Below are 115,343 nucleotides of genomic sequence, written 5' to 3' on the forward strand. Positions count from 1 at the left end.
AAAAAGACCGCCTAAGCTGTCGCCTTCTTCATTTTGCAATAAAACCAAAAAGATAATAATCGCACAAATTATGACAAAAAGTACTAACAAAGCAATACCTAAACCACCCATAGTCTAACTCCAAATTATAAAAATACGCCCTATAGAATACAATAAAAACGGAAAAGTTTCAATAGCTCTTGTTAAGTTTTTAGCGTCCTTTTCTAAAAATAACGCGTTTTAGTACGATTGTGTTTGTTTTTCCTACTGAAGCAGCTTTTAAATCTTCAACTTCAAACTTGGAAAAAACATTAGTTCTTTTGTATTCGGCGATAAATTCCATAATAATTTTTTCGCAGTCGGCTTCATTATAGGTATCGTTACTTTCCTCATAAGTGAGATAAAACTCAACCTGATTTTCCAATCCCGGGACATCCATCTTTGTCCAATAAATTACGGCAGTCGGCCTTCCTTTAATCTCAAATTTTTCGGTCTTGGGCTTTACAAGTGCCGGATTTTCGGCAAAAACAGCCAAAACCAATAAAGCCATAATACTAATTGCAAAAAATTTCTTTTTCATGTTAATAACCCTCCAATTTAAGTTATTTTATTATACTGTAAGTATACTGTAAGGTTAAACAACCCTCACAGTCGTTAAGATACTAGCATTTTATGCTCATTTTTTCAAGTAGACGGTAGAAAGCTAAAGCATCAAAAGTAAAAAAGGTTGTTTACTCAATCGTCTTATCTTTTACTCGGAAAATAAGGCTATGGGCAAAAATGTTTTCGCTTTAAGGCCGGCTCCGCCTATTAAGCCCCCGTCAATATTGGGCTTTTTTAAAAGGCCTTCGGCGTTTTCAGGCTTCATGGAGCCGCCGTATTGGATTATCATATCTTTAGCAGCCTTCTCACCGTAAAGAGCGGCTAATGTCTTTCTTATTGAAGAGTGAATGGCATCAGCATCTTCAGGGCTTGCATTTTTTCCGGTTCCTATTGCCCAAACGGGCTCATAAGCTATCGTTACCTTATGCAAATCTTGTGCAGAAACCTCAGCGAGCCCTTTTTTAATCTGCCTTTCGCATACGGCTTCGGCATGACCGGCTTCACGCTCTTCGAGAAGCTCTCCCACACATAGGATAACCTCAAGGCCGTGTTTTAAGGCAAGTTTTACCTTTTTATTGATAAAATCATCGGTTTCTTTATATATGTGCCTTCTTTCGGAATGTCCCAAGATGACGGTTTGAACACCTACATCTAAAAGCTGAAGAACAGAAACCTCTCCCGTATGAGCACCTTTTTCTTCCAAGCCCATATTTTGGGCACCCAGCAAGATATTGGAGCCCTTAAGTACGGCTGCAACATCCTGTAAGAGGGTAAATGAAGGGGCTATCATGTACTTGTTTTTTCCGCTTTTTAGGCCGGCCTTTATTTCTTCTGCAAGGGTTTTGGCCTCAGCCCTATTCATATTCATCTTCCAATTTGCCGCAATATAAAACTTTTTCACTTTTCCTCCTAATTAATCGAGGTTAAAAGACCTCATTCTTCTTAGAACAGGTTATCCCTTTACGGAGGAGTTGTCAAGAAGGTAAAAAATGATCACACTTGCACCTTTGCCTATTTTTGAGTATAGTACATTTATGAAGCAAAGAATCGCATTTCTATACCTTAAAACGGGAGCGGGCCATTTGTCAGGAGCAAAAGCGCTGTCGAACAAATTAATGGATTTATATCCTGATAAGGTTGAATGTCTTCTAAAAGACGGCTTTGACAAGGGTGTTCCGCTTTTTAAGTTCTTTTTTGAAAAGGGTTATCTTGGCACTACAAATTATTTTGAACCGGGATATGTGGCCTTTTATCAATTTAACGGTTTGGATTTCGTTATGAAAGGGTCTAAAAAAATTATAGCTCCATATATTGTTGGAAAATTAGTAGACTTTTTAAAGTCAAATAAAATAACAAAGGTAGTCTGCTTACATCAAATTCTTATAACTCTTTGCCGTGATGCCATAAATAGGGTTAATCCCAATATTTCCTTAATAAGTATCGTTATGGATCCTTTTACCATACATCCTGTATGGTTTTTTGAAAAAAATACCGAGCTTGTAGTTTTTTCTCAAAAAGCAAGGAGAGAAGCTATAGAAAAATACGGTCTGGATGCTAAAAGAATACATCAATTTCCTTTAATGCTTTCTGAACAGTTTGATACCGCTTATAGCAAAGAGCAAATATCTGACACAAAAAAAAGGTTGGGAATTCCTCAAGATAAAAAGATTGTACTTATTGCAGGGGGCGGAGAGGGACTAAAGCAGGCAACCCCTATTGTGCTTTCATTTATGAAAAAATCTACAGATGTATTTTTAATTGTAGTATGCGGAAAAAATCGTCCTCTTAGGCATAGCCTTGAATATTTGATTCAGTTTTCATCTTTTAAAAATATTAAAATATTCGGCTTTGTTTCTTTTATGCCTGACCTAATGAATATAGCAGATTGTGTTATAACAAAGGGAGGTCCTGCAACTCTTATGGAAGCTATTTCCATAGGAAAACCTGTTATTATTTCTACATATATACGGGGGCAAGAACTTGGAAATATGCTGTATATTACGCAAAATAAACTCGGATGGTATATTTCAAAACCTAATGACATTGTTGAAAAAGTATCTGAAATATTTTCAGATGATAAAAACCTTGAAGAAATACAAAGCCGAATAAAAAAAATGAATATAAAAAACGGTCTAAAGGATATAGCAAATTTTATATATAATTTTGGTATCTATTGAAAAAAAGGAGCTTTAAATATATACTTAAAAAATGAAACGATTTAAAATCCTTTTCTATTTTTTAATATGTTTGAATTTGTTTAATCTTCAAGCACAGGATATAACTTCTTATGCTAAAATACTTTACGATCATGATTCGCCTTATTATGATGATTTATATCTTATGTCGCTTGAAAACGGTTCAGTACTGCTTTCTTATAAAAAGCCTCTGTCTCTTGCCGAGATTGCAATATTCTATAAAGAAATAGATCCGGCATATTTATCTAAAAACGGCGAAACATTATACGGAAATCTCGGCACCCTCCTTTTAAAAAATAATATGCTTTTTTCCCATGATAATTTTAATTTTAATACAAATCTTATTTTAGCGCTTCAGGGGCAATACTTTTATAATTCTGATAAAGTACCTGCGGTAGATAAATTTATAAAATACAACCGAATGCCTGCCCCTATTACCGTTCCGATAGAACTTGGGTTTTCCAAATATGTTTATTCTTACACAGATCTAATAATTGGAAAAAATTTTAGCGGATTCCGCTTATCCTATCCTTATACAAATCTACCTCTAAGCCAAACGGCCTTAGACTACCATTTCCCAAAAAAAGCCGGTATATCCGTGGGAAACAGTTTTTTTAATGTACATATGGGAAGAGGACGGCTGAATGTAGGAAAGACCTTAAGCGGCAGTATGCTTATTTCTGACCTACCGGACAGGCATGATTATATAACAGCATCTTTGTTTTCAAAGCATATAAAAATTGATACAACCATTGCAGAATTAAAACCTATGCGTTTTTTTATAACACATGCTCTAAGTTTTAAACCTGTAAAGCAATTTTCAATAACCATACATGAAGGAATAATTCTCGACTCTCTCTTTGATCCGAAGTTTTTGAATCCTCTGGTGGTTTTCCATAATTACGCAGCATGGAAAGAACCATACGTAAATCATACTAATGATGAAAATTCTATGGGCTGTCAATTCGGTTTTGATATTAATATCGTACCGATTAAGGGTTTAAGACTTTACGGACAATTCGGCATGAATCAATTCCAGACCCCCTCGGAACTAAAGGGCGGATACTCTTATATTCCTAACAGTATGGGCGGAATAGCCGGAGCGGAATACGCATTTTCCCTGCCTATAGGTTATCTTATACTCACGGGAGAGTTTATGTATGCTGACCCATGGTTATATATAGGCATGGCAAAAAACATCAGCTTTTACACCTACCGAAAAGAAAATGTCCATGCAGCGGAGGATTATGATAAATCTCTGATAGAGTATTGGCTTGCAAATCCTTACGGGCCTGACAGTATTACAGCATTTTTAAAAGCATCATTAATTATTCCGCACAAATATAAGGCAGACATTACTTATAGATTTGTATCTAAGGGAGAAAATGAAGAAAAGTTTTTTAAGGCAACGGGAGACTACTATCCTTCTGAAAGTAATCCCGAGCCAGCTAAGTACAAAACGCCGTCAGGAAATCCTACATATTTTCACACCTTACAATTGACAGGGGAATATAGTATTTTACAGAATCTTCATATCAATGGAGGTCTATCATGGACAATAGCACACGGAAAAATTAAAGGGTATTCGGTTGACTTTTTATGCGGCATTATTTACTCTATACGATGATTAGATAAACTATTTTAGCAATTAAGGAAATAAATTATGAAAAATAAAATTTTTATCGCTATTTTTATCATTATGGGTCTTTGTGTTTTTTCTCAAGCTGCAGTGGACATCTTTGATCCCTTATATGAAGATATAAGGATATGGGAAAATATAGGTTTACTTAATGATGTATCTTCATTACGGCCTTACCCCTTACAAGAAATAGAAAGAATTTTAAACATTGTTATTGAATCAGGAGCTGAAAAACAAATAAAAAAAGCTCAAGAATATAAAAAACGCTTATTCGGATGTGTATTTCACTATGGAGGTGAGGCTGAATTAGGCATCAAGATTCCTAAAAAACAAAGAGATATTTTGATTGCTCCATTATTGGAGATGAATATTTCCATAAATAGATTACTTACGGCTTCAGCTCATGCCGATTTTAGTTTATTAAATAAATTGCCCAAAGAAGAAGGACAGCCTGCTTTTCAATTTTCTAAAAAAGATATTATGAAAGACAGTACTTCAGTCGGTTCATTTTATCTATTACCTATGTTTAACTCAGGTATTGCGGTAGGTACGCCTGAATATTATTTTACGGCAGGGATGGCTAGAACATCCTTCGGCCCATTTGATGAAAATAATATTCTGATAGGAGAACAGGCCTTTCATTCGGGACAATTTATATTTGTTGTCAACAAAGAAAAATTTACATATAATCAAGCTTTACTGGCTATATCTGCATCAAATGACCGAGGAGGTTCTTATTTTCCTCAGAAATTTACGGCAGCACATTCAATAACATACAGGCCTCTTCCATGGATATCGGTTGGACTTGTTGATATAATCACATACGGAGGCAGATTCGAGCCTATTTACCTTCTTCCTCTTTCAGTATTTTTTGTAGGTCAGAGCATATACAACTTTGCTGACGCCAGTATGCTGGGCTTAACATTCACAGTCAAACCTATAAAAGGCTTAAAAATAGATGTTGTACTCTTGGCTGATGATATAGGATTTAATGAGATAGTAAAATTCAAAAAAGATGCAAAATGGAGAATGGCAGGCCAATTCGGGGTTTCCTATGCAATGCCTAAAGATCATTGGTTCAGCTTTGCAGATATAAACTATACTCTGGTAACGCCCTACTGCTACACAAGTGTTCATAATTATGATAGAACAAAGCCTAACTATGAAAATTATACACACAATGGAGAGCCTCTAGGCAGCAATCTTCCTCCAAACTCCGACAGAATAAAAGTTAAAGCTCAGTTTAGACCTTTAGAAGGTCTTGCAATAAATGTATCAAATACCTTTATCCGCCATGCCAACGTTACGGAAAGTGTCTATGATCCTGTAATACTAAGAGAGTATCTCAAAGAAGGAAATTATTCGACTGACGGCTCGGTCTTTAACCATTCGGCAATAATAGAGCTAAAAGATAATAAAATTAATACCGAACATTCATTCTTAAAGTCCACTCCATTTCTAACCCAACAGACAATTCAATATGTCAATCAGCTTGGATTAGAGGGAGTTGTTAATCTCCCAATCTTAAAATCCGGCGGTTTAATACAATTTAAAATGGGCTATACCTTTGAAGCAAATATAAATCCTGGTGTAAATAACCATATTTATAATGAAAAAATTGATTTTTCGGGTTTAAACGAAGAACAAATAAAAAATAAAACTATAAATGAAGCCAATAGGCAGTTAAAAAAATGGAGAGAGCAAGCGGTCGGAAAAGAGTTTAATCATTACTTTAACATAGGCGTAAAAATCTCTTATTAAGAATCATTTAGCGGTCTTTTGCCAGACTTTATTTTTAATTTTCCATGTGCATAGACCGCTTTTTTCTTCTTTAAATTCGACATCGGCGTAGTACCGGCTGCGGCAGCTCAAAATTGAAAAAACAGGCAGGTTTGTTTTTTGTTTTAAGTTTTCAAGTTGTAAAAATATTGTTTTTGCCTTTGCACCTGCATCACCCAAGATAAAGCCTCCGTTAGCCTCAAAAGAATCGGGAGAATTACAAGGTCTTACAATTAGAGAGCCTGACAAAATCGGCGGATAAATTATAAGGGAGTCAAATTTTTCCCTTGTTTTAAAAATAGGAATAATTTTACGAAAAGGAAAAGGCAAAAGACTTTGAATAAGCTTTTGCTCTTCATAGAGAATGGTCATTAGATTGTCAGGTAAAAAAATACAAGTTTCCGTCATATTTAAAAAGTTCTATTTTCAAAATTTTGAAAAAGCGAAGCATTGAATTTGAGCTCTGTACCTATTGAAGATGGAGGACCGTAAAAGGGCATAATAATAAGACTGTTATCCAAACCCATGAGCTTTGTTTTTAAAATATTTCGAAGGGTTCGCTCCGCATACACATTTGAAGTTTGACCGATCATGCCGGCGGATAAGGAGTTACCTGTAAATACAATATTCTCAATTTGAAATATGTAAGAGTATGATGAGTGTGCAGGAATTGCAAAATATCTTACAGGATAAGCGGCTAAATCTATGCAGCCGTCTCCTCTCAGTGTATTTATTGTTACATTTTCCGAAAAGCAGCTTCCGGCATAAACCTTTGGACTGTAAATTTTTAAAATCGTATTGAGACCCGTTTCATACGGATGCTCAAGGTTATGAGTCAATAAAACGGCTTTAAGATTAAATTCGTTTTTTTCAATTTGATATATCATCTTTTCCGTTATCTTTGCAGGATCAATTATAACAGCTTCTTTTGTAATTTCATTTCCGATAAGATAGGTGTTTGTAAAAAGTTGGGGTGAAAAATGAAGATAAACTTTCATACGAATTCATCTCCTTCCGTAAAAACCGCCTCACGGGTATTGGATGACTTATAAGAAACGCCGTCTTCTTCCGAATATAAAAACAGGGTCTTTTTAAGGTTGCAGTTTTGAAAATAAACGTTTTTTAAAAACGAAAACATAAAACGTGAACTGTATAAATCCGAATCATTAAAGGAAACCTCTTCAGCCCTTATTCCGTTAAAATTATTTTGCAAAAGCTCGGAATTCTTAAAATCTGTGCGGATAATTTTTGCTCCGCCGAATGAGGAAAACTGAATATCGGAATTTTGAAAATTACAGGATTCTATTTCACAAAAATCAAAAAAACACATTCTAAGATGTAAACCACTACAATTACAGTTTTTAAATTTGCTGTTTGAAAAACTGCATCCTGTAAAAGATTTTTTTGAAAAGTCTAAACCTTCAAATTCCAAACCGGATAAATTTAAACTATTCAAAGAATCGGATTTTTTTAAAAGCTCGAGAAAATCTTTGTATTCCGTTTTTTTGTCAAAACTAAACATCTGCTCCTTTTACAGGTTTGGACATATCGTAACCCAGTTCATAATAATGATTATTATTATAATCGAATTTTTTTATTACCTCAAAACCGACTTTTTTTGTGTGTGCAGCAAAGGAGCGTGGATTTGCTTCATTTATAAACGTAATTAAAACAGGGAAACGTTTACTCATCTCCCGTCGGGAGGTTTCAAATAAATTACGTACTACATTTTTTCCACGATAAGCTTTGTCAATGCAAACAGGCCCGTATTGAAACGAGTTTTCGGTTGTCAGCTGTTTGCCAAGATAGTTTACATTCGGAAGGTCTTTAATCATAAATTGGAACATTGGCCATGCCGACCAAAAGTCCCAAGAAGCAGCCATAGCATAGGCCGCAACCTTTCCGTTATCACAAGCTATAGTCAATCCGTTTTCTTTTTCGATAATAGCCTTAAATTGTTCATGGGTAAATTCTGTAGTTACAAAACCGTCCTTTTTATCTTCTTCACTTACAGTAGATACATGATATCTTTTTTGGAGCTCGGCCACCATTTTAATATCTGCGATAGTTGCATTTCTATATTCCATAACTTCTCCTTTGATTTTAATATTTTAAACTTAAAAAAAATATGTTTCAAGTAGTTTTTTAAAACATATTAAAATTTTATGTTTTAAAAAATATAGTTTTGACAAAATAGTCTCTTATAAATTCTTACACGTGTGTATGAGGTAATGCGCCCCCTTGTTCCTTTTTTGTTTTAGTACTATAATGCTTGTAATTATCAATAAAATAGGAGTTTTTTATGCGAAGGGAACATGACTTACTCGGAGAATTGGATATTCCGGAAGATGCTTATTATGGAATTCAAACATTCCGCAGTGTTGAAAATTTTCAAATTACAGGATTAAGGCTCTGTGATTTTCCCGATTTTATTAAAGGGCTTGCTTACACAAAGCAGGCAGCAGCCGAAGCCAACCATGAACTCGGCTATTTAAGTGATGAAGTTTATAAGGCTATGATTCAGGCTTGTAAAGAGGTTGCCGAAGGTAAATTCAACAAAGAATTTGTTGTCGATATGATTCAAGGCGGAGCCGGAACTTCTACCAATATGAATGCAAACGAGGTTATCGCCAACCGTGCAAACGAAATTTTAGGAAAGGCTAAGGGAACTTATTCGCCCTGCCATCCCAATAATCATGTAAACTTTGCCCAATCTACAAACGATGCCTATCCTACAGCTGCAAAACTCGGCATCTCGTTAAATACACCGGCTCTTATAGATGAGCTTAAAGCTCTTGTATCTTCTTTTAGAAAAAAGGCGCAGGAACTTGGAGACAATATAAAGATGGGAAGAACTCAGCTTCAAGATGCCGTGCCCATGACACTCGGCCAAGAGTTTGAATCCTATGCAGCTTCTTTGGAAAGTGAAATCCCTCAGATTCAATTTGCAAGGGAAAATCTTCATACCATAAATATGGGAGCTACCGCAATCGGAACCGGTATCAACTCGGATCCTAACTATACACCGAAAGTTACCTCTCATCTGGCAAAGATTTCGGGTCTTAATCTAAAAGCTGCACACAACATGATAGCCGCCACAAACGATACGTCCGACTTTGTAACATATTCTTCCGAGCTAAAACGCCTTTCTGCAAAGCTTTCAAAGATATGCAGCGATTTACGCCTTCTTTCTTCGGGTCCCAGAACAGGACTTTACGATATAAGCCTTCCTCCGATGCAGCCCGGTTCTTCTATCATGCCCGGAAAGGTAAACCCGGTTATTCCTGAGGTTGTCAATCAGGTTTGCTACAGGGTTATCGGAAACGATACGGCTGTTATCTTGGCTGCAGAATCAGGCCAGCTTGAGCTCAATGTTTTTGAACCTGTTATGATTTATTCTATCTTTGAGTCGATTAAGCTTCTTATAAATGCAATGAAGACTTTGAGGGAAAGATGTGTTACGGGCATTGTAGGAAACTATGAGCATTGTAAGGATAGCGTTCACAGAAGTATCGGCTTGGTTACGGCCTTAAATCCCGTCATCGGTTATGAGGCTTCTTCGGATATTGCAAAGACTGCCTTGCGTGATAACCGCAGTGTTTACGAGCTTGTTTTGGAAAGAGGGCTTCTTTCAAAAGAAAAATTGGATGAGGTTTTAAAACCCGAAAACATGACAAAGCCCAGAAAGCTTTAATCCACGATAGTAATTTCGACGCGTCTATTTTGGGCGCGTCCTTCTTCGGTGCCGTTTGGGGCAATGGGCTTTGTTCCGCCGGCACCCTGATAAATAAACTTTTCAGCCGGTATGCCCCTTTTTACAAGTTTTTCGATGACGGTCTTAGCCCTTTCTTGGGACAGAATTTTTTCTTCTTCCGGCTTACCGACATCGGCTGTATGACCTTCCACAAAAAAGAATTCGCTTTCCGATTTTTTTAAAATCTTTGCTATCTCATCAAGCTTTGCTTCTTCTCCTTTTAAAAGAACAGCCCTATCAGGTTCAAATTGAAGATTTTTAAGCCTCAGCATTGTGCCCCGTTTTGTTTTAGTTACCTCAAAATCTTTATTGGGTTTGATTTCCAGCCTTTCTTTTTGCAAAGGAATTTCTTGTGAGGGCGTTTTTTTTGAGGCGGCTTCTTGTGAGCGGGTGCCTTGTGCAAGGCCGCCTTGTGCAATGGTACTTCCCGTGTAAGAATAAAAATGAAGCAAAAAGCCTCGGTGTTTTAGCCTTTTTCCGTCCGCATAAAAAAACTCTTCATCTATTTTTTCCCGTATTAAAATAGGCCTATTTGTACCGTCAAGGTAGATGTCTGTTTTTCTTCCGCCTTCAGATCTTATAAGTTCATCATCGCCTAGGTTGTCGCTGTGCTTGTAGCGGAGGCCGAATACGGCTTCGATATGATGAACGTTTTGGCCGTTTAAAATAGTTATTCCCATATATTTAAAACCTGCGTTTACGGGTATCCTTGTAGCAGCTTTTTCAGGCTTGGGCCTTACGGCGACGGTACATTTTCCTTCCCAAGTTTTTCCTATGTCCGTAGCCGTAAAAGCTCTTTCGGGCAAAACAGGAAAATTTCTCAAAAGAGGGTAACCCGAATCTTCATTGAAAATTTGAGGCTGGTAAGGATTTTCAATATCTTCTTCCTCTTGTTCGGGAATAAATTTAAATGAAATAGGTAAGATCGAATCGATCGGCAAAGCAGCTTTCAGCCCGTCTTTGCGTGTTTTTTGAAGCACAAAGGCTTCTCCTTCGTAAAGATAGGCATCTTCATTGCCGAGCCTTGTTTCGCTCATGTAGAGCCGTGTTTCTCTGGAAGTAAGCCCTGCATATTTTCCGTCAATGTAGACGGAGTAATCGGCTCTTTCCGTAATGAGTATTTTGCCTTCGGATAAATTTTCTTGCCCTAAAAGAAGATTTAAACAAAAACTAAAGAGAAAGCAGATTAAAAAAAGTTTTTTTACGAAAGTGCGGTTTGCCTTTACGCGCCAAATTATCATTTGTCTTTTCTATAGTTTTTCTATTTCTTCTTTACTTAGACCTGTCATCTGTATTATAAAGTCAATTTTACAGTTTGCTTTTTTCATAAGATTTGCAGTTTCAAGAGCTTTTTGGTGAACCCCTTTATCAATCCCCTGCTCAAGACCTTGACGATAACCTTCACTTATACATGATGCTCTGTCATGCTCGTATTTCATACGGGAATCATATAGCCATTTATCTCTAGGGCTCATTTCCATTACTTCTATCGTCGCATTTGCTTTTCTCATCATCGGCGATTCTTGTGCTAACATGTTTCTCACCTCCGGATTATCAATTAGGAGAGGAAAGACAACCCGACAGAACAGGTTTGCCTTGAAGCTGCGCTGGCTGTACCTTTCCTCCCCTATAACCCCTCCTATCTTTTCCGTCTGCCAAAGGGAGAACCCTTTGGAAACCCCTTCTTAACTTTTGATATATTAAAGTATATTACCATTATTATAATAACATTCGGTTAAAAATTTTACAATAGTCTTGACCTTGTTTTATGTTTTCGTTGTACATTTTAGACCAATAATACAGGGTTCTTTCAGGAAAATCAAAATGCCAACTGTTTTGAATTTCAATGTCGACAAAGGTTCCATCTTTTAGTCTTAACTTGATGTCCAAGATACCGAGTTTTTCACTTAAAATCTCCTTATGAAACTCCTTATCCAAGAGCTCCAAACCTGCGATATCCTCAGGCGGAATTTCTAAGATACACTCCAATAAATCCTGTAGTACATCCTTGTTTTCCTCAACTCCGAATACACGCTTAAATGCGTAGTCGTTACGGAGAGTTAGTTTAAACAATTTTTTCATTTTTTGCTCCAATAAAATTACTTAAAAGAAGAAAAATTTTTCTCCTCTCATAATTATTATAGAAATTGTTTGCAATAAATAGTAAAATTCCGCACTTGAAATCGGCAGGGAAATATGATAAAATCGCCGTCTTGAGCAATAGGTCTTAAAGCATGGAATACTTTGATGATGATTATTTTGACGACGAAAAAATATACCCCCTGGACCCTAAAATGGTTTCTTCTCTTTTGGAGGAGGACGGACCCCTTGCTTCATTTTTTGAAAAATACGAGGCCCGTGAGCCGCAGCTTGCTTTAACAAAATCGATTTGCCGCTGTTTTAATGAAGAGGCTATAGGAGTCTTTGAGGCCGGTACCGGAGTAGGGAAGAGCCTTGCTTATCTTTTGCCTGCAATGATGTGGGCAAAACAAAATAAAAAACGCGTTGTAATTTCGACGGGGACTATAAATTTACAGCAGCAGCTCATCGAAAAAGATGTTCTTACTGCAAAGAAAATTTTGGGCAAGAGCTTTCAGGATATGAAGGCTTGCCTTGTAAAGGGTCGGCATAATTTTTTATGCTTACGCAGAATGACTCAGGCATTAAGGGAGAACGATTTTTTTACTGAGGGGCAGGAAGAGCTTGACAAGATAAAAGAATGGGCAACCGAAACAAAAGACGGCAGCCGCTCGGATCTTGATTTTATGCCGACGGAAAAAGTTTGGTCTACTGTTTGTTCCGAACCCGACAACTGCCCGATGAATAAGTGCCCTTATTTTTCGGGCTGCTTTGTGATGAAGCTGAAAAGAGAAGCGGAAAACTCCTCCATACTGGTTGCTAATCATCACATCTTATTTGCAGACCTTTCAGTTAGGGCAGAAGGCTTCGGCTATCAGGGAACGGCAGTTCTTCCTTCTTATGACAATATAATAATCGATGAAGCTCACGGAACAGAAGATGCGGCACAAAGTTTTTTTTCGAGCGATATTTCCCGATTTGCCTTACACAAGCAAATCAACTTACTTTATAGATTTAGGCGGGGAAAGCAGGCAGGCATTTTAAGCGGCATAGTTTCAATATCCAAAAAGGCGGAACTCTTTACCGAAATCATAAACCTTCTTGAAGTTTCTGTGGCTTCTTTTAATATTCTTGAAGAACAAGCCTTGCAAGTTCTGCAAAGCTATCAGTCAAAAAGCCTTGCACAAACTTCAAGCGATGAAAAAGAAAAACTCTTATCTTCTGTAGACAATTTTTTTAAAAACATAAACAATCTAAACATAAAACTTGAAAGCCTTATCAATGCAGCTGATGGAGAAGATGATGAAGAAGGCTATATAAGAGACGGTTTTGTAATTCTTCGCCGCTTAAAAAAAATGGCTTCCGTAATGGAAAACTTTTTAAACAGTCGAGAGTTCCCGGACGATGTTTTTTGGTTTGAAAAAATAAAAACCTCTCAAGGGGAGGCTGTCCGCTTTATTCAGACACCGTTAAATTTGGCCCCGATAATGCGGCGTTCGGTTTTTATGCCAATGGCAACCGTCATCTGTGTTTCAGCTACCTTAAAAATCGGAGACGATTTTAACTTTTGGCTTAACAGAAACGGCCTTTATAATTTTACCGAAAAGAAAATTATAAAAGATTTTTTCCCTTCTCCTTTTCCGTACGAAAAAAATGTTGTCTTTAATATTCCGACAGATATGCCCATGCCTGATGAAAACAATTTTCAAGATGCCGTAAACGAAACCGTCCTCGCCTTATTGGAAATAACTCAAGGCAAGACCCTTATTTTGTTTACGTCTTATGATTCTCTTCAAAAAACTTGCGAATATGTAAGAGAGCATATTGATGAAAAAATAAAGATTTTAAAACAGGGCGAGGCTGATAGAATGCAGCTTTTATACGAATTTAAAGATGATGTTACAAGCTGCCTTTTTGCTACTTCGTCTTTTTGGGCAGGGGTGGATGTGCCGGGAGAATCCCTTTCCCATGTAATTTTGATAAAACTTCCCTTTGCGGTTCCGACCGAGCCCATATTTAAAGCAAGGGCTGATTTGATAGAAAGATCGGGCGGAAATTCCTTTATGCAGCTGAGTGTTCCGGAAGCCGTTGTACAATTTAGGCAAGGCTTTGGACGGCTCATGCGTTCCAATACCGACAGGGGTATAGTTACCGTCTTGGATAAAAGAATTTTGGTAAAGCGTTACGGTTCAATATTTATTCAAAGCATTCCGCAGACGATTCAATGTTTTTCCGAAACAAAAGCCGTATTGAACAAAATAGAAGATTTTTTGTATAATGAGTAGATTGTTTATATGCGTTATTATAGGGGTAGGAAATGAGTGCTATTATTGCGATTTTATGTTGTTTGGTAATCTTATCATGGAGGGCAATGCTGATTGGCCTATGTCATTCCGTTTACAGACGGGGCTGTGATTGGGTTAATAGCGAAGTAATTGTAAGACCTGCTCCGAGATTACTGTTTGCGGTTTTTAAACAATATATCGGTTTTAAGTTTGAAGGAGATTATACCCTTACGGATCAGCTGCCTGAGCAGTATTTGGTTATATCCAACCATCAAAGTCTTTTAGACATAGTGGTTCACATGAACTATTATAATGGAACGCGTCTCCGCTTCGTTTCAAAAGAAGAACTCGGGCGTAATGTTCCCCTGGTTTCTCCTATGCTTAAAAGCGGAAAACATTGTTTGGTAAAAAGAACAGGAAGTCCGATGCAGGCTATGAAGGCTGTCGATAAATTTGCAGACTATGTTGCAAAAAACAATCTTATTCCCGTTATCTTCCCCGAAGGTTCCCGCTCAAAGGACGGTAATTTAAAAACTTTTCATGCGGCCGGGTTCCGCCGGTTTTTAAATGCGGCTCCAATGCCTGTAGCAGTCTGTGCCGTTGACGGAGGCTGGAAAATATCTTCGCTGACCCGTATGGCAAAAAACCTAAAAGGCGGCGCATACAGGATTAAACTTTTAAAAATTTATGATGCTCCTCAAACAAAGGAAGAACAGATTAAGATTCTTGAAGAAGGGAAAGCCCTCATACAGGCCCAGCTTGATGAGTGGCGTAAAGCCGATAAAAAATAGGACTTAACTGCTTTAAGTTTTAACCTAGAATTTTATTTGTATAATAGCTTTAAATTTTCCTATCTTTACTTTTTCAAGAGGATGAGCGTATTCCATACCGATATTTGCGGCTGTGCTTATGGTCATATAAAGTTTGCCGTAAACCGACTGATAAATATCGGCCGTGTTTTTTCCTGCGTCTAAAAAGTTAAAGATTGCTCTGTATCCTGTTGTAATATTTAGCCTGTTAAAAAATATTGGAAGCCATGAACTTCCTGTTTGAATATCGTAACTTAAAAGATTTACCTCTCCTTCAAAGCCGAAGCCGTAATTTAATTTTCCCGGACGGATAAGTTTTTTTACGTTTTCATATTCGCTCATATCCGGAAGATAAGATGCCATGCCCATCAAAGCCGTGCTGTTAAAAAATCCGTAACTGTCGGTATGAGGACTTGCAAAAGAATTATATCCTAAATATGAACTTAAATTTAATTTAACCGGAACTACCGGCGGTCTAAAGCCGGCAAAGACCTGAAAAACTGTGGCATTTGTTTTTGAAGGAAAATGAAAGCCGTGTTTTAATCCGGCCGCTGCCTGAAACATTATAAAGTCTTTTGTAAAAAAATTCGTATTTAATTTTTGAGAAGATTTTTGATAAGTATAAACAGCCGACAATTCTTCGGATAGGACGGGGTTTCCTAATTTTTGTTCATAGAGAGTTTTTGCTCTTTTATAGGAAGAATCAAAAAAGCTGAACCCCTCAATCGATAAACCGGCTTTTCCCGAAACATTATGATAAAAAGAATTCAAAGGAAAAAACAATTCGCTTTCTATGCCGCTTCCGATTTTTCTATATTTAAAAGATTTATTTTCATCATAAAATTTAATCCTGATATCGGCAGGCCTTGTTTTCGCTTTGAGCAAAACGGATGTTTCATAAAAGAAAGGTTTAAAATAAAAAAGAGAAAGATTTTCAAAATATAAAAAGTTAGTAGGATCATTCCAATATAATTTTATACCGATAGGTACGGCTTTGCTTTCTTCTAAGAGCCCCGAAAAATCAATGATGGGCAGGGGAAAGGGTTTATGCATCCACGAAAAATAACTGTATTTATTTTTAGTTAAAATCTCGGTATTAGGAATTTTTGTTTTAGTTTCCTGAGCTGAAATATCAAAGTCCTTTAACGAAACTTTTCTGCCGGTATAAAGGGAAGCATCTGTTTTGTATAAGGAATTATACTTCGTAAAAATACCTACATAAATAACTTCGTATTCTTTAGTATCTTTTTTTCGGCTTACAATCGGAAAAAAAGTACCTCCGGAAATATCTTTTTCTAAAACGTTTAATTCATTTGTTTTTAAATTAAAAAAAGCCGACCTATAAAGATTATTTTTACCCGCCCATGAAAAACTTAAAATAGGTTCTTCTTCCGAATTGTTGCTTTGCAAATACCTTATTGCAGGAAGCGGATTTTCGAATTCAAGTTTTTGTATTTTTTTTGAAACCGTATCGATTATCAGAATATCGCGGTTTATTCCGTTGGCGGCAATGAGGGCAATTTTGTTTTTGCCTGCAAATACCGGATTATAAAGTGCCGAATAAGGAAGTCCCGGCCCGGCCTTTAAAAGGCCGGTCTTTTCAAAAGATTTTTGATCGATTAAAACAAGCTCCGAAAACTGACTCTGTATTTCGATTCCGCAAATAGTTTGTCCGCAAAAAGATGCGTATCTTAATGACTGATATTCTTTACCTAAAAACTTTTTTTTCTGCATATCGAAGATGATAGCCCTATTGTGTTCGCCGAAAGGGGTATCTACTAAGTCGCTCACTAAAAGAAATTTTCCGTCTTGTGAAAAATTTAAAAAAGAAAGAGTCGGGTTTGCCGTAAAAAGTTTTTCTTCTTTTCCCGAATTATCAAAAAATATTACGTTTTTTGTTGTAAAATCAAAACAGGCAAAGCCCTTACTTGTTCTTGCCGTAATATTAAATCCAGATACTTCTTTAATCGGCTCTTGCGGCATGATAGCCTTTTCGGGAAATTGAATGGATTCCAAAAAATTGTTCCAAAGTTTATCAAGTTCCCTGTCAAAAATTTTCTTTGTCTTACTCTTTGGGAAAGACGAAAGAGGATTAGCCCAGTATTTTGCATAGGTTTCCATTCCGTAAATTTTTTGAAGATATTCGGCAAATGCTCCGCCGTAAATATAAGGCCAAAGTCCGCCGGGGTAGACATCTCGCGCTCCGGCTGCTTGTTTCCATGAAGGGTTTGCATTTTCAATCCTGCCCTGCATTAAGCTGTGCATTATTAACGGATCATTCAGCCTGCCTTGGTCATCATTCATACTTTCGTAAGAAACTGCAACACCCTCAGTAAAGGACATGGGGAGGAGAGGCAAAAAATATGTGAGAGAAATTGCATGGGTTAATTCATGGTAAAAGACCTTTAAGATTATATCGCTTAAATTGCTTAGCTGACCTTCTTCAGGCGTAGTATCAAAAAGAACTATCCTGCGGTACGGGAAAAAAGTATAATAACCGTTTAAGGCCTCTTTTCCGGCTTGAATGTAGACGGGCATCCTTTTTGGAATTTTACGGTTTAGTTTTTTAGAAATTTCCTCGGCAAAGCCGTCGCCGTATTCTGCAATTAGGGCTGCCGTTTTTTCCGATACGGGAGAATAAATTATATCGAAGTACTTCGTTTTTTGAACAAGAAGATTTTGAGCATTTAGGTGTATAAATATACCGATTAAAAAGAAAATAAAAACGGTTTTTGTTTTGAATTGCATATTTTGCAATTATGCGTAAAAAAACTTAGGCTGTCAAGTCGAGCACGGCAGCAGGAAGAGGATTTCCGCCATAGCCGATATTTTCGGTTTGTATCATAGTGTTTTTGATCTGATTGTGGTAGTAATCCAAAAGACCGTCTATTTGATTTTCGGTTATCTCCGATTCTACTTGGGCTGCTGCAGATTCCGTAAGTTTTGCTTTTTGAGCTTCATTGGTTTTCATGGATACGAGTTGGTCGATTATTGAGTTTAAAATGCGCAGCTTGTCGATACTCATGCCCGATTGGCCCTGAGCCTGAGCAAAACCCGAAACATATTTAAAGTGGGCATAGAGGACTTGGCTTGGTTTGACGGGCACATAGGCCCTTCCGCCTGCCGAAATCTTGGGCATTGCAATTTGAGAAAGAGCTTGAAGCGGTGAACTATTCGAAACCATCTATCCCTCCAATAAGCTATGTTTTGCATCTTGTGTGCAAAACTCGGCAGATAAACATGAAGGCTTGTATTTCAAGCCGAAATGTTTATCGATTCCTCCAATACTTAGATTATCGGAATTTTTAAAATCGGCTTTAGTATCGATGATTTTTTTATTTTTTTACCATAAATTTATTGAAGATTTTGATTTTATGTGATAAAATATATAACAACTATTATGCTGATTTTTTTGGAGAAATTATGTTAAAAAATGAGGGCTCAAACGAGAAGGTTAAATTCTCAATCGGTGCTAAGCTGATAATTATTATTTCGATTTTGGTTGTGTTTTCTCTGGGGACTATGACAGGCCTCGTTACATGGTTTGTAGGAGAAGATATTCAAACTATGTCTGAGGAAAGCAACAGAACGGTAAATTTTCAAGCAGGGGCTGCGGCAGAAAAAGAGCTTTTGTCTATAAGGGCCAATGCCTTTTTGTTCTTGGATGTTCTTAACTCGACGGAAAGCGGATCAGGCATAGCAAAGCAGACTGCCGACTTTTATTTTGAGAGAAATCCTCAAGTTGCAGCCGTTTTGGTTACAGATGCAAGAATGGATAAACGCCTTTATAGGAAACTCTTGAGTACCAATTTCTTCCTTTCGCATGAGCTTGATTCTTCCATTATTGATGAATTTATCGAAAACGAAATGGATACGGCCATTCAGGCGGAAAAGGGAATAGCGCAGGTTATAAATGCCTCTCCGTTTTTTGGGGATTCTATTCTTGTTCTTTTTTACCCGTATAAGGAGAATGGCTTGGATCAGGGCTTGGTAATCTTCTTTTCTTCCGAAACATTATCAGAGCACTTAGGTTCCGGAAAACTTCAAACAACCTATCTTGTAAATAATTTGGGAGACATCTTAATTCATCCCGACTTTGAACTTACCAAAAACGGAGTTAATGTAAGGGACTCAAAACTCTTTATGGAAATGCGCGAAAAAGGAGACATGAACAGGCAAATTCTTTTTACCGACAAAGAAGGTAAAAAACAATTCGGAGCCTACAGAAAACTTTCGATAGCTGATCTTGCAGTTCTTACCACAGCCGAAGCCGATAAGGTTTTGGAACCGGTAGTCAGGTCAACCTTTAAAAATGTTACCTTGGGTGTTGCGGTCTTGGCTCTTGCAATCCTTTTTATCTGGTTTTTCTCCAAATCGATAAGCTCTCCGGTTAAGGCTCTTGCCTCGGCAGCAGGCGAAATAGAGCAGGGCAATTATGAGCTTGATCTTAAAGCTAAGACTAAGGATGAAATAGGCCTTTTAACGAACAGCTTTGTAAGAATGGGTAAGGGCTTGGCTGAAAGAGAAAGACTTAAAGATTCGTTCGGACGCTTTATAAATAAGGAGATTGCAGAGCTTGCTATGAAGGGTGAGCTTGCACTCGGAGGCGAAACAAAGAATACAACTATCTTCTTTTCGGATATCCGTTCCTTTACGGCTATTTCTGAAAAACTTGAACCGAATGAGGTTGTAGAATTCCTAAACGAGTACATGACCCAGATGGTAGAGTGCGTAAACGATACCCATGGCGTAGTAGATAAATTTATAGGCGATGCAGTTATGGCCGTTTGGGGTGCGCCTACAAGTGCGGGCAGTCCTAGAGAGGATGCGCTTAACTGTATAAGGGCTGCTTTGAGGATGAGGGCCGCCTTAATTATATTTAATCAGGGCAGAGGAGGCGATAAAAAGCCTATAATCCGCATAGGCTGCGGTATTAACTCAGGTCCCGTAGTTGCAGGCCAGATAGGTTCAAAGAAGAGGATGGAATATACGGTAATAGGCGATGCCGTAAACTTAGCATCCCGTACCGAATCCTTAAATAAGCCTCTCGGAACGGATATTCTTATTACCGAAAACACTTATAAACTTGTAAAAGATAAGGTATTGGTTGAAGAAATGCCGTCCGTTACGGTTAAAGGAAAATCGGATCCTTTAAGAATGTTTGCGGTTATAAATATGCCTGAAGAAACGGGCATTCCCGGAGCCGGAGAAAAAGGGCCTAAGAGTTTGGCTCAAATTAGAGCAAAATTAGGAATTCCTACTCCCGATTTAAATAAGGTAGATGTAAATGAAGACGAAAAGAAATACAACATTCAATCCCAAAACAAACAGTAATTTTTTAGACCTTGTTGTGGTCATTGTTTCTCTGACGGTTATATTTTTTGACTTGTTTTTGTTTGTAAAGGAGCTAAACAGAACATTTGAACGCACGGATACTCCCATAGCGACCATTGAATATAAATACAAAACCGTTCAGCGTAAATTCAACGATAGAGCCGTATGGGATCGTCCCGTTCAAAATTCCTATTTATATAACGGAGATACTATAAGAACTGCAAATGAAGCCTTGGCGACCATTCATTTTTTGGGAAATGAGGATGCAAGCAATGTAGTCGAGGTTGACTCAAACACGATGGTTCAGATTTTTACAAAAAATGAAGAATCGGAACTTAATTTGAATTCGGGCTCGGTTTCGGCAAAAACGGCAAACAATAATTTACGCTTAAAATCGGATAATGCTGACATAAACATCGAAAAAGGCTCGGTATTGCATGTTCAAAAAGGCGATGCTGAAAGTCTTCAGCTTGCGGTAGAAGAAGGTTCCGTTTCAGTTACAGGCGGAAAAAACGGAGAAACGGAAGTTTTAGAAGCCGGTTCCGTCTTACAGCAGGGCGAACAGGCAAAACTGGTTATGATAAGCCCCGGAAAGAGCCTGAGACTTTTAAATCAATCGAGGGATGATTTAGGTGTTGATATTAAATTTAAGTGGCAATCTTCCTTTCCCAATAACGAAGAAATTTTCCTTGAAACTTCTCCTTTGAGCAATTTTAGCGTAGATACTAAAAAATATGATGTCCGCGGTTTAAAAGAATTTACCGTCAAGCATGACAGCGGTGCCCTGCACTGGAGATTGTATGCAGGTAAGGCAGGAGCTGAAAGCGAAGATGCCGTATCCGGAAAAGTAACGGTTATCAAAGCTCCGACTCCGGTAACTCTTCTTCCTGAACCGGATACTGCCTTTGCCTATAATACGAATCCGCCCTCTATCAGATTTTTATGGGAAGGTAATGAGCTTTCTTCATACTACACGGTTGAGATTGCAGACAATAAGAATATGGAAAATCCTAAAGTAGTCAAAAATTCGAGCACGGAATCTTTTTCAATTTCGGAATTGACGGAAGGAACTTGGTATTGGCGTGTTCTTCCAAAATACGGATTCGATTCTTCATTTAAAGCCCAAGCCTCCGAAGTTTCGGCTTTCCGTGTAAAAAAGACGGAAGATGCCGAAAAGCCCGAACTTCTTCATATGAAAAAAGTTATGGATACCTCGAAAGGAAAGGGCATTACTTTTTCTTGGAAACCTAATTTGGATGCGGCAAAATACAGGGTGAAAATAGCGAGAGATAAGGATATGACCGATGTTCTTATAAACAATATAGTCATAACGAGCTATTTGGACTTAAAAGAAGCTTCAAAACTTTTGCCTAACGGCGAGTATTATATGACTGTTGCCTCTCTTGACGCAAAGGATAACGAAATAGGTATAAGCGATCCGGCTTCTTTTAGAACTATGGACTCAGAGATTATTTTGCGTGCCGTTTTTCCGCCTAATGATTATAATTTGCTTCAGCCTTTGACGGGAGACACCTTCTTCACATGGAAGAGTAATTTCGATTCGGAACAGATTGTTCAGGTTTCGGATACCGAAGACTTTAAAACTCTTACCGTTAATAAATCTACCAAAGGTTTAGGCATTGACGGCATTACCTTACCTGAAGGCAAATGGTATTGGCGCGTATGTACCGAATTGGACGGAAAGCAGTATGTATCGGACGTAAAAAAATTAAACGTTATTCCTCTTCTCGATAAGCCTGAGCTGGAAAATGCAAAAAAAAGCATTGTCATAGTGCCCGGACGTAAAAGCAAATTTAACTGGAAACCGGTAGAAGGTGCGGATTACTATCAGGTAAAACTGACAGACAGAATTCCCGGCTCTAAACCTTTTTATGAAGACCTTTATGCTTCAAAAACCGAAATAGAAATTGCTATGGGTAAATTTGAAGACGGGGACTACATATTGAATATACAGGCCTTTGCAAATGCAACATTGACTTCAAGCCGAAAGTTTGGGCTTTCACAGGCGCACGGCTTTACGGCAAAACATTTGAAGCCTGTAGAGCTGTTAAAACCTGCCGAAGGTGCAAAGATTGACGGTATTGAAGCCGCTTTGAATCCTTCTCAGGCAGAGTGGTCGTCCGTTCATCCGCCTGTAGGTGTAGAATTTATTCTGGAAAAGGTAGGCGTACGCGCTCCCGTTTTTGCTTTAAAAGATGCGGGGTATAAGGTGCAGCTTCCGCCTTTAGCATCAGGAAAATACCGCTGGAAGGTTATAGCCGAAACCGAGGACGGATTCGATATTTCGTCGGAAAAATATTCCGCATTTACGGTTTTGCCCATACCGCCTCTTCCAAAGGCAAGGTTTGTATTCCCGGGCGAAAAAGAAGTCTTAGGTATTCCATTCTTTTCTTCACATCGAAGTATAGTCTTTAAGTGGAAGCCTGTTGATAAGGCAACTCATTATGTTATGAAAATATATAATGAGAAAAACAAAGTAATTGCAAGCACCGAAATTAAAGCAAAATCGGGAGCAGAGGATCTTGTTTATGAATTTAAGGATTTAAGCCGATTATCTCGCGGGGCATTCTTTACAGAGGTTATTGCGGAACGGCGTTTGGACAGCGGATTGGTGTTTCAAACCGGAACTCCTTCAAGAAAACGTTTTGACATCGATTTACCTAAAAAAGATAATGTAGAAACTGATGAAACGGGAGTCCTTTATGGAAGATAAAAGAATATTTATCAGGAATTTAGTGATTTTATTTTTGCTGCTTTTGTTCCCTTTGGGCGCTTTTGCTCAAAAGGTTGAAGAGACTAATGAAGTAAAGAAAAATTATATTATTGAAACGGAAGGAAAAAAAACGGTTTTTTATCAAACGCTTTCTTGGGAAAATGTAGAAGGTATCCTGCATTTTGAATTCGAGCTTGAAAAGAAAGAAAAAAACGGCAAGTGGGTTATTGTAGATAAAAAGAAATTAAAGCAAAATTCTCTTGAAGTGTCCCTACCTGCCGGGAATTACCGGTACAGGATAAAGGTTATAAACCTTTTAGGTCAGGTAGATGCTGTAAGTGCAGACCGTTATTTTGATATTCTTTTGGCTTATCAGCCTGAAACTTTTTCAGTTTCGCCGGAGGCAATATATTTTGACGAAGAATACAGCGATGTTGTAAGCCTTTCAGGTAAAAATTTTAGAGAAGAAACGGCCTTTGCTCTTCAAAAAGAAGGCAGCTCTCCCATTTTCGGCAAAATTGTAGAGATAAGCCCTGACGGAACTAAGGCAAAGATAAGTTTTAATATGTTGAGAGTCAATCCGGGGCAGTATGAATTTGTTGTTACCGACCCAAGCGGTTTAAAAGATTCAAAACAAAAAATGACATTTAAGTTTCAAAAACCTGTTGATATTTATCTGTCGGGCGGCTATGCCTTTAACGGCTTTGCAGGGAACAAGGTTTTTAAAGAATACTTTGGAAAAGATTTTGCCGCCTTAAGCGGCGTTTTAAGGTTTTCTTTTGTGCCTATAAAGCGTTCCTACGGAAATTTCGGCTTTAATCTTACCGGTTCGGGGATGTACTTAAAAAATAAAAACACCGATTATACCCTGTCTGCGGGTCTTCTTTTAGCCGGCATACAGGCTGTTTATATGAAATCTATAATAAGGCACCGCCTTAATTTTGATGCACACTTAGGTTTCGGTTCTGCATTTATGGTAAATACACAATTTATTTTCGACGATTCCGATTTTAGAAGCGATCAAGCTTGGTACTGGGGGTTGACAATGAATTTCGGAACAGCCTTGCAGGTTTATGTTTATAAAAAATTATATATAGAATTAAATGTCGATCATATAATTCCGTTTAGAAAAAGTTTTCCCAAATACATAGTGCAGCCCTCGCTTTCAGTAGGCTGGGAATTTTAGTATTGGAAAGCTCGCCCCCAAAATTAAGGGAGTAATCAGTGATGAAAAAACTTTTAAAGATTTTAACAATTGGAACGGCAGTATTGACAGCTGCCATTGTATTTACAAGCTGCAAACAGTTTTTAGAAGACCCTGAAGAATTCCTAGGCTACTGGTCTAGTGAAGTTGTTCCTAGGGGCTTCGACATTGATAAGTCCCATCCAACGAATGCGGCTGGAGTGCCGTGCGTACCGTCGGCAGACGATGTAACGCTTACGATTAAACTGCATAATCCTAGAAAATTCAGCCTCGTTATGCCAACCGCAGCCGATCCGGGAAAGGTTATCAGCTTTCCCGGGCTTTCAACGCCGCCTGTATACAACGCGGACTACACTCTGGAGCAAACGCCTGATAAACTGACACTAAAGCTCACGTACAAGTCGGACTTTTTGAAAAAGCACGAATGGAGCTCCCGCGACATAGGCCCCGAAATTGCCCTTATTTCAACAGACGGCAGAAAATTCAATAAAAAGTTTAGTCTAAACCTAAAGGCAGATACAGCTCCTTCTTTAGAATACAAGGGAGTTGGAAAAACGCAGGTAGGAACGAAATGGTACTATGTGCTCATATTCCAAGCAAAGAATATGGGAGACGAGGCAACCTCGGGGCATTATGTACATGAAGACATAAAAAAGCTGCATATCACAACAGAAGGCGGAGGTTCCTCTGATTACACCGTAACAGGTATCGATTTTACGGCTAAAAAAATTAACTGGGAATCAGGTTCTCCGTTTTTAGCTAATGCAACTCAGTTGGTCACAGGCGAATATGAGGGGACTCCGCCTTCATTCCCTGCGCCTACAGATAAATGGCTCATATATTTTAAAACGGATGTCGAAGTTTCTCCTTCATCAGCGTTAAAAACATACGAGGCATGGCTCAGCGATGAAGCGGGACTCGTTTCAAACAAAGTTCAAGGCAGCACTTGTATAAGAAAGATCGGAGAAATACAGGTACAGTCGACTCCTCCTGTGCCAAGCGGAAGCGGAGACGGTTCAGACATAAATCCATATGAGATAAGCTGTAACGGAGACGATGTAGATCTGGAGGTATGGTGCCTAACCCCGTCCGATAGCGTAAAGATTAGGTATTGGGTAACAAACTTGGAAACTAGCACAACGGGTAGTGGTGAAGGATTGGCAACCCCGACTACCCCTCTGCAAGGCATAAAGCTACTTGCACCCTCTGCCATAGGAAGTACGATAAACTATGAAGTACGGTTTAAAGCAGACAAGCCGGGCTTTGCCTCTAACCAAAAAACCGTTTACTACAGGCTTAAGCGGATAGTAGGCAATGTAATTGACGGCAGCAAGCCTGACGCATGGGCTAAGCTAAAATATGCCGTCGAACGTGAAACTGAACCTGTCATTACCATAAAAAACGAAATAAAAGCGCAAGACAGCGGCGGCATAACCATAGGCGGACAGACCATAAAGAATAACGAACAAATAAATGTGGGCCGAAATGTTAAAATAAAGGTTTTTAATACAGATGCAGTGATTAATGCCGATTCTAAATGCCGCATCTTCAATGTGGCAAGCGGTAAAAGTCTTGAGCTGAACGGGTTGACGCTTAAACAAGGAAATGCAAACATGGGCCAATATGGGACGGACAGGTACGGCGGTGCAATCTACGCAGAAGGCGCAACCGTCAAAATAACAAATAGCACCCTTACGGGAAACACCGCAATACAAGGCGGAGCCATCTACGCAAAAAAGGACGGCAGCACCGGCTCCAGCGTAACCATTTCAGGCGGCTCTATCGGCGGCACGGATACGAACAAAAATATAGCGCAAAAAGACGGCGGCGGCATCTGGGTCGGCGAAAGCTGCACCTTAACGATGAAGAACGACGCAGAGGTTATCGGTAACAAAGCGAAGAATGGGTCCGGCGGCGGCATATACGCAGAAGGAGCCATCGTCAACATAACAAACTGCACCTTTAAAGGCAACGAGACGGATGTGAACACCTACAACAGAATCGGCGGAGCCATCTACGCAAAAAAGACCGACAGTTCGTTGAACAAACCGTCCATCGTAACCATCTCAGGCGGCACCATCGGCGGCACGGGTGCAAATGACGCAAACAAAGCGACCTCCGGCGGCGGCATCTGGGTCGGCATAGGCTGCGAATTGACGCTTAAAGACAACGTACAGGTTATCGGCAACGACTCAAATTTTTCCGGCGGCGGCGTATACGCAGAAGGAGCCACCGTCAACATAAAAAACTGCACCCTTAAAGGCAACACGGCAAGAGCCGCAGGCGGCAGCGGTGGCGGTGGCGCAATCTACGTGGTAAAGAAAGATACCACCGTCTCGACCGTAACCATCAAAGGCGGGACAATCGGCGGTATGGGTACGGATGAGGCAAACGAAGCGAAGAACTTAGGAATAGGCGGCGCAATATGTATCGGAGAAGGCTGCATCTTGAATCTAGGCGGCATCTCGGCAGAGGGCGTACAACTTATTGGCAACAAAGCGGAAGAGTCTGGCGGTGGCATATATGCATATGGCGCAACCGTCAAAATAACAAACTGCACCCTTAAAGGCAACACGGCAAAGAGCGGCGGCGCAATCTTCGCGAACAGCAGTTCCGATCAAGCTAAAGTAACCGTCTCAGGCAATACCACCATCGGCGGCACGGGTACAAATGACGCAAACAAAGCGACAGGAGACGGCTACTATGAAAGCGGCGGCGGCATCTGGGTCGGCCCAGAATGCGAATTGACGCTTGAAGACAACGTACAGGTTATCAATAACTGGGCGAAGAAAAATGGCAGCGGCGTGTATGTCCAGAACGCCAACACAGTATTTAAAATGAAGGGCAGTGCAAAAATTGATGTAAACAGCAACGATGTGTATTTGGAAAAATACGGCGGCGGTGCAAAGATAACCGTTGACGGCTCCTTGAGTCCCTCAGGCGGTAAGGCAGCACGCATTACGGTACCGAACGACAGCTACAATGTGGGTACGCAGGTGCTTGGCGGCACCCCTGTAGCGATTACCCAAACCTACAAAAAGTTTGAGGTAACGCCGCAGGCAGGCTCTCCCCCGATCCAGTGGTATGTCGGCTCAAATGGCTGTTTGACGACTGTGCAGCCTTTGCCTTAATAGCAACGGTGGGGTATAATTGTTCGAAAACCGTGCAGGATGCACGGTTTTCAACAGATTTGCCGCTTTTGCGGCATAATGCAACAGCTGGCGATAATGGCTCAATGCGGGTTCTTAGGGGTGCAGCCCCTAAGCGGAATTTTGGCTGCCAAAGCGGACAGGATGTCTGCCTGTATAAGCTATAGTTTTTCAATCTCTTCTTCGGGAAGGCCTGTTATTTCTTTAATTAAGGCTATGTCAAAGTTTTTTAGCTTCATAAGTTTGGCTGTTTTTCGATTCGTTAACTACTCATGATTCATTAAATTATACTATCTCTTGGCGTTCTTTGCGCTCGCTGCGGTTAAATAAAGGAATATAAACCGCCAAGGCCGCAAGGAACGCCAAGGGTAAATTAAATAATATAAATATTAAAACACCATTAAAAAATTTCTTTGCGTTCTTTATATCTTTGCGGTTAAATAATGCCCTTACAAAATTACCGAAGTTGTGGTATAATAAAGTATGAAACGGCGGATATATCTTGATACATCAGTGATAAGTTTTCTCAAAGCTGAAGACTCACCGGAAAAAATGTATGACACAGTGCTATTAATGTTTTGACGATTGCCGACATATAGCAACGGCGATAATGGCTCAGTGTGATATAATCATATCATGGAATTTTAAACACATTGTCAATGATAAAACAATTGACGGTATAAAGCGGATAACGAACATAAGAAATCTGCCTGAAATCAAAATATACTGTCCGTCAATGCTTATAGGAGGCACAGATGAATAAACCGACCGTAAGCGGTAATTTTACCGTAGAAGACATTCATAATATCAGGGAATGGAATTATGCGATGATGAAGTCCGGTAAAGAATTCACCGATACGAATACCGTATCGGGTATAATACAGTCATTTCCAAAAGCTAAATATGTTCCACTGCGTGATTTTATGATGGAGCCGTCACATTGCTTTTTCGGAAAAAGATAATGCAAGCGACAGGCCTCAGCCAAAAAGAAGTGGAAGCAATTAATTAATTGCCGGCGGATAGCCTCGATTTTTCATAAGTTTGGCTGTTTCTTTTTTAGTTTTATAAAAAAATACTTTGCGAAGTTGAGCGTGAGCTCAACGCTTTGCGCTCGCTGCGGTTAAATAAAGGAATATAAACCGCCAAGGCCGCAAGGAACGCCAAGGGTAAATTTAATAATATAATAGGGCATCTCTAAAAACCTTGTTGGATTTTTAGAGATGCCTGACGAGTTTTTCATAAGCCTTTATATGTCAATGACTTATGAAAAACATCGCAAATTAAAATCAAGGAAAACCTCAAAAAACTGAAGTTTTTAGAGGTTACCAATATTAAAACACCATTAAAAAATCCTTTGCGGTCTTTGCATCTTGGCGGTTAAATAAAAAAACTACAGAAAGGGCGGCTTACTTTTCAGGCAGGCTGTCTAGCGGCTTTTCTTCTTCCGGAGCCTTTGAAATAAAACATCCTTTTTCGTTATTTCTGTGCTGAACAATTATCCGAGCATCAGGATTGCCTCTTTCTTTAATCCCGCTCATTAAAAGTGGATATATTTTAGCCTCTTTTTTGGGGCTTCTGTTAAAGATTAGGATTAAGGCCTTGTCTTTAAAAGCATCCATCATATAAAAATCGCCGTCCCCGTCGCCTGCTATTAAAACGGGAGCTTTGTTTTGGTGTTTCGGGGCAAGGACTTTTTTTATTGCTTCGGCCTTTCCTTCTTTTCTTGTTGCAGGAATCGAGCTGTCATCTATAACGGTAAGCTTTTTATTTTCATCCAGGAGCCTTCTTCTTCCGAAAACGTTTTTGCTCTCCAGCTTATATCCATATTTTGGGTTGGAGGCAAAAACTCGTACATTGTCTTCTTGGGAGGCCGAGCAAATATAAACTTCGATTCCGTTTTTCCTTAAAGCCGAAAACAGGTCTTGCATTTCTTCTTGAACGCGCAAGCCCTTTCTATAGCCGCCTTCTACTTCTCCGGCTCTTCCTTTTAAGACCGATGAAGATCTTACCTTATAAGTTTTTATTTCGTCTTTTAGTCCTTGGTCTATTGCCGTTTCGGTAAGGGCTGAAAGTTCTTCTATCGTCATACCGGTGCTTACGGATTGGCCGATGTCCACACCGCAAAGGGAGGCTGCTCCCCGCATTAAAACGAGCATCTTAGCCTTAAAATCTATAAATTCTTCGGTCGATGTAATTTCTGCAAGGCTCATTTTTCCGCTAAGGCTCAAATAATTTTTATATAGAAACTTGTAGCGTTCATTTAGATCGTCCGAAAGTTCTTCGGCAGTTAAGGCTCTGCCTTCAAGGTTTATTGTATGGGGCAAAATCTCGTCTTGAGGAATTCCCGCCCTTATGGTTTGATTAAATTCTTCAGGGTTTAAATTAAAACAAAGATTTTCAATCTGGTACACAAAAAGATTATCCTGTGTGTCATAAAAAATTGAAGTAAAATCCCAGTCAAAAACGGCATAATTTCCGTTAAAGGCTTTTTCCCTTATCAGTTTTTCAAGCCTCTTTTTATTTTGAGGCTCCCAGTTTCCCGTCTTTAAAATTAAAGCATCATCGTTAAGCATAAGCCTTATTATGAATAAATTATAAAATAAAGTCAATCGGAAAGGGAAAAAAATGAAAGTTTATGGTTTGATAATATAGCCATAATACTTCATGCAAACCGATACGGTTATCTTCTAAAATTAATTATAGTCTATCAATTTCTTCTTTGCTTAAACCGCTAATTTTTGAAATTATGTTTAAATCAAAAGCTTCATGTTTCATAATTCTGGCTGTTTCAATTGACTTCTGATAAACTCCATTAGCAAAGCCTCGTTCAATACCTTCTTGATACCCCACATGTTTCCACGAGGCTTTGTCATGTTCATATTTCATACGGTTTTCATATAGCCATTTTTCTTTTGGGCTCATTTCCATTATGTTTATTGTTGCATTGGCTTTTGCCATTATAGGTGATTCTTGTGCCAGCATATTACGTACCTCCTCATTATCAATTAGGGGAGGAAAGACAACCCGACAGAACAGGTTTTCTTTCCTCCCCTATAACCCCTCCTATCTTTTCCGTCTGCCAAAGGGAGTTCCCTTTGGAAACCCCTTCTTAACTTTCGATATATTAAAGTGTATTACCATTATTATAATAATATTCGGCTAAAAATTTTACAATAGTCTTGACCTTGTTTTATTCCTTCATTGTACATTTTAGACCAATAATACAGGGTTCTTTCAGGAAAATCAAAATGCCAGTTGTTTTGAATCTCAATATCGACAAAGGTTCCGTCTTTTAGTCTTAACTTAATATCCAAGATACCGAGTTTTTCACTTAAAAGCTCCTTATGAAACTCTTTATCCAAGAGCTCTAAACCTGCGATATTCTCAGGCGGAATGTCTAAGATACATTCTAATAAATCCTGTAGAACATCTTTGTTTTCTTCAGTTCCAAAGACTCGTTTAAAAGCGTAGTCGTTGCGGAGGGTGATTGTAAATGGTTGATTCATACCAAACTTCATAGAAATTATTTAAAAGAGAAAAATTTTTTCCCTTTCATAATTATTATATAAATTGTTTGCAATAGATGGTAAAATTTGAAAAAAATAAGGTAGTTGAATGACCAAATAATTACATATATTCAATTAAAATTCTTTTTGTTTTTTGCAGGTAAATTAAAAACTGAAAATAAACCAAAGGAATGTGCAGCTCTTTTCAAAATTGTGTCATTGTGATACACTGAATTCCATGAAATGTGTTGTTTTTACCGGAGGCGGAACGGGGGGGCATATTTTTCCCGGACTGGCAGTTGCCGAGGCCTTGAGCTCTTCTTTAGAATGTAGAATAGTTTGGATCGGCTCTGCTAAGGGCATTGACCGCAAGATAGTTGAATCTTCCGAGCTTTACTCGGCTTCTCCTTCAGTTCTTGAATTCATAGGTATTCCTGCCGGAAAATTAAGGCGGTATTTTAGTTTTCAAAATTTTATAGATATTTTTAAGGTTGCGGCAGGCTTTATAAAATCATTTTTTATTCTTTTAAAGTTAAAACCTGTTTTTGTTTTTTCTAAGGGCGGGTTTGTTTCGGTGCCGCCATGCGCTGCAACAAGGCTTTTAAAAATTCCCGTTATCACTCATGAGTGTGATTTTTCGCCCGGCCTTGCAACAAGGATTAATGCAAAATTTGCAAACCGTATTTTGGTTTCATATCAAGAAACGGCGGAACTTTTACCGGCTCCGCTTCGCTCAAAGGTTATTTGTACGGGGAATCCCGTGCGCTTAAGTTTTTATTCGGGTAGGCCTGAAAATGGGCAATCCTTTTTAAACATAAAATCGGACTTACCTGTTTTGTTTGTATTGGGCGGGAGCCTCGGTGCAAGACAGTTAAACGCTTTGATTTCGGATTCAATCGAGTATCTTGTAAAGCATTTTGTTGTGGTTCATCAGATTGGAGAAGCCAATATGGATCAGGGACAAAAAATTAAAGAAGACCTTTTAAATTCTTCCCCCGAATTTGCAGAAAACTATAAGCCCTATCCCTTTATAAAAAAAGAGATGGCCGATGTTTTAAGCCTTTCTTCGGTTGTGGTGTCGCGGGCAGGAGCGAATACGGTTTGGGAATCGGCTGCCGCCGGTAAGCCTATGATTTTGGTTCCTCTTGAAAAGGGAAGCTCCCGCGGCGATCAAATAGAAAATGCCGAATTCTTTAAGAAAAAAGGTGCCGCAGAAATTCTTTTGGGTGAAGATGTAAGGTCTGATGTCTTTATAAGGCTTTTGCGGGAGCTTGGGTTTGAAGAAAGCGTAACCGGAAACGAGAGGCTAAAAAAGATGGCTCAGGCCTCAGCTGCCTTGGCCGGTGAAAAACCTGCCCTTGTAATTGCCGATTTTTTAAAAACTTTTTTTACCGTTAAGGATTAGGAGTTTTAAATAGATGGAGATAATTAAATGGTGGAGAATAATTAAATGCGGATAGGAAGTGCCGATATAGTTTTTTTGATTATCATGGCTTTTTTTGTTATTAAGGTTACTATTACAGGATTTATAGACGAGTTTTTTTCAAAAGCGGCGGTTATTGTCGGCGGGCTTGTAGCTTTTTTGTTTTATAAATTACTTACTCCCGTAATTACCGAGCTTTTAGGCGAAAAGTCATTATCCGCTATAATATCATTTTTGATTTTATTTTTATCCGTTTATTTGGTTATAAAATTGGTGCAAGTTTTTTTAGGCTCTCTTTTTTCAAGCGAGTCCTTAAAAAATTTGGATAGGTCATTGGGATTTTTTTTAGGTCTTGTAGAGGGATTGATTGTAATAGGAGTTATCCTAATGCTCATCAATATACAAACCTTTGTTTCATTTGATAAAATATTGAGTGAAAGCATTTTTGCTAAAATTCTTTCTCCATTTATTTTAGATATAACCAAGCAGTTGTAGTTTTTATAGGGGGTATAAATGTTTGAAAATCTCATAGATCAAGAAGCTGGTCTTAGGCTCATTCAAGATATACAACAAAAAAAACTTCCGCCTTCGATTTTGTTTTCGGGGCCTGAGTGTTCAGGAAAACTGACCGCAGCCCTTGAGCTTGCCCGTTCCGTTTCTTGTACGGGAACAGGAAACTGGACTTGTACTTGTTCTTCATGCTTAAGACAAAAAGAAATGATTTCTCCCGATGTTCTTATTTTAGGAGCACGGGACCACAGCCCCGAAATAAAGGCTGCCTGCGAGACCTTATTAAAAACAAAAACCATTTCTTCGCGATATTTATTTTTGCGGGCTATTAGAAAACTTACCTCCCGATTCGATTCCCGTCTTTGGGATACGGATGAAACAAAATTCGTCAAAGCCGCTCCCGTCATTGCAGAGATTGAAGAGCTTCTAGCCGATCTATGCTCCTGCCCTATCGAAACTATAGATGACAAGGTGCTTAACAAAACTGCGGAAGCTCTTGTCTTAAAAGCCGCAAAACTTCAAGATGAATGTATGTACGATACTATTCCCATAAATCAGGTTAGAAAGGCTTCATCATGGGTACGCCTAATGCCTTCGGGAATAAAAAAAGTATTGATTGTTGAAAATGCCGATAAAATGCAGGAAGGCGCAAGAAATGCCTTTTTAAAAATTTTGGAAGAGCCGCCTTCTTATGCGGTTTTTGTTTTAACTACGGCTCATCGTGGCGCGATTATGCCGACAATACTATCAAGAGTCCGCACTTATACTTTTAAAGAAAGAGAAAAAAAATCCCAAGAAGAAGTTATAAGACGGGTTTTTAAAGGAGAACCTTGTCATGAGCCCTTCGGTAAGTTTAATCTTTTAAGCTCTTACCTTTACGGTTTTTTACCGGTGAGTTTCCTGACAATTCAAAATGCTGCATCCTTATTTTATGAATATATTTTTTTGCTCATAGACAGGCAAAATAAAATTCTTCCTTCAGCTCTTTATAATTCAATCTCAAATTACAAAAATAAAAATAAGTATGACAATTCAAATTGCACGATCGCAAACATCGTAAATCTTTTAAATAAATGTAAGCCGCATACGATTTATATTTTATTCTTAAACAGCCTTTTATTTTTTTTACAAGACGGATTAAAAAATGAAGTATGTTCGGCATTGGAAGTTGAGTCTTATTTTAAAATAACGGTATTGATAAAAAGAGCCGAAGCCGGTGTAGATATTTTTAATATTTCACCTCAAGCTGCTTTAGAAAACTTGGCAGAACAAATTAAGGAAAAACTTATATGAGAGAATTTATGAGAAGGGGAATACAAAAGTCCTCAAGTATGAATGAAGCTCAACTTAGAACTTTTGTCAAATTAATGGCAAGCGAATATTCTCTTTTGGACTCTATGATGGACTCACTAAATGACGGAGTTGTAGTTGCCGACTCGGAGAATAAAATAGTAAAATCCAACAGAGCTGCTGAACGTATTTTGGAAAGTCATTTAAGCGATAATCAAGAAAAAAACGTTTGGGAGTATATAAACTCGTCTGATATTTCAGAATTTGTAGCTTCGGTTATTCAAAATGAAAGCGGGCAAACTTCAAAAGAGTTTAATCTAAAAGCCGATAAGCCCGAAAGTAAAAATAAATATATTGAAGTTTCGGTTCTTCCCTTGGTAAACGAAAAAAAAATTCAAGGTACGATAATTATGATTGCGGATATTACCGAAAAAAGAATTGAAGAAATTAAAACCCGCCGCCTTGAAAGTCTTGCAAGTCTAACAAATGTGGCAGCCGCCGTTGCTCATGAAATAAAAAATCCTCTTGCCGCAATCAGTATTCATTTACAGCTTTTAAAGAAAAATTTTACAGCCTGTAATTTATCGATAAACCAAAAAGCTCAAAAACATATAGATGTTATTGAAGAAGAAATTGAAAGACTCAATAAAATCGTGGTGGATTTTTTATTTGCCGTGCGCCCATTAAAATTCGAATTTGTTCCCGTAGATATAAATGTTTTATTAAAAAATTTATACGATACATTTTTTGACGAGTTTAATGACAGCGGTATAACTATTTCTCTTAGTTTTTCAAAGGATATGCCTAAGATTCAAGGTGATGAAAGATTCTTGCGGCAGGCATTTATGAATGTATTAACTAATGCAAAAGCCGCAATGCCAGGCGGCGGCTTTTTGGATATATCGACAAAAGCAGTAAACGATTTTATTGTTGTAATCATTTCGGATTCCGGGCAGGGTATCTTACCCGAAGATATGCATAAAATTTTCGAACCTTATTTTACAACGAAGCATGACGGAACAGGTTTGGGGCTGACCATGACTTATAAGGTCATAAAAGAACATGGAGGAGACATAAACGTTTATTCCGATTACGGTATGGGAACAAGTTTTAAATTTTCACTGCCCATAGAGCGAAAGGGTTCACAGCTTTTACTCTCCGATAAAACTTCAGATTTTGATGCGGTAAAGGATATAAAATGAAATTTAATATTTTGATTATTGATGATGAAAAAAATATTCGTGAAGGCCTTGCGATGGCCTTGGAAGATGAGGGGTATGGAGTAATTACTGCCGATAACGGAAGAACAGGTTTGGATATTGCCTTAAAAGAAGAAGTCGATCTTGTAATTACCGATTTAAAAATGCCTGAAATCAGCGGTGAAGAAGTCTTACGTGAAGTTATTTCAAAAACCCCCGGAGTTCCCGTAATTGTTTTAACCGGCCACGGCACGGTAGAAACTGCTGTTGAAGCCATGAGAATGGGAGCCTACGATTTTTTAACCAAGCCCTTGAATTTGGAACGTCTTTTTCTTTTAGTAAAAAGAGCCTTACAAAACAGGGCACTTGTTCTTCAAAATAGAGCACTTTTACACGACATTGAAACCAAACAAAGTTTTGAAAATATTATAGGCAAGAGCCCTCTTATGGAAAAGGTTTTTGAAAATATAAAAAAAGTTGCTCCTACAAAGGCAAGCGTCTTAATTACCGGAGAAACGGGAGTTGGAAAAGAACTGATAGCTCGGGCTATTCATAATCTTTCAAACCGCAAGGATAAGCCCTTTGTACAAGTCCACTGTGCTTCCTTTGCCGAGAGCCTTTTGGAATCCGAACTTTTCGGCCATGAAAAAGGGGCATTTACAGGAGCCGTACAACGTAGCCGAGGCCGTTTTGAGATTGCAAACGGGGGGTCTCTTTTTTTGGATGAAATAGGCGAAATCAACCAAATGATACAGGTAAAACTCTTGCGTGTTCTTCAAGAAAAAAAGTTTGAGAGGGTAGGAGGTACTGAAACTATTAGCATAGATACAAGGATAATTGCCGCAACAAACAGGGATCTGGTAGAGGAAATAAAAAAAGGAAATTTTAGAGAAGACCTTTACTTTAGATTGAATGTTGTTCATATTCACGTGCCTCCCTTACGCGAACGCAAAGAAGATATTCCTCTTTTGGCCGCTGCCTTTATAAAAGAATTTGCCGAGGAGAACGATAAAAAAATAGATTCTATTGAACCGCGTGCAAGGACTGCAATTTATAATTATGAATGGCCTGGAAATATAAGGCAGCTTCAAAACTGTATTCAAAGTGCCGTTGTAATGAGCTCCGATAATGTAATTCATTTTGACGACTTGCCGGCAAGTTTACGCGAAAAAGCCGAGCCTTCTTCAATCCGTATACCTATGGGAGTAAATATGGCCGAAGCCGAAAAGCAAATTATTTTGCAGACTCTTGCAAACCAAAATAACAATAAATCCAAGACAGCCGATATTTTGGGAATAGGACGCAGAACCCTCCATCGGAAACTTGATGAATATGCTGAGGAAATTGAAGAGGATACATCCCGAATGTTGGAAGAAAAAAAAATTCAATCCAAAAAGGAAAAATCAAATGGCAAAAAATAAATACAGCGAACCGGATTATTGGTCAAAAAAAGCTTTTGCCGAAAATTATCCTGCACGTTCCGTATACAAACTTGAAGAAATGAACAAAAAATTTAATCTTTTTTCGCCTAATGATAAGGTATTGGATTTGGGAGCTGCCCCCGGAAGCTGGACTGTTTATGTTTTGCGCTTTTTAAATAGAGAGGGCAGGGTAACTGCCGTCGATTTAAAGCCTCTGGATTCTTCAGTTTATGATGAAAGGCTTAATTTTTTTCAAGGCGATATGTTCGATAAGGGGATAATAAAATCGGTAAAAGAATTGGGGCCTTATGATGCGGTTATCTGCGATGCAGCTCCTTCAACAACAGGAAACAAAACGGTTGATACGGCGCGTTCTTCAGGTTTGGTAGAGCTTGCGCTTTATTATGCTCAAGAGCAGCTAAAACAAGGCGGAGCCTTTGTAGTAAAGATATTTCAAGGAGGAGATCAACAGATTCACTTAAATAACTTAAGGAAATGTTTTAAGACGGCAAGAGCCTTTAAGCCGGAAGCATGCCGCAGTTCAAGTTTTGAAACCTATTTAATAGGTTTGGATTTTAAGGGTTAGAATCTTCCTTGCTGATTATTTTATCGATTATAATATTTATCTGAATAATCAATATACCCGTGTACCGCTCTATCTGTTCGATTATATATTTTTGGAGCTGATTGATTTTTCCGGTCAGCTGAGTTCCGAAAGGAATATCAACAGTTATGTCAAGTCTGTATCCGCTTTCTTCTTTTTTGATGTTGAGTTTTTTGATAACCACTTCTTTATCGTACTCTTTAAGACAATTAAATACCATTTGAGTTAAAGCGGATTCGGATATTTCAACTGTGCCGACTTTTGAGAATTCCGGACGGACTACGGATTTTTCAAAAAGTTTTGATTGTTCCGTTCCTACAAAGGGCATTTTTTTGCTTTTAAAAAAGAGCCGTATCTTATCATAAAATATTTTCGGATAGTTTTTTTGTACTTCCAATGAAGGAACAGGTATTACATGCTTACCTTCAACACGCCTTGACCTCATGGCCGTTTCGATTTCTTCTCTGCTTGCAATGTCTTCAATTTTAATTATTTTTTGAGGCTGCGGAATTTGAAGGCGGGCGGCAATCTTGTTTACCATTTTTTCGGAAGTTCCCAATATTAAAATCTTTTTAAAACTATGGGATTGCAAAGCCTTTGCCGCCCCGTCTCTATGTTTTTTATCGTCAAATAAGGCAACCTTTACGGCAGCTAAAAAAGTTTTTTCTCTTTTTGCAGATTGACCTGCAATTATCTTATCGTTATAGATTAAAAGCCCGTCATCGATGATAAGCTTGATGCCGTATTTTTCGGCAAGAAGTTGAGCTCTAAAACTCTTTCCCGTTCCGCTTTCACCGACAAGGGCATAAACTGAAGTACCTTTAATCTTCCGTAAAATTTTTTTTAAAAGTCTTTTTAAATCAAACATCGGCTCTTAGTTTCGTTCCGATAAAGTTAAGTTTAAATCAACAAGATTTTTTCCTCTGATAATTTTAACCTTTACCGTTTCACCGGGTTTTTTATCCTCCAGTACCGAATAATAATCGGTTATATTATTTATCTTTTGTCCGTCTATTTCGACAATGACATCTCCGCCTATGTAAAAGACGGAACTGTATCTGCCCATTCCCGAACGTACCGCTTCATTCCCTCCGCGAAGGCCAGCCTTTGCCGCATTGCCTCCTTTTTTTACTTCGGAAACAAGGAGGCCGTAAGAAACGGGAAGTTTTGCATAAGAGGCAAGTCTTCCGGAAACTTGAACCAAATCGGCATCGATAGAACCGCGGATAACCTTTCCGTATTTTAAGATATCTGCAACGACTCTTTTAGCCGTATTTACTGGAACTGCAAAGCCTACACCGGCCGAGCTTCCCGATGTGGAATAAATCATGGTGTTTATTCCTATCATTCTTCCTTGTGTATCTAAAAGAGGTCCGCCTGAGTTGCCGGGGTTAATTGCCGTATCGGTTTGAATCATATTTTTGATGATGATATTTTTATCGTTTTGAATCGGGCGCTTCAGTGCCGAAACGATTCCGTCTGTAAGAGTTCTTTCAAGCCCGAATGGGTTTCCTATAGCTAAAACTCTTTGGCCGACTTTTAAATTGGCTGAGTCTCCGAATTTTATTACAGTAAGTTTTATATTTTTAGGCGGGTCAAATTTTAAAACCGCCAAATCGTTTTCGGCATCTGTTCCTACTACTTTTGCCTCATATTGACTTCCGTCATAAAGTGAAATAAAAATTTTCGAGGCTTCTGCAATTACATGTGTATTGGTAAGTACTAGGCCGCTTTCGTCGATTATTGAGCCCGAACCTGAACCGCCTTCGACGGGAACGGGTTCAAAAAACCAGTTTACTCCCATAGTTTCTGTGGTTATGTTTACGACAGCTTCATTGGTCGATTCGTATACCTGAATATTCTGCGATTCGGCAGGACTATAGCTCATATAACCTGTTTCATTTGAAATACTTAAGGCCGCCGTGTTTCCATGCTGCATATTTAAATTTTGCGAATTTTCCGTCTGAGCAAATCCGCCTTCTGCATTTTCTTCAAAACCGGCAAGGCTCGCTGAGGTTTCGTTTTGAATTTCATTCAAGCTGCCGTTTCCCTTATTAAGTTTTATACCGGCAAAAAAACCGGCACTTGCAAAAATAACCGCTGCAATAAGCGAAAATGCTAATGTTTGTCTTCTACTGTAAAGTTTCATAATGCTTAAAATTCTCCTATAATTATAGTCTATTAAAAATACCCCCTATTTGTCAAGCGTGGATGTAAAAATCTCATCGCGTGTCTATTTTATATTGGATTTAAGATGAGGCAAATCTGGCACTATACGAATAAATGATACTGTGATATAATGGACTAAAAATGGGAGCTGTTTATGTCTGCTGGTGAAATACCTATTGGCGAAATTGCTTTGCAAATAGTCCTTTCCGTTGGAATTATCGTTATTGTTGCAAAGTACCTCGGCCTTCTTGCAAAAAAACTGAATATTCCGCAAGTTGCGGGTGAAATTGTTGCAGGGCTTTTATTACGCTGCCTGCCTTTTTTCCGTAATTTCGGCGGAGTTGAACCGAACATTATCTATGCCGAAACCAATCAGTTTATCGGATATATGTCTGAAATCGGCGTTATCCTGATTATGTTCTCTGCCGGATTGGGTACTAATTTAAAATCACTTGTTGCATCCGGTATCAAATCCACAGTGATCGCTGCCTGCGGCGTTATCGTCCCATTGGTTTTAGGTACGGCTATGGCCTTAGTTTTTTGGGGCTTCGACGGTTTTGGAACACCCGTATTTTATCAAGCCCTATTCATCGGGACTATTTTGACGGCAACTTCGGTGAGCATTACCGTTGCTGCATTGAAAGAGCTGGGAAAGATAAATTCGGAAGTCGGACAAACAATTATCAGTGCCGCAATCATCGATGATGTCTTAGGCATTATTGCATTAACGGTTGTACTCGGTGCAAGTTCCGGTAAGGGCGACTATCTCGGACTTATTATAAAAACGGCAGCGTTCTTTGCCGCTTCGCTGGCAGCGGGGTATGTGATTTACCGAATCTTCAAATGGTATGATAAAAGGCATCCTCATACCCACCGTATTTCGATTTACGGGCTAGGGCTTGCCTTGATTTTTGCCTATTGTACCGAACGATTTTTCGGTATTGCCGATATTACCGGTGCCTATGTTGCAGGGGTTGTATTATGCAACTTGCATGATGCTTCCTATATGGAAAAGAAAATAGACATAAATTCGTATATGTTTTTTAGCCCTATCTTTTTTACCTCTATCGGACTTAAAACGGACTTTAGCGGATTGAATATGAGCTTACTATGGTTTTCATTAGCCTTTGTGCTCGTAGGTTGTATCAGCAAAATAATCGGCTGCGGCGGTTCGGCATTGGCTCTGGGCTTTAAGCGTCAGGAATCGCTCCGGATAGGGCTTGGAATGATGGTGCGCGGTGAAGTAGCCCTCATCGTAGCTCAAAAGGGACTTGCGGCCGGGATGGTTAAAGCTGAATACTTTGCACCGGTCATTTTACTGATTATTGTTTCCTCTATGATTGCGCCTATTTTGTTGGGCAAAGCATTTTCTGATAGGTCCGTTGCACCTCCAATGAAGGAGCAGGTATAGAATCTTGCCTTCAATCCGCCTTGATCTAATTGTAGCTTTGATTTCTTATTTTAAAATACGTCCTATTTGTCAAGCGTGGATTGAAAATTCTTCCGTTTTTTGATATACTGGGTTCATGTCTGTAGTTTCTCTTGTATTCCAGATGCTTGGAAGTTTAGGTTTAATCTTATACGGAATGAAAATGATGAGTGACGGTATTCAAAAAAGTGCCGGCGAAAGTCTACACCGTACACTCAATTTTATGACGGGAAACAGATTTTTAGCTGTTTTGACGGGTATAGTTGTTACCGGCATTGTTCAATCTTCCGGTGCTACAACCGTTATGACCGTTTCATTTGTCAATGCAGGAATGTTGAGTCTTCAGCAAGCTATAGGTGTAATTTTCGGTGCAAACATAGGTACGACCGTTACGGCATGGATAGTTTCACTCCTGGGTTTTAAATTTTCTATAGCAAGCATAGCCATTCCTGCCTTCGGAATAGGCTATTTTTTAACCTTTTTTAAAAAACTTAAAAAAGACAATCTGGGTGAGGCCATCATGGGCTTCGGCCTCCTTTTTACCGGCTTGGATTTTTTGGCTTCAGCCGTGCCGAATATTTCGGGTGAACATATTGCCCTTTTTTCTCTTTTTAGACAGACAGGTATTCATAGTATTATAATCGGTGTTATCCTCGGTTTTGTGCTTACGGTTTTTCTTCATTCGTCGAGTGCGACAACTGCCGTTCTTTTGACAATGGCTCATACAGGGATAGTGGGCTGGGAATTTTCTGCAGCCGTAGTTTTAGGAAGCAATGTCGGTTCTACCGTAGATGCGGTATTGGCCTCAATAGGAACAAAGCTTAATGCGAGGAGGGCGGCGGCCGTACACGTTTTGTTTAATGTTGCAGGAAGTATTTTTACCCTAATTCTTTTTACGCCGTTTTTATCCTTAGTGGATTTGATTTGCCCTTCAAGCAGTCTTATGACTAAAATTGCAGTGTTCCATACCTTGTTCAATCTAATCAACACTCTTGTTGCCATTCCGTTTGTAAATCAAATTGCAAAATTTGTGTGCCGGCTTATTAAACCCGGAGAAGATGAAGAGCCTGCCCGCTATGTTCTTGCTTTTCAAGCACCCGGCATGAAAGAAAATACGGAGGCCTACGTGCTTCGTGCCGAGGTTGAAATTCTAAAGATGTCCGGTATTGTACGGGAAATGTTCAGCCTCTTGCGTTCTCTTTTAAGCAAAGAAGAAAACGTTTCAAGAGAATTTGTGATAAGGCAGTTGACCGAAAAAGAAGATTATACCGATCAAATGCAGGAAGAGCTTTCCGTATACCTTATTAAAACTTCTCAGCTTTCTTTATCCGAAAAAAACAGAAAGAATGTACGCCTTATGCTCGGTATTGTAGATGATATAGAAAATATGACCGATCAGATTTTTGAGTTAGGTCTTTTTATCAACCGAAGTATAGAATTAAAGATGCCCATCAGCCAAGACGATATGGATAAACTTTTGCCCTATATGGGGATTGTAAATCAGTTTATTCATTTTGTTCACGAACACTTAAATAAACCTCTTGCAGCGGAGCAGCTTGCAATGGCCCACGAAATGGAAGAATCTATCGATGCGATGAGGCAACACCTAAAGCATCTTGCCCGTACACGCTTGGAAAAAGGTGCAAATGTAAAAGCGGAGCTTTTGTACATAGACATGGTCCGCAACTTGGAAAAAATAGGAGATTTTGCTTTTAGTATTTCGCGTGCCCTTGCCGAAACCGAATAAGAATTTTTATGTATTTTAATAATTCTGCTAATGGATAATATATTAAAGAATATCTGTAGTTTTTTTATATAATTTAGGCAAACAGTTTTGGCGTAATCTAAATTTGGTACCATGGTTATGCCCTGTCCGTGCATCAAAATCAACTAAAATATTTCCAGCCTCCAGTTCATACAAGAATTTATCAAACGAAAATGTTTGAAGCATTATCACTTTATTGAAATGAAAAAACTCATCTCCATTTTCTCTTTTTACATCAGCTTGAACATAAAAACAATTAAGCAGTTTTGTGCCGGCCTTATGCTCTAAATCGTCAAAGCCCCAATAAGGTTGGGGAAATAATTCATTAAGACCTACCTTTCTTTTAACTTCATGAAGCCAATCTTTGTGCTCATTAGCTACAGATTCCGCATCAAATGAAATCAGAACTTTTTTTTCATTTCGATTTATTTTTACACAGAACCCTCTATCACTCCTAACTTTACTGCTAATAGTTTGTCTAAAACTCATTTCAGTTTCAGGATATTTAATTCCGGCTTCCTTGTGTTTCCATCCGTAATTCAGCAATAAAATTTGAGGTACAAATTTGACTGCACGAGGGGACGGTTCACAATGAAAAAGAGTTGGTAATGCGCTTGTATTCTTCCTTTGTGCCTTTAGTTCCCATTCAGCAGCATTGGGTATGGGTAAATTATTTTCGTCAATTCCTAATAAGTCCTCCAATGTATTACCAACACTGCCTTGATTACCTTTACGGGTATTTTTAATCCAACCCCGTCTTTCTATTTCTATAAAATTTTTAATAAGAGTTTCTTTTGTAAAAAGTTTCATTGTGCTGCCTCAAATAAAGATAGTTCATTTGTGTTGTATACTTTTGAATGACATTCCAGATTTCCTAACCTTTCTTCTGCCATCATACAATAATCAGGAGATAACTCAATACCAATATAATCCCTAGATAGTTGTTTTGCAGCTATGGCTGTTGTACCGCTTCCCATAAACGGATCAAGAACCAGTTTTGCATTTGTAGATGATATAATTCTATCTATTAAGGCAACAGGAAAAGGAGCCGGATGGCTATTTTTCATTTCTTGGGTAAATTCCCATACGTCTCCATGAGCATTTGCTTTTGGAACTAATTTAAATTTAGGTTTTGGAATAAGATATATTACTTCATATGTTGGAAGAAAATAGCCGGGATTAAAATTAATTCCGCCTTTTCTTTTCCAGATAATAATTTGCCGAACAGGCATATCTCTAATTATATCGCTTCTATTTTGCATTAAGCCATTTTGAACTCTCCATTTATGATTGTAAAAAATTGCTCCGTCATTTTTTATTAGCCGATACATTTCTTTTAAACAAGTATATTGCCATTCAGCATATTCTTCATGCGGCATATTGTCATCATAATGACTATATCCATTTTGCAAAGCTGCTCCTGCCCACTTTCCACTGGTAGTACAGGCCTTCATTCCATTGCCGGTCGAGTTTTTTAGGTTATATGGCGGAGATGTAATAATCAAATCAATGGATTCACTCGGAATTTGCCCCATAACATCAAGGCAGTCTCCGCAAATTATCTTATTTACAAAATCTTCAGGAAATATCATAAGCATTGATATGATAGCATTTTTTATGTATTTTTTCAATGAGTAGTAGTTTAGCTCTTTACCACCTACTCCTTACAATACAATTCTGTCATTATCTTGCCTTTTTAACTTGCCTTCTTTTTCGAGAAGGTTAAGAATCGGGAGAATGTATTTGCGGGAAAGGCCGGTTACTTCCCGTGCGTCGGCTATCGAAATTTTATCCCCTGTTTTGTATTTTGCAAATAAGGAATTTACGGTTTTTTTGTAAAAATCCGTATGGTAGTGTAAAAAATTTTCAAGGCAGATTAGCTTACCTAATTTTATCAGGTCTCTGGCTTCTTTTCGAGCTTGAGGAATTTTTATCTTGTCTATTTCGATACCCTCAAACCCTGCCTTAAATGCAGCATCCAAAAGAGCTTTTGCATTTTTAGAAATATCTTCACCCGTTCTTCCGCTCAGTTTATAAATATGAGCATCTTTTTCGATTTTCTTTTCATCACAAAGTTTTTTTAAAATTATGTTTTTTACCTTTTGCGGAACAGGTAAATCCGTTTCTTCAAGGGTAAAACCGGCCTGACTTTCTTGGGCTGTTTTTAAAATTTTATTTTCCCAAAACTCAAGCCGCTTTTTTAAAAAACGCCAAGAGCCGTACTCAATGACTTCACTCTTATCCGATGTGAGCTCTTCGGTTTTGATTTTAGTATCCTCGACAAAGCCTTCAATATTAAACTTGTAGCTGTGAATGGAAGGAAGTTCCTTATCCCTGTAAACCTCAAAGGCTTCCTTAAACTGTATTCTTTTATAGCTTGGAAAACTTGCGAGCACTCTGGCCGAGGCTAGAATTTCGCTTCCGCCGTGCCTTATTAAAACGGATCTTTGATTCCAAGCTGAAGCAATAGGTTCTTCTAAAGAAAGACGGCCCAAGCTCCTGTCGAATTGGTTTAAGTGAATGCTGCCTATTGCATGAGCACTTCCGAGGGCTATTTCAATTTCGGCATGATTTTTAAAGCCCCCTTCCTTGTTTGTAAATACCTCATCGATTCGTACTAAAAGTTCTTTTCCGCTTAAGACAAAATTTGAATCCTTTTCAGCTAAGAGCATTCCTCTTTCAAGATTTGTTTTTTCTCCCAGCTTTAAGTTGAGGGCTGTCCGCGTGCCTGGGTCTATTTTTTCCACATCCTTATGATGGTTTTGTATCGATTTAATTCTACATTCTTCATTTGAAGGATATATCTGCAAGCTGTCGCCCGTATGCAGGCCTTTTCCTCTTAATGTTCCGGTAACGGTGGTTCCTATGCCTTTTAGGACAAAGACCCTGTCTACATATAAAAAGGGAGTAGGCGGGCTTTGCTTTTTTGATGAAGAAAGAAGTTTTGTAATCTCGGCTTTGAGTTCTTCGATTCCGCTTCCGGTAAGGGAAGATACTGCGACGGCGGGCAGTTTCCTTCCGATTATTTTTTCGCATTGGGCATTGGCATCTTCTATAAGAAGTTCAAGCATGTCCTTTTCTGCAAGGTCCGATTTTGTGATTACAAGAAGAATGGAGTCTATCTTCATGGCCTTCAGTACACGCAAATGATCGGAGGACATCTGCATCCAGCCGTCATCGGCTGCCACTATTAAAAGAGCCGCATCCAAGCCCCATGTGCCTGCAACCATGTTGCGGATAAAGCGTTCATGGCCGGGAACATCTACTATGCCGACAGTACCGTGAACAGGATCTTCAAGCGAAGCAAAGCCGAGCTCTATGGTCATCCCCCGCTTTTTTTCTTCAGGCAGATGACTGGTTTCAATTCCTGTAAGCCTTTTTACCAAGGCAGTCTTTCCATGGTCTACATGTCCCGCTGTTCCCAAAATATACGGCATTCTTTCCCCCAATCAATATTTATCGTATTCAGAGCATTTTAGCATAACTAAGGGATTAGGGGAAGAGGGAGAAGAGTTATGCGTGTACTTGACAAGCCGTTTTTTTTGTATTACACGTGTAATACGGAGGCTGCCATGACAACAGTAAGACTGCCGGTTGAGTATGAACAAAAGCTTAACTTTCTATCTACCGTAAAGAAAAAGAATAAAAGCGATTTAATAAAAGAAGCTCTTGATATGTTATTCCGAAATGAAGAAATGGAAATTGATTCATATGAGCTGGGAAAAGAATATTTCGGCAAATACGGGAGCGGAAACTCAAGTCTATCGGTTTCTTATAAGCAAAAAATCAAGGAGAAAATAAATGCTAAATACCGTGCTCATTGATACAGGTACTCTTATTGCCTTGTTTGATAAAGACGATAAATATCATTTAAGCGTTATAGACTTTATCAAAGACGGTAATTATAAATTTGTATCAACCATTGCAGTATTGACCGAAGTCATGTATATGCTTGATTTTAATAGACCTGTTCGATAACCTTTTCAAAACAATAGCAATCGGTTATAATATATTGGGTGATAAAAATGAACAATGAGGAGGATGAGGATGATAAAACAAGTGCTTTTAAAAGAAAATGACGGATTTTATGGGATTTGGTATCCGAATTCAAAGAGAGAAAGTCATTGCGGTATGATACTCATGATTGGTGATTCTTCGGACGGCAGGATGGTTTGCGCCGGGGTAAAATGGGTGCATGGGCAAGGACTTCATGCGCTTTCCCTTTCGCCAGAGAAAAAGGATCTCGGTCGACACAATTATCCGCTCGAATCCGTGGGAAAGGCGATTGAATTCCTTCGAACTCAAGGCTGTGAGAAAATCGGAATTTGCGGGGTATCTGCAACGGGGATAACTGTTCTTCTTGCAGCATCTTATTATTCGGACATCCGTCTTACCATAGCAATGACTCCTGCGGATTTTGTCATGGAGGGGTATTATAGGGACGGTGCGGACGGCGTTCACGAGCGACCGGGAGATCATGAATCTTCCGTGTCATGGGAGTGAAAACCTTTGCCGTATTTGCCTTATGCTTACAGACATCCGGAGTATTGGAAAAAAATTAAAGAAGAGTCCAAAGCGGGCGGTGATTTGATTGCGGCTCGAAAGATGTTTGAGGAATCGGAACGTCGTCATCCCGTCACCGAAGAAGAAACGATTAAAATTGAACGTATTCACGGAAAGGTGGTCTGTATCGGAGCGGAAGATGACGTTTTGTGGGATACCTGCAAATATATTCAAAGAATGCAGCGGAGACTGGAACGGCTCCCACACAACTGTGATTTTGAGGCATTGACTTATGAACACGGTACACATTTTGTGTTTCCGGAGTCCATGTTGAAGCGGATATTTCCGATCGGTTCGGGCCTTCTCCTTCGACTCATGTTCAAGGCGGCACGAGAATATCCGAAGGAATGTAAAGAGACAAGGTTGGATATTGACAGGAGACTTATGCGGATAATCAGTAAATGGTCAAACGAAAAATAAAAGAAAAGCCATTACTTCCCGACTTAATGACATCGGTCTTTAACCGAGGCTGTCGATTTTTTAATTGAATGGATGGTTGACAACGAATATCTTTTATGGCATAATATCGTCGGCACTCATTAAGAAGGAGTGCTAACAATAAAGAGGGGTGAATAAAGATGGAAAAAAAACACTATCAAGAGAATCTCCGAATTAATAAATAAATATTCCGACAGGCCAATGGATTTTGCAGATGCAACATTGGTAGCCGCAGCAGAAGAGCGAGAAATCAATCGGATAATCAGTATAGATTCGGATTTTGATATTTACCGTCTGCATGGTAAAGCAAAGATAGAAAATATATTTAAAAAGAGATTGAAATAAGCTCCCACAATTACATATCATATTCTTTGAACTTATAACTAAATGTTCAGCTTCTTTAAAATCTTTTTTGTTGTATGTTATTATAAAAACTTACTGTTAGAATGAATCGCAAGTTCTAATATGTGATCATCATGAGAATCTTTTAAATATGGTTTCCGCAAATAAAAAAGTTTTATCTTCTTTCCGATACAACAAAGGCTTGAATTTGAGAATTTTTAGGGAGAAAAATTTAAAAATTTATAAATTTATAGTCAAATATTTTTTGCAATTTAGCTATTGTCTTTAGGGTCGGATTTGTCTTTTTAGGATTCTCTAAATTCTGATATTGCTGATATGATATATTGAGTTTATCTGCTACTTCAATTTGTGTTTTATTTCCTCGGTTTTTACGCAGCATAATAGCAAATGCAATATTAGGTTCAACTTCAACAGCATATTTAGAGATAAAATTGGGAAGCGGTATTTTGATTCCACGCGATGTTTCACTTTCTAAAACTCCGTTTAATGCTTCTCCGGCCATTTCTAAGGCTTCTTTTTTTGTATTGCCGAAAGTAAAGACATGCGGCAGATCAGGAAAAGCAACATAATAAACTCCGTCTTCTTTTTTTAATGTACAGCAGTATTTCATAATCACTCCTTAATTCCGGCAAGGCGGAAAATATTTTTTACAGTGCCTATCGGTAAGTCTTTGTTTCCGTGAACAGGTACAGGAATAGTTTTGTCATCTTTAATAAAGATATGATGTGAACCTTTTATTCTATCAATAGTCCATCCATTTTTCTTTAATATTTTGGTTATTTCTTTACCTGTCATATTTAAATAATACAATATATAAGTTGTGTTGTCAAGGTATGAGAATAAATTTAGAAGAATTATAAAATGCCCTTAAAGCAAAATTACAGATTGGGGTGTAGACAAATTAAATTGCGGAGGCACTGTGAATGAAAAATGCCGTTATATATACACGGGAGTATCTTTCCTATGTTAGAAAAAATCCTATAACTTGGGACATTCCTACCGCTATTCTTTACGGTAAAAAATATGATATAATCTCTTTAAAAGCTATGACTGATTTTGCAAATAAAATACATGCAGATTTAACGGTTTTTGATGATGGCGAACATTGGTTTCATACGGAAGAACAAATGAATTTTTTAGATAATTGGTTTAAAAAATTTATTTGCTGATTTACGGTTTCTTAATTCAAGGAGAAAAAATATGATTAACATAAGAATAGCAGACCATAAGGATGCCGAACAGGTTGCTCTTATTGCAGAAAAAACATTCAGAGAAACTTTTGGCGCATTTAATACAAAAGAAGATATGGACGAACACTGCAAAAAAAGTTACGGTGCGGAAATTCAGCAAGGCGAAATTGCCGACACAAACAAATGCACTCTTGTCTGCGGAGAGGATAACAAAATCATCGGTTATGCACAAATCAATTGGAACAAGAGTTTTGAAGGCATTCATGGTAGTCCTCAGGCGGAAATACAGCGGATTTATATCGCAAAAGACAGGCACGGAACGGGTGCTGCACAGGAACTTATGCGGGTTATTATCGGTATGGTAAGGCAGCGGAAGATTCGGCATGTCTGGCTCGGCGTGTGGGAAAAAAATCCGCGTGCGATCGCATTTTACAAAAAGTTCGGCTTTGTAGAAACCGGCGAACACGTTTTTTTACTCGGTAGCGACCCGCAGCGGGACATTATTTTGCACAAGGCTTTGGAAGAGTGAATCAGCAGCGGATATCTAACGGAAAGAGCCTTTTACTTGTACCACACGCTAATCAAAAACGTTTACATCTCCACAACGATTTTTCCGTTTACCTTACCGCCGTCACATGCTGCGCAGGCTAGGCTAATATCGCGGAACGCAAAGCGCTCTCCTATAAGCGGCTGCAAGTTATGTTTTGTTAAAAAGCTGAAAATCGAATCGATGTCGGCTTGTACGGGAAAATTGCTATGAAATCCGGTCAGATACACACCGGCGGGAATTTCTTTTATAGGATTAAAACCTTCCATCTCAAACACGCCGCCGAGTACGCCCGTATTGCACACAATTCCTCCTGCGGTCATGCACCACATGGTATCCCGCAAGGTTTTACAGCCTACCAGTTCCAGCGCTTTGGTAAAGCGGCTTTTATATGTTTCGCTTAAATTGCCGGTATCCAAGATACACTCATCGGCACCGGCATCTTGCAGCAGTTGCAGTTTGCTTTCACGGTGTGTTGTCGCTGAAACACGGCAGCCGAGTGCTTTTGCAATTTGGATTGCCGCATAGCCGAGTGCACAGGTGCCGCCGCGGATTAAGAGCGTGTCGTCTTTTTGTAAACGCAGGCAGTGGAACAGCGAACCCCATGCGGTAAAATATGTTTCGGGAACGGCGGCAATATCCGTCCATGCCATATCGGACTGTATTGCAAAAACATGGTGGGTAGGAAGCAGGGCGTATTCTGCATAGCTGCCGTTGAAGCTGCGTCCCATGCCGCCCATCAGAGCAACCACTTTTTGTCCGGCGGAAAAAGACGAATCGGAAGCGTCGGCTATTTCTCCGGCGCACTCGATTCCGGGTATAATAGGTTTTTGTATGTAGTCATGTTCAATTTCAAACTGCCGTAGAATTTGTTCGGAATGATTGAGTCCGAACGCATGGATTTTTACCAGCACCCATCCGCTTTTTACGGCGGGTACGGGAACATCGGTTAGCATAATCTCGTCTGCAGCGGCCGGTTTAGTCAACACAACGGCTTTCATAGTATGGGGTATGGTATTCATCATAAACTCCTTGAAGTATGGGTATTATTAAAAACTAAAATTTTTAGAAATTCTCTATGAAAATTAAAATGCTAAAAAATTTTTTCCTCATGTAACTTTTTTCCAGCATTGGGGATCGGTGGCGTAGAAATCTCCGCCGCAGCTTCCGCTCGCAACGGCAGGGCATCCGCGGCAGTACGGGAGCAGTTCGCATTTTGAGCACTTGCTGAATTTTCCGTAGTCGCGATAAGCTTCCATTCGTGTTCCTGTCCATACATCACTCAGCCGGTCGGTATAGGCATTTCCTACACAGCTGTTTGCAACTCGGCGGCAGGCGTAAATATCGCCGGTAGGTAAAATGGTGATATGACAGTTTCCGCAGTTGCAGCCGCCGTAAATAATCAATTCATCCTGATTGGACGAAGTACCGTTATGTGCAGGAGTGTTAGGGGGCAATGTTAATCGGCCGTGTTCATAGTCGAAAAGCGTCCATAGGTGATCTTTTCTATTAAAATAGGTTTTGCAGTCCCGGTTTTCATAAGCGGTGTAGATATCATCAATCTTTTCAAGAAAATCCCGGTACCGTTCAGGAGCGATATACCAATCGCTTTCTTCGTTGCCCTTGCTGTCACTTGTAGGAACATACCTTGCAAACGCATACACCTGTGCTTCGGCAGCGACAACGGCATCGATTATCGCCGGAATTTCATCGATGTTTGTACCGCTGACTGTTGTCATAATCACACTTGTTATGCCGGCATCATTGATAACTTTGATTTTTTCCAGAGTTGTTTTAAAACTGCCAGGTTTTCTGAACCAATCATGCGTGTGCTCCATACCGTCGATACTCATCTGATATTTATCGCATCCGTACTCACGCATTTTCTTACATACGGCATCCGTCAGATGGAAGGGATTTCCCATAAGGGTAAAAGGAATGTCATGGGCCTTCATAAGCGAAAGCAAATCCCAAAAGTGAGGATGCAGAATCGGATCACCGCCTGTGATATAAAAATAGGGAAGACGATTGAATGTTTTGCAAAATTCCAACGCATTATAAAAAACATGCTCCATCCGTTCACGGTTCATCGTTACTAAAGCGGGATGTCCTTCCGCAAAGATATAGCAATGTTTACAGCGTTGGTCGCATTCGTCGGTGATATGCCACTGAAAGGCAAAATACTGTTGAGCCATGGTAGTAAAAAAAACGGACAGCAGCGAAAAATCTACCGTCCGCTCTAGTCTACAAATGGATTATTTTCCGCCTGCCCCGCAAGCAGAACCGCACGCTGCGGGTTTCTTTTTGGGGTCTGCCGGTTTTTCAGCTCCACAAGCAGAACCGCATGCCGCAGGCTTTTTTTCCGGTTTTGCAGGTTTTTCTGCCCCGCATGCAGAGCCGCACGAAGATCCCTTTTCGGGACTTGCGGTTGTTTGATTCCAATCAGCCAAGTTTGAAAGTGCCATATTAGCCTCCATTACAAAGTATTATATGAATAATATAGGGTAATTCGAAAAATAATGCAAGAACGCACTTTTTTGTAACCGCCTATTTGGCTATATACTCTTTATAATAATTCCCCCATTTCTGCATTTCGGTGAGGAGAGGGCGTAGGGTTTCTCCTAAAGGAGAAAGCGAGTACTCAACTACTTTCGGCGGCTCACTTTGAATTTCACACCGGATGATAATGCCGTCATCTTCCATTGAGCGTAGACTTTCCGTCAGAACTTTTTGGCTTATGCCGTTAAGGTCTCTCTTTAGTTCATTAAACCGCCAAGGTCTGACAAGCAAGTCCCTGATGATAAACAGTTTCCACTTACTGCCGAGTATTTGTAACGTTGTTGCTACGGGGCAGTCAGGTAAATCTTCTTTCTTTTTCATATCCCTGCCTTTTTCAAATTTGTGATTATCTTTCTTCGGATTTTTATCATGCTGTAAAAGTTAAACGAAATGCTCTGTTTTAGCGCCTCTTTTACGCATTTAGTTTAACTATTGCTTGCACAGGGCAATTTTCGTAGCAGCTGCCGCAGTGGAGGCAATGCTCTTGTTGGATAACAAAGGGTTGGCCCTCCGTAATGCAGTTTTGAGGACAGTTTTGTGTACATGTTCCGCATTCGATACAGGAATCCGTTATGGTGTATCCCTTTGCCGTGATTTTACCGCTGCCGATCACATAGCTTTCTCTGAAAATCGGATTTACGCCAAGATTAAAATATTCAATACTCGTATTGCGGATTTCAAATATAATTCCGATATCCCGTGTGTTTCCGGGGTAGACATTGGAAAGATAGGGCTGCTCTGAAAAAATTGTGTCAATCCAATATTTTTGTTTATCTTGCTCCGCCGGCACGGCCTTTGCCGACAGACGGATCATCTCTTTATATCTTGTATAGCCGAGAATTTGTACCCTGCCATCAGAAAGCAATTCTTTGCAAAAATCCTTTCCTCTGGCAGTAAAAAAATACAACGCATCCGGCTCATAATGAATGGCACTGATATTGCGTACCTGCGGATTTCCGTTGTCATCTACGGTTGCAAAGGCAAGCACACCTACATATTCTAACTTTTCCAAACAAGTTTTTGCATCCATAATTTCTCCTTGTAATTATTTTAAAATAATTTCATACATAAAACAAGAACGCACTTTTTTGTAACCGCCTATTTGCCTGTCATTCTTTATAGATGACATCTAAAAACCTCAGTTTTTACAGATGCCCTATAATACATATCTCATTTACTCATTTTTGTGCAAAAACTAAGCCGCAGTTTACATAAAAGTACATCTGATTTTTATAAGGTTCAATTTCATTTCTCCTTAGGTTTTGTTTATACCATAAACCGGCAGGAGGAACAAGCCTGCTTATATCTCAACAACATGCTGGTGCTGACGGATAAAGACTGCGACTATTGGATTAAAAACAAAGGCGAATAAATCTAAGACAAACATCGAAAAATTGAGGCTTTTAGATGTTTGTTTCCTTTAAAAATTTTCCCATTGGAATAAAATTATCGGCAATATAAAATCCTGATTTTTTATAGAAATGTATATGTGCTTTATCATTCACACTTGATAGTTCTATAAGTGTGACACCATTTATTTTAACAATATCTTCCATGGCTTTTATTAGTGATGTGCCGTATCCTTTATTTTGATGGTTTGTGTCTATTACTATTTCATCTAAAAAATATGCTAATAAATCATCGAATTGTTTATAATATCCTAAAATAAAACCTATCAATAATTCTTCTTTATACATACCCAGACACATTGAATCGCTAATCGTAATAAGTTGAGAGATTCTTTTACAGGCCTTTTCTTTTGTCCAGCAGCCGTTTTCAATGTTATTATAGTAGTTAATATAAATTTGCGTTATACTGTTAATATCTTCAATCGTTAATTTTTTATATTCCAAATAAGACCTCATTAAGTTCAAAATAATTATTTGGTATTCTACATAAGTCCGGCACTTTTTTCAATGCCTTGCTTTTTTGTAAAAAATAGCTTATAATCGGTTTCCAATGAATCTTGAAGCTTTTATTTTAGGCTGCGGCGGAATGATGCCGCTTCCATATCGACATTTAACATCGGTTTTGCTTCGCCGTGAGGGCGATTTGTTTTTGTTTGATTGCGGGGAGGGGACTCAGGTTGCCCTGCGCCGCCTTAATTTGCGCTGGAAAAGGATTAATGCTATTTTTATAAGCCATACCCATGCCGACCATATAACCGGTCTTCCGGGTCTTCTAATGCTCTCATCTCAAGTTGATAGGGATGAACCTCTTTATATAATAGGGCCTCCCAAGGTTGCCGAATATGTAGAGACCAGCCGGAAAGTTTTAGATATGTATATCAATTATGAGATTATCGTAAAAGAAATAAAGGAGCCGGGCGTAGTTTATTCTACCGGCGAATTTCAGGTACGCTCTTTTTGGCTGGATCATACAAAACCCTGTCTGGGCTACACATTTGAAGAGTTTGAAAGGCCGGGGGAATTTAATCCAGAGGCTGCAAGGGCTTTAAATGTTCCCTGCGGCCCTCTTTGGTCAAAGCTCCAAGGCGGAAATGAAGTAACCTCAGCCGACGGAAAAACAGTCCGGCCAGAAGATGTTATGGGCCCTAAAAGAAAGGGCAGAAAATTCAGCTTTGTAACCGATACAAAATATTTACCCTCCATTGCTCAAGAGGTCAAACATTCCGACTTTTTTGTTTGCGAAGGGATGTTTGAAAAGGGAATGGAAAAGGATGCAGCCGAAAAAAAACACATGACATGCACTCAGGCGGCTCAAATAGCTAAAGATGCTGAGGTAAAAAAGATGGCCCTAATTCATTACAGTCCGAGGTACACCGATAATGAGCTTAAAGTTCTTTTAGATCATGCCAGAGAAGTTTTCCCCGAAACAATCCTTTCAAAAGACAGAATGAATATTCAACTGGAATATGAAGATTAGAAGTTTGTTAAAGTATGCGAAGTTTATCAGTTTTCATCAATAATTATTTCATCAATTGATTTATCCGGGAATACAGTTAAACCTTCTTCGCTTTTAAATAAATCTTTCCTTTTGGCGAATACTGTTATCTCTTTATTCGTGCGGAGGGTTTAATACCCTGTTGCTGCGCAACGTAAGTTCTGCGTCGTAATAAAGGGTATTAAAGCCGACTGCAACCACCTTATAAGAACAACATACCCGGATGCTCTGCGTCGGGGTATGTTGATTTTTTAAAGCTAAACATTCAAGGGCAACACTAATTTCAAAGTTGCAATATGATTCATAAATCAATACAGCTGTTTTTTTCATATCAAGTCTCCATTGAATTCAATTCCATGCTTATTCTTAACTTCCTATCCGCCTTACTTCTTCTATTTTGTCTCTTATGACTGCGGCCTCTTCAAACATGAGCATGTCGGCGTATTCGGCCATTTGAGCTTCTAGTTTTTTGATAAGTTTTTTTCTGTCGGCAGGGTTTAAAATGTTTAGGCTGTTGATGAGGGGGCAGGCTTCTGCAAGGGCCGCTTCTTTTTTAATTTCATTTTCCCGCGTTAAAATATCTTCAATCGCTTTTTTGATTGTCTTGGGTGTTATACCGTGTTCCTTGTTATAGGCTTCCTGAATAGCACGGCGGCGGTTTGTTTCTTCGATGGTTTCTTTCATGGCATCGCTTATCCTGTCGGCATACATAACTACCTTACCGTTTTCGTTTCTGGCTGCCCGCCCTACAATCTGAATAAGACTTGTAGTAGAACGCAAAAAACCTATCTTATCTGCATCGAGAATTCCGATAAAAGAAACTTCGGGTAAGTCGATGCCCTCTCTTAAAAGGTTGATTCCTATAAGTACATCAAATTCTCCTGCACGCAAGCCCTTTAGAATTTCGACACGCTCAATCGTTTCAACTTCGCTGTGGATATATTTTACTTTGAGACCGAGCCCTGTAAGATAATCGGTTAAGTCTTCCGCCATTTTTTTTGTAAGAGTTAGAATTAGACAGCGTTCGTTTAAGGCAATGCGTTTTTTTACCTCCCCATAAATATGTTCCATCTGGCCTTCGCTTTTATGAATCTCGATTATCGGATCCAAAAGGCCTGTAGGGCGTATTACTTGTTCGACAATGCGGGTAGAGTATTTTATTTCTTTAGGGCCGGGGGTTGCGGAAACAAAAACAGCCTGATTCAGCATCTTTTCAAACTCTGCAATTTTTAAGGGACGGTTGTCTAAGGCACACGGAAGACGGAAACCGAAGTCTACAAGATTTTGTTTGCGGCTGCGGTCGCCTTCGTACATTGCTCCCACTTGAGGAAATGTTACATGGCTTTCATCCATGAACAATAAAAAGTCATCGGGAAAATAATGAAAGAGGGTAGCGGGAGGCTCTCCGGGTTTCCGGTTTGCGATTGGGGCCGAGTAGTTTTCGATGCCGGGGCAATAGCCCATTTCGGAAAGCATTTCGATATCGTATTCGGTGCGGGTTTTTAGCCTTTCCGCTTCAAGAAGTTTTCCTTCCTTATTTAAAACATTCAGCCTTTCTTCCAATTCTTTTTTTATCCTTTCAAGAGCATTGGGAATTGCATCTTCGGGCATTACAAAGTGTTTTGCAGGATAAATTGAAAGCTCTTCGTATTCCTGTATTACCTCACCCGAAATCGGATTGAATTTTCTGATGCGTACAATTTCTTCCCAATCGAATTCAAGGCGGTAGGCATCTTCCATGTAGGCCGGAAAAATTTCCATAACATCACCTTTGACGCGGAAGCGGCCTCTTTCAAGGACAGCATCGTTTCTTTCATATTGTAAACTTATCAACTGTTTTTTTAATTTTTCGATTTCGATGCTTTCGCCCTTTTCTATGGTTATGCGTAAGTCCCGCCACGATTCGGGAAGCCCTAAACCGTAAATACAGGAAACGGTGGAAACGACGATTACATCTCGGCGTTCCATAAGGCTGAATGTTGCCGATAGGCGGAGGCGGTCGATCTCGTCATTTATTGAAGCGTCTTTTTCTATATAAAGGTCGCGTGCGGGAACATAGGCTTCAGGCTGATAGTAGTCGTAATATGAAACAAAGTATTCGACGGCATTTTCCGGAAAAAAGGTTTTAAATTCCCTGTAAAGCTGGGCGGCAAGGGTTTTGTTGTGGCTTATGATTAGGGTCGGCTTTTGTACGGCTTGAATAATATTTGCCATTGTAAAAGTTTTTCCCGATCCCGTAACACCTTTTAGCGTTTGGAATTTGTCGCCTGCAATTATTCCGTCCGAAAGAGCTTTGATAGCTTCTCCCTGATCTCCTGAAGGTTTATAATCCGAAATAAGTTTAAACTGCTTCATATTATTTTACCTGTCGTGCCTTTGATTCTTTAAATTGCTCCCCTTCCAGTTTTTCCAAATTTTTAATGAGCTTGCTTGCCGTTAAGCTATAGCTTGCTCCTGCATTATGAGAAGCAAGGCTGTGGGCGAGGCTCCCCGTAATTGCAGCATCAAGAGGCTTATAGCCTTGGGCCAAGAGGGAGCATATAAGGCCTGTAAGCACATCGCCTGAGCCCGCCTTTGAAAGAGAGGGAGAGCCCAGAGTGTTGATAAATATTTTTCCGTTATGGGCTATTAAGGTATTCGCTCCCTTTAGCACAAGTACAAGCTTAGGGAATTTTTTTGAAAAACTTAAGGCCGATGGAAAGCGTTTTTTTTGTATTTCTTCAATGCTTAAATTTCCCAAGTCGGTGATATTTAAAAGCGAAGAAAATTCTTTTGGGTGAGGAGTTAAAACGGTGGCACTTAATTTGGGTAAGATTTTTTTTAGTTCGGCATAATAAAAGATATCCGCATCTAAGACCATTGGCATTGATTGTGTTTCTTTCATTTTTATGATAGAAAAAAGTTCATTATTTTTTCTTCCAAGTCCTTGACCTATTGCGAGGCTTGTAAATTTTTTAACATTGAATTCGCCGGCCTCAAATTTGCCGTCATACATAAAATCGGCTTTTAAGTTTTTAGGCCTTTCCCGATTTTTTCCTACCAATGTTACAAGGCCTGCGCCGAATTCCAAGGCGGCAGAAGCTGCCAAAAGTGCTGCCCCGTTTTTTTCTCCTATAATTATTCCTGCATGACCGAAACTTCCCTTATGGGTGTTTTGTTTTTTTCTTGAAGGGAGAAGCATATCTTCTTTTTCGAGTAAAAAAACATTGGACTTTTCGTTTTGTTCGTATGAGGAGCGGGGGAGACCTAGGTCTATGACCTCGATTTTTCCCGTAATATCCTTTGCCTCATCCGAATAAAAGGCCTGCTTTAAGGCTCCCATCGAAAAGTTCATGTTACATAGAACTGCATTAGGGCTTGCTTCTCCGTCAAGGTTTAAGCCGCTAGGTATATCGCAGGCTATCTTAAAGGCCTTGACCTTATTTATCTTCTCTATTGTTTTTTTATCCTCGGCTTTTAAAAGCCCTTTTAAGCCGGTACCTAAAAATGCATCAAAAAGAATATCCGATTCGGGTAAGATGTTTTTGGCTGTTTTTATATTCAAGGCTTTTAATCTTTCGTATTGTAGTTTACATAGTTCCGATTTTGGCTCTTTTAAAATTATGACATGAATATTAAAATCATCGGCTAAGATTCTCGCAAGAGCGAGCCCGTCTCCGCCGTTGTCGCCTGAGCCGCAGACAATCTGTAGAGTTTTTTTTGCATCTTCTTTTTTTAACGGAAAAAGATTTTTAATTTTTTCTGCGGAACCGCGGGCTGCGTTTTCCATTAAGATTCCGTTTTTTAAATTAAAATCTTCTTCGGCTCTTTTATCCAATTCCTTTAAAGAATAAAAAACATTTTGCATAAGTTCTTTCCCTTTACACCTGCACAAATCTTACAGTCAGATTTGGAATATCTATATCCTCGGCTTTTACATTTATGCGCTCGTTAATCGATAATTCTTTTTTTAATCTCATCTCAGTTTCATATCCGATAGACGGAATGGAAATGCGGGCCGTGTTTTTTATGGTTTCTAAGATTACGGCTTCTCCTTGCCAGTTAGGGTTTTGTAAAAGATAGATCAGAGTCCAGTGTTGCCGCGAGGCTCTTTCGGCATAGGAACAATTTTTGCCTGCAATGTCTCCTGCCGCTATTCTCATAAGAAGGTCATCGGTTTTCATCACCTCTTTTCCGTCGATAAATTTTAAAAGCTGTTGATGGGCGACCAAGTCTCCGTAGCGGCGGAGGGGGCTTGTAACTTGACTGTACGTTGCAATTCCGAGGGCTGAGTGCATTGCAGGAATTGTGCCCACATTCCTCGGCCTCATAGCTTTTCTTTTTCGGTATTCGCCTGCAAGCCCCTCGGGAAGTTTTTTCGGTAATTCTGGAGCTTCCTGACTTACATACTGAAACGGAATATTATTTTTAAAAGCAAAGCGGGCAGCCGCCTCTCCTGCAAGGAGCATCATTTCTTTTACCATCAAAAAAGATTTCGTAAAGTTATACGGGCTTATAAAAACTTTTTGATTTTCATTTTCGGTTTCTACTTTGATTTGAACTTCCGGCATGTCTATCGAAACTGCCCCGGCCGCTTCCCGTTTTTTTCTGTTTTTTTCGGCTATTTCAAAGAGGGGGCTCAGACTTGCACTCATCTTTTCTTCATCGGCCTTTTCAAAACTTATGCAGTTGACTTTTATCTTGGTACGCAAAATATCTACATCGAGAATTTCTGCCGATTCATTTAGCTTAAGTTTAAACGACAGTGCATAAGAGTCATCATGCAGGCCGAGGGCAAAGGCATCGACTGCCGATTCTCCCAACATTCTGGAAACACCTTCAGGGATGTACAAAGTCGCCCCCCGCTTTCTTGCATCCATGTCGCTTTTGGAATCGGGTGTAATGATGTCGGCCGGATTTGCAATATGAATCCATAAGTGTTCTCCGTCAAAGCATACGGCATCGTCGGGATCAGTGCTGCCTTCATTGTCGATGGCATAGGCTGTAAGATGGGTAAGGTCTTCATATTTTTTATTATGCTCAATGGGCGGCAATTCAAGCTTAGGAGAATTTAGCGGATGCTTAAAACGGGTGGGGTAGGGATTTTTTTCTATTTTCCAATATCCAGTCTTAATTAAAATCTTATGGGCCGATTCCGGAGTTTCTTTTAAGTGAGCCTCGCTTAAGAGTTTTGACTTGTCTGTTTTTTCTAAGGCTAGGGCTTCTATTTCCTGCAAAAAATGAGAGTATTTTATTAAGTCGAAAATTTCTTCTTTTTTTTCTTTTATAAATTTTGATAAGCCGGTTATAAATTCTTTACGCTCTTTTTCTTCTGCCTGCTTTTCGGTTTCTTTTTTTAGTGCAGCAGCGGCTATGGCCTCAGCTTCTTCTTTTGTTCTTATTTTAATCGGAAGGTCAGGGCTTTCTGTAATAAAAAGAGGGGAGGCTGAAACTAAAAGCCAAGCCGCCCACATTTGTTCCGGGTTTAAATTTTCCCAAACCAATTCGCTTATTTCAGAGAAGAGGGCGGTTCCTTCTTCAAAAAAATCCGTGGCTTCATTAAAGTCAGGTTCGGGACAGGAAGCGGTTAAAATATTTTTTAATGATGAGGAATTATTTGGAGCCAAAACGGAAAAATCTTTTTCACGCACCTTTTTGATGCCCGTTTCAGTTTCTATTTCAAATTTTCCATCAGCCTGCCCTTTTATAAGAGCCGGACGGTTTTTATATAAGACGATTGCATTTATATTCATTTTTATTCCTCAAAATAAGCCGCTTAAAATAAGCCGCTTAGAATAATTATGCTTAAAATAAGCGGCTTATAATAAGCGGCTTACAATAATTTTAAAATTCAAGTTTTGTTATAGATATTTGCCGTATAAATCCGTTTAAATACAAGACTTGAATCTTGTTAGACTTATAAAAATAGTTTTCACAATCTCCTGCCTTATAAACAGGTTTACCGAAAAAAGTTTCAAAAGATTTTTTTGTTTCTCCTACCCGTAAATCATTTGGCAATGATAAATTAGAATCTGCAAAAATAGAAATTTTTTCTATGTTATTGTTTGTTGCAGTTGAAATAGAAACCTCGGCATTTAAAAAATCGTAATACCACTTTTCAGAAAAATAATTATACTTTATTCCTGAAGGTTTACCCCAATATTCGATTAAATCATCTGTGGTATCTTCGAGCTTAATATTTTTTAAAATTATGGGGCTGTATTTTTCCATAGAGAAAATTAAATTACGTAATTGTTCTCTCACCTTTAATGCCTTACTTGTTTCTCCCAATCCAAAAAGAATTTTCGCATAGTTAAAAATTAGCAGCCTTGTATCGATTATAGTTCCTGCAAATAGAAAGAGCGGGTCGTTTTTTATGATTGAATTTTCTTTTATTAAAGATTCGAAAATCAGTTTTGACTTTGTAAAATCTTTTTGCAAAAGGTAGAGGAGGGAAGCATAGTTGGATGCGGCAATCAGGCTTCCTGTTCCGTTTTCACTTAGGTATGCTTTTTCGGCAAGGGAGAGAGCCAGATTTTTATCATTTATGTTAGGAGAATAAAAAAGAAGCATTGAGTATGAGGATTCCAATCCGGATTCTTCAATCGAATTTAGGTAACTTTTATACGCTCTGACAGCTTCATCATAATCGTTTATGTTTCCCGGAATTGCTTCGGTTTCTTCATTTGTTTGATTTATTAAAAGGCTTTTGGGATCGAAATTTAAAATCTCATAGTTTTGATTTACTGTTTTTGAATCTTGTGCAGCTGCAGGATAGGCGGTTAAAAGTCCTTCGTTTGAAATACCTGATGCCCATTTTTTATGTGTTATTATGGCGGCCAGTCTTTTAAAATACATACTGTTAGGAAAGGCAGTCCGCAGGGCAGAGACTCTTTGCTTTGCATCTTCGATAGCATTTTCATCATCACTTCTGACTGCATCAAGCGCATAGAAAATTTCATCGGCAATAGCTTCTGCCTCATCCTTGTGTTTAAGTAAGTTACTTATGCGCTGTTGAGGTGAAAAATTTTCGATAAAAAAGCTTTCGAATTTTTTTGTATAGTTAGGGTCATTTTGGATTCTTTTTAGGTCTTCAAGATGATTGTAAAAAAGGTTTAAATCATAGCCTGCAAGTTTTAAAAGAATTAAGGTAAAGCTGTCAGCAGTCAAATTATAGCTTTTTAAAAGTTCGCTGTTTTTCTCTCCGCTTCTCCTTGGATCCGAAAAATAGACCAATTTATTGTCAAGGGCAAAAGATGCAGCCGCATTAGCCAAAAAGACTGAAAGCGTTTTTTCTCTTTCCATATTTAGATTTTTTATCCGGCGTGGCGAAGCTGTTAAATTTTCGGCAATCCTGGCTTCTATGTAATCAAAGAGACCGGTGCTGATTAAGATGGTTCCGTCAGGATAAATTCCGCATTTTATTATTTGATTTTCTTCTATAAGAAGACGCATTCTTCCGCGATAAAGCTCATTATTTCTTATGAGCATAAAAAGGGAGGCATTAAGCACTTCCTGCCAAACCCCTAAGTTTTCGGCAGATATTTCGTTGATTGAGGCTGCTGCGATTTCATTTCGGTAAAAATCCATGGCTTCGGCTCTTATTTCTTTAATTGACTTGTCATTTTCTTGGGCAAAACTTTGAGCATAGCCTTGAAAAAGCGTTAAAATGAGAATAAAACAACAAAGTTTCCGCATAATTTTTCCTTTTATCATTTTCACATAATAGCACAATATAGGATTTTTAGCAAGATTTCGTATTGATTTTATCGATGTTATTAATTTTTGATTATGCGTAGTTACTGATACCATTGTCTTTGATTATGCGCAAGGTTATAGCCTTTTACTTCGGTTTTCGGCAGTTATTCTGCTTTCTTCTACTTTAAAAATCAGTCTAAATATGGTAATATAAAAAGACTGGAGGCTTGCATGATCACAAATGTTCAGGAATGTATAAAACCGATTTCATACATAAAGACAAATGCCGCTGATATGATGCATTTTGTGAATGACAGAAAAGAACCGCTTATCATTACGCAAAATGGGGAACCACGGGCAGTTTTGATTGATGTTGAATCGTACCAAGAAATGAAAAATGCGTTCAATTTGTTGAAAATAATTCAACTTTCTGAAAAGGATGTAAAATCCGGAAAAACTAAATCGGCTTCGGAAGTTTTTGCAAATTTGAGAAGGCAGTATAATCTTGGAAATTAAAGAAGTTATTGTTTCTCGGTTTGCAGAAGACGATTTGAATGAAATTGTAGGGTATTATTTTTCTTTAAGTCCGAATTATGTAGAGAAAATAGTTTCTGAATTTGAAAAAAATATTATGTCTTTGCAGAACAACCCTAAGAGCGGAAGGATTGTTCCTGAGCTTGAAAGACAAGGGATTTCACAATACAGGGAATTGATTCAAGGGCACTATAGAATTGTGTATGAAATTTCGGAAGATAAACTAATATTTCATACAATTATTGATGGCAGGAGAAATTTTGAAGATATAATAATTTCAAAATTGTCTCGTTATTATGGAAATAAAACCTAAGGCTCGCTTTAACCGGCAGGGTAAATGATACCTTGAAAAATTCAACAATCAACATCAATAAATACACCTTGATTTTTTCTTATAAGTACGATATATTGTACTTATGAGGAGTTTTGTATGGATGCAATTACATATTCGGATTTACGCCGCAATCTAAAAGCATATATGGACAAAGTTTACAATGACTATGAGCCCTTGATAATATCAAGGAAAAATTCGGAAAATGTTGTTCTTCTATCGGTACGTGAGTATAATAGTCTTATTGAAACCGATTATTTGCTTAAGAACGAGGCGAACGCAGCTCATTTAATAAAATCAATTGAGCAGCATAGAGCTGGGAAAATACAAAAACACGAGTTGCTGGAAGATGAATAAACTCTTTACAGATGAGGCTTGGGCTGATTATATCTATTGGTTTAATACGGATAAAAAAGTTCTTAAAAGAATAAATGATTTGATAAAAGAAATCGAAAGAACGCCGTTTACGGGCAAGGGAAAACCGGAACCGTTAAAATATTCTTTGTCAGGATATTGGTCAAGGCGGATAAATCATGAACATAGAATCGTATATCAAGTAGAAAAGCAGCAGTTAGTGTTTATTTCTTTTAGGTACCACTATGAAAAATAATTTAATCTATTTCTATCTTTTTTCCGGTCTGCTTGATTAAAGACCCAATAATATGTTAAAGTAGACCAATAGAGTTGAAATTATATTCAAAATAAATGGAGGTTTGTAAATGCCTGAATTAAAACGTTTTGATGGCATTGTAATATATCTAATGTTCAATGATATAAAACACCATAATAAACCTCATGTTCATGTTTTCTATGGAGAATTTAGAGCTTCTGTTGCCATTGATGGAACAATTTTGGCCGGAGAAATGCCTGCAAAGCAGTTAAAATCAGTTCAGAATTGGCTTAAAAGAAATGAAGAAAAAGCATACGCAGCATGGAATCTTGCTGTTCAAAATAAGCATTTTGATAAAATAGATTCATAAATAAGGAGGTTTTGCAATGCACGAAAAAAATGGAATTGTATATTCAGATAATCCGGAGCCGATGCTTACTGTACTTGAGATAAAGCATATGTACAGCGGAGTTTATATGGTAAAATTCTCTAATGATCAAATACGTCTTTTTGATTCAACTATTTTGAAAGGAGAAGTTTTTGAACCTTTAAGTAGACCTGAAATTTATGAAAATCCTATGTTAAAGTATGGAATTGTTACTTGGAATAATGGACAAATTGATTGTTCTCCGGAATATATGTATAAAAATAGTTATGAGTATAATAAATCAGAGATTGTTGTAGCCTGATTTCTATCTTTTTTCCCGTCTGCTTGATTAAAGGTGCTATAATATGTTAGAGTAGGCCAATGGTAAAAGCTGTTTTTGCAGGGTCTTTTGATCCGCCCACCTTCGGGCATTTAAATGTAATTGAAAGAGCTCAAAAGATATTCACCGAGGTACATGTAGTAATCGCAGTAAATAACAACAAAAACTATTTATTTTCGGGCGAAGAGCGTAAACATATGATGGAAGAACTGACCCAAAAATGGGATAATGTTTTTGTAAATACTTGGAATTCGCTGATAGTAAACTATGCCGAAAAAATCGGTGCCAATGTTTTAATTCGCGGAGTACGGAATGTTTCCGATTTTTCCTATGAATTCGATCTAGCCGTTATGAATAAAGGCTTAAATCAGAAGATAGAAACCGTTTTTATGGTTCCCGACACAAAGTACTTTGTATTGCGTTCAAGCTCCATAAAAGAATTGGCAGCCTTCGGCGGAAACCTTTCAGGTATGATTCCTCCCATAGTCGAAAAGGCCTTAAAGGAAAAAATAGAGGAAATATAAAACCGTTTGCGTAGGGGGTATAGATGTTTATTATAGAAATTTTAGTTCCCTGTTTCCTTTTGGTGTGGTCTATTTCATCTTTTTTAGGGTATTTATACACCCGTTATTTAATAGATAAATACGATAGGGCCGTATTACCCGGATGCCGTATTAATGCCCAAAAATATCAGTGGAGCTCAAAACAGGTTTGGGAAGACTCTTTTACCCTGCTTTCCGGCTTGTGGTTAAAATTTTTTTGTATCTTTGCACCTATAAGCCTGATTATTGATAGTCTTTGGCTCTTCCTTAAATCCTTCCGCTTATATATCTCGATAGCCGGAGGCCTGTTTTTTCTAATTTTTATGCTTATATTTATAATAAAGGGAATAAAAATACACAAATCTTTTTGCTTAAAAGGATGGTTTTGGACTTCTTATAATACGGGAAAATCAAACGGAATTAAGGTGATTTAAGAGATTAAAAAAATACTCATATTTATTTGCTAAAACATGGAAAAATACTAAGATTTTTGTTATAATAAAATATAGAGTTCCAATAAGGAGGCTAGTATGATCTATGAAACAATATTTGAACAGATAAAATCTGTTCCTAATGAATGTCTTGCAGATATTGAGGAGTATATTGGTTATGTGATGTACCGCCACAAAAAAAATATGTATGAGACTAAACATAATGATTTATCTAAATATTTTGGAAGTATAAAAATAAATAAAGATGTGCTTGAAATACAGAAGGAAATGCGTAATGAATGGAATTGATTACATAGCAGATACAAATGCTATTATTTATCTGCTTTCAGGTAATCTATGCATGAAACCGTATATTTCAAAAAGGCTGGGTATATCAATTATTTCGGAAATGGAAATACTTTCTTTTTCCGGTATGACGGATGCTGATGAAAAATGTATAATGTCTTTTGTAAATGATTGTATTGTTTTGGAATTATCGGAAAAAATAAAAAATCATGCGATTATGTTACGCCGTATTTGTAAAATAAAACTTCCTGACGCTATTGCTGCGGCTACAGCAATAGAGTATAGTCTCCCCTTAATTACTGCGGATAAAAATTTTAGACAGATTCCCGGAATTGATCTTATACTCATTGAACCGATTTTGTCATAGTTTTTTCTCCCTCATTATAAAATAGTAAAGGCCTGCAATAAGATAAAGACAGGCAGAACTTATAAAAAATGAGCCGATTTTGATAAGGCCTGCTGTAATTCCTCCGGCTAAGAAAAAAAGAATGTTGAGGCTGTAAAACAAAAAAAATCGGAATTTGTCTTTTTTGCCCCTAAGGCACATAGCTAGGGCAAAGGCAGCATCTGTAAGGTAGCCTGTTATGTGGGTGGTTCTTACAAGGATATCTCCATAGAAGATAAACATGGCGTTTTGAACTCCGGCTGCAAAACTTAGGGCAGATACTTTGAGGATTTGGGGTGTTTTAAGCAATGCCAAACTTAAAAATATCATAGCCAGGCCCATCAGCAAAATGCCGTATCTTTTCTTTAATCCGAATTTTCTTTGGTGGAATAAAAGTCCTGATACGAAGGCTCCCGCAAAAAACGCAAGAATCGTCGAAGCGATTATAAAAACTTCCGCTATGTTTCTGTGTGCAATCGAAAGGGCAAGATGACTTACATTCCCCGTATGGTGGCTTACAGGCAAAGAAAAGCTGCGGATTGCTCCTACATTTATAAACCCCGATAAGAAGGTTAAAAAGGCTATCCAGACTTTAAATCGCCGGTCTTTTAATGTGTCGGTCATAATTAACCTATCGGCCTAAAATCCGGCAGCTTGTTTTAAGAACCGGTTTTATAATCAGCTTATAAATAAGCGGCTTATTTTTCTGCATCAAGAATACTATTGTATATCGAAGAATATTCTTCTCTGCCTTTTTCCGTTTCGAATCTGGATGCCCTTTCTCTTAAAAGGAGCTTTACAGCATAGGCAAAAATTCCGTCTGAAGAGAAGTTTTCGGCCCCTCTTACCGTATCGGCTGCCTGAAACCTTGCATTATCCAAAAAAGTTTCGGCTTCAAGAGGATTTTGAATTGAAGCTGCTGTTCTTGCAATTTGTACAGGTGTAAAAGCCGAAGAAAGCAAAACTCTTTCGTTATAGGAAATAGGAGCTTCCCATTTTAGCTTTGCCGAGCGCACCTGCTCGAGGGCTATTCTAAGAGAACGCTCAAAATCATACCACTTATCCAAATAGGCGGAGCCTGTGCTTTTTTCTTCTCTTGGAGGCTCAAGGGATAGGTTTTCCAAAATTTGAGCATCTTTTTTTGAAAGAGAACGCAAAGCCAGTTCTTTAAAGGCTTTAAAGCTCATAGGAGGCTGTAGATTAGGAAAAATTGAAGGCAGTTGAGCCGTCAAATAATAGTAGGAGGCCACCTTTTAAAGCTCCTTTGCCGCATTCTTTAAAATTTCGGCTGTTTTGGGGCTTAGATATGACGAGAATAAATCTGCAACGGCTTCTGCCGAGAAGTCGTAATAGGCAGCTCCGTCCTTAGTTCCGATTCTAAATCCGCCTGATATCTTGCTGTCGGCTTTAAGTTCCATGCCCTTAGCAATATGATCTTTTAAGGCTGCGCTTAAAGAGGATTCAAGCTCTTTAAGATCCTTGTCTGCAAGAATTACGGATAAATTCTCGGTATTGCCGGTTTTTACCCAGCCCTTGACTGCTTCTGGAATCAGATTTTTTAGAACTGCGGAATCGTAATTTTTGGCTGTTTCAGCCTTTATAATGGCATTAAGTTCATTTAAAAGACCCTGTCTGAATGAAATTAGTGTATTTCTGCCGGCTTGGTCTATTGAAGATTCGGCAGCTTTTTGGAATCTAAGAGCTTCCGCTTCTGCCTTTTTTATGCTTTCCTGAGCCTCAGCTTCAGCCTTTTCGATAATATTTTTTGCTTTTTCCTCTGCTGCTCTGATAATTTCGGCAGCTTTTTCATCGGCAGCGGCAACTCCGTCTTTTTTGATTTTATCAACAAGCTCTTGTAATTGAACTTCCATATATGTCTCCTTAACAAAGTTATGCTTTCATTATTGTAACAAAAAAAGAAATTATTAGCAAGATGGGCCTTGACAAATTTTTTAAATTTATTATAATGATAGATGAACATATGAGCATTTGTTCATATGAATAGGTGATAAAATATGATGGAAGATGATGAAATAGGTATTTCGGATGAAGAAACCGTGGCTCATGCAAGGGCTAAGATGCCTGATGAGCAGACAATGAGCGATTTAGGAGACTTTTTTAAAAACTTCGGCGATTCTACCCGTATTAAAATTGTTTCCGCTCTTATTTCAGGGGAGCTCTGTGTTGCTGATCTTGCTGAAGTTTTAGAAATGTCGGCTTCGGCCGTTTCTCACCAGCTTAGAATTTTAAGGCAGGCTAAGATAGTAAAAAGCCGCCGTAACGGAAAACAGGTTTATTATACAATCGATGACAACCATGTCGGAATTCTATATTCCGTAGGTTTGGAACACATCAGGGAGGGCAGGTAAATGGATTTTAAAAAAGAAAATGAACACAAGCATGAAGAACATCATGAACATTGCGGACTAGGCCATGAAGAACATCACGAGCACAACGGCTGTGACGAACATGACCATAGCGGACACGGCCACCACGAGCATGACCACGATGAACATTGTTCCTGCGGGCATAAAGAAGAAAAAGATTGCCGTATGCGTGGACATGACCACCACGATCATCACGAACATGACCACAGCGGACACGGCCATTACGAGCATAAGCACGATGAGCACTGTTCTTGCGGGCATGACCACCACGATCATCATGGACACGATCATTCAGGCTGCGGCTGTGAACATCATCACGGCTCCTCAAAAGAGATGGTAGTGCAGTTCGGTATTTCGGCCTTGTTTTTTGCTGCAGGTATTCTTGGCCGAATTTTTTTTGACGAAGCCGGAATACAAATTAAAAATTTCTATGTTGCCGTTTCGACTGTTTTATTTGTTATAGCTTGGTTGGTTGCAGGTTATAAAGTCTTGTTGACTTCGGTAAAAAATATTTTAAAAGGTCGAGTTTTTGATGAAAATTTTTTGATGTCGGTTGCAACAATCGGTGCCTTTATTTTAGGAGATTGGACTGAGGGTGCCGCCGTTATGCTTTTTTATAATTTAGGTGAAGTTGTTCAACATTCTGCCGTCGAAAAATCGAGACGTTCAATCATAGATCTTATGGACCTCCGCCCGGACTTTGCCCGCCTTTATGATTCCGATTCTAAAGAAAAACTTGTAGATCCTGCAAGCGTAAAAATCGGTTCCTTGGTTCTTGTAAAAGCAGGTGAAAAAATCCCCTTGGACGGCATTATTTATGAAGGAAGTGCCGAACTTGATACTTCATCTATGACGGGAGAAAGCCTTCCGCGTACTGCAGAAAAGGACAGCCCCGTACTTGCAGGCTTTGTAAACTTAACTGGAGTCATAACGGTAAAGACAACAGCTTCCTTAGAAAATACCGCTGCCTCAAAGATGCTTGAGCTGATTGAGTCCGCACAAAATAGGAAGGCTAGGGTAGAACGTTTTATTACCTCTTTTGCAAAGGTTTACACTCCTATCGTTACGATAGGCGCTGTTCTTCTTTCGGTTTTACCGCCTCTTTTAAGTGCACTTATTTTTTCATCGCCTATTAACGGCTGGGAAAGTTTTGCTCCTTGGGTTTCACGAGGCCTTGTATTTTTGGTAATTTCTTGCCCTTGTGCCTTTGTTATTTCTGTTCCGCTGGGCTATTTCGGAGGAATAGGAGGGGCAGCAAAACGGGGCATACTGATTAAAGGGGCCGATTACATAGATTCTCTTTCGAAGGCCGATGCCGTTGTCTTCGATAAAACCGGAACTCTTACTAAGGGTGTTCTAAAGGTTATGACCTTAATGCCTGCGGAAAATGTAGAAAAGTATGAGTTTTTAAGATTGGCCGCCCTTACCGAATTTAATTCTCATCATCCGATAGCTAAAGCCGTTCAAGATTGTGCCCTAATTAATTTGTCTGAAGAGGTAACAAAAACTTTTGTAACTACCGAACTTACAGATTATTATGAAAAGGCCGGAAAAGGCATCTCGGTAAATTACAAGGGAAAGATTCTTTTAGCCGGCAAAAATTCCTTTATAAGCGAAAACATAGGAAAAGAAATTCCTTTATACGGGGATGAGATAGGCGGAACTCAAGTTTATGCCGCTTATGACGGTGAGTACATAGGCTGCTTGATTTTAACCGATACGCTTAAAAATGAAGCAAGGGAAGCTATATCCGATCTAAATAAATTGGGGCTTTCGAGGGTCGAAATACTTACCGGCGATAATGAAAAATCGGCCAAAAAGATTGCAGAAGATTTGGGTATAAAAAATTACACCTCAATGCTTTTGCCGCATGAAAAGGTTTCAAGATTTGAGGAAATTTCCGATGAAGTAAAAGCTAAGGATAAGAAGGCTTCGGTTATCTTTGTAGGGGACGGTATAAACGATGCCCCCGTATTAGCCCGTTCGGATGTAGGCATAGCTATGGGAGGCATAGGAAGCGATGCAGCCATTGAAGCGGCTGATGTTGTTCTTATGAACGATAATCCCCGCCTTGTTGCCTCCGCCATAAAGCAGGCAAGGTTTACCCGAAGAATAGTTTGGCAAAATATAGCCTTGGCTTTCGGTATAAAAATCGGCTTTTTAACCTTGGGAGCTCTAGGTCTTGCAAATCTTTGGGCAGCCGTATTTGCGGATGTCGGAGTTGCCTTATTGGCCGTATTTAATTCTTTAAGGGCAAAAAGATAGACTCAAGCCAGGCTTATGCCATGCTTACGCCACGCTCACTATAAAATAGATTAGGAAAAAACCGGTTTGAGATCTGTTTGGATTTTGAACCGGTTTTTTATTGTTCTATAAAATGAGTCTGTTTTATAAACTCGAGAATTTTTATGATACCCTTTGCAGTGTTTAAAATAAGCATTATTAGACTCTTGCAGAACTTTAAAAAATGGTTTAAAATCGGATTATATTTAAATATTGTGTTTTTAATTAAGGAGAATTTTATGGAAAAAGTTAGTGTAAAGGTTCCGCCTCCGCCAAAACAAATTCTGATTTTGGATTTATTTACCAATATTGGCTGGATTGCAGGCAATTTTGCTACCTCTATATTTGTTGGAAATTCCGTTAATTTGAGTTCCATTGTTACTTCAAAGACTTTTATAATAGGAATTCTTATTGCAATTTTAAGCCCCTTTGTGAAACAAAAGATTTTTTTTCCTTCAATTATAGATTGGGAAAAAAATCCTGAAAGAGCAAAAAAAAATATATTGATGTATGAAACCTTTTTATTGGTGATTCCCTTACTTTTTGCCTGTATCGTACCTATTATTTCTTTGGAAATTGGAATTATAGACGAAATGGGGCTTTTTTTATCGTCTCTTTTCAGTACCGTAGGAAATATACTTTTGCTTGGAACTATATTTTCTTCAAGCACTATTCGAGCTTTTGAGAAATGGGTTTCCTTTATTCCCGTAGAAGAAAAGTATTTATCCTTTTCTATGATAAAAAAAATTACTATTGCGACTATTACTTGTATTATAGCCGTCATTCTTCTTGTTCTAGCTCCTATAGTCAGATTCCAAAATCAAAATATTCATATCCGGCTTATAAATTCCGTTTTGCCCTTGTTTATTTACGGACTGATTTTGTCTGTTTTGAGTCTGGGCATTATAGTAAAATCTATTGAAGTTCGAATTTTTTTGATTCAAAGAATAGTAAAAGATTTGGCTGATGGAAATTATAAACGTGAGCCTGTTGCAAGCTGGAATAGGGATGAAATAGCTGTTTTGCTTGTTGATATAGGGAAACTTTTAAGCTTCAATAAGAAGTTTTTTACAGAGCTTAATGAAAGTGTTAACCTTTCAGGCGAAACAGCTGAATTTCTTTCAACTAACATGGATAAGACTTCCGTTGCAGTTAGCAAGATTACCGATAATATCTTGTCAGCCAGAAATCATATTCAAACTCAATCTTCCGGTGTTTTAAAAATGCAGGAGACTTTAAAACAAATGGATGCTGGTATAGAAAGTTTAGGAAAGAATATTGAAAGTCAATCAGCTGCAGTTACGCAGTCGGTTGCAACCATAGAAGAAATGGTTTCAAATATCCAGTCTGTAACAAAAACTGTAAAAGATAATGTAGAGTCCATCGAAAAATTAAATGCTTCTGCAGATTCGGGTAACCAAGCAGTCGTGACGGCACATACGATAGCTAAAAATATTACCGATGATTCAGACGGCCTTTTAGAAGCGTCCAGCGTTATTCAGCATATTGCAAGTCAAACAAATTTGCTTGCGATGAATGCAGCTATTGAGGCAGCCCATGCAGGAGAATCGGGAAAGGGCTTTGCCGTAGTTGCAGATGAAATTCGCAAACTTGCAGAGGAGTCCAGCGTTCAAGGTAAAACAATTACCGCCGTATTAAATAACTTAAAAGCTAAAATTGAAGGGCTGAATTCTGCTGCTGAAACAACAGAAATTCAATTTGCAGAAATAATGAAAATTCTTTCAACGGTAAATAACGGCAGTACTTCCATAATGCATGCTATGACAGAGCAAAGTTCGGGAAGTAGCCAGGTTTTAGATGCCATAAAAGAAATAAGCGATATAACTTACGATGTAAAAAACGGATCCTTGGAAATACTTAAAGGCAATACCGAGGTCAGCAAAGAAATTTCAAAACTGGTGGAAATTTCGCATATGATAGACCACAGTATGAGCAGCATTGGAAGTGATACAAGTCAAATAAATGAAATAGTAAGTCAGGTAAGTGCAATAAGCGGAAAGAACAAAGATGCTGTTGCTAAGGTTATGAAGTACTTGTCAGAGCTAAGTTTTTAGGTTTGTTAAATCCAGCTTGAATAAACCTTTGGCCGCCCTCCTAAAGTTTTCAGGAAGGGGGGCGGTAATCTCCTTTGGTAATTTATCCGAAAATGATTCTTTAAAGGTTAGCTTATAGGCGTGTAGAAAATATGTAATTTTTTTCGGCAAATTTTCCGAAAATACTTTTTGCTGCTTTGATCCGTATTTTTTGTCGTTTAAAAGAGGGGTGCCGAATTGGGAGCATTGTATTCTTATTTGATGCTTTCTTCCGGTTATAAGATTAAAAAGCACAAGGCTTAAATTTTCTTTTTTTGAAAATTCAAGAACTCTTATAAGGCAAAGGCATTCTTTTCCGTCAATTCGGCTTTTAAATTCGTTTAAAGCCGGCTTTCCCTCGGTTATTCCTATGTATAATTTATCTATCTTTCCTTCTTGCATGGCCTTTGAAAAATCTTGGGCGCCTTTTAAACTTTGGGAAAAGGCTAGAATCCCGCTTGTATCCTTATCCAGTCTATGAAGTGCTCCTGTTTTAAAGGAAAGACTTTTTTCTTTTGGAGGAAAATATTTCGAAACAGCTTCACAAAGGCTTTTTTCCCCATGCACAAGCTCTCCTGCTTTTTTATTTATAAAGAGTAAGTCATCGGTTTTTAATAAGACATCAGGTTTTGAAACTAAAAAATTCGTATGAGACTCGCCGCCTGAGCCGGTTAAAGCAAATAGGCTCAAATCCATTTCAATTTTATCGCCTTTTTGGGTTAAATAGGCTCCTTTTTCTTTTTTACCGTTTACCCTTATTTTGCCTTTGCGTATTGCCGAGTATATGAGTGAAAGGGATGCCTTTTCTAAAAATTTCCGTATTACGCGGTCCAATCGCCTGCCTGAATCATCTTCATCTATATAAAAAATTTTATTTTCTTTACTCATTTTTACATTATATACCATTTATAGACTTGACAAAAGAGCTATTTTGTAGAGAATTAGTGATATGTTGGAAACAATGTATAAAATGCAATGGACACTATTTTTTTCCAGTCCGATTTTTTTGTCTGCTATAACAAGCTGGATGGTATGCCAGGTTATAAAGACTATTTTTGCATTATTTAATGCCTCAATAAAAACCCCAATTGATTTTATAGAGCTGGTGCTTTGGAAAACAGGCGGAATGCCTTCAAGCCATTCTGCTCTTGTAGCTTCGTTAACGGTAAGTATAGGTATAAGGCAGGGCTTTGACTCGGATTTATTTATTTTTGCCTGTTTTATGGCTCTGATAGTTATAAGGGATGCTGTGGGCGTAAGGAGATCCAGCGGTTTACAAGCCAAGGCATTAAACGACCTCGGTGCAAAGTTTGCCGAAAAAAACAAAGAATATGATTTTAAGGCTGTAAGAGAAATTCAAGGTCATAAGCCGGTTGAAGCTGTTGCAGGAATAATTCTGGGTATTATTACTTCAATTTTATTTGCTTATTTTGGATAAAAGTTATGAATAAGCCTAAAAAATACATATTCGGCATTGATATTGTAGCAGGTTTTTTATTGATTTTCTCTTTTTTCTTGATAATTTTCATTCCGATGAATTCAAAATCTACATTGTGGAAGGACTACCGTATTCTGTTTTTACCTATGGAGGCCGATGAACCTGCAATTTTACAGGCTGCCGAAGAAAGCGGAATCACAGGCATTATTTCCTCTCAAACAATAGAAAGCCGTTTTACCGATTTTGAAGAAAAAGGCTATACCGGTTTTCCCTTTACCGATAAGGAAAGATATGCTCAGTGGTTTATCAATGACCAAGAAAATATCAGATATATGTATATTCCTTCAGAAAAATATATAACTAAGACTTTCTTTAGATTTTTAAAACAAAATACCGAATTTTTTTATATAGAAAACAACTCTCCATTTTCAATATTTCAGTTTGGAACTGCTTTAATATTTTTTATTTTATCTTTTTTTTACACAAGCCGAAAAAAAACTTACCTTACTGCAGCCCTCCCTTTTGTTATTTATGCGGGCTTTCAAAAAGGAATCTTGGCCCTTTCATCTTCTATTTTAATTATGTATACAATCGCATTTTGGATAGAAGCTATAGGTTCTTCTTTAAAATTTACAAGGGAGCAGCTTTTATCCAGAATAAAAAAGAATCCTCTTTTAGTCTTTTTTCCTTTTGTTGCTCTAATAATTGCAAAATTCAACAGTAATATTTCTTTGGTTCTTTTTGCCTTTGCTTTGTCGGTTTCAGCTTCTATGACCTATATTATTGAAAGGTTAAGCTTTTTTATTGAAGAGCGGATAGATACACAAAAAATTCATAAAACAATACGGGCCTATGTAATGAATCCCGAATCTGTTGCAAAATTTTGGCATACAAGGCATCTGTTGATTGTCTCTTCTTGTGCAGTGCTTTTTATCGGTTTTTCGGCCTTATTTTTATACTTTAGTTTTAATAAAACCTTAAAGGCCTATAAAAATATACTATATTTACCAGTGCCTGAATCCTCTGTTGGAATTTCGGGCTTCTCAAAAAAAGCCTTTGATGAATTAAAAAATATCCGCACAGGAGATGAATTGCCTGATCTGGGAAACCTTATTTCGGATGTGTGGAATGCTAAGGTTATTCCATTTACACGGGTTGATCTTTCTCCCCAAGAAAAAGATAGGGTGAGTTTTAACGATTTTTCTGTAGATGAAAAAGGGGTAGTTACCGAGCAAACCGGTCTTGTATTTAGTCTTGATGATGAGTTTATAAAGAGTGTTATATCTTTTAGGGCAAGTCCATCCATCGAGGATTTGCTTTACAGTCAGGGAAGGTTTATTACCGCTTCTTATGCGCCTAAAAAATTCCCTCTTAACCGCTATAATAGTGCGGCGTTGCTTGTTGCCCTTGTTTCTGCTATAATGCCTTTAATGATTATATTACTGCGAGTGTTTGAAAAATGACTGAATTTTTAAGATTTAAGCGAGGTAAAGAGATTTTAGAATATCCTAAAATTTCAGCCTCATTTGAAGGAAATGCGTTTTTACCCCAAAGGGCTTTTATCCCCATAGCTTTTGACTCTAAAAAGCCGCCCGAGACTATTGTAATGAGGGGTGAAACTGTAAAGGAAGGTCAGATCATAGCACGCACTGAAAAGCCTTTTTCGATCGGCATATATTCTTCCATTCCCGGAATCGTGTATGACTTTGTTGATTTTACCCTCCCTGACGGAAAACATATTCATACAGCGGCCGTAAAACTGGAAGGATCTTTTGATATTTTAGGCCGTCCGTCGGCCGATTACCCATGGAGAACTTCTTCTTATTCTGAAATCATCAGAGCAATAGATTATTCGGGAATTTTAAATACGGCTGAGATTTCACCGGTACCTCTTGCTTACCGGATAAGAAATGCTTTGAAAAAGGGCGGGGCTGATATCTACATCAGCCTCTTTGATAAGGACCCTTCTTCGGGAGTTGATTCAATTCTGTTTGACAATTTTTTTGAAGAAGTTGCTGAGGGATTGGGCATAGCGGCAAAAGTGCTTAACGCAGCTTCGCTGACCTGTATTCATAAGTTAGTTAAAAGCGATCTTTATAAGCTGGAAAAAATTTCTGAAGTCTGTGAACCTTTTTGTAAGGTGAAATTTATAAATGCTTCAAATTATTATCCACTTGTTCAAAATAATTATTTTGAAAATAAGGAAAATACTTTTTTAATCGATATACCTACAGCTATATATACATATGAGGTTGTAAGGACAAATAATCCTATCACCTCAGTTTATATTCTTGTAACGGGCAAGGCTATCAATGAGCCCAAAGTTCTAAAAGTTAAAATCGGTACTCCTATAGGAAATCTTATAGAAGAATGCGGAGGCTTTAAGACAATGCCCGCACAGATTATATTGAATGGCCTTATTGGCGGTATTCCTGTAGACAGTTTGGATATTCCTGTAACAAGCACTTTGAAATCCATTCATATACCCGGAAAGGACAATATAAAAAAATATTCTACCGATGATTGCATAAATTGCGGTCTATGTTTTAGTTCTTGCCCTCTTTATTTGGAACCTAAAAAAATTGTGACGGCTATTGAAAGGTCTGCCTTAAATGAAGATATCCTAAAACAAATAGAGATTTGCAGCGGCTGTGCTTGTTGCTCTGCTTGCTGTCCGTCACGCATTCCCCTATGCTCTATTATTTTAGAGATGTCAAAAAAAATTAAAAAAGGAAGTTCTATATGAAACCTTATTCAAATATGTCTTTGACGGCGGCTCCCTTTGTTTATACACGGCTGCCGGTTTTTAAAATAAATATTGCAGTTCTTTCCCTTTTGGGTATCCAAATTTTAATTCTTGCAATAAGTGCGGATTTTTATGCTCTTTTAAATCTTATAAGTGCCGTTTTGGGTGTCATATTTGTAGAAAATTTGCTTAGGTACTTAGCTCTCTCTAAATTAAGTTTCTCCCTCGAAATGATACTTTCAGGTCTCTTGATAGGCTTTTTTATGCCTACAAGTATAGGGTTTATTTTTGTTTTTATTTTAAGCGCTTTTTCGGTATTTATTGTCAAAACAGTTTTCGGCGGTACGGGGCATAATTGGATAAATCCCGTTGCCTTTGCCGTATGTATGGCATATATTTCCCGTCCCGAAGCCTTCCCGGCTATAATTTCAAATTTTTCATTTTTAAGTGAAAAGGGCTCTTTTTTTGCCGTTATGGAAGCAAACGGGCTTTTAAAACTTAAAACCGATTTTGCCGTTACATCGGCTCTTAACTCTCTTTTATTACATAGTGTAGGTGTAACCCTGCCTGAAGGCTATATAAGCCTTTTTGTAAATTCTACATCTTCCATACCGGCTTTCCGGTACAATATAATTACACTGATTTCATCAATAATATTATTTTCTATAAAAGCTGCCGATTATATTCTTCCGGCAGTTTTTTTGGTAACCTATGCTTTTTTAGTTTGGGCATTAGGTATGGTTCCTGTTTCAAATATTTATTTTACAGGGGATATACTTTCGGCTGTTTTAACGGGAGGTATTTTATTTGCAGCCTTTTTTGTTATGACGGAGCCGGCGTCTTCTCCCAAAACCAAATATGGAAAGGCTATGAGCGGCTTTTTTACAGGGCTTTTTGCATTTTTTATATGCGCTCAGGGCTCTTCTCCGGCAGGCATTTTCTTTGCTATAATTCTCAGTAATATTATTTCTCCACTTATCGAAAAACTTGAGATAAAAATACAGGCTAAAAACAGGAGGCGTTATGAATAATCCCAATAAGGAAAAAATAAAAAAATATGCCCTGCTTTTTTCTTTTTTTATTGCAGCCGGTTTCGTATTATGGGGAAGCGGCTATATCATCTCAGGCCTTAAACAAGATGCTTATTTACAGGAAGCCGATTATATTCTAAAAAATTCTCCGCTTTGCTTGGAATATAGTAATACCGAATTTATAAAAGCTTTAAAACCTTCATCTTTGAACATGAATTTTTGTAATGCTGTTTTTGAAGTAAAGGTAAAAGAAAAAAAAGGTTATGCTGCCTTTTTAAATATGAGCGGAAAATACGGAATGTATCAAGGCATGTTTTTGTATCTTGTGGAAGAAAATGTAAGTCGATGCTTTTTTTGCGGTTTGGGAGGAGGAATCGCCGATAAAGCGGCGATCTATTACGGAATAACGCCACTGATTATCGGTATTTCCGAAAAAAAATTAGAAGCTGCTTTTGAGCAAGTTGTAATAAAAAATAAGGAGGAAAAATAAATGGCCGCAGATAAAAAATTAACGGTTTTTCTTTTTGGCCTATGCCCCATAATTCCTGCTGCCTCAAATTTTGCATACGGAATTATTTTAGCTGTTTCATTGTGGATTATCTTTTTTTTAGGGCTTTTAGGAAATTATGCGGGCAAGCTGATGGATATAAACCGTTTCAGTTCTGTGTTTGTAAGTATCTTTATGATTACGGGCACGGTTCTATTTAATACTTTGCTGGAAGGTATTTTACCGATAATATACGGCCCTATTCAGATATATACTTATATATTAACATTTTCGTACATTATCTTTTTGGGCTTAAAACAGTATTATGAAGAGTCCGAATCCTTGGATGTACCTATATGGTATTCAGTATTGATTTTACTTGTATCGGCGTTAAGGGAATTTTTTGCTTTCGGTTCAATTTCTTTTCCCGTGTCATCGGGTTTTTTCTCGCTTCGCCTGCCTTATTTTGCATCCCATCCTCCTTTCCGCTTTTTAGGGACGACGGCCGGAGCCTTTATTATTCTTGGGCTTATAATTTGGATTTATTTTTCCGTTACAAAAGAATTACCTATTATTAGGATGGGAGAGTAAGAATGAGTTTTATTATATTTTATACCTTTGTATCTTCGATAGTTTTTGTATATGGCATAGGATTGGACTGCCTCTATGTTTATCTTGAAAGCCCTAAAAAAATATACTTATTTTTTATTAAAAATATTATTAGCTTATACATATCTGTCAGTTTAATTTGGGCATTATGCCATTATGTTTTAAATACCTTAGGACTTCATTTTTTACTTCCTATCTTGGCTGTAAGTTTTTTAGAATTTTTGAATTTGCTTGTTAAACTTGTCTATCCTAAATTTAGTGTTTCAAAACCTGAAGAAAAAATTTTTAGCTGGGGGCTCGTATTTTTTTGTCTTTACCAAGCCTCTACATATCAAGAGGGTCTTGCTCTGATTGTTGCAGGTTTTTTAAGTCTTTTTGTGTTCTTGTTTATCTTAAATGCAATAAAACAAAAGGTTGAAAGTAATGAATTTTTTAGCGAATGGAAAAAAGCTTCTCTTTTTTTGATAAGCATGGGACTTATGATATCGGCCTTTTATCTTACCGATTTATCGCCGTTTTTTAATTTTTAACTGATAACGAAAAATAGGCAGGATTGACAAGGCTAAAGTTATAATTTATAATCGTAACATTCTAAAAGTGTAAAGAGGTTTTTGTGGAAAAAAACAGTAAAAAAAAGTTGGAGATATGTTTTGCCGTTCATGCAGACTATAACATAATTGATGAGCTTTCAAGAGAAGACTATACTCAAGAATACAAGGATTTTTTTTCAAATTTATATGCTTCTTCTTCAATTCCCTTTACCTTAGTCTTCAGCGGAAGATTCTTGGAGTGGATACAACGCAAAAATTCTCCTTTTTTTGATGTTATTTATGAGATGCACAATAGAAAACAAATCGAAATTTTAGGTAATGCCTTTTATGAGCCTTTTATTTCGATGATTCCCTCATCGGACCTGATAGGTCAAATAGAGTATATGACGGATACTTTGCGCAAACATTCTTACAAGAGGCCCCGTGGAATGTATCTTCCTTATTTTGCATGGCATCCTAATATTATTTCCAATTTACAAAAATGCGGAATGGAGTATTGCTTACTGGATTTCCGTTTTTTTATTAAAGCCGGTTTAAATGCCTTTGCTCCTGTTTGTATGGAAGACGGAGGAAAAATATTATTCGGTATTCCTTCCACTTATGAATTTGAGAACACTAACTTAGAACCTGCTGCCTTTTATGATTTTTTATGCAATTATGCAAGCGTAGTTACCGAGACGAGCGTTGTAGTATTTTTGTCGAGGGAAACTGCCGTCCGCTTTTTAGATAAATCAAAAGGAAAGAAATCATGGATGGAAGAGTTTTTTGAGCGTGTTTCTTATCCCGATTCGGTTATTTCGTTAAATCATGCCGGCCAAATCCTTAAAAATAAAAGGATATATCAAAAAGGTTTTATATCTTCAAATGTAATATTTTCAAATCAGCTTGCAAATACATCGGTTAAACAGCTTTTGTACAATAAACCTAATGTTTACTCTATGTATTCAAAAATGATATATGTTCATAGTCTGGTAAACCAAGTTAGAGGCGATAAGGCCCGTAAAAATAATTCTTTATTGGACTTGTGGAAGGCCGAAAGCGGTATACTTTTTAATTTGGATTATAAACATATAAAATATAACAGAGATTTGAGGCATTATTGTTATCGTAATTTACTTTTAGCGGAAAAACAAACAAGAATTCCCGGTATTTTTGCGGATTCTTTGACCAGTTTGGATTTTGATCTGGACGGTGTTAAAGAGTTTATATCGCAAAGAGAATACCTTAATATGTATGTTCATGCCTTGGGAGGGAAAATTTTTGAGCTGGATGTATTTTCAGCATATAAAAACTATGCAGATATTTGCTCTGAAGAGACAGGCTTGTTTATAGATCATCTTATATCCTCGGATGAACTTGAGATAATTAAAAACGGCGATTTTAAATCGGCGGTTGCCAAGCCTGTTTTTTCCGAAAATCTTTATCAAGATGTAAGATTCGACAGGCTTAAATTTGAGCTTTTAATGAAAACCGAAGGCAGTTTCCGCAGTTTTAATCAGCTGGCCTCTTTGCGTAAACAATACAGCTTTAATGATCAGGGCGTACAGGTTCAATATATTCTAAAAAATGAAAGTCCTTTTAATCTTTCCGCTTATTTTATGGTTGAGATAGACTTAGCCGTAAGCCGCATCGAAAGAAAGGCTCCTTCAGTTTCGGTTTATGCCGATGATCAAAAATATGAAGCCTCTCAGATAAAAAATATTTTTTCAAAGGTGTCTTGGATTCAAATTGAAGAACCTGAAGGAAAAACCGTATTTACTATAGAATCCAATGAGGCCGCTGAGCTTATTATCTTACCTATATACGAAAAAATTTCTGAGGCAAAAAATCCTATAATGGGTTTACGGAATTTGTTTTATTGGAAAGTAGATTTAAACTCAGGCTTTGAAACGGAAAAACTTCTTTTCTTCAAAGTAGATGCAAAAAAAACCGCAAAAGAAAAATAAAGCCTTCCCCTCTTGACCGCAAGGCTTTACTTACGTAAACTGTAAATATGAGACGAGTTTTGCCTTATATGTTTTACATATCAGGGTTGGTAATCGAAATAATCAAAGTTCTCTTGTTTACATATATTGAAAAGGAACAGCCGTGGCCATTAAGCATTGTTGACTGGGCCTGTTTTGCATTCTTATGTATACCTGCCGTGTTTTTCCTTTTATTACTTCATGATGAAAAAGAATTTCATCTGCTTTTAAGAATGATAGCTTTTATTAAATTTTTATCGATAATTGCATCATGGTTCTTTTTGATAAAAACTGCAAGCTTTGTAAGCCTAACGGATTGGACGGCTGATATGTTTGTTTTACAGACACGGGTAACAAGGTGGTTTTTGTATATTGATACTGTAATATTGATTTTATGCTTAAAAAGGGAGAGGTCTTTATGCAAATAATTCCTATTGCCAGCGGAAAGGGCGGTGTAGGTAAAAGTCTTATAGCGGCAAACCTTGCAATTGCCTTAGGGCAGGCCGGAAAAAAAGTCGTTTTGGCCGACCTTGATTTGGGAGCTTCAAACCTTCACCTAGTTTTAGGTATTCAAGGCCGTAAAAACGGTATAGGTACTTTTTTAACAAAGGCAGCCGAATTTAAAGATATAATAATTGAAACCGAATATGAAAATGTGAGGTTTATTCCGGGGGATTCCGAAATTCCGGGTTTTGCAGCTTTAAAAATATATCAGCGTAATTCTTTGGTAAAAGAACTCTTAAAGATGGAAGCCGATTTTTTGATCTTAGATTTAGGAGCCGGAACTCATTTGGGTATTTTAGACTTTTTTTTACTGTCGCCTAAGGGAATAATTATAACATCGCCTTCAGTTACCTCAACTCTTGATGCCTATGTTTTTTTAAAAAATATAGTGTTTAGGATGATGTGTTCTTCATTTCCTGCAAAATCTAAGGGCGGAGCTTTTTTTGAAAAACTTAAAAATGATGTTCCCGGTATGCAGCGTCTTTATATCCCGACAATAACACAAGAGTTAATGAGCCTTGATCCCGAAAATACTAAAAAATTTTTAAGTAAGTTTTCTCATTTTAAGCCTCGTATTATAATGAATATGATGGATGACCCGAATGATGCGGAAAAAGCCGTGAAGATACGCCGTTCTGCAAAGCAGTATCTAAATATAGATCTTGAGCATCTGGGGATAATATATACTGATGCAGTTCAGGATAAGGCCCTTGCTTCAAGGCTTCCCGTTATAAAGTACAAACCTCAGTCCATGATTTCACAGGCTATGTATAGAATAGCGGATAAACTTATTCAGTCTGAAGCCGAAAATTATAGTGGACAAGACTTTCAAGAGTTTTCGGATTATTCCTTTATGTCGGCGGAAGCTGAGGCTGAAACCGATTTTAAGTCAAAAATGGAATATTTGGATGACCTGATAGGAGGCGAGGTGCTGTCTTCGGGTGAAATGAGTGAAATTATAAAATCTCAACAGTTTGAAATAAATGCGCTTAGGAACGAAAATTTACTGTTAAAAACAAAAATAGCAAAGGCTCTTAAGCAGGGCTTTAAAGTATAGGAAAAAAGTATATGGAAAAGGCATGGACATTAAAGAAAAATAACAGCGGAAAGTGGATTTTAACCTTTACGGAGCTCCTTGAACCTGAAAATTGTCCTTCAGCTGACGATATTTATCTTGAGGCAAAAAGGAACGGAATAAAAAGCTCATCCCTTGTCAGCAAAAAGACTATAGAAGATTATTTAAAAAAACATTCCGGTTCGGGGATAGAGCCTGTTCCTTTGCCTCTTGAACTTGACCCCAACTTTGACGCAAGGATTACGACAAATACAGATAAAACCGAGGCTTACCTTTATGTAAGGAAAGGTGCCGATTCTTCTAATGAAGTAGATATGGCAACCATAAGCAGACTTATCCGGAGAAGTAATATTGCAAATATTGATACTGAAAAAATAAAAGAAAGCTTAAATGAATTTATAAATTCTCAAGAGATGGAATTATCGATACGGATTGCCGAAGGTACTCCTCCCAAAAGAGGCCCCGATAAAAAACTTATAACTCATTTTGAGCAGATACCGGATCATGAAGTACAGCGCCTTGCTGACAGATTAAAAAGACCGGATTTACGTACTGCCGATGTCGAAAACCCTACAGTAGACCAAGATTATCCTCTTTCCGAGGCCGAAACCCTTACAGTTGTCGAAAAAGGAGATCTTATTTACGAGGTTGAAGATGCCGGATTAGGAGAAGCCGGAGTCGATGTTTACGGACAAGCCATTCCGGGACTTCCCGGTAATGATCCCTTTTTCTTGGATTTAAGAAACATAGTACAAAATCATTCCGAGCTTCGTGCCGGAGTAACAGGCCTTCTTTTAATTGCAAACACTGAGCGGGGGTTAAAGATACGCATAGTTCCGTACAGGGATGCAAAGGTAAGAGCAGTTATAAGCCGTGATAAAATGGAAGCTTCTCTTATTTTGCAGCCGGGTCTTGGTGCAGGAGAAAGACTTTCAGTAATAGGCGTAAAAACCGCATTAAATGAAGTCAACCTTCTTGACTCAATTTCAGATGATAGGATAAATGAGATTATAGAATCTGCAAGAAAGGTAAACGATGAATGTGAGTTTGTAATATTAAGCGGAACACCTCCGATTGCCCCCGGCTCCTATAAACTTGAATGGGCTGTAAATTTTACTGAGGAGCTTAGCACTACAACAATAGAAAAAGACGCTCTAATATTGACAGCCCGTCTTTCGCCTAAGGGCGAAAAAGGTAAAAATGTCTTCGGTGAACCTATTGATCCTAAAAATGCCGAACCTTCGGATATACCTGCTAATGATGAAACCATAAAAGTTACCGAAGAAAAACATGTAATTAAGTTTTTTGCAGCCGAAGCGGGAGAGCTTTCTTTCTTTAATAATACTCTGTCTGTTTCATCTCTTAAAACAATTCAAAACGATATAGATGAAAAATTCGGAGATATCAACTTTCCGGGAAATCTTATTATTACAGGTGATATCAAAGATGATGTAAAGGTAAAATCAAAGGGAGACTTGACCATAACCGGCACAGTTGAAAAGGCTCTTATCTATTCTGAAGCTTCTCTTACACTAAACGGAGGAATAAACGGAAAGGGCAGAGGAACCGTTTGGGCTAAAGACAAAACAAACCTTCAATATGCAGAAAATGCAAGAGTTTTTTCCGGAGGAGATATAAGTATAGCTTCTTATTGTTTTAAGTGCCTGGTAAAAACAAACGGCGCCGTTCATTTGACAGGCAGTCCCGGCGTCTTGCTTGGAGGAAGTATTCACGCTGCAAAGGGAGTATCGGTTCATGACTTGGGTGCCGAAAAAACAATAAGAACAATTATTTCGTTCGGGCAGGATTATTTAATAAAAGATGAAATTGAAGTCCGTGAAAAAGAAATAGAAGCCAATAATGCCGAGCTGGCAAAAATCGAAAAAGACTTGCAGGATAATCCTCCTGATATTGACGTTCTAAGGCAAAAAAAAGTTAAACTTTTAAAAAGAAACAGTGCTCTTACGGTGCGTATATTTAATTTAAAAGAAAATTTTGAATTTCATATTCCTTCAAAAATTAAGGTTACCGGTTCCGTTTATCCCGGAGTCGTCCTTGAAAGCCATGGACGCTATTTTGAAGTTATGGAAACTCATCATAATGTATTCTTTGACTTCGATGAAAAAACCGGACAAATTATATGTTCGCCTATCAAAGAAGTTGAATTATAATAGAGGTTGGCGATGCTTTTAGCTATACAATACCCTTCATGGCTTCATCCTGAAATTATTCCGGGGCTGCCTTTTTTACGCTGGTACGGTCTTATGTATCTTGTCGCCTTTGGAATAGCCTATTTTTTGTTTTCTTATCAGGTAAAGCACGGTGAATTTGAAAGATATTCCGGCAGCCAGAAGGCTATGACACAGGATGATATTGCAAATCTTTTTATCTGGGGAATTTTGGGCCTTATTTTAGGCGCACGAATTTTCGGCACCCTTGTCTATAATCCCGAAACCTACTTAAAAGCCCCTTGGCTTATTTTTTGGCCATTTGCAAGGGATGGGGCCGGAAAACTAAACTTTACCGGTTTTCAGGGAATGTCCTATCATGGAGGTTTTATAGGCGGTTTTTTGGGTGTAGTTCTTTGGGCAAAAAGATATAAATTTAAATTTACGGCAGTTGCAGACCTTATGGCTGTTTCGATTCCCTTAGGTTATACCTTCGGCCGTCTAGGTAACTTTGCAAACGGAGAGCTTTACGGCCGCATAACAACTAGTAAAATAGGGATGATTTTTCCTCAAACTCCTATTTCGGACCGGTTTTATTTGGCCGAAAGCTGGGTAAGGGATTTTGCAGAAAAAGCAGGTCTTGCCGTGCAAGAAGGGGCTGCTATGATAAATTTGCCCCGCCATCCCAGCCAGCTCTATGAGGCTTTTTTTGAAGGAATTGTTCTTTGGCTGATTTTATGGCTCATTCGCAAAAAAAAGCCGTTTGACGGTTTTTTGGCTTGTGTTTATACGCTGGGCTACGGTTTTTTTAGATTTTTTATCGAATACTTCCGCCAGCCCGATGCAAATAAGGGTTATCCTATATCGTTGGGATCCGGAGCGGCTAATATTTATGTTTATGAATCGTGGACAAATATATCTACGGGACAAATCCTATGCGCTTTAATGATTCTAGGTTCTATCGCCGCGATGTTCATTCTTTATTTACAAGAAAAAAAATTAAAAGAAAAAAAAGGAAAATAGATGGATAAAAAAGGCTTTAACTTTTGTATTGAAGAGCTGGGCTTTTACCGTGTTGCAGTTTCTTCTCCTGGAATTTCCCTTGCAGACATAGAAGAAAATGTAAATCTTCATCTTCAAGAAATTAAAAGAGCGGAAAAAGACGGAGTGAACCTGCTCCTTTTCCCCCAACTTTCGATTACCGGAGCTTCTTTAGGTTCTGTTTTTAAGCAGTCGCTTTTGATCGAAAAAGCTCTTGATGCGGTAAAACTATTAGCCGAAAAAACTAAACAATTTTCTATTTTATCCGTTGTAGGTCTTCCATTTTTGTATAAACAGAATCTTTACACTTGTTCGGCGGTAATCGAAAGCGGAAAACTTATAGCCCTTTTACCCCATCTTCCTTCTAAATTTTTAAGTTCTATTTTTTCAGATTTTGAAGAAAAACCTTGCCTGATTCGGCTTTTCGGGGAAAATATCCCCTTTGGAAAAGAGTTTAAATTTATTGTAAGCCATAAGAATTCTTCCGGTTGTAATACGGATTTTTCATTTTCTTTTGATTTTTCTTCTTTTGCAGACCTTATTTTAAATCCTCTTGCAGAGCCTTCAAAACCTCTTGGATCTTCTGCTATGAGGCTGGAGTATAAGGCTCTTTCAGCCGCAAAAAAATCGGCCATTGCGTTTGCAAACTGCGGCATAGGGGAGTCCGTTTCGGATTATATTTTTGCAGGAGAATGCGGTATCTTTGAAAACGGAAAAGAACTCAAGTTTACTAACATTTTAGAAAAGCCTCTTTTTAAAAAACAGTCTGTTACTCCAAAAGAAGAGCTTTACATCTCTTCCGACATTGATACGGAATTTTTGAAGGGTCAAAAATTAGATTCAAGGTTTTTACAAAATTCTGATTCCGATTGGGAAATTGCAATAGAAAAAGAACGCTCCGACACCAAAAAGACTTTAAATTATCATGTACAAAAAAATCCTTTTTTACCCGATTGCGATAAAATTCATAAAAAGTTTATCTATAAGAATTTCTTTTCGGAGCTTATTTTTTTTCAAAGCTCAGCCCTTGCAAGGCGCCTTCAGTTTATAGGATGCTCAAAATGCGTTGTCGGTATTTCAGGCGGCTTAGATTCTTCTTTGGCTCTTCTTGTATCTGCCTATGCTCTTAAACTTTTAAATGCTGGCCTTAAAAACATCTATGCCCTTACTATGCCTGGCTTCGGCACTACCGAAAAAACAAAGAATAATGCCTTATCTCTGGCCAATCTTTTAGGCTGTACCGTTTTGGAAATCCCTATAGAAAAAGTGATGGTGCAGCACTTTTCAGACATAGGACAGGATATCGATAATCATGATATTGCTTATGAAAATGCTCAAGCCCGTGAGAGGACTCAAATTTTGATGGATAAGGCAAATCAAATCGGCGGTATTATGGTAGGTTCGGGAGACCTGTCTGAGGCAGCCCTAGGCTGGATGACATACGGGGGGGATCAGATGTCAATGTACGAGGTCAACTCTTCAATTCCAAAGACCCTCCTAAAGGACTGTATACTTGCCTTTGCCGATAATAAGGTCTTCTTTGAAGATGAAAAGAAAAATGCCGATTTTTATGATATTCTATTAAGCATTATAGATACTCCTGTAAGTCCTGAACTTCTTCCGCCTAAAAACGGAAAAATATCTCAAAAAACCGAAGATATAATCGGCCCTTATGAGCTTCACGATTTTTTTCTTTATCATGCAATCGGGAACGGTTTTTCACCTAAAAAGGTATATTTTCTTGCAAGTGAGGCCTTTAAGGATTCACGATATTCCAAGGCCGAAATTTTAAAATGGCTGAATATTTTTTATAAGCGTTTTTTCTCTCAACAGTTTAAAAGGTCATGCAGTCCAGAGGGTGCCTCGGTTACGGGCTTTTCTCTTTCTCCCCGAGGACAGTGGCTTATGCCGTCAGAAATATCGGTAAAAATATGGCAAAGAGAGCTTGAATTTTTACTTAAAATTATGTAATATTATTCACATGCTTACAGCGTTTTTGAATTGGATAGGTAACTATATAACCTATTTTCCTCTTGTGGCTTTTATAGGTCTGCTTCTAGGCGGGTTAAATATACCTATTTCAGAAGATGTTCTTGTTGCAATGTCAGCTCTTCTTTCTCAAGGAGAAAAGGCTTCCATTCCCCATTTTTTGTCAGCTCTTTATGCAGGAGCAATTATAAGTGACTGTATGGTCTACTTTTGGGGGCGGCTTATTGCCAAAGGAACCATATCTATCCGGCTTTTTTCAAAGATTATCACAAAGGAGAACACCTACCGGCTTTTAAAGGCTCTTCAAAAACACGGGATTTTTACCTACATTGTTTGCCGCTTTATCCCTTTCGGTGTAAGGAATGCCGTTTCAATGACTAGCGGCTTTGTAAAATATCCTTTTTATAAATTTTTAATTTATGACTCAATCGCTGCAATATGTAACATTACCGTCTTGTACAGCCTTGTTTATTTTTTCGGCAGTAAGGGAGGAGATTTTATGAAGATATTCGGAATAGTCATGTTTGTCCTTTTTTTGGCCGCCGGTGCTTATCTTGTAACTTCGGGGAAGCTTTTTAAATTTGCCGACAAAAAACTTGAAAAAGAAAAAAAATAACACCTTTTTTACTTTGATTTAGCTTATTCTTTCTATAAGTGAAATCAATATGATTAATATTTTAAAATATATCGGATTGGCATTGCAAAATATATGGGGTTAATATTCAAAAATATATAGGACTGGCATTGCAAAATATATAGGATTGGTATATAATTTATTTACTAGGAATTTTATATGATAAAGGTTCAAAATTATATTCCACGTGCTGTAGATGATAAAATAGATTTATATTTGACTCTTTTTGGAGCTGTCTGCATAGAAGGGCCTAAATGGTGCGGTAAAACATGGTCATCAGCCTATCACAGTAAAAGCTCTTTTTACTTAGGTTCACCTCAAGGCTCTTTTCAAAATCGAAAAATGGCCGAGATGACACCTGATATTGTCCTTTTGGGTGAAACACCCCGTCTTATAGATGAATGGCAGGATGTTCCTCTTTTATGGGATGCTGTACGCTTTGAAGTGGATAAGAGGGGCAAAAAAGGTCAATTTATCCTTACCGGTTCGGCCACACCTAATCATAAAGGAATTTTGCACAGCGGTGCAGGGCGGATAGGCAGATTGAGGATGAGACCTATGTCCTTGTATGAGTCAAAGGATTCTACAGGGGAGGTTTCGCTAAAGGCTATTTGTGAGGGAGCGTCTTGTTATTCTCCGATAAAAGAAGTCAGCCTGCTTGATATTATAAATTTAATAATCAGAGGCGGTTGGCCTGCAAATGTAGGTCATAGTGCTAAAAATTCATCAAAAACGGCAGCAGAATATCTCCATGCTATTTTGTCAGATGATGTATTTAGGATTGACGGTATAAAAAGAGATGCATCAAAAATGAAGCTCCTTCTTAAATCCCTTGCCCGCAATGAAAGCAGTACGGCATCGAACCGCACCCTTAAAAACGATATCAGCTCAATAGATTACGAAGATATTGATATAGAAACTACCGCAACTTATCTTAATATCTTTGATCGTCTTTTTTTAACCGATAATCAATTACCTTTCTCTCATAATATGAGGTCTTCCGTGCGTATCAAACAAATGAAAAAAAGACATCTTGCAGACCCGTCTTTGGCTTGTGCCTTACTTGGGGCCGGAGAAAAAACTCTTTTATCCGATTTATCAACATTGGGTTTCTTGTTTGAGGCTCTATGCGAAAGAGACCTAAAGGTGTATGCCGATACCTTTGATGCATCGGTTTATCATTATCAAGATTATAAAAATCGGGAAATAGATGCCGTTATAGAAATGAAGGACGGTTCTTGGACCGCATTTGAAATTAAACTTGGAGCAAATCAAATAGATGAGGCTGCCGCAAATCTTATTAAGATAAGGGACAGTTTAAAAGCTGAGGGGGCCGGCTATCCTAAGTTTATGGGTGTTATATGCGGCTTAGCAAATGCTGCTTACTGCCGTAAAGACGGGGTGTTTGTAATTCCGATAACTTCGTTAAAGTGGTAAAAGGTCTTTCCAATTTAGACACTTGCTTCCAATTTGGAAGCCGCCTCTGCCCAGCTTTCCGAAAGTTCTTCAGCCCTTGTTCTTAGTTCTTCTATTTTTTTCTGAACAGCCTTGCTTTTTTCTCCGTTGGAATAAACTTCAGGTTGAGCTAAGATAGCTTCCTTTTCGGCTATTTCTTTTTCGCATTTTTCTATTTCGTTTAAAAGCCTTTCTTCTTCTTTTTCTAATTTTCTTCTTTCCGAGCGGAGCCGTTTTTGGTCTTCATATGAAAGCTGTGCCGATCCTTGCGGCTTTGAGCTTATTGCAGAGATATCCGAAATATTTCCTGATTTTGAGGCGGCAGGTTTATTCGGTTTTAGACTAACCTTATCTTCAGCCTCTTCTTGTTCGAGTCTGTAAAGATAATAATCATAGGTTCCCGGAAAATTCCTTATCCTTGAAGGTCCTAAGCCCTCTTCATCAGCCTTGAGCTCCAATACTCTTGTTGCAAGGCCCTGTATAAAGCCCTTATCGTGCGATACAAATACTACGGTTCCGTCAAAGCGTTTTAGGGCATCCAAAAGCACATCCTTTGAGTGCAGGTCTAAGTGGTTTGTAGGCTCATCCAAGATTAAAAGGTTTAACGGCTTTAAAAGAAGAAGGAGTAGGGCAAGTCTCGATTTTTCACCTCCCGATAAGACCGAAAGGCTTTTATAAATGTCATCTCCTCGGAATAAAAAGGCTGCAAGCATATCATAAAGTTTTGGAACAAGATCGGTAGGAGCCGAGCGCTCAAGGAGGCTGATGATGCTTTCGCTTCCCGTAATGGTTTCGGATTCGTCTTGAGAAAAATAGCCCATCCTCACACCGGCTCCTTCCTTTAAGTTACCCGTAAAGTTTTTATCCTCCCCTGCAAGAATACGCAAAAGGGTTGATTTTCCTGCACCGTTTTTTCCTGCCAACACAAGGCGTTCTCCTTTTTCGACGGTTAAATCCAAATTTTCGATTACCCTGTGAAGACCGCCGGTTTGGCCAAGGGATGGGCTTACAGCCGGGCTGTAAGCCCTGCTTCCAGCAATGTTATAGGCCTTGCTTATTCCTTCTGCCTGCAAGACTATTTTCCCCGAATGGGGGGCAGGAGGAAAACTGAAGCGTATTTTTTTTAGGTGCTCGGGAAGCTCTATCTTTTCCATTTTTTCGAGCCGCCTTATTCTGTCCTGCACCAAGGCTGCCCTGCTTTCGGTATACCTGAATTTACGGATAAAGTCTTCGGTTTTTGCTATTTCTTCCTGCTGCTGCTCATAGGCCTTTATAAGGCCTTCAACTTCAATAGTTCTTATTCTTTCATAATCGCTGTAGGTTCCCTTATATTTTTTTAAGTTTCCCTTAAAAAGCTCGTAAGTTTCGGTTACCGTTTGATCTAAAAAGTAGCGGTCATGGCTTACAAGTAAAAAGCCTCCCTTAAATTTTTTAAGCCAAAGCTCTAACCAAGATCGGGCTTCGATATCAAGGTAGTTTGTGGGTTCATCAAGAACCAGTATGTCGGCATTTTGTAAAAGAACCTTTGCAAGGGCGATACGCATTTGCCAGCCCCCTGAAAATTTGTCCGTATTCTTATTAAAATCGGAAGAAGAAAAGCCTAAGCCGCGTAAGGTTTCGTCGATAAGTCCTTTTTTTGAATTCCAGCCTGAATTTTCAAGTCTTGTCTGCAAGGTGTGATAATCGTTTGCCAAGGCGAGGAGTTTTTGTTCATCCTTTTCTGTTTTCATTTTTTCGCCTATAGCGTCCATGGCCTTGATAATATCATAGCCGTAAGCAAAGGCCATTTCGGCTTCTTCCGCCAAGGTTTTTCCCTTATGGACAATGCCGGATTGAGGAAGATAAGCTATTGATGTATCTTTTTCTGATGCTATACCCCCTGAATCGGCTTTTATCTGACCTGCAACAATCTTCATTAAGGTAGATTTACCGCAGCCGTTTGCTCCCGTAAGGGCAGCCTTTGTTCCTGCCGTTAAAATGAGGGTTATGTCTTTTAAAATATCCCTGTCCCCAAAGGCAAGGGAAATTTTCGAAAGTTGAACAAAAGGCATAGCATTATTTTGCTGCAAAAAATAAAATCACAGGGTTCAAACTTCGGCGCATCACGATATTATCATTTATCCCTGAAGATTCCACCGCTTCAAGACGGAGTCCCTTTGAGGAAATACTGTACATAAATACAACAGGTTCTGCCGTTTTTTCAAATTTAAAACTTAAAACACCATCATAGTCGGATGAAAGTTTTTTATCCAAAAAATATTTTAAGCTTACTTTTCCCGAAGAACCTGCTCCCGAAGGTATAATTGAAGGGGTTATAAGGGTATACCCGCTCCAGATAAATTGCCCGTCAGACAGTATTTTTAAAGAACCGAAATTCTCCGATGTAAATTCGGATGAAGTTTTGGCTATTTTCTCTATTGCAGCCTCTCTTCTTTTTAGCTCATTATTGATTATATCTTCAGGTGAAGCATTTAGGGTGATAAAGTTTTCCAGCCTATGTTTTCCGCTGTCATCGGAGAACTCAAGGCTAATGATATCCTTACCCCTTATCTGCATCGAAAGGTTAGAGCCTTCAAAAAGATATTTGTTTCCTACTTTGATAACCTGAGTATATGGAAAAGAAAGCCTTGTGTTTTGAAGCTCTATTCTTGCAATACCTGAGCGTAAGCCGGGGAAAAAGCCCCAAGTAAGGCTCATTTTATCAAGATCAACTTGTCTGCTATTTATCATTTTTCTGTAATTTTCAGGGTACCAGAATTCATTTAAAACAGCCTCGAGCTCTTCATCTTTTTCTTGGGCTAAATTTATGCTTTCGGAGGAGCCTCTTTCCCGCTCATCATAGATATCAAGATTATATGAAAAACACCAGCCTCTTACACCGTCCTCGGTTATAACTTCATACCATTGGCCGTCCATAGGTTTCCCGCCTTTTAGAACAGGAATTCCTTCCCCGAACCATAGAATCTTTACAACTTGTCCTAATCTTAAGCGGTAAACCTGATTTGAGGTGTTGTCAGGGTTTGACCGCATCGGAAGGCCGTCTAATTTAACCCTTGCATAAGCATGTTTATGCTCGGCTAATCTTGCCTGAAACCTAGCTGCATCTTTTTTTGATTCAAAAAAGGTAAGCTGTGAAAGAGGAATTTCTACCCTCACTGTAGTTTTTTCGTTTAGGCCTACAATGTAAACTCTTTCAATATTTGATTTTACATAAACCGGTATTATATCTCCTGCAGCAAGGTTATATTCGGGGATTGACCAGTTTAATACACCGTAACCTAGATTTTTTGAACAGGAGATAAAAAAAATAGTTGATAGTGCAATAAAAACAAGCATTTTCCATTTTCGAAAAAAATTATTCATGCAAATACCTCAAAATATTTCTTAAAATATTTTTTTATAGAACGTAATCGACCCCGGCCTTCCACATATCAAGACAAAGCCTTGTGCGTTCTTTTTCTTCTTCCGAATCCCTTTCTCTTATGACTACATTGTTTTCGGGATGGGGCATAAGGCCAAGCACATTTCCCTTAGCATTGCATATACCGGCTATGTCAGCAAGAGATCCGTTAGGATTAAAAGGATATTCTCCTTTTGCCGGAATACCCTTATCGGCTTCCTTCCCTCCGTAAACTAAAGCAACCTGTCCTTTTTCAAACAACTCATCGAGAGTTTTTTGAGAATCCGTTAAAAACCGACCTTCGCCGTGGGCTATGGGGCAGCATATATTCCCTTTTAAATCTTTTGTCCAAATACAGTTTGATTTTTGAGGAATCATAGTTGTAAAACGGCATTCAAATCTTCCATGTTTATTGTAGGTTAGGGTGGCCAGCCTGTTTTTATAGCCGTCCTTATCTAAAACTATCTTTCCGTCTTTTTCTTTTCCTGGCAAAATACCTGATTTTACCAATACTTGAAAACCGTTACAAATGCCTATAACGGGTTTTCCTGCCGATACGAATTCGCTTACCTCATCAAAAAAGTAATTGCTTAAATCGAGGGCAAAGAGTTTACCTGCCCCTAAAGCATCTGCATAAGAAAAGCCGCCGGGAATTACAAGAATTGCATAGTCTTTCCAATTTTTTTGCTTTGATTTAAGCTTATTTATATGTACAATCTCAGGTTCGGCACCTGCAAGTTCCAATGCCCTTGCCGCATCCCCGTCTCTGTTGGTACCTGTTGCATGTAATACTAAGGCTTTAGGTCTTATCATTATTCTTCCTCACTGTATTTGCATAAAAATAAATTTTTAATTTTATAAAAGTTTGAAGAGTCCAAAGGAGACTTTGCTCTATCGTCTGCCTTTAATTCGATATCAAATGAAAAATTAGTAGGGTCAAAGCCTTCTTTTTCAGCCTTTAGGACAAAAATAAATTTTTGGACATCTCCTGCATTTTTTGCGGGAATTGCTCTTGGACAAAATGTATAAGCACCTGGGGTTTTGTCCGATATTGTATAGGGATTATCCCAAAGAATACTCATCTGGGGTACTAATTCTCCATTCATTTTAAGGCTTATTGTAACATTTTCCATAGGTTTAAAATTGCTTCCGTTTAAAATATTTCCGGTTATTGCCGGAAAGTTAAAAACAGGTGTGTTTTCGGTTTCAAATACGGGTTCACTGTCATGAGGCCTTTTTGTAGAAAGAACTCGATGCATGCCTTCAACTACCAAACTCGTAATATCTGCCATAATCTGTATTTTTTCCGTTTTTTCAAATTGTAAAAAGTGAGCCAGTCCTCTTCCCGATTTTATGTAGCGGGGTTTTAGCCTATTGAGTACATAGCACATGGTGTCAACTCTGCATTGCATACAACTGCATGTAAGCCAGCTTTCTTTTTTTTCTTCGGCTTCGTCAAATAGTTTGTTGACCTCATCATATACCAAGTCTTCCATAACATTATGAATGATCATAAAACTCTCCTTTAAGATTAGCTCATCGCTTTGTCAAAACAGCTAACCTATTTTACCCTATATTTAAAAAATCGGCAAGATTGTTTGCTTAAGATTTATGACTTTTTTATAAATTTTATCCGAAACGGCTATTCTTATTTTTCTTAAAGAAGGAACAAGGGTTTTGATAAATTCTTTTGAAAAAACCGTAGAACTTTCACTGAATATCTTTTTTTCATCCGTTATAAAAAGATCCGATTCAAAAGAAATACGCTCAGGTATATCTATAATGATGTCTTCACTTCCTGTTCGGGTTCCCGTTTTATTTGAAAAATATTCGGCTAAGGTTTCTTCTGCTGCCCGCCGTTTATATAAATCTTCCAATTCTTTATGCTTCGGATTCTCAGCTTGAAAGGCTTCCTCGTATATGATGCGGTATATTTTACCAAGTCTTAAATCTTCAGCCGTTTTTTTTTCGGGATAGTTATTTTTTTCCAAAAGTCTGAAAATACCCTCATCATCTTGATGATAAAGATCTTCAGGGCAAAATTTTCCCCTTTCCATTCCGGTAAATATAGCTTTTTTCATCATTGCGGTTGCTATACGCACATCTTTATGCCAGTAAACCGACTTATACATAAGATATTTAGAAAATAAGATACTTTCAACACTTATAATGGCTTTTGATTCTAGTTTTATTCCGTTTTTTTTATCGGGAATCAGCTGTGAAAGAATAAAATCCGTATCCTGAATTCCGTAAGGAACTCCGCAATAAAAAGCATCCCTGTTAAGATAATCCAGTTTATCCGGGTCTAGGACACCCGATAAAATTTTTTGAAAAAATAAGGTCTCGGCATCTTTTTTCCCTTTTCCTGTAATAATGGATGCTGTTTGTTCAGGGTCGGCTCCTGTTTTTGCCGCTGCAGAACGCAGAGGTTCTTTTAAAATCAGCTCTCCCGTCAGCTCCTCATGTTCTTTTAGGTTTAATTCTTTGAGGGAATGAGTAAAAGGAAAGTGTCCAAGGTCATGGAGAAGGGCTGCCGCCAAAAATGACATTGCTCCCTGCTGTGAAACCCAAGTATCAGCTCCTTTTTTTAAAAGAATATTAAGCATTTTTAAGGCTGTATTATAGACTCCGATACTGTGGGATGCCCTTGTGTGGCTGGCACCTGGATAAACAAGCTCGGTAGGCCCCAGCTGTTTTATATTATATAGCCGTAAAAATGGCTCTGCTTTAGTTATATCGTATAATTCATCGCTCATCCATATATGCTTCCATATCGGATCTCGAACGGCTTTTGAAAAATTACTTAATTCGGTCATAAAGTAATTGATATTCTAACATAAATCTGTTATAATGTCGATAACTGGGATTTTATATTTAAAAACCCCTGTAGAAACGGATTGAATTTGCCGATACTGATGGTGTACTTATTTTGCAAAAAATATTGTTTTAGGTTTGACAAATAATGTTTTTTACAATATAATACAACACAGAGTTTGAAACGAAACAAAAGGAGTTATACATGAAACATGGCGGTTTAGTTTTTGCGGGCATTGCTTTGATGTTGTTGTTCGCATTTGCACCTTTAACGGCGCAGCAAGGTTCGATTAATTATCAAACTTATATGGTCGATACATTTGATGATCCTGACGGTCAAGATTGGGCATATCAAGCAGTCGGCAGTAAATTTGTTACTGAAGGATATCCTGTTTTAAAGTATATTGACGGAATGCCGCATTCGGTTAGAGTAATGCAGGAAGATCCCGAAAAGGCTAAATTTCTTGGAATGCAAGTTAAATTTAACCGTAAAGGTGATAATTGGGTAGATATTATTCCGACAAAAAAAGGCGATAAAGGTGTAGAAGCCTATGAAATTCCCTTTAAAGGACATATTCATCGATTGGATATGTGGGTTTGGGGGGCAGGATATTATTATTATATAGAAATCCTCGTCCGTGACTGTGAGGGAAGAATACACGCATTACCTTTAGGTTATGTTAACTTTAAAGGTTGGCAGAATATGCATGTTACGGTACCGACTAATATTCCTCAAGCTTCAAGATATCTCGGAAATAAAAATAAGTTGGCTTTTGTCGCTTTTAGAATCAGAACATCGCCCACTGAAAGAGTAGATGACTTTAAAATTTATTTTGATCAATTTAAGGCTTTAACTGATGTATTTGTTGATTCATTTGACGGCTATGAATTGAGTGAAATCGATTTTGAACAAAAGACTGAATAGAACGGAGGTTAAAGTATGAAAAAGAGTATAGCTATAATTTTGTTTTTAGTAGGGTTTGTTGCTTTTTCTTTTGCTCAGCAAAATACAAATGAAAATGATTTTTCTACGATAGATGCTGCCGATCCTAATAAAGTAGGAATTGATACGGCAGAGCAGAGAATTAAAGAAGTTTCTATCGATAAGTTTGAAACCGAGGGTACATGGTATGCAAAGATGTCGGCTGATGAAGGCGTTATACGCTCCAGACTCTTTAACGGTAATCCGATGAATAAGAAACCTATTCCTGCCGAAGAAGGTCTTGAACTGACGGATGAAAAGGTTTTGGGTGTAAAAGTTTCTTTTTATAGACGCGGTTATAACTCCTTTGAGGTTCATGCAACCAAAGCCCTTCCGGTAGAAGGAATAGCAAAAACTGCAAGTGTTTGGGTTGTAGGCCGAAGCTATCCGCACACAATGAAACTCATAGTAGAAGATTTTTGGGGAAAGAGATTTGAGCTTTATGTAGGAAAGTTAAATCATTCAGGTTGGAAACTTATGACCGTTGCAATTCCTCCGCAGAATTCGGCGGGAAAAACAGGTATTATCCAAAAAGATTACCACTATGGAACCAGCATGGGCTTGAAGATTGTAGGTTTCCGTGTTGAATGTGACCCGGAAGAGGCATACGGGCATTACTATATCTACTTTGATGATCTGCGCGTTGTAAGCGATTTGTACGAAGTTGATATGAGAGATAAGGACGATATGTCGGACAACTGGTAAAAATTACCGGTAAAATCCAATTTTACTATAAAGAAGGGTTAAAAATTTTTTAAGAAATTTTTTAGCCCTTTTTTTATAGATTTTTAATTTTTTTGTACAGTGTAAACCGCTCTTTTTTTCCATCAGCTTTTATAATTCCTGCTTTTTTTAAAAACCAGCTTGTATAGGAAGTATATTTTTTTGCTCCAAGATTTTTTATGTCTTGGTTTGTAAATTCTTCAGGTAAAAAGTCTAATACCTTTTTACATATAGATTTAATGCTTGTATACTCTTCACTGCTGTGGATTTTAATAAGCTTTTTATTTATAACTCCTGGCCTTTGAGCTCTTCTTCTTTTTATCCCTCTATCGGTTTTTATAACCTCACAGCTTATATATACCAGTTTAAAACTCAAATTTTTATTATCTATGAGATGATAAAGGCCCGAAAGCTCTTTAAATATTTGAAAAAAGAATCCGTGTTTAGGGCTTTTTCTTCTATATCGAGTTGATCCGTCCTGGTTTAAGACACGTATATAAGAATCGACTGCTATAGGATAGACTATTAAAACCTTATGTTCAGGTAAAAATTTTTCTAACTTTAGTCTTAGAGCGCTTAAGTTTGAGGTTTGTATCTCTATTACTTGTCCCCCATCGCAGAGAATATCGCAGACACTTCTTAAAAGGGGCTGTTCTGTTTTTCCGTTTTTTGGACAAAAGTGTTCTTTTAGGCTTTTATGTAAGTCGCTTTCGTTATAGGTATTTATCATCTGCTATAAGCGGTTTTAAATTTTTACACATAATCTAAAAGTTCTTCCGCACTAAGCTGTTCAAGGATATATACGGTTTGAACTATTCCTCTTTCTTCTCTTGTTTGCTTTCCTTGGATTTGATAAACTATCATTTTATTTGTAGGAAGCCGACGCGGCAGCTCGTTTCCGTTTATATCTAAAAAGGCTCCTATGGATACGGGGCCGCTTATTTCTTGTTTTTCTCCATCAGGATAAATAATATAATATTCGTACAAAGTCATGGAATGATTTTACACTCTTTTTAAGTCATTGTCAATTTAGTAAAAATTTATGTCAAAATTTAGAAAAAATTGATTGTCAAAATTTGAAAAGTTAATATTTTATTATGTTATCTTATGTTATCTTATTTACATTTTTTTTTGAATGAGATATTATTTACTATTATGAATAAATTGGCTGAATTCCTTCCCGCTTTTATGCACTTTTCACGGCTTGAAAATACAAATCTTATTTTGCTGCTAGGCATAATTTTGCTTTTAGGCGCTATCGGCGGAACCGTATTTAAAAAATTAAAGATTCCTCAGGTCGTAGGTTACATTGTTATCGGAATCATAATAGGTCAGTCCGGTTTTCAGATTTTATCGTCTCAAATAATTACGGCTTTAGACCCCCTATCAAGTATAGCTCTTTCTCTTATAGGATTTTTGATTGGAGGAGAGTTAAAGACCAAGGTGATAAAAAAATACGGGACTCAGTTTGTGGGTATATTGATTTTTGAGTCAATAGTTCCATTTATAACGGTATCTATTTTTATTTCGCTTGTTGCATATTTGGTTACAAAGGATTTTGCTACCTCTGTTTCTTTAGGTTTAATCTTAGGCTCCGTATCTTCTGCAACGGCTCCCGCTGCAACTACCGATGTTCTACGTGAAAACAGAACCAGGGGTCCCTTAACAACAACGGTTTTAGGCATTGTTGCTATGGATGATGCTGTAGCTCTTGTATTATATGCTCTTGCTTCTTCAATAGCGGCTTCCCTTTTGGGAGCTCACACGGCAAGTTTCGGAAAACAGATTCTTATGCTTATTTACAATATCGTAGGCTCTATATGCTTGGGGAGCATAATAGGCTTTTTGTTAAGTTTGATTATCCGAAACATGATGACGGATTCAGGCCGTATTTTAGGCTTTTCGTTAGGAAGCCTCCTACTGTCAACTGGACTTTCTTATCTTCTTAATCTGGATACCATATTGGCTGCAATGGCTTTGGGTTTTTTTATGGTAAATTTTGCTCCTGCAAAAACTCGTTCCACTTTTACATTGGTAGAAAATTTTACGCCTCCCATTTATGTGCTTTTCTTTGTCTTGGTCGGGGCTAAATTGAATATTTGGAATGTAACACCCTTTGTTGCCCTTTTAGCTCTTTTATATATCTTTTTACGTACATTTGGAAAAACTATAGGGTCTATTTTCGGTTCATGGCTTACAAAGGCTCCCGAAACCGTTAGGAAGTATTTGCCTTTTTGTCTTTTAAGTCAGGCAGGAGTTGCCATAGGTCTTTCGATTTCGGCAGGCCATGATTTTTCGGACACCATCGGGCCGACCATCCTTCTTATAGTTACTGCAACCACTTTTGTAGTACAGCTGGTGGGGCCTATTTGTGTAAAATACGGAATCAAAAAATCCGGAGAATGCGGTTTGGATGTTACCGAAGAAGATTTGATGGAAACATTGTCGGTAAGAGATGTTATCTTAAACGGAAAAACGATTTGTTCTCCCGATTCTCCTGCCGTTATTTCTGAAAATGTTCCCTTAAGTGCTATAATAGATTCCTTTAGCCACAGTCCTAATTTGAATTATGCAGTTAGAAGCAGTGACGGCAGCCTTGCCGGTATGATAAGTTTGGATCATTTAAAGGAAACCTTGACAATGACAGGCATCTATGACTGTGTTTTTGCTATGGATATAATGCAGCCTGCAGATATTGTCTGTTCCGAAAAAACAGGTCTAAAAGATCTATATGAGCTTTATACCGAAAAAGATACCTATGCCGTTCCTATAGTGGGTGATAATGGAGAGCCTCTGGGCATGGCTGAAAAAGACACAATAGATCATTTTTTACATGGAAAAATAATAGAGCTTCATAAAACTGTTTCTGATGGGGACTAATCTATGTCTTGTTTTTCTCATGTAACCTATTGAAAATGTTTCTTTTTTATTGTATTATCACAACGTATTAAGCTTTTACGGCATTGGAATCTGTTTCGGCGATCCTTTGCAAGTCGGCTGGTCATTTGTTTTAAGATGAGCTTTTTTATAAAAATTATAAAAAAGCAGAGGTTTTCTATGCTCTTTTGAAAAAAAAGAAGGCTTATTTTAGGCAATGCAGATGGTATTGTCTAAAAACGCCGCGAGCGTGTAAAAAACCTCGTTTTATTGTATGTGTAAAGTCTTTTTAAGCTGACTTGTAGAAGTTTATTTTGCAATTGTACGCCTGTTATTTTGGAATGTGTGTTTTGTAGTTTTGAGTGGTGATATATGAATAATACCGAAGATATCCGCTGGAAGCAGCGATTTCAAAATTTTGAAAAAGCCCTTACCGTCTTTAAAGATAGGTGTTCGGACGTTAAGGAGAATCCAAAAGGTTCAAAATATTATGATGCTTTTCAGATGGCATTGGTGCAGGCTTTTGAAATTCTTATAGAGCTTTCTTGGAAGGTTTTAAAAGACTACCTTGAACATGAAGGGTATACGGAAGTCCAGACGGGAAAGAGAGCATTCCGCCAAGCCTTTCAAGATGGGATAATTAAAAATGGAGAGGTTTGGCTAAAAGCTCTTGAAATTAGAAATCATACAAGCCATATATATGATGTTTCTCTTCTTGAAGAGCTTAATATATTTATAGTTGAAAGTTTTTTACCTGAGGTTAAAAAACTCCATGATACACTGCAAGCGGAGCTTTAGTTTATGAGGTACGGCTTGCCTGAAGAACATATCAAAATAATTTTAGACTATATTTCAAGGTATAGCGAAATTGAAGAAGCCGTTTTATTCGGTTCCCGCGCATTAGGGACGTATAAGCCGGGTTCGGATGTAGATATTGCCTTAAAAGGAAATGAAGTAGATTCTTTTTTGGCTGCACATTTAAAATCGGAAATTGAAGAGGAAACATGCTTACCCTATTTTTTTGACTTTGTTGCCTATTCTAAATTGAACCATAAGGATTTAATCAGGCATATCGATAAGTACGGTGTGGTGTTGAAGTAAAGAAAATTTAAATTAGGTTAAGGGATTTTAATTATGAAAAAAAAGGTTTATCTTGGACTTACTGGAGATATTATTCATCCGGGGATTATCAACATTATCAATGAAGGTGAAAAATATGGACATCTTATAATAGGTCTATTAACCGATACGGCAATTGTTTCGCATAAGAGACTTCCGTATCTCTCTTATGAACAGCGTAAACAGGTTGTTGAAAACATTAAGGGTGTAAGCGAAGTCATTCCTCAGGAGGATTGGTCTTATATTCCGAACTTAAAAAAACTTAAGCCTGATTTTATTATTCACGGTGATGATTGGAAAAGCGGCTCTTTAAGTAAGATTCGGGATGAGGTTATCGAAGTGATGAAAGAGTGGGGTGGCGAGGTTATTGAAGTTCCTTATACTAAGGGAATTAATTCAAGCGCTCTTGCTTCAAATATGCACACCATCGGTACCACCCCTGAAGTCAGAATGAAAACCTTGCGGCGTCTTATTGAAGCTAAGCCGATAGTTCGCATAATGGAAGCTCATTCAGGCCTTTCCGGACTTATTATAGAAAATCTTGAAGTACAAAAAGATGACGGTGTTCATCGTTATGACGGAATGTGGTCTTCCAGCTTGACAGACTCCACCAGTAAAGGAAAACCGGACATAGAAGCTGTTGATCTTACAACCCGTTTGCAAAGTTTAACTGATATTCTTGAATGTACTACCAAGCCTATTATTTATGATGGAGACACAGGGGGGAAAACAGAGCACTTTGTGTTTACTGTACGGACCCTTGAGCGCAATGGTGTTTCCGCCATCATAATTGAAGATAAGGTTGGCTTGAAGAAAAACAGTCTTTTCGGCACAGAAGCAAAACAGGAATTAGCATCTGTTGAAGATTTTTGTCATAAAATTTCCGAGGGAAAAAAGGCGCAAGTTACAAAGGACTTTATGATAATAGCTCGTCTTGAATCTCTTATAGCCGGACATTCGGTTGATGAAGCCTTGGAACGGGCTTTTGCTTATGTAAAAGCCGGTGCTGACGGAGTTATGATTCACAGTAAAGAAAAACACGGAAATGACATAAAAGAATTTTGCGAACGCTTTAGAAAAGAATATGAAAAGGTGCCGATAGTTTTGGTACCCACAACATATAATCAATTTACCGAAAAGGAGTTGGCTGCATGGGGTGCAAATATAATCATCTATGCCAACCACATGTTACGAGCTTCATATCCTGCAATGCTTAAAGCGGCTCAGACAATTTTAGAGGCCGAGCGTTCACTGGAAGTCAATGACATGTGCCTTTCGATTAAACAAATTTTGGAACTTATTCCGGGGACTAAATAAATGATAAGACCTCAGTTTTTTTATGAGTTGTTAAAAGAAAACGGTACCGGCTTTTTTACCGGTGTGCCCGATTCTCTTTTAAAAAACTTTTGTGCGTATTTAACCGATACAGCGGCAAGCAAAAATCATATTATCGCAGCAAATGAAGGCTGTGCCGTAGGACTTGCTGCGGGACATTATTTTGCAACAGGAAGAGTTCCGCTTGTTTATATGCAGAATTCCGGCTTGGGAAACACGGTCAACCCTCTACTTTCGCTTGCGGATAAGGAAGTGTATTCGGTTCCTCTGCTGCTGGTAATCGGATGGCGCGGTGAGCCGGGAGTTCACGATGAACCGCAGCATATAAAACAAGGCCGTGTTACCTGCTCTCTTCTTGATGCAATGGAAATTCCGTATTCCATCCTCTCGGATAAGGAAGAAGAGGCAAAACTTCAGCTTGAAAAAGCTTACTCGCATATAAAAGCTTCAAGTTCTCCTTATGCAGTTGTAGTGCGTAAAGGAATTTTTGATTCTTATACGTTAAAAACAAATGAGGCTGTCCCTGCCGAAATAAGCCGGGAGCAAGCTATAGAACAAATAATTCTCAATGCTCCTTTAAATGCCGTTTTTGTTTCAACTACGGGAATGGCATCGCGGGAACTTTATGAGCTGCGTGATAAACACGGCCAAGGTCATGCCAAAGATTTTTTAACGGTCGGTTCAATGGGGCACGCTTCGCAAATTGCTCTGGGTATTGCTCTAAGTAAGTCTGATCGGAAAATTTTTTGTATCGACGGCGACGGAGCCGCTATTATGCACATGGGTGCTTTAAGCACAATCGGAACTCAAAAACCGAAAAATATGGTGCACTTTGTTTTGAACAACGGTGCGCATGATTCGGTAGGCGGTCAACCCACTGTAGCTCGAAAGATAAACTTATGTGCTGTTGCCGAAGCCTGCGGTTATGATAAGGTTGTGTCCGTTAAAACTCTTGAAGAATTACAATCAAGGTTAAAAGAACTGTGCACAAATTCCGGGTCTGTTTTTATCGAAGTTTTGGTATCAAAGGGTGCACGAGCCGATTTAGGAAGACCTAAGTCATCGCCTATTGAAAACAAAAAAGCTTTTATGGAATTTTTGGAGGGGAAAAAATGATTAAACAAGCTGTAATTTTGGCGGGCGGTTTGGGATCGCGCTTAAAAGATAAAACTAAGACTATGCCGAAGGGTTTTTTGGAAATAGGCGGTACTGCAATTGTTGAGCAATCCGTACAAAAGCTTCTTGCTCACGGAATTGAAAAAATCATAATCGGAACAGGACATTGCAGCGAATACTATGACCGTCTTGCAAAAAAATACCCTGCCATTATCACGGTAAAAAATGAAAATTATGTTGCTACCGGCAGCATGGGGACTCTTGAAGTTTGCGCCCCTCTTGCGGACGAAGATTTTTTGCTTTTAGAATCCGACCTTATTTATGATTCAGCCGGTTTATTTACGCTTATAAATGATGAACGGAAGAATCTTATTTTGGCAAGCGGAGCTACCAAATCAGGTGACGAGGTTTATCTTGAGGCTGATGAAAAGAATTGTCTTACAGGTCTTTCCAAAAATAAGGATGCTTTAAAGAATATTTTTGGAGAGCTTGTCGGTATTACAAAATTAACCAAGAGTACGTTGGATAAGATGTGTGCCTTTGCAAAAGCTCACCATACCGATTTACCTAAGATGGAATATGAACATGCGCTTTTGGAAGTTGCTAAAACGATGCCTGTTGCAATTAAAAAAATTGAGTACTTTGTTTGGCGCGAAATAGATAATGAAGACCATTTAGAGATGGCTGTAAAAAATATTTATCCGCATATTGTTGAAAACGAGCAGCTGCGTGCGGTACGCCGTGAGGTCTTACTTAATCCCGGGCCTGCAACAACTACCGACAGCGTAAAATATGCGCAAGTTTCTGCCGATATCTGCCCGCGTGAAAAAGTATTCGGCGATTTAATGCAGTGGCTTTGCGATGAATTAAAACTTTTTGCTCTAGGCTCTGGTACAAATCCTGCCGAATATGAAACTGTTATGTTCGGATGTTCGGGCACCGGTGCAGATGAGGTTATGGTTTCATCCTGCGTGCCTGATACGGGAAGACTTTTGGTAATAGATAACGGTTCCTACGGTGCCCGCATGGCAAAAATCGCACAAGTATATAAAATTCCGATGGACGTTTTTAAAAGTTCTACGTATGAACCGATTGATTTACAAAAATTGGAAGCGGAATTTGCAACAAAAAAATATACTCACCTTGCTTGTGTTTATCACGAAACTACTACAGGGCTTTTGAATCCCTTGCATATCATCTGCCCTATGGCGAAAAAATACGGCATGGTTACGATTGTGGATGCAGTAAGCGCGTATTGCGGAATGCCTATGGATCTAAAAGGCCTCGGTATCGATTTTATGGCTTCTACCAGTAACAAAAACATTCAAGGAATGGCGGGCGTCGGTTTTGTTATCTGTAATAAGGCAGAACTTGAAAAGATAAAAGATTATCCCATGCGCAACTACTATCTTAATCTTTATGACCAATATGCTTATTTTTCAAAAACACACCAAACCCGTTTTACGCCGCCCGTACAAACCATGTATGCTTTGCGACAGGCTGTCTTAGAGACAAAACAGGAAACGGTTCAAAAACGGTATGAGCGTTATACGGCATGCTGGAATATACTGGTTACCGCAGTTAAAAAACTCGGTTTGCAAATGTTGGTAAACGAAGAACATCAAAGCCATTTTATAACCGCAATATTGGAACCTAAAACCGAAAAATACAGTTTTGATGCTTTGCATGATTTTGCATCCGAACACAGTTTCACTATTTATCCCGGTAAACTCGGTAATATAAATACATTCCGCATTGCCAATATCGGCGATATTCAGCCTGAAGAAATGCTCAACTTTACGGTAAAACTTGAAGAATATATGAAAGGAATTGGGGTAGGGGTGTAATAATATGCCATTTATAATGGCATAAATATGTCAATAGTGTTAGCGTATTTATGTCGGTGGTGTTGATATATTCTAATTTTTATGTATACTTTTAATATATGCAAAAGGCAAAATTAAATGAGATATATTTAAGTCAGATTGAAAACATAAAAGATGCCGACGACGGTGTTTTTCGGGTTGCTTTGAATTTTCTTCCTAATATAAAAAATCATGCTCTTGTTATAAGCGGTGTAAGAAGATGCGGTAAAAGCACTCTTTTGCGCAAATTTATAAAAAAGACGGGAAAACCGTTCTTCTATTTGAATTTTGATGATTTACGGCTGCTTGAATTTTCCGTTTCGGACTACGGTATTTTGGATGAAATAATAGATGAAACGGGTGTAAAGTTTATCTTTTTTGATGAGATTCAAACTGCGGCAAATTGGGAACTTTATGTACGCCAAAAACTTGATCAGGGTTTTAAAGTAGTGCTCACAGGTTCCAATGCTTCGCTTTTGAGCCGTGAACTTGGAACGAAACTAACAGGAAGGCATATTGTTAAAGAGCTTTTTCCTTTTTCATATTCCGAATACTTAACTTTTTCAAAGGCAAAAAGAGGTTATAATTCTTTTAAAAAATATTTTCAGACGGGCGGTTTTCCGGAGTACTTAAAATTAAAAAATCCTGAAATTTTAACCCAGCTCCAAAAAGATATTTTATACAGGGATATAGCTGTCAGGTACAACGTATCGGATGAACGCTCCTTGCACCTAAAAAAGTTTATTTTACGGATATAGGTTTTATACGTACTGCAGGTTTTGCATTCAGTGAAAATACAGGGCATATTTTAGAAAATTTTGTGTTTAACGAATTACGCAGAAAGTACGGCAGCTTTGACGATAAGCAGATTTATTATTACGCAGAAGGTAATTGCGAATGTGATTTTGTGGTCAATCCTTTTACTGCACCTATGTGTATTCAAGTATGCTTAAAATTGGATTTCGATAATACGGAACGCGAGCTAAAAGGTTTATTAGCCGCAATGGATTTTTTTAAACTTAAAAAAGGTATCATCCTTACCGAGAATTCGCATGATGTTTTTGTGCAGGAAGACAAACGAATAGAAATCATGCCTGCATGGGAATATTTTGAATAAATTTTAAGCGAACTTTATTTTAAGAGGTGCTATGTATTATCTTGCTTCTTTTATTTTTTTGGCATTAATTTCTAGTTTTTTTTATCATGTTTTATATTGTAAAAATATAAAATTGTTAAAAGTTTTGTTTAATGGATTTGTAATTACAATAATTGCCCAAATAATAATATTTACACTCATAAGAATAGTTATGGGTTATGACCTTTTTAAAGTATATAATACATTAAATCCTTCAAGGTTAAAATTTATTATAAAATTTAATGCTGTGTCACTTGCAGCTGAGATAACTCTAATTTTTTTGCTTCGAGTTTTTAAAGTAAAAAAAGAAATTATAGATGGAGAATGTAAAGGTTTTATATCATCAATTATTGTATTTTTATACACATTTTTATTGATGATTTTTGTATATCTTGATCTGTTTTTTCCTTCACTTAATATTGATCAATTATTATTTACTTTAGGTATGCCGATAACCGGAACAAATTCATTGATTTTTTTTGGTTTCATATTAATCATAGTAGTAGTACCTTGTATTTCTTTTTTTGTAAATTATTTTTTTATAAAGAATAAAATAAAGTTTACTTTTAAATTTAAAAATAAGTCTCTGACATTCTTCCCCATAAATTGTAGATATCATAAATCTTTTATATTGATTTGGATTTTATTTTTTATTTTATCTATAAATTTTAAACTTGGGTTTATTGATTATATAAAACTAAGTTTAAAACCAAATTCTTCATTTTATGAAGAAAATTATATAGATCCTAAAACTGTAAAATTTGATTTTCCGAAACAAAAGAAAAATCTTATTTTAATTTATATTGAATCAATGGAAGCGGAAGCCGCTAGTACTGCAAATCCGGGTATAAATTTAATACCGGAGTTATCGTTGCTCGCCGAAGAACATATTTCTTTTAGTCATAATAATGCTTTAGGCGGTCAATTACAGCTTGCCGGAACGGGGTGGTCGATGGCGTCTCTTTGCTGCACACATTTAGGCCTTCCTCTCACCCTTCCGATAAGTGCAAATAGCTATGAAAATACAAAGTATTTTTTTAATGGCGCTTATGGATTGGGAGATTTATTAAAAGATAATGGCTATATGTTATCTTTTGTAATGGGCGCAGATGCTGAATTTGGAGGTTTGCGGGCTTTATTAAAAACACATGGAAATTTTGATATAAAAGATTCTAATTATTATCGAGAAAATGGCTTTGTTCCGAAAGATTATAATGTCTGGTGGGGGATTGAAGATAAAAAGATGATTGAATTTTCAAAAGAAGAGCTTATAAGACTTGGTAATACAGCTAATCCTTTTATGTTTTCCGTGTTTTTTGAGGATACTCACTCTCCAGGCGGATACATGGATGAAGATTGTGAAAAAAAATATCCTAATCAAATCCATAATGTATTTTCATGTACCTCGAAACGGATAGCAGATTTTGTGAACTGGATACAAGAACAGCCGTTTTATAATAATACTGTGATAGTTCTTTTGGGAGATCATCTTTATATGGGTGGTGATTTATATACACAGAAAAAATCCCATTATGGGCGGCATGCGTATAATGCGTTTATCAATACCGGAAAAGAGGCTGTTTTTAGTAAAAACAGAGCCTTTGCAACTTTTGATTTTTTCCCTACTATTATAGAATCTTTAGGGGTAAAGTTTGAAGGGGGGGGCGCTGGCATTGGACGCTCTCTGTTTTCGGATAAACCAACCCTTCTTGAGCAATATGGTGAAGAAAAATTGAATGAATTTATTAATTCTAAATCGTATTTTTATAGGAATGAGTTATTAAATAAAAGAGATACTCCACTGAAGTAAGAAATGCTCAACTTTACGGTAAAACTTGAAGAATATATGAAAGAAAATTGGTGTAGGGAAGTACGATAAGAAATAAACTGTATAAACAATATTAGTATTTACTATGAAGAAAAAAGCAGATAAATCAAGAAATAAAATTAAAGTACCGGATTGGAGAAAATATCGGCCGGAGAATAGCTTTTCACCGACGGATTCATATTTATATAAGGCTTGCTTCTGCGGTCTATAAGGAAATTCGTCTCCTAATAGACGATGGTTCTCCTGTATGGTCTAAAGAATGTCTCAAAGATATAGCAATTGTTTCAGCTTCGTATTTGGAAGATGTTGTTTCCGGTTTAGGAATTTTCAAATCATTTCGGAAAAAACACAAAGAATTATATAATACGCATATACCCTTTTGTACGCGTGATTCCTTTTTCCCCGAAGATTTTGAAGGTGAATACGGAGAGGTAAGTACTCAGGATTGTGATTATGAAGAAGATAATATCAATTTTCAAGACGTGCGTTTTTTAATTTGGTATATTACCTGTGTAAACTATGCTGTTTCCGGTGTCGTGTTTCCTCAAAATCTAAAAATTCTATTCATGGCATACAAGGTTTTTGACCTATTGTCCAAGGAATACGACAATGCACCATCGAATACTGAATATGCAAAGCTCTTTGCCGGTATTCCCGAACATGCGGATCCTATATGGATGCGGTCTTTTTGCTTTAATATTGCAAGCCGGAATTATCTTTACGGCCCGGATATTTTAAAACGTTTTGAAAAGTATACCGAAAATGATAAAAAAAATGCCGAATCCTTTAATATGTCGCAGCATATGTATCATTATTTAGGAGAAAAAGTGTTTTCGCTAAAAGTCCGTTCACGGTTGCTGGTGTTAAATATTTTTGAGATTACAGATAGTATTGCATGCCATCACTCTTCCTATAATTCTGAGTTGTTTAAAATAGATCCTGATTATTTTGTTTTTTGACAGTTTAAAATTATTGCAGTAGGCGAAACGGAAGTTGAAATTGAGCATATTGCGACGGGTTTTGTTATTGCCGTTGAGTCTTCCTCTTTTTCTGATATAAGCGCCATAAAACCGCAACAGTATATTTCTTTGGGTGTGCTGAAAAAAGATAAGCAGTGGTATTTTTGCGGTATGATGATTGCTCATACCTGTGTACCTGAATTTTCCTCTTCGGGCGGAATGAAAGCGTCAAGAGAAAAATGCCGACTGGATAAAGCCGCTGAAGAATCAACGTCTGATATGTTACAAAATATGTACAAGACTTTTATAGAATTGTACGGGCAAGAGCTGGTATTTTTGACACCACAGGAATCTGAAAAATTTACGGGAAAGTTTTTTAGTGGGTATAATGATAAAATCGTTGCTGAAAAAGGTACGGATAAATTAAAAGCTCTGCCGACTCCTATTTTTGATGAACTTAATTTCTCAGACACTGAAAATTTGGTAGTCTATTTTAACCAGAAAAGCGGGATCGAATTATATCCAAATATTGCATTGGATATTAAAGTAGAGGGCAATCCGTTTTTTGAAAAATTGTCTGAAGATGTCTTATTCGCTCTTGTATATAATTCGGATTATTCAACGGAATTTTATCATGAAATTATCAAATTATTATTACTAAAAAACAGTTTAAAAGATATTGAGCTTTATAATCAATTTAATTTTGATGAATTTGATTTTCTCAAGCGTTTTTATAGTTCAAACGGTTATAAGTCTGAACCGCACATGTATTTTGTATAATTAGAATTTTAAAAACATTTTTACAGGAAAGAATATGTTGACAGCAAAATCTGAAGAACAATGGGACATGATCCTTGAGCCGAAAAATCGGCTTTTGGATTTGAAAATCCGTGAATTGATACGTTACCGCGATTTGGTATTTATGTTTATCAAGCGCGATTTTGTAACTGCATATAAACAAACGATTTTGGGTCCGCTGTGGTATGTCGTGCAGCCTTTAGTAACAACGGTAATGTACACCTTTGTGTTTGGAAACCTTGCACAAATAGGAACCGACGGTGTTCCCTACCTGCTTTTTTATTTTGCGGGCACTATGCTGTGGACATATTTTACCGCCTGCCTTAACAGTGCGGCAAGCTGTTTTTTGTCTAATTCGGGAATTTTCGGAAAGGTATATTTTCCGCGCTTGACAGTGCCCATTTCCACAACCATCGGCCATATGATAAAGCTGGGCATTCAATTTGCAACACTGATGATTTTTTACGTGTACTATCTTGTTATAAAAGCTCCTATACAGCCCTCGTGGTGGATTTTAGCATTGCCGCTGCTCGTTATTTGGGTAGGCGCTATGGGGACCGGTTTCGGCATGATTATATCGGCGCTGACAACAAAGTACCGCGACTTAAATCAGCTTTTGGGGTTCGGACTGTCGCTTGCAATGTACGCAACGCCGATTGTTTACCCGCTGTCCGAAGCGCCGCAAAAGTTTTGGTGGGTGTTTTACATAAACCCGATGAGCGCACCGATAGAACTTTTCCGCATGTGGTTTTACGGTGCGGGAAATGTTCAAGCCTCTATGATTGTTATCAGCATTGCCGAAACGATTGCGTTTATGTTTTTTGGTCTTGTGCTCTTTAACCGCAACGAGCGCACTTTTGTGGATGTTATTTAATGCAATTAACTTCAACAAAAAAACGTGATATACTCACAAGCATAACGTGGGATTATAACCTCTCCGAAGCCGAATTAAAAAATATCACGTGCAGCAATGATATGAAAAAGAAACAATGGCTGTTCAACCGCATAGTATATAATTCCTAAGGTAAATTGAACAATTTATCGCTTTTTTCTCAAACCGATTTGCAAACTTTGTTTAATACTTTTAAGTTCTCAGAGCGCTTCGGTTTGACATGAGATTCATACACGGCATTGCGCAATACAATGTTGAACGAGCGGCAGTACATAGAGAAGTTTCAATGAAAAAAGATATAATTCGTGATTACACACAACTATATACGCTGCAAGATGAAGTTTTGTTGAACGTTTAAAAAGTTTTCCGCTTGAATGGATTGAAAATTTAAAACTAATAGAAAAAATAATGATAACGAGTAAAATGATTGATATGATTTGTATGGATATAAAATTAAAAAAGAAGAATTCGTTAACGAGAGAATAGCATGAGCAATACAGTAATAAAAGCCGAACATCTTTCAAAATATTATCGGCTCGGCGTTATCAATAACGGTACCTTGTTTCGCGACATTCAAACATGGATTGCGCTCAAGCGTTGCAAGCCGGATCCTCACTCGAAAATCGGTGAGCACAAATATGACGGAACCGATGAAGGCTTTTGGGCACTGAAAGATTTGAACTTCGAAATTAAACAGGGAGACAGGGTCGGGATAATCGGTAAAAACGGCGCAGGGAAATCCACACTCTTAAAAATTTTAAGCAGAATAACCGCACCGACCGAAGGCTGCGTAAAAGTAAGCGGAAGAGTCGCCAGCCTTTTGGAAGTGGGAACGGGGTTCCACGGAGAGCTTACCGGCCGTGAAAATATTTATCTTAACGGTGCGATCCTCGGTATGAAAAAAAAAGAAGTAGACCGCAAAATCGACGAGATTATAGACTTCAGCGGAATCGAAAAACATATCGACACTCCCGTAAAACGCTATTCGAGCGGAATGTACGTTAGGCTTGCCTTTGCAGTTGCAGCTCATTTGGATAGTGATATACTGATAGCCGACGAGGTGCTGGCCGTAGGTGATGCAGACTTTCAAAAAAAAGCATTGGGAAAGATGAATGAGTTAAGCGCTGGGCAAGGCAGAACGGTACTGTTTGTAAGCCATAATATGCCTGCGATAAAAGCACTATGTAATAAGGGTATTATTCTTGATAAGGGGAGATTAAGATTTGAGAGTAACAGTATTGATAAAGTTTTGGATGTGTATAGTGGGAAAAATAAAAATCAGGATATTAGATTAAGGTGGAATAACGATGGATCTATAAAAAATATGTATTTTACTCCTAAAAGTGTTAACATTGTTGATAGTATGGGTACAGCAATTAATTATTATCTTGATTATGAATCGGCGTATAAGATTGTGTTGGAAGCAAATATAGAGGAAGTATTACCAAACATAGACTTTTGGATTCTAGTTTATAGAGATAATGTTTCCCTTTTTGCATTAAAAGGTGAGAATCATGATTTGCATATTGGTATGAATGTTTTTGAATTTTATATCTATCCTAGAATGTTACCTCCAGGTTCTTATGATATAAGTTTAAGTTTATCTATTAAGAACACTGCGTGGATTGTTAATCCTGATGAACATAGCGTTTCTATTTATTTTTCCGTTTCTTCAAAAAATTCTGACATATGGAAGAGTAAACAAATAAAATGAAAACAGTTATCTTAGCAGGTGGCCTCGGTACTCGCCTTTCGGAAGAAACGGATCTGCGTCCTAAGCCAATGGTTGAAATCGGTGGGAAGCCGATTCTTTGGCACATAATGAAAATTTATTCTCATTACGGCTATAACGATTTTATTATTTGTTGCGGATATAAATCATATTTTATAAAAGATTATTTTTATCACTATTATATGCACTCAAGCGATATTACAGTCGATTTGGTTTCTAATAATGTTACCTACCATGATTCGGACTCGGAACCGTGGAAAATAACATTGGTCGATACAGGTCTTGATACTATGACCGGCGGGCGTATTAAACGTGTCCAAAAATATATAGGTGATGAGCCGTTTATGTTGACATACGGCGACGGCGT

At 38.0% G+C, this 115,343-nt stretch carries 110 protein-coding genes and 6 pseudogenes (2 of these 116 cut by a window edge); 73 read left to right on the forward strand and 43 right to left on the reverse strand.

Features of this window, described 5'->3' with window-relative positions:
• From secG to tpiA, 3 genes are all read right to left on the reverse strand, one after another.
• Nucleotides 1-111, reverse strand: partial view of a preprotein translocase subunit SecG gene (gene secG, locus E4N74_RS02965; RefSeq protein ID WP_255818776.1) — the 5' end (the start) only. The gene continues 243 nt to the left of window position 1, outside the view; 111 of the gene's 354 nt are visible here — the first part of the coding sequence; its start codon is at nucleotides 109-111; its stop codon lies beyond the left edge, outside the window.
• Between the two features lie 79 nt (nucleotides 112-190).
• Nucleotides 191-559, reverse strand: a complete 369-nt coding sequence (locus E4N74_RS02970) for a hypothetical protein (RefSeq protein WP_044978989.1) — start codon at nucleotides 557-559, stop codon at nucleotides 191-193.
• A 171-nt stretch (nucleotides 560-730) separates the two neighbouring features.
• The gene (gene tpiA, locus E4N74_RS02975; RefSeq protein WP_255818778.1) at nucleotides 731-1,483 is read right to left on the reverse strand and encodes a triose-phosphate isomerase; all 753 of its coding nucleotides are present in this window, start codon (nucleotides 1,481-1,483) and stop codon (nucleotides 731-733) included.
• Nucleotides 1,484-1,616: 133 nt separating this feature from the next.
• On the opposite strand from tpiA, the gene E4N74_RS02980 reads away from it, so the two are divergent.
• From E4N74_RS02980 to E4N74_RS02990, 3 genes are read left to right on the forward strand one after another with little or no spacing between them, the layout of a single operon-like run.
• On the forward strand, nucleotides 1,617-2,759 hold the full coding sequence (locus E4N74_RS02980) for a glycosyltransferase (RefSeq protein ID WP_338113406.1): 1,143 nt from the start codon (nucleotides 1,617-1,619) through the stop codon (nucleotides 2,757-2,759).
• A gap of 31 nt (nucleotides 2,760-2,790) precedes the next feature.
• On the forward strand, nucleotides 2,791-4,404 hold the full coding sequence (locus tag E4N74_RS02985; protein ID WP_255818782.1) for a hypothetical protein: 1,614 nt from the start codon (nucleotides 2,791-2,793) through the stop codon (nucleotides 4,402-4,404).
• A gap of 36 nt (nucleotides 4,405-4,440) precedes the next feature.
• A complete protein-coding gene (locus E4N74_RS02990) occupies nucleotides 4,441-6,177 on the forward strand; it encodes a hypothetical protein (protein WP_255818783.1) in 1,737 nt (578 codons plus the stop codon).
• Between the two features lie 3 nt (nucleotides 6,178-6,180).
• On the opposite strand, the gene E4N74_RS02995 is transcribed toward E4N74_RS02990, so the two are convergent.
• Genes E4N74_RS02995 through E4N74_RS03010 form a run of 4 tightly spaced genes read right to left on the reverse strand, consistent with a single transcriptional unit; the run spans nucleotide 6,181 to nucleotide 8,282 of the window.
• Complete coding sequence (locus E4N74_RS02995) at nucleotides 6,181-6,603, reverse strand: hypothetical protein (protein ID WP_044978993.1); 423 nt, start codon at nucleotides 6,601-6,603, stop codon at nucleotides 6,181-6,183.
• 2 nt (nucleotides 6,604-6,605) lie between these two features.
• The gene (locus tag E4N74_RS03000; RefSeq protein WP_255818785.1) at nucleotides 6,606-7,193 is read right to left on the reverse strand and encodes an MBL fold metallo-hydrolase; all 588 of its coding nucleotides are present in this window, start codon (nucleotides 7,191-7,193) and stop codon (nucleotides 6,606-6,608) included.
• Nucleotides 7,190-7,717, reverse strand: a complete 528-nt coding sequence (locus E4N74_RS03005; protein ID WP_044978995.1) for a pentapeptide repeat-containing protein — start codon at nucleotides 7,715-7,717, stop codon at nucleotides 7,190-7,192. The genes E4N74_RS03000 and E4N74_RS03005 overlap by 4 nt, the downstream gene beginning before the upstream one ends.
• Nucleotides 7,710-8,282 (reverse strand): GNAT family N-acetyltransferase, encoded by a 573-nt coding sequence (locus tag E4N74_RS03010; protein WP_044978996.1) that lies wholly within the window; start codon nucleotides 8,280-8,282, stop codon nucleotides 7,710-7,712. The genes E4N74_RS03005 and E4N74_RS03010 overlap by 8 nt, the downstream gene beginning before the upstream one ends.
• Nucleotides 8,283-8,497: 215 nt before the next feature.
• Between E4N74_RS03010 and E4N74_RS03015 the strand changes: the two genes are divergently transcribed.
• On the forward strand, nucleotides 8,498-9,889 hold the full coding sequence (locus E4N74_RS03015; RefSeq protein ID WP_255818787.1) for an aspartate ammonia-lyase: 1,392 nt from the start codon (nucleotides 8,498-8,500) through the stop codon (nucleotides 9,887-9,889).
• Here the strand turns inward: E4N74_RS03015 and E4N74_RS03020 are convergent.
• The 3 genes and pseudogenes from E4N74_RS03020 to E4N74_RS03030 form a co-directional block, all read right to left on the reverse strand.
• Nucleotides 9,886-11,190 carry an OmpA family protein gene (locus E4N74_RS03020; RefSeq protein ID WP_255818788.1) on the reverse strand — a complete coding sequence of 435 codons (1,305 nt, stop codon included), beginning with the start codon at nucleotides 11,188-11,190 and terminating at the stop codon, nucleotides 9,886-9,888. The genes E4N74_RS03015 and E4N74_RS03020 overlap by 4 nt on opposite strands.
• A gap of 9 nt (nucleotides 11,191-11,199) precedes the next feature.
• Nucleotides 11,200-11,505, reverse strand: a pseudogene (locus E4N74_RS03025) (PD-(D/E)XK nuclease family transposase); the annotation flags it as partial.
• Between the two features lie 184 nt (nucleotides 11,506-11,689).
• Nucleotides 11,690-12,031, reverse strand: a pseudogene (locus E4N74_RS03030) (Rpn family recombination-promoting nuclease/putative transposase); the annotation flags it as partial.
• Between the two features lie 152 nt (nucleotides 12,032-12,183).
• Between E4N74_RS03030 and E4N74_RS03035 the strand changes: the two are divergent.
• Both E4N74_RS03035 and E4N74_RS03040 read left to right on the forward strand, forming a co-directional pair.
• Complete coding sequence (locus E4N74_RS03035; RefSeq protein ID WP_255818790.1) at nucleotides 12,184-14,313, forward strand: ATP-dependent DNA helicase; 2,130 nt, start codon at nucleotides 12,184-12,186, stop codon at nucleotides 14,311-14,313.
• A gap of 32 nt (nucleotides 14,314-14,345) precedes the next feature.
• Nucleotides 14,346-15,104 (forward strand): lysophospholipid acyltransferase family protein, encoded by a 759-nt coding sequence (locus E4N74_RS03040; RefSeq protein WP_255806111.1) that lies wholly within the window; start codon nucleotides 14,346-14,348, stop codon nucleotides 15,102-15,104.
• A gap of 24 nt (nucleotides 15,105-15,128) precedes the next feature.
• On the opposite strand, the gene E4N74_RS03045 is transcribed toward E4N74_RS03040, so the two are convergent.
• Nucleotides 15,129-17,870 (reverse strand): hypothetical protein, encoded by a 2,742-nt coding sequence (locus E4N74_RS03045; RefSeq protein ID WP_255818793.1) that lies wholly within the window; start codon nucleotides 17,868-17,870, stop codon nucleotides 15,129-15,131.
• A gap of 25 nt (nucleotides 17,871-17,895) precedes the next feature.
• On the reverse strand, nucleotides 17,896-18,306 hold the full coding sequence (locus tag E4N74_RS03050) for a hypothetical protein (protein ID WP_255818794.1): 411 nt from the start codon (nucleotides 18,304-18,306) through the stop codon (nucleotides 17,896-17,898).
• 239 nt (nucleotides 18,307-18,545) lie between these two features.
• Between E4N74_RS03050 and E4N74_RS03055 the strand changes: the two genes are divergently transcribed.
• From E4N74_RS03055 to E4N74_RS03085, 7 genes are all read left to right on the forward strand, one after another.
• Nucleotides 18,546-20,456, forward strand: a complete 1,911-nt coding sequence (locus E4N74_RS03055) for an adenylate/guanylate cyclase domain-containing protein (RefSeq protein ID WP_044979006.1) — start codon at nucleotides 18,546-18,548, stop codon at nucleotides 20,454-20,456.
• Nucleotides 20,410-23,190, forward strand: coding sequence for a FecR domain-containing protein (locus E4N74_RS03060; protein ID WP_255818796.1), 2,781 nt, complete (start codon nucleotides 20,410-20,412; stop codon nucleotides 23,188-23,190). Before E4N74_RS03055 ends, E4N74_RS03060 begins: the two co-directional genes overlap by 47 nt.
• Nucleotides 23,180-24,376: a fibronectin type III domain-containing protein gene (locus tag E4N74_RS03065; RefSeq protein WP_255818801.1), complete on the forward strand. Its 1,197-nt coding sequence runs from the start codon at nucleotides 23,180-23,182 to the stop codon at nucleotides 24,374-24,376. Before E4N74_RS03060 ends, E4N74_RS03065 begins: the two co-directional genes overlap by 11 nt.
• Nucleotides 24,377-24,417: 41 nt before the next feature.
• On the forward strand, nucleotides 24,418-27,525 hold the full coding sequence (locus E4N74_RS03070) for an autotransporter outer membrane beta-barrel domain-containing protein (RefSeq protein ID WP_255818803.1): 3,108 nt from the start codon (nucleotides 24,418-24,420) through the stop codon (nucleotides 27,523-27,525).
• Nucleotides 27,526-27,603: 78 nt separating this feature from the next.
• Nucleotides 27,604-27,819, forward strand: a complete 216-nt coding sequence (locus E4N74_RS03075; protein WP_255818804.1) for a hypothetical protein — start codon at nucleotides 27,604-27,606, stop codon at nucleotides 27,817-27,819.
• A gap of 334 nt (nucleotides 27,820-28,153) precedes the next feature.
• Nucleotides 28,154-28,306 carry a hypothetical protein gene (locus E4N74_RS03080; RefSeq protein ID WP_255818806.1) on the forward strand — a complete coding sequence of 51 codons (153 nt, stop codon included), beginning with the start codon at nucleotides 28,154-28,156 and terminating at the stop codon, nucleotides 28,304-28,306.
• Complete coding sequence (locus tag E4N74_RS03085) at nucleotides 28,299-28,505, forward strand: hypothetical protein (RefSeq protein ID WP_255818808.1); 207 nt, start codon at nucleotides 28,299-28,301, stop codon at nucleotides 28,503-28,505. The genes E4N74_RS03080 and E4N74_RS03085 overlap by 8 nt, the downstream gene beginning before the upstream one ends.
• Nucleotides 28,506-28,949: 444 nt before the next feature.
• Here E4N74_RS03085 and E4N74_RS03090 read toward each other — a convergent pair whose 3' ends face one another.
• Nucleotides 28,950-30,116 (reverse strand): haloacid dehalogenase-like hydrolase, encoded by a 1,167-nt coding sequence (locus E4N74_RS03090; protein ID WP_255818810.1) that lies wholly within the window; start codon nucleotides 30,114-30,116, stop codon nucleotides 28,950-28,952.
• 124 nt (nucleotides 30,117-30,240) lie between these two features.
• Nucleotides 30,241-31,049, reverse strand: a pseudogene (locus E4N74_RS12890) (Rpn family recombination-promoting nuclease/putative transposase).
• Between the two features lie 238 nt (nucleotides 31,050-31,287).
• Between E4N74_RS12890 and murG the strand changes: the two are divergent.
• From murG to E4N74_RS03130, 6 genes are read left to right on the forward strand one after another with little or no spacing between them, the layout of a single operon-like run.
• Nucleotides 31,288-32,454 carry an undecaprenyldiphospho-muramoylpentapeptide beta-N-acetylglucosaminyltransferase gene (murG, locus tag E4N74_RS03105; RefSeq protein ID WP_255818813.1) on the forward strand — a complete coding sequence of 389 codons (1,167 nt, stop codon included), beginning with the start codon at nucleotides 31,288-31,290 and terminating at the stop codon, nucleotides 32,452-32,454.
• Nucleotides 32,455-32,499: 45 nt separating this feature from the next.
• A complete protein-coding gene (locus tag E4N74_RS03110) occupies nucleotides 32,500-32,967 on the forward strand; it encodes a CvpA family protein (RefSeq protein WP_044979010.1) in 468 nt (155 codons plus the stop codon).
• An 18-nt stretch (nucleotides 32,968-32,985) separates the two neighbouring features.
• On the forward strand, nucleotides 32,986-34,275 hold the full coding sequence (locus tag E4N74_RS03115) for a DNA polymerase III subunit gamma/tau (protein WP_044979011.1): 1,290 nt from the start codon (nucleotides 32,986-32,988) through the stop codon (nucleotides 34,273-34,275).
• Complete coding sequence (locus tag E4N74_RS03120; RefSeq protein WP_145475157.1) at nucleotides 34,272-35,474, forward strand: two-component system sensor histidine kinase NtrB; 1,203 nt, start codon at nucleotides 34,272-34,274, stop codon at nucleotides 35,472-35,474. The genes E4N74_RS03115 and E4N74_RS03120 overlap by 4 nt, the downstream gene beginning before the upstream one ends.
• Nucleotides 35,471-36,892 (forward strand): sigma-54-dependent transcriptional regulator, encoded by a 1,422-nt coding sequence (locus E4N74_RS03125; RefSeq protein ID WP_255806118.1) that lies wholly within the window; start codon nucleotides 35,471-35,473, stop codon nucleotides 36,890-36,892. Before E4N74_RS03120 ends, E4N74_RS03125 begins: the two co-directional genes overlap by 4 nt.
• Nucleotides 36,879-37,478, forward strand: a complete 600-nt coding sequence (locus E4N74_RS03130; RefSeq protein ID WP_255806119.1) for an RlmE family RNA methyltransferase — start codon at nucleotides 36,879-36,881, stop codon at nucleotides 37,476-37,478. The genes E4N74_RS03125 and E4N74_RS03130 overlap by 14 nt, the downstream gene beginning before the upstream one ends.
• On the opposite strand, the gene E4N74_RS03135 is transcribed toward E4N74_RS03130, so the two are convergent.
• Together E4N74_RS03135 and E4N74_RS03140 are read right to left on the reverse strand one after the other, a co-directional pair.
• Nucleotides 37,468-38,364: a P-loop NTPase family protein gene (locus E4N74_RS03135; protein WP_255818814.1), complete on the reverse strand. Its 897-nt coding sequence runs from the start codon at nucleotides 38,362-38,364 to the stop codon at nucleotides 37,468-37,470. The genes E4N74_RS03130 and E4N74_RS03135 overlap by 11 nt on opposite strands.
• A 6-nt stretch (nucleotides 38,365-38,370) precedes the next feature.
• Nucleotides 38,371-39,645: a S1C family serine protease gene (locus tag E4N74_RS03140; protein ID WP_255818819.1), complete on the reverse strand. Its 1,275-nt coding sequence runs from the start codon at nucleotides 39,643-39,645 to the stop codon at nucleotides 38,371-38,373.
• A gap of 174 nt (nucleotides 39,646-39,819) precedes the next feature.
• Between E4N74_RS03140 and E4N74_RS03145 the strand changes: the two genes are divergently transcribed.
• A complete protein-coding gene (locus tag E4N74_RS03145; RefSeq protein ID WP_255806122.1) occupies nucleotides 39,820-41,076 on the forward strand; it encodes a cation:proton antiporter in 1,257 nt (418 codons plus the stop codon).
• A 115-nt stretch (nucleotides 41,077-41,191) separates the two neighbouring features.
• Nucleotides 41,192-42,841 (forward strand): Na/Pi cotransporter family protein, encoded by a 1,650-nt coding sequence (locus E4N74_RS03150; RefSeq protein ID WP_255818821.1) that lies wholly within the window; start codon nucleotides 41,192-41,194, stop codon nucleotides 42,839-42,841.
• 42 nt (nucleotides 42,842-42,883) lie between these two features.
• Here the strand turns inward: E4N74_RS03150 and E4N74_RS03155 are convergent, their stop codons facing one another.
• The 3 genes from E4N74_RS03155 to selB are packed head-to-tail and all read right to left on the reverse strand — an operon-like array spanning nucleotide 42,884 to nucleotide 46,296.
• Nucleotides 42,884-43,669 carry an MvaI/BcnI family restriction endonuclease gene (locus tag E4N74_RS03155; protein WP_255818823.1) on the reverse strand — a complete coding sequence of 262 codons (786 nt, stop codon included), beginning with the start codon at nucleotides 43,667-43,669 and terminating at the stop codon, nucleotides 42,884-42,886.
• Complete coding sequence (locus E4N74_RS03160) at nucleotides 43,666-44,490, reverse strand: DNA-methyltransferase (RefSeq protein WP_255818827.1); 825 nt, start codon at nucleotides 44,488-44,490, stop codon at nucleotides 43,666-43,668. The genes E4N74_RS03155 and E4N74_RS03160 overlap by 4 nt, the downstream gene beginning before the upstream one ends.
• Before the next feature lie 33 nt (nucleotides 44,491-44,523).
• Complete coding sequence (gene selB / locus E4N74_RS03165; RefSeq protein ID WP_255818828.1) at nucleotides 44,524-46,296, reverse strand: selenocysteine-specific translation elongation factor; 1,773 nt, start codon at nucleotides 46,294-46,296, stop codon at nucleotides 44,524-44,526.
• Between the two features lie 135 nt (nucleotides 46,297-46,431).
• Between selB and E4N74_RS03170 the strand changes: the two genes are divergently transcribed.
• The 5 genes and pseudogenes from E4N74_RS03170 to E4N74_RS12815 form a co-directional block, all read left to right on the forward strand.
• Nucleotides 46,432-46,683 carry a CopG family transcriptional regulator gene (locus E4N74_RS03170; protein ID WP_338113407.1) on the forward strand — a complete coding sequence of 84 codons (252 nt, stop codon included), beginning with the start codon at nucleotides 46,432-46,434 and terminating at the stop codon, nucleotides 46,681-46,683.
• Nucleotides 46,661-46,834 (forward strand): annotated as a pseudogene (locus tag E4N74_RS03175) (pilus assembly protein); the annotation flags it as partial. The gene E4N74_RS03170 and the pseudogene E4N74_RS03175, both read left to right, overlap by 23 nt.
• Nucleotides 46,835-46,906: 72 nt before the next feature.
• The gene (locus E4N74_RS03180; RefSeq protein WP_255818831.1) at nucleotides 46,907-47,362 is read left to right on the forward strand and encodes an alpha/beta hydrolase family protein; all 456 of its coding nucleotides are present in this window, start codon (nucleotides 46,907-46,909) and stop codon (nucleotides 47,360-47,362) included.
• A gap of 6 nt (nucleotides 47,363-47,368) precedes the next feature.
• The gene (locus E4N74_RS03185; RefSeq protein WP_255818832.1) at nucleotides 47,369-47,842 is read left to right on the forward strand and encodes an acyl-CoA thioester hydrolase/BAAT C-terminal domain-containing protein; all 474 of its coding nucleotides are present in this window, start codon (nucleotides 47,369-47,371) and stop codon (nucleotides 47,840-47,842) included.
• Between the two features lie 165 nt (nucleotides 47,843-48,007).
• Nucleotides 48,008-48,205 (forward strand): annotated as a pseudogene (locus E4N74_RS12815) (pilus assembly protein); the annotation flags it as partial.
• 229 nt (nucleotides 48,206-48,434) lie between these two features.
• Here E4N74_RS12815 and E4N74_RS03195 read toward each other — a convergent pair.
• Together E4N74_RS03195 and E4N74_RS03200 are read right to left on the reverse strand one after the other, a co-directional pair.
• Nucleotides 48,435-48,833, reverse strand: coding sequence for a type II toxin-antitoxin system HicB family antitoxin (locus E4N74_RS03195; RefSeq protein WP_044979019.1), 399 nt, complete (start codon nucleotides 48,831-48,833; stop codon nucleotides 48,435-48,437).
• Nucleotides 48,834-48,835: 2 nt separating this feature from the next.
• Nucleotides 48,836-49,018 carry a type II toxin-antitoxin system HicA family toxin gene (locus E4N74_RS03200; protein ID WP_253678786.1) on the reverse strand — a complete coding sequence of 61 codons (183 nt, stop codon included), beginning with the start codon at nucleotides 49,016-49,018 and terminating at the stop codon, nucleotides 48,836-48,838.
• Between the two features lie 155 nt (nucleotides 49,019-49,173).
• Between E4N74_RS03200 and E4N74_RS03205 the strand changes: the two are divergent.
• Together E4N74_RS03205 and E4N74_RS03210 are read left to right on the forward strand one after the other, a co-directional pair.
• Nucleotides 49,174-49,392 (forward strand): annotated as a pseudogene (locus E4N74_RS03205) (alpha/beta hydrolase); the annotation flags it as partial.
• 31 nt (nucleotides 49,393-49,423) lie between these two features.
• Nucleotides 49,424-49,942 (forward strand): GNAT family N-acetyltransferase, encoded by a 519-nt coding sequence (locus tag E4N74_RS03210; protein ID WP_255806128.1) that lies wholly within the window; start codon nucleotides 49,424-49,426, stop codon nucleotides 49,940-49,942.
• A 62-nt stretch (nucleotides 49,943-50,004) separates the two neighbouring features.
• On the opposite strand, the gene E4N74_RS03215 is transcribed toward E4N74_RS03210, so the two are convergent.
• The 6 genes from E4N74_RS03215 to E4N74_RS03240 form a co-directional block, all read right to left on the reverse strand.
• Nucleotides 50,005-50,982, reverse strand: a complete 978-nt coding sequence (locus tag E4N74_RS03215; protein WP_255818834.1) for an alcohol dehydrogenase catalytic domain-containing protein — start codon at nucleotides 50,980-50,982, stop codon at nucleotides 50,005-50,007.
• An 87-nt stretch (nucleotides 50,983-51,069) separates the two neighbouring features.
• The gene (acgM, locus tag E4N74_RS03220) at nucleotides 51,070-52,155 is read right to left on the reverse strand and encodes a radical SAM/SPASM domain protein, ACGX system (protein ID WP_255818835.1); all 1,086 of its coding nucleotides are present in this window, start codon (nucleotides 52,153-52,155) and stop codon (nucleotides 51,070-51,072) included.
• 60 nt (nucleotides 52,156-52,215) lie between these two features.
• Nucleotides 52,216-52,425 carry an ACGX-repeat peptide gene (gene acgA, locus E4N74_RS03225; protein WP_255818836.1) on the reverse strand — a complete coding sequence of 70 codons (210 nt, stop codon included), beginning with the start codon at nucleotides 52,423-52,425 and terminating at the stop codon, nucleotides 52,216-52,218.
• An 82-nt stretch (nucleotides 52,426-52,507) separates the two neighbouring features.
• Entirely contained in the window at nucleotides 52,508-52,840 is a 333-nt protein-coding gene (locus tag E4N74_RS03230) for a winged helix-turn-helix transcriptional regulator (RefSeq protein WP_255818839.1), read from the reverse strand.
• Between the two features lie 91 nt (nucleotides 52,841-52,931).
• The gene (locus tag E4N74_RS03235) at nucleotides 52,932-53,549 is read right to left on the reverse strand and encodes a 4Fe-4S binding protein (RefSeq protein ID WP_044979025.1); all 618 of its coding nucleotides are present in this window, start codon (nucleotides 53,547-53,549) and stop codon (nucleotides 52,932-52,934) included.
• A 373-nt stretch (nucleotides 53,550-53,922) separates the two neighbouring features.
• Nucleotides 53,923-54,372, reverse strand: a complete 450-nt coding sequence (locus E4N74_RS03240) for a GNAT family N-acetyltransferase (RefSeq protein ID WP_049992354.1) — start codon at nucleotides 54,370-54,372, stop codon at nucleotides 53,923-53,925.
• A gap of 106 nt (nucleotides 54,373-54,478) precedes the next feature.
• On the opposite strand from E4N74_RS03240, the gene E4N74_RS03245 reads away from it, so the two are divergent.
• Entirely contained in the window at nucleotides 54,479-55,405 is a 927-nt protein-coding gene (locus tag E4N74_RS03245; RefSeq protein ID WP_255818841.1) for a ribonuclease Z, read from the forward strand.
• 132 nt (nucleotides 55,406-55,537) lie between these two features.
• Here E4N74_RS03245 and E4N74_RS03250 read toward each other — a convergent pair whose 3' ends face one another.
• The 5 genes from E4N74_RS03250 to E4N74_RS03270 all read right to left on the reverse strand — a co-directional run bounded on the left by E4N74_RS03250 (nucleotide 55,538) and on the right by E4N74_RS03270 (nucleotide 63,118).
• Nucleotides 55,538-55,753: a hypothetical protein gene (locus E4N74_RS03250; protein WP_255806134.1), complete on the reverse strand. Its 216-nt coding sequence runs from the start codon at nucleotides 55,751-55,753 to the stop codon at nucleotides 55,538-55,540.
• Nucleotides 55,754-55,789: 36 nt separating this feature from the next.
• A complete protein-coding gene (gene uvrB, locus E4N74_RS03255; protein WP_255818842.1) occupies nucleotides 55,790-57,778 on the reverse strand; it encodes an excinuclease ABC subunit UvrB in 1,989 nt (662 codons plus the stop codon).
• Nucleotide 57,779: 1 nt separating this feature from the next.
• Nucleotides 57,780-59,270: an NAD(P)H-hydrate dehydratase gene (locus tag E4N74_RS03260; protein ID WP_255818845.1), complete on the reverse strand. Its 1,491-nt coding sequence runs from the start codon at nucleotides 59,268-59,270 to the stop codon at nucleotides 57,780-57,782.
• Nucleotides 59,271-59,283: 13 nt separating this feature from the next.
• On the reverse strand, nucleotides 59,284-61,155 hold the full coding sequence (locus E4N74_RS03265) for a ribonuclease catalytic domain-containing protein (RefSeq protein WP_255818846.1): 1,872 nt from the start codon (nucleotides 61,153-61,155) through the stop codon (nucleotides 59,284-59,286).
• Nucleotides 61,156-61,246: 91 nt separating this feature from the next.
• Complete coding sequence (locus E4N74_RS03270; protein ID WP_255818847.1) at nucleotides 61,247-63,118, reverse strand: hypothetical protein; 1,872 nt, start codon at nucleotides 63,116-63,118, stop codon at nucleotides 61,247-61,249.
• A 213-nt stretch (nucleotides 63,119-63,331) separates the two neighbouring features.
• Between E4N74_RS03270 and E4N74_RS03275 the strand changes: the two genes are divergently transcribed.
• From E4N74_RS03275 to E4N74_RS03320, 10 genes are all read left to right on the forward strand, one after another.
• Nucleotides 63,332-63,616, forward strand: a complete 285-nt coding sequence (locus tag E4N74_RS03275; protein WP_255818848.1) for a type II toxin-antitoxin system Phd/YefM family antitoxin — start codon at nucleotides 63,332-63,334, stop codon at nucleotides 63,614-63,616.
• On the forward strand, nucleotides 63,606-63,947 hold the full coding sequence (locus E4N74_RS03280) for a type II toxin-antitoxin system RelE/ParE family toxin (protein WP_049992356.1): 342 nt from the start codon (nucleotides 63,606-63,608) through the stop codon (nucleotides 63,945-63,947). Before E4N74_RS03275 ends, E4N74_RS03280 begins: the two co-directional genes overlap by 11 nt.
• Before the next feature lie 117 nt (nucleotides 63,948-64,064).
• Nucleotides 64,065-64,322 carry a type II toxin-antitoxin system Phd/YefM family antitoxin gene (locus tag E4N74_RS03285; protein WP_255818849.1) on the forward strand — a complete coding sequence of 86 codons (258 nt, stop codon included), beginning with the start codon at nucleotides 64,065-64,067 and terminating at the stop codon, nucleotides 64,320-64,322.
• Complete coding sequence (locus tag E4N74_RS03290) at nucleotides 64,315-64,575, forward strand: Txe/YoeB family addiction module toxin (RefSeq protein WP_255818851.1); 261 nt, start codon at nucleotides 64,315-64,317, stop codon at nucleotides 64,573-64,575. Before E4N74_RS03285 ends, E4N74_RS03290 begins: the two co-directional genes overlap by 8 nt.
• Before the next feature lie 109 nt (nucleotides 64,576-64,684).
• On the forward strand, nucleotides 64,685-64,945 hold the full coding sequence (locus E4N74_RS03295) for a DUF4160 domain-containing protein (protein ID WP_002668741.1): 261 nt from the start codon (nucleotides 64,685-64,687) through the stop codon (nucleotides 64,943-64,945).
• 16 nt (nucleotides 64,946-64,961) lie between these two features.
• A complete protein-coding gene (locus E4N74_RS03300; protein ID WP_255818854.1) occupies nucleotides 64,962-65,264 on the forward strand; it encodes a DUF2442 domain-containing protein in 303 nt (100 codons plus the stop codon).
• Between the two features lie 59 nt (nucleotides 65,265-65,323).
• Nucleotides 65,324-65,806: a pantetheine-phosphate adenylyltransferase gene (gene coaD / locus E4N74_RS03305; RefSeq protein WP_255818872.1), complete on the forward strand. Its 483-nt coding sequence runs from the start codon at nucleotides 65,324-65,326 to the stop codon at nucleotides 65,804-65,806.
• A gap of 23 nt (nucleotides 65,807-65,829) precedes the next feature.
• Complete coding sequence (locus E4N74_RS03310; protein ID WP_255818873.1) at nucleotides 65,830-66,258, forward strand: hypothetical protein; 429 nt, start codon at nucleotides 65,830-65,832, stop codon at nucleotides 66,256-66,258.
• Between the two features lie 96 nt (nucleotides 66,259-66,354).
• The gene (locus tag E4N74_RS03315) at nucleotides 66,355-66,564 is read left to right on the forward strand and encodes a hypothetical protein (protein WP_255818874.1); all 210 of its coding nucleotides are present in this window, start codon (nucleotides 66,355-66,357) and stop codon (nucleotides 66,562-66,564) included.
• On the forward strand, nucleotides 66,551-66,928 hold the full coding sequence (locus tag E4N74_RS03320; protein WP_255818876.1) for a type II toxin-antitoxin system VapC family toxin: 378 nt from the start codon (nucleotides 66,551-66,553) through the stop codon (nucleotides 66,926-66,928). Before E4N74_RS03315 ends, E4N74_RS03320 begins: the two co-directional genes overlap by 14 nt.
• Here E4N74_RS03320 and E4N74_RS03325 read toward each other — a convergent pair.
• From E4N74_RS03325 to E4N74_RS03335, 3 genes are all read right to left on the reverse strand, one after another.
• The gene (locus E4N74_RS03325; protein WP_255818878.1) at nucleotides 66,923-67,570 is read right to left on the reverse strand and encodes a YoaK family protein; all 648 of its coding nucleotides are present in this window, start codon (nucleotides 67,568-67,570) and stop codon (nucleotides 66,923-66,925) included. The genes E4N74_RS03320 and E4N74_RS03325 overlap by 6 nt on opposite strands.
• Before the next feature lie 74 nt (nucleotides 67,571-67,644).
• Nucleotides 67,645-68,196 carry a hypothetical protein gene (locus E4N74_RS03330; protein WP_255818880.1) on the reverse strand — a complete coding sequence of 184 codons (552 nt, stop codon included), beginning with the start codon at nucleotides 68,194-68,196 and terminating at the stop codon, nucleotides 67,645-67,647.
• 3 nt (nucleotides 68,197-68,199) lie between these two features.
• Nucleotides 68,200-68,817 carry a V-type ATP synthase subunit E gene (locus E4N74_RS03335; RefSeq protein ID WP_255818881.1) on the reverse strand — a complete coding sequence of 206 codons (618 nt, stop codon included), beginning with the start codon at nucleotides 68,815-68,817 and terminating at the stop codon, nucleotides 68,200-68,202.
• Nucleotides 68,818-68,961: 144 nt separating this feature from the next.
• Here E4N74_RS03335 and E4N74_RS03340 point away from each other — a divergent pair, with 144 nt between their 5' ends.
• The 3 genes from E4N74_RS03340 to E4N74_RS03350 all read left to right on the forward strand — a co-directional run bounded on the left by E4N74_RS03340 (nucleotide 68,962) and on the right by E4N74_RS03350 (nucleotide 73,691).
• The gene (locus E4N74_RS03340) at nucleotides 68,962-69,315 is read left to right on the forward strand and encodes an ArsR/SmtB family transcription factor (RefSeq protein ID WP_044979057.1); all 354 of its coding nucleotides are present in this window, start codon (nucleotides 68,962-68,964) and stop codon (nucleotides 69,313-69,315) included.
• Nucleotides 69,316-71,598, forward strand: a complete 2,283-nt coding sequence (locus tag E4N74_RS03345) for a heavy metal translocating P-type ATPase (protein ID WP_255818883.1) — start codon at nucleotides 69,316-69,318, stop codon at nucleotides 71,596-71,598.
• A gap of 257 nt (nucleotides 71,599-71,855) precedes the next feature.
• Nucleotides 71,856-73,691, forward strand: a complete 1,836-nt coding sequence (locus E4N74_RS03350; RefSeq protein ID WP_255818885.1) for a methyl-accepting chemotaxis protein — start codon at nucleotides 71,856-71,858, stop codon at nucleotides 73,689-73,691.
• Here E4N74_RS03350 and E4N74_RS03355 read toward each other — a convergent pair.
• Entirely contained in the window at nucleotides 73,680-74,597 is a 918-nt protein-coding gene (locus E4N74_RS03355; RefSeq protein WP_044979781.1) for an RluA family pseudouridine synthase, read from the reverse strand. The two genes, E4N74_RS03350 and E4N74_RS03355, sit on opposite strands and share 12 nt — an antisense overlap.
• 61 nt (nucleotides 74,598-74,658) lie before the next feature.
• Between E4N74_RS03355 and E4N74_RS03360 the strand changes: the two genes are divergently transcribed.
• The 15 genes from E4N74_RS03360 to E4N74_RS03430 all read left to right on the forward strand — a co-directional run bounded on the left by E4N74_RS03360 (nucleotide 74,659) and on the right by E4N74_RS03430 (nucleotide 91,383).
• Nucleotides 74,659-75,147: a divergent PAP2 family protein gene (locus E4N74_RS03360; RefSeq protein ID WP_255806148.1), complete on the forward strand. Its 489-nt coding sequence runs from the start codon at nucleotides 74,659-74,661 to the stop codon at nucleotides 75,145-75,147.
• A gap of 5 nt (nucleotides 75,148-75,152) precedes the next feature.
• Nucleotides 75,153-76,610 carry a hypothetical protein gene (locus E4N74_RS03365; RefSeq protein WP_044979060.1) on the forward strand — a complete coding sequence of 486 codons (1,458 nt, stop codon included), beginning with the start codon at nucleotides 75,153-75,155 and terminating at the stop codon, nucleotides 76,608-76,610.
• Nucleotides 76,607-77,893 carry an SLBB domain-containing protein gene (locus E4N74_RS03370; protein ID WP_255806149.1) on the forward strand — a complete coding sequence of 429 codons (1,287 nt, stop codon included), beginning with the start codon at nucleotides 76,607-76,609 and terminating at the stop codon, nucleotides 77,891-77,893. Before E4N74_RS03365 ends, E4N74_RS03370 begins: the two co-directional genes overlap by 4 nt.
• Nucleotides 77,890-78,924 carry an RnfABCDGE type electron transport complex subunit D gene (locus tag E4N74_RS03375; RefSeq protein ID WP_044979062.1) on the forward strand — a complete coding sequence of 345 codons (1,035 nt, stop codon included), beginning with the start codon at nucleotides 77,890-77,892 and terminating at the stop codon, nucleotides 78,922-78,924. The genes E4N74_RS03370 and E4N74_RS03375 overlap by 4 nt, the downstream gene beginning before the upstream one ends.
• A complete protein-coding gene (locus E4N74_RS03380; protein ID WP_255818886.1) occupies nucleotides 78,917-79,414 on the forward strand; it encodes a hypothetical protein in 498 nt (165 codons plus the stop codon). The genes E4N74_RS03375 and E4N74_RS03380 overlap by 8 nt, the downstream gene beginning before the upstream one ends.
• Entirely contained in the window at nucleotides 79,415-80,002 is a 588-nt protein-coding gene (locus E4N74_RS03385; protein WP_255806151.1) for a hypothetical protein, read from the forward strand.
• Nucleotides 80,003-80,004: 2 nt separating this feature from the next.
• Nucleotides 80,005-80,550 (forward strand): hypothetical protein, encoded by a 546-nt coding sequence (locus E4N74_RS03390; protein WP_255806152.1) that lies wholly within the window; start codon nucleotides 80,005-80,007, stop codon nucleotides 80,548-80,550.
• Between the two features lie 83 nt (nucleotides 80,551-80,633).
• Nucleotides 80,634-82,517 (forward strand): alpha-amylase/4-alpha-glucanotransferase domain-containing protein, encoded by a 1,884-nt coding sequence (locus E4N74_RS03395; RefSeq protein WP_044979066.1) that lies wholly within the window; start codon nucleotides 80,634-80,636, stop codon nucleotides 82,515-82,517.
• Between the two features lie 47 nt (nucleotides 82,518-82,564).
• On the forward strand, nucleotides 82,565-82,963 hold the full coding sequence (locus E4N74_RS03400; RefSeq protein WP_044979067.1) for a hypothetical protein: 399 nt from the start codon (nucleotides 82,565-82,567) through the stop codon (nucleotides 82,961-82,963).
• Complete coding sequence (locus E4N74_RS03405) at nucleotides 82,954-84,096, forward strand: nucleotide-binding protein (protein WP_044979068.1); 1,143 nt, start codon at nucleotides 82,954-82,956, stop codon at nucleotides 84,094-84,096. Before E4N74_RS03400 ends, E4N74_RS03405 begins: the two co-directional genes overlap by 10 nt.
• An 11-nt stretch (nucleotides 84,097-84,107) precedes the next feature.
• Nucleotides 84,108-86,285: a FapA family protein gene (locus tag E4N74_RS03410; protein WP_255818892.1), complete on the forward strand. Its 2,178-nt coding sequence runs from the start codon at nucleotides 84,108-84,110 to the stop codon at nucleotides 86,283-86,285.
• A gap of 12 nt (nucleotides 86,286-86,297) precedes the next feature.
• On the forward strand, nucleotides 86,298-87,305 hold the full coding sequence (gene lgt / locus E4N74_RS03415; protein WP_145475163.1) for a prolipoprotein diacylglyceryl transferase: 1,008 nt from the start codon (nucleotides 86,298-86,300) through the stop codon (nucleotides 87,303-87,305).
• Nucleotides 87,306-89,294, forward strand: a complete 1,989-nt coding sequence (locus E4N74_RS03420; protein WP_255818893.1) for an NAD(+) synthase — start codon at nucleotides 87,306-87,308, stop codon at nucleotides 89,292-89,294.
• Between the two features lie 10 nt (nucleotides 89,295-89,304).
• The gene (locus E4N74_RS03425) at nucleotides 89,305-89,928 is read left to right on the forward strand and encodes a DedA family protein (RefSeq protein ID WP_255818895.1); all 624 of its coding nucleotides are present in this window, start codon (nucleotides 89,305-89,307) and stop codon (nucleotides 89,926-89,928) included.
• Between the two features lie 177 nt (nucleotides 89,929-90,105).
• The gene (locus tag E4N74_RS03430; RefSeq protein ID WP_255818897.1) at nucleotides 90,106-91,383 is read left to right on the forward strand and encodes an ATP-binding protein; all 1,278 of its coding nucleotides are present in this window, start codon (nucleotides 90,106-90,108) and stop codon (nucleotides 91,381-91,383) included.
• A 14-nt stretch (nucleotides 91,384-91,397) separates the two neighbouring features.
• On the opposite strand, the gene E4N74_RS03435 is transcribed toward E4N74_RS03430, so the two are convergent.
• The 5 genes from E4N74_RS03435 to E4N74_RS03455 form a co-directional block, all read right to left on the reverse strand.
• Nucleotides 91,398-93,452, reverse strand: a complete 2,055-nt coding sequence (locus E4N74_RS03435; protein WP_255818898.1) for an ABC-F family ATP-binding cassette domain-containing protein — start codon at nucleotides 93,450-93,452, stop codon at nucleotides 91,398-91,400.
• Nucleotides 93,453-93,456: 4 nt separating this feature from the next.
• Nucleotides 93,457-94,764, reverse strand: a complete 1,308-nt coding sequence (locus tag E4N74_RS03440) for an SH3 domain-containing protein (protein ID WP_255806159.1) — start codon at nucleotides 94,762-94,764, stop codon at nucleotides 93,457-93,459.
• Between the two features lie 34 nt (nucleotides 94,765-94,798).
• Entirely contained in the window at nucleotides 94,799-95,614 is an 816-nt protein-coding gene (purQ, locus tag E4N74_RS03445) for a phosphoribosylformylglycinamidine synthase I (protein WP_255818899.1), read from the reverse strand.
• Nucleotides 95,614-96,315 carry a late competence development ComFB family protein gene (locus E4N74_RS03450; RefSeq protein ID WP_145475164.1) on the reverse strand — a complete coding sequence of 234 codons (702 nt, stop codon included), beginning with the start codon at nucleotides 96,313-96,315 and terminating at the stop codon, nucleotides 95,614-95,616. Before E4N74_RS03450 ends, purQ begins: the two co-directional genes overlap by 1 nt.
• Before the next feature lie 63 nt (nucleotides 96,316-96,378).
• Nucleotides 96,379-97,617, reverse strand: a complete 1,239-nt coding sequence (locus tag E4N74_RS03455; RefSeq protein ID WP_255818900.1) for an HD domain-containing protein — start codon at nucleotides 97,615-97,617, stop codon at nucleotides 96,379-96,381.
• A 203-nt stretch (nucleotides 97,618-97,820) separates the two neighbouring features.
• On the opposite strand from E4N74_RS03455, the gene E4N74_RS03460 reads away from it, so the two are divergent.
• Both E4N74_RS03460 and E4N74_RS03465 read left to right on the forward strand, forming a co-directional pair.
• Nucleotides 97,821-98,540 (forward strand): flagellar filament outer layer protein FlaA, encoded by a 720-nt coding sequence (locus tag E4N74_RS03460; protein WP_044979075.1) that lies wholly within the window; start codon nucleotides 97,821-97,823, stop codon nucleotides 98,538-98,540.
• 15 nt (nucleotides 98,541-98,555) lie between these two features.
• Nucleotides 98,556-99,302 (forward strand): flagellar filament outer layer protein FlaA, encoded by a 747-nt coding sequence (locus E4N74_RS03465; protein ID WP_044979076.1) that lies wholly within the window; start codon nucleotides 98,556-98,558, stop codon nucleotides 99,300-99,302.
• A gap of 73 nt (nucleotides 99,303-99,375) precedes the next feature.
• Here the strand turns inward: E4N74_RS03465 and E4N74_RS03470 are convergent, their stop codons facing one another.
• Nucleotides 99,376-100,050 (reverse strand): DUF8091 domain-containing protein, encoded by a 675-nt coding sequence (locus E4N74_RS03470; protein ID WP_145475165.1) that lies wholly within the window; start codon nucleotides 100,048-100,050, stop codon nucleotides 99,376-99,378.
• 23 nt (nucleotides 100,051-100,073) lie between these two features.
• Entirely contained in the window at nucleotides 100,074-100,313 is a 240-nt protein-coding gene (locus E4N74_RS03475; protein WP_255818901.1) for a hypothetical protein, read from the reverse strand.
• 162 nt (nucleotides 100,314-100,475) lie between these two features.
• Between E4N74_RS03475 and E4N74_RS03480 the strand changes: the two genes are divergently transcribed.
• The 14 genes from E4N74_RS03480 to rfbF all read left to right on the forward strand — a co-directional run.
• The gene (locus E4N74_RS03480) at nucleotides 100,476-102,200 is read left to right on the forward strand and encodes a cation:proton antiporter domain-containing protein (RefSeq protein ID WP_255818902.1); all 1,725 of its coding nucleotides are present in this window, start codon (nucleotides 100,476-100,478) and stop codon (nucleotides 102,198-102,200) included.
• 369 nt (nucleotides 102,201-102,569) lie between these two features.
• Nucleotides 102,570-102,995 carry an HI0074 family nucleotidyltransferase substrate-binding subunit gene (locus E4N74_RS03485; protein ID WP_044979080.1) on the forward strand — a complete coding sequence of 142 codons (426 nt, stop codon included), beginning with the start codon at nucleotides 102,570-102,572 and terminating at the stop codon, nucleotides 102,993-102,995.
• Nucleotides 102,996-102,998: 3 nt separating this feature from the next.
• A complete protein-coding gene (locus E4N74_RS03490) occupies nucleotides 102,999-103,298 on the forward strand; it encodes a nucleotidyltransferase family protein (RefSeq protein ID WP_044979081.1) in 300 nt (99 codons plus the stop codon).
• 33 nt (nucleotides 103,299-103,331) lie between these two features.
• Entirely contained in the window at nucleotides 103,332-104,633 is a 1,302-nt protein-coding gene (gene aepX / locus E4N74_RS03495) for a phosphoenolpyruvate mutase (RefSeq protein ID WP_255818904.1), read from the forward strand.
• Nucleotides 104,634-105,767 carry a phosphonopyruvate decarboxylase gene (gene aepY, locus E4N74_RS03500; protein WP_255806164.1) on the forward strand — a complete coding sequence of 378 codons (1,134 nt, stop codon included), beginning with the start codon at nucleotides 104,634-104,636 and terminating at the stop codon, nucleotides 105,765-105,767.
• Entirely contained in the window at nucleotides 105,764-107,614 is a 1,851-nt protein-coding gene (locus E4N74_RS03505) for a 2-aminoethylphosphonate aminotransferase (protein WP_255818906.1), read from the forward strand. The genes aepY and E4N74_RS03505 overlap by 4 nt, the downstream gene beginning before the upstream one ends.
• Nucleotides 107,615-107,712: 98 nt before the next feature.
• The gene (locus E4N74_RS03510; protein WP_255818908.1) at nucleotides 107,713-108,390 is read left to right on the forward strand and encodes an ATP-binding protein; all 678 of its coding nucleotides are present in this window, start codon (nucleotides 107,713-107,715) and stop codon (nucleotides 108,388-108,390) included.
• Nucleotides 108,391-108,395: 5 nt separating this feature from the next.
• A complete protein-coding gene (locus tag E4N74_RS03515) occupies nucleotides 108,396-108,749 on the forward strand; it encodes a DUF4143 domain-containing protein (RefSeq protein ID WP_255806627.1) in 354 nt (117 codons plus the stop codon).
• Nucleotides 108,750-108,780: 31 nt separating this feature from the next.
• Entirely contained in the window at nucleotides 108,781-110,577 is a 1,797-nt protein-coding gene (locus E4N74_RS03520; RefSeq protein ID WP_255818910.1) for a sulfatase-like hydrolase/transferase, read from the forward strand.
• A gap of 245 nt (nucleotides 110,578-110,822) precedes the next feature.
• Nucleotides 110,823-111,554, forward strand: coding sequence for a DUF3843 family protein (locus E4N74_RS03525; RefSeq protein WP_255819348.1), 732 nt, complete (start codon nucleotides 110,823-110,825; stop codon nucleotides 111,552-111,554).
• 135 nt (nucleotides 111,555-111,689) lie between these two features.
• The gene (locus E4N74_RS03530) at nucleotides 111,690-112,334 is read left to right on the forward strand and encodes a hypothetical protein (RefSeq protein WP_255806168.1); all 645 of its coding nucleotides are present in this window, start codon (nucleotides 111,690-111,692) and stop codon (nucleotides 112,332-112,334) included.
• Between the two features lie 34 nt (nucleotides 112,335-112,368).
• Nucleotides 112,369-113,226, forward strand: a complete 858-nt coding sequence (locus tag E4N74_RS03535) for an ABC transporter permease (protein WP_255806169.1) — start codon at nucleotides 112,369-112,371, stop codon at nucleotides 113,224-113,226.
• Between the two features lie 505 nt (nucleotides 113,227-113,731).
• A complete protein-coding gene (locus tag E4N74_RS03540) occupies nucleotides 113,732-114,958 on the forward strand; it encodes an ABC transporter ATP-binding protein (RefSeq protein ID WP_255818912.1) in 1,227 nt (408 codons plus the stop codon).
• A protein-coding gene (rfbF, locus tag E4N74_RS03545; RefSeq protein WP_255818919.1) for a glucose-1-phosphate cytidylyltransferase crosses the window boundary here: on the forward strand, nucleotides 114,955-115,343 show its 5' portion. The gene runs 388 nt beyond the window's last position; only the first 389 of its 777 coding nucleotides appear in the window; it begins with the start codon at nucleotides 114,955-114,957; its stop codon lies beyond the right edge, outside the window. The genes E4N74_RS03540 and rfbF overlap by 4 nt, the downstream gene beginning before the upstream one ends.

This window comes from Treponema putidum (assembly GCF_024401155.1).
In the GTDB taxonomy this organism is placed as follows: domain Bacteria; phylum Spirochaetota; class Spirochaetia; order Treponematales; family Treponemataceae; genus Treponema_B; species Treponema_B putidum.

Bases quoted from the DNA above. Each gene is read 5' to 3' on its own strand.
- E4N74_RS02970 (WP_044978989.1), bottom strand. From the start codon at position 559: ATGAAAAAGAAATTTTTTGCAATTAGTATTATGGCTTTATTGGTTTTG.
- E4N74_RS02980 (WP_338113406.1), top strand. From the start codon at position 1,617: ATGAAGCAAAGAATCGCATTTCTATACCTTAAAACGGGAGCGGGCCAT.
- E4N74_RS02985 (WP_255818782.1), top strand. From the start codon at position 2,791: ATGAAACGATTTAAAATCCTTTTCTATTTTTTAATATGTTTGAATTTG.
- E4N74_RS02990 (WP_255818783.1), top strand. From the start codon at position 4,441: ATGAAAAATAAAATTTTTATCGCTATTTTTATCATTATGGGTCTTTGT.
- E4N74_RS02995 (WP_044978993.1), bottom strand. From the start codon at position 6,603: ATGACGGAAACTTGTATTTTTTTACCTGACAATCTAATGACCATTCTC.
- E4N74_RS03000 (WP_255818785.1), bottom strand. From the start codon at position 7,193: ATGAAAGTTTATCTTCATTTTTCACCCCAACTTTTTACAAACACCTAT.
- E4N74_RS03005 (WP_044978995.1), bottom strand. From the start codon at position 7,717: ATGTTTAGTTTTGACAAAAAAACGGAATACAAAGATTTTCTCGAGCTT.
- E4N74_RS03010 (WP_044978996.1), bottom strand. From the start codon at position 8,282: ATGGAATATAGAAATGCAACTATCGCAGATATTAAAATGGTGGCCGAG.
- E4N74_RS03015 (WP_255818787.1), top strand. From the start codon at position 8,498: ATGCGAAGGGAACATGACTTACTCGGAGAATTGGATATTCCGGAAGAT.
- E4N74_RS03020 (WP_255818788.1), bottom strand. From the start codon at position 11,190: ATGATAATTTGGCGCGTAAAGGCAAACCGCACTTTCGTAAAAAAACTT.
- E4N74_RS03035 (WP_255818790.1), top strand. From the start codon at position 12,184: ATGGAATACTTTGATGATGATTATTTTGACGACGAAAAAATATACCCC.
- E4N74_RS03040 (WP_255806111.1), top strand. From the start codon at position 14,346: ATGAGTGCTATTATTGCGATTTTATGTTGTTTGGTAATCTTATCATGG.
- E4N74_RS03045 (WP_255818793.1), bottom strand. From the start codon at position 17,870: ATGCAATTCAAAACAAAAACCGTTTTTATTTTCTTTTTAATCGGTATA.
- E4N74_RS03050 (WP_255818794.1), bottom strand. From the start codon at position 18,306: ATGGTTTCGAATAGTTCACCGCTTCAAGCTCTTTCTCAAATTGCAATG.
- E4N74_RS03055 (WP_044979006.1), top strand. From the start codon at position 18,546: ATGTTAAAAAATGAGGGCTCAAACGAGAAGGTTAAATTCTCAATCGGT.
- E4N74_RS03060 (WP_255818796.1), top strand. From the start codon at position 20,410: ATGAAGACGAAAAGAAATACAACATTCAATCCCAAAACAAACAGTAAT.
- E4N74_RS03065 (WP_255818801.1), top strand. From the start codon at position 23,180: ATGGAAGATAAAAGAATATTTATCAGGAATTTAGTGATTTTATTTTTG.
- E4N74_RS03070 (WP_255818803.1), top strand. From the start codon at position 24,418: ATGAAAAAACTTTTAAAGATTTTAACAATTGGAACGGCAGTATTGACA.
- E4N74_RS03075 (WP_255818804.1), top strand. From the start codon at position 27,604: ATGCAACAGCTGGCGATAATGGCTCAATGCGGGTTCTTAGGGGTGCAG.
- E4N74_RS03080 (WP_255818806.1), top strand. From the start codon at position 28,154: ATGGCTCAGTGTGATATAATCATATCATGGAATTTTAAACACATTGTC.
- E4N74_RS03085 (WP_255818808.1), top strand. From the start codon at position 28,299: ATGAATAAACCGACCGTAAGCGGTAATTTTACCGTAGAAGACATTCAT.
- E4N74_RS03090 (WP_255818810.1), bottom strand. From the start codon at position 30,116: ATGCTTAACGATGATGCTTTAATTTTAAAGACGGGAAACTGGGAGCCT.
- murG (WP_255818813.1), top strand. From the start codon at position 31,288: ATGAAATGTGTTGTTTTTACCGGAGGCGGAACGGGGGGGCATATTTTT.
- E4N74_RS03110 (WP_044979010.1), top strand. From the start codon at position 32,500: ATGCGGATAGGAAGTGCCGATATAGTTTTTTTGATTATCATGGCTTTT.
- E4N74_RS03115 (WP_044979011.1), top strand. From the start codon at position 32,986: ATGTTTGAAAATCTCATAGATCAAGAAGCTGGTCTTAGGCTCATTCAA.
- E4N74_RS03120 (WP_145475157.1), top strand. From the start codon at position 34,272: ATGAGAGAATTTATGAGAAGGGGAATACAAAAGTCCTCAAGTATGAAT.
- E4N74_RS03125 (WP_255806118.1), top strand. From the start codon at position 35,471: ATGAAATTTAATATTTTGATTATTGATGATGAAAAAAATATTCGTGAA.
- E4N74_RS03130 (WP_255806119.1), top strand. From the start codon at position 36,879: ATGGCAAAAAATAAATACAGCGAACCGGATTATTGGTCAAAAAAAGCT.
- E4N74_RS03135 (WP_255818814.1), bottom strand. From the start codon at position 38,364: ATGTTTGATTTAAAAAGACTTTTAAAAAAAATTTTACGGAAGATTAAA.
- E4N74_RS03140 (WP_255818819.1), bottom strand. From the start codon at position 39,645: ATGAAACTTTACAGTAGAAGACAAACATTAGCATTTTCGCTTATTGCA.
- E4N74_RS03145 (WP_255806122.1), top strand. From the start codon at position 39,820: ATGTCTGCTGGTGAAATACCTATTGGCGAAATTGCTTTGCAAATAGTC.
- E4N74_RS03150 (WP_255818821.1), top strand. From the start codon at position 41,192: ATGTCTGTAGTTTCTCTTGTATTCCAGATGCTTGGAAGTTTAGGTTTA.
- E4N74_RS03155 (WP_255818823.1), bottom strand. From the start codon at position 43,669: ATGAAACTTTTTACAAAAGAAACTCTTATTAAAAATTTTATAGAAATA.
- selB (WP_255818828.1), bottom strand. From the start codon at position 46,296: ATGCCGTATATTTTGGGAACAGCGGGACATGTAGACCATGGAAAGACT.
- E4N74_RS03170 (WP_338113407.1), top strand. From the start codon at position 46,432: ATGACAACAGTAAGACTGCCGGTTGAGTATGAACAAAAGCTTAACTTT.
- E4N74_RS03180 (WP_255818831.1), top strand. From the start codon at position 46,907: ATGATAAAACAAGTGCTTTTAAAAGAAAATGACGGATTTTATGGGATT.
- E4N74_RS03195 (WP_044979019.1), bottom strand. From the start codon at position 48,833: ATGAAATACTGCTGTACATTAAAAAAAGAAGACGGAGTTTATTATGTT.
- E4N74_RS03200 (WP_253678786.1), bottom strand. From the start codon at position 49,018: ATGACAGGTAAAGAAATAACCAAAATATTAAAGAAAAATGGATGGACT.
- E4N74_RS03210 (WP_255806128.1), top strand. From the start codon at position 49,424: ATGATTAACATAAGAATAGCAGACCATAAGGATGCCGAACAGGTTGCT.
- E4N74_RS03215 (WP_255818834.1), bottom strand. From the start codon at position 50,982: ATGAATACCATACCCCATACTATGAAAGCCGTTGTGTTGACTAAACCG.
- acgM (WP_255818835.1), bottom strand. From the start codon at position 52,155: ATGGCTCAACAGTATTTTGCCTTTCAGTGGCATATCACCGACGAATGC.
- acgA (WP_255818836.1), bottom strand. From the start codon at position 52,425: ATGGCACTTTCAAACTTGGCTGATTGGAATCAAACAACCGCAAGTCCC.
- E4N74_RS03230 (WP_255818839.1), bottom strand. From the start codon at position 52,840: ATGAAAAAGAAAGAAGATTTACCTGACTGCCCCGTAGCAACAACGTTA.
- E4N74_RS03235 (WP_044979025.1), bottom strand. From the start codon at position 53,549: ATGGATGCAAAAACTTGTTTGGAAAAGTTAGAATATGTAGGTGTGCTT.
- E4N74_RS03245 (WP_255818841.1), top strand. From the start codon at position 54,479: ATGAATCTTGAAGCTTTTATTTTAGGCTGCGGCGGAATGATGCCGCTT.
- E4N74_RS03250 (WP_255806134.1), bottom strand. From the start codon at position 55,753: ATGAAAAAAACAGCTGTATTGATTTATGAATCATATTGCAACTTTGAA.
- uvrB (WP_255818842.1), bottom strand. From the start codon at position 57,778: ATGAAGCAGTTTAAACTTATTTCGGATTATAAACCTTCAGGAGATCAG.
- E4N74_RS03260 (WP_255818845.1), bottom strand. From the start codon at position 59,270: ATGCAAAATGTTTTTTATTCTTTAAAGGAATTGGATAAAAGAGCCGAA.
- E4N74_RS03265 (WP_255818846.1), bottom strand. From the start codon at position 61,155: ATGAATATAAATGCAATCGTCTTATATAAAAACCGTCCGGCTCTTATA.
- E4N74_RS03270 (WP_255818847.1), bottom strand. From the start codon at position 63,118: ATGATAAAAGGAAAAATTATGCGGAAACTTTGTTGTTTTATTCTCATT.
- E4N74_RS03275 (WP_255818848.1), top strand. From the start codon at position 63,332: ATGATCACAAATGTTCAGGAATGTATAAAACCGATTTCATACATAAAG.
- E4N74_RS03285 (WP_255818849.1), top strand. From the start codon at position 64,065: ATGGATGCAATTACATATTCGGATTTACGCCGCAATCTAAAAGCATAT.
- E4N74_RS03290 (WP_255818851.1), top strand. From the start codon at position 64,315: ATGAATAAACTCTTTACAGATGAGGCTTGGGCTGATTATATCTATTGG.
- E4N74_RS03295 (WP_002668741.1), top strand. From the start codon at position 64,685: ATGCCTGAATTAAAACGTTTTGATGGCATTGTAATATATCTAATGTTC.
- E4N74_RS03300 (WP_255818854.1), top strand. From the start codon at position 64,962: ATGCACGAAAAAAATGGAATTGTATATTCAGATAATCCGGAGCCGATG.
- coaD (WP_255818872.1), top strand. From the start codon at position 65,324: ATGGTAAAAGCTGTTTTTGCAGGGTCTTTTGATCCGCCCACCTTCGGG.
- E4N74_RS03310 (WP_255818873.1), top strand. From the start codon at position 65,830: ATGTTTATTATAGAAATTTTAGTTCCCTGTTTCCTTTTGGTGTGGTCT.
- E4N74_RS03315 (WP_255818874.1), top strand. From the start codon at position 66,355: ATGATCTATGAAACAATATTTGAACAGATAAAATCTGTTCCTAATGAA.
- E4N74_RS03320 (WP_255818876.1), top strand. From the start codon at position 66,551: ATGAATGGAATTGATTACATAGCAGATACAAATGCTATTATTTATCTG.
- E4N74_RS03325 (WP_255818878.1), bottom strand. From the start codon at position 67,570: ATGACCGACACATTAAAAGACCGGCGATTTAAAGTCTGGATAGCCTTT.
- E4N74_RS03335 (WP_255818881.1), bottom strand. From the start codon at position 68,817: ATGGAAGTTCAATTACAAGAGCTTGTTGATAAAATCAAAAAAGACGGA.
- E4N74_RS03340 (WP_044979057.1), top strand. From the start codon at position 68,962: ATGATGGAAGATGATGAAATAGGTATTTCGGATGAAGAAACCGTGGCT.
- E4N74_RS03345 (WP_255818883.1), top strand. From the start codon at position 69,316: ATGGATTTTAAAAAAGAAAATGAACACAAGCATGAAGAACATCATGAA.
- E4N74_RS03350 (WP_255818885.1), top strand. From the start codon at position 71,856: ATGGAAAAAGTTAGTGTAAAGGTTCCGCCTCCGCCAAAACAAATTCTG.
- E4N74_RS03355 (WP_044979781.1), bottom strand. From the start codon at position 74,597: ATGAGTAAAGAAAATAAAATTTTTTATATAGATGAAGATGATTCAGGC.
- E4N74_RS03360 (WP_255806148.1), top strand. From the start codon at position 74,659: ATGTTGGAAACAATGTATAAAATGCAATGGACACTATTTTTTTCCAGT.
- E4N74_RS03365 (WP_044979060.1), top strand. From the start codon at position 75,153: ATGAATAAGCCTAAAAAATACATATTCGGCATTGATATTGTAGCAGGT.
- E4N74_RS03370 (WP_255806149.1), top strand. From the start codon at position 76,607: ATGACTGAATTTTTAAGATTTAAGCGAGGTAAAGAGATTTTAGAATAT.
- E4N74_RS03375 (WP_044979062.1), top strand. From the start codon at position 77,890: ATGAAACCTTATTCAAATATGTCTTTGACGGCGGCTCCCTTTGTTTAT.
- E4N74_RS03380 (WP_255818886.1), top strand. From the start codon at position 78,917: ATGAATAATCCCAATAAGGAAAAAATAAAAAAATATGCCCTGCTTTTT.
- E4N74_RS03385 (WP_255806151.1), top strand. From the start codon at position 79,415: ATGGCCGCAGATAAAAAATTAACGGTTTTTCTTTTTGGCCTATGCCCC.
- E4N74_RS03390 (WP_255806152.1), top strand. From the start codon at position 80,005: ATGAGTTTTATTATATTTTATACCTTTGTATCTTCGATAGTTTTTGTA.
- E4N74_RS03400 (WP_044979067.1), top strand. From the start codon at position 82,565: ATGAGACGAGTTTTGCCTTATATGTTTTACATATCAGGGTTGGTAATC.
- E4N74_RS03405 (WP_044979068.1), top strand. From the start codon at position 82,954: ATGCAAATAATTCCTATTGCCAGCGGAAAGGGCGGTGTAGGTAAAAGT.
- E4N74_RS03410 (WP_255818892.1), top strand. From the start codon at position 84,108: ATGGAAAAGGCATGGACATTAAAGAAAAATAACAGCGGAAAGTGGATT.
- lgt (WP_145475163.1), top strand. From the start codon at position 86,298: ATGCTTTTAGCTATACAATACCCTTCATGGCTTCATCCTGAAATTATT.
- E4N74_RS03420 (WP_255818893.1), top strand. From the start codon at position 87,306: ATGGATAAAAAAGGCTTTAACTTTTGTATTGAAGAGCTGGGCTTTTAC.
- E4N74_RS03425 (WP_255818895.1), top strand. From the start codon at position 89,305: ATGCTTACAGCGTTTTTGAATTGGATAGGTAACTATATAACCTATTTT.
- E4N74_RS03430 (WP_255818897.1), top strand. From the start codon at position 90,106: ATGATAAAGGTTCAAAATTATATTCCACGTGCTGTAGATGATAAAATA.
- E4N74_RS03435 (WP_255818898.1), bottom strand. From the start codon at position 93,452: ATGCCTTTTGTTCAACTTTCGAAAATTTCCCTTGCCTTTGGGGACAGG.
- E4N74_RS03440 (WP_255806159.1), bottom strand. From the start codon at position 94,764: ATGAATAATTTTTTTCGAAAATGGAAAATGCTTGTTTTTATTGCACTA.
- purQ (WP_255818899.1), bottom strand. From the start codon at position 95,614: ATGATAAGACCTAAAGCCTTAGTATTACATGCAACAGGTACCAACAGA.
- E4N74_RS03450 (WP_145475164.1), bottom strand. From the start codon at position 96,315: ATGATCATTCATAATGTTATGGAAGACTTGGTATATGATGAGGTCAAC.
- E4N74_RS03455 (WP_255818900.1), bottom strand. From the start codon at position 97,617: ATGACCGAATTAAGTAATTTTTCAAAAGCCGTTCGAGATCCGATATGG.
- E4N74_RS03460 (WP_044979075.1), top strand. From the start codon at position 97,821: ATGAAACATGGCGGTTTAGTTTTTGCGGGCATTGCTTTGATGTTGTTG.
- E4N74_RS03465 (WP_044979076.1), top strand. From the start codon at position 98,556: ATGAAAAAGAGTATAGCTATAATTTTGTTTTTAGTAGGGTTTGTTGCT.
- E4N74_RS03470 (WP_145475165.1), bottom strand. From the start codon at position 100,050: ATGATAAATACCTATAACGAAAGCGACTTACATAAAAGCCTAAAAGAA.
- E4N74_RS03475 (WP_255818901.1), bottom strand. From the start codon at position 100,313: ATGACTTTGTACGAATATTATATTATTTATCCTGATGGAGAAAAACAA.
- E4N74_RS03480 (WP_255818902.1), top strand. From the start codon at position 100,476: ATGAATAAATTGGCTGAATTCCTTCCCGCTTTTATGCACTTTTCACGG.
- E4N74_RS03485 (WP_044979080.1), top strand. From the start codon at position 102,570: ATGAATAATACCGAAGATATCCGCTGGAAGCAGCGATTTCAAAATTTT.
- E4N74_RS03490 (WP_044979081.1), top strand. From the start codon at position 102,999: ATGAGGTACGGCTTGCCTGAAGAACATATCAAAATAATTTTAGACTAT.
- aepX (WP_255818904.1), top strand. From the start codon at position 103,332: ATGAAAAAAAAGGTTTATCTTGGACTTACTGGAGATATTATTCATCCG.
- aepY (WP_255806164.1), top strand. From the start codon at position 104,634: ATGATAAGACCTCAGTTTTTTTATGAGTTGTTAAAAGAAAACGGTACC.
- E4N74_RS03505 (WP_255818906.1), top strand. From the start codon at position 105,764: ATGATTAAACAAGCTGTAATTTTGGCGGGCGGTTTGGGATCGCGCTTA.
- E4N74_RS03510 (WP_255818908.1), top strand. From the start codon at position 107,713: ATGCAAAAGGCAAAATTAAATGAGATATATTTAAGTCAGATTGAAAAC.
- E4N74_RS03520 (WP_255818910.1), top strand. From the start codon at position 108,781: ATGTATTATCTTGCTTCTTTTATTTTTTTGGCATTAATTTCTAGTTTT.
- E4N74_RS03535 (WP_255806169.1), top strand. From the start codon at position 112,369: ATGTTGACAGCAAAATCTGAAGAACAATGGGACATGATCCTTGAGCCG.
- E4N74_RS03540 (WP_255818912.1), top strand. From the start codon at position 113,732: ATGAGCAATACAGTAATAAAAGCCGAACATCTTTCAAAATATTATCGG.